The sequence below is a fragment of the Pseudoduganella sp. GW821-FHT12E03 genome, from assembly GCF_058807115.1.
Genome location: NZ_JBXAQJ010000009.1, coordinates 230,289 through 345,631, shown reverse-complemented (window position 1 = coordinate 345,631; position 115,343 = coordinate 230,289). Strand labels below are relative to the sequence as shown.

Here is a 115,343-nt window from a genome sequence, read left to right as displayed (position 1 = left end):
CGGCTTGCTCTCCACAGTGAGGCCGCTGATCGCGCAGGCCGCGCCGAGGCGGCCGACCGACAGCCCGTTGCGGGAACCCGCGCTGGCACTGGGAATCGGACGGGCCGGCAAGCAGGGCATCGTCGAGCGCAGTGTCGAGGCCTACACGGAAGTGCTGATCCAGTGCCAGCAGAACAAGTCCCCGATACTGACCGTGCCATTCCAGCGCAGCGACAGCCAGCAGGCACATTGCTACCGCTTTTAAATGAATTGTTAAAGGAGTTCTCCATGTCTGTCTCGATGCTGCAATCCCTGTTTGGCCAAAAGGTATGGGCCAATACCGAACTGTTTGACGTGCTGGCCACCGTCACCTCTGAAACTGACCTGCACACGGCGATCCGTACGCTGAACCATATCTACGTGGTGGACCGCATTTTCCGCGCGCATTTGCTGGGCGAGCAGCATGGTTATGACGCCACCAATACCAAGGCCACGCCGACCCTGGCGGAACTGCGCGCGGCGGTGCTGGAAACCGATGCGTGGTACCAGCAATATGTCTTGTCCTTGACCGATGCCGCGCTGGCGGAGCCCGTGCGGTTCCGCTTCACGGACGGTGACATGGGCACGATGTCGCGTGAAGAAATCCTGCTGCACGTGATCACCCACGGCGGCTACCATCGCGGCAATGTGGGGCAGGTGCTGAAGAACATCAGTGTCGCGCCGCCACGGGATTTGCTGACCAAGTTTTTGCATGTGATGGAGCCGCAGCGGCGTGAACAGTGACGCGTCGCTTATGTACCTTGCACCGGAATCTCAACACAATCATTGTTGATGGCACTGATCGAACGGCAGACACACATAGCAGCCCCTATTGCGACCGTCTACCGCACCTCGCAAGACTATGCGGTGCGTTATGACTGGGATCCTTTCCCGGAAAATATCGCCGTGGTTGCCGGTGAAACCGGCGGCCCGTTTATTGGTACGCAGGTGCGCATCCAGTCCAAGCTCGGCATGCATATGCTGGTTGAGTTCGTGCAAGTGATGCCGCCGACGCACGCTGCGGTCAAGATGATTGAAGGCCCGTGGATACTGGCGAAGTTCGCAGGTTCGTGGATTTTTCAGGAAGTGTCGCCCAATCACACGGTGGCGCGTTTCCGCTATGCGATCGTGGCCAAGCCAAAGCTTCTGCGGCTGATAGTGGAACCGCTGGCTGTTCTTTATTTCTCGCATGTCGTCAAGAAACGGCTGGCGGGCCTTAAGGCATATTGTGAGCGCCAGGCTGGCTGAGCGGAAGTGGCAGGGCTGATCTGTCTTGCGGTTTTGGTTGAGTCGCCACGGATTTTCCAGACACCCTCGCGCCCCTGCTACACCACCCAATCTTCACGTAGCAAGTTCGATCGAATGCCGGGATCTGCGAGCCCTGGTGTCGTCTCGGGCTGTCGATAGGCAGTTTCTTCGAATACTGTTCGTGAACCCGACAAAGCCTTGCATGCTATGACAACTGCCTCCTTATAAACGATCAGTTGCGGTAGATCGTCCGGCACGTAATCGCCTAAAAACTCTGCATGGTCTTCCAGGTCGAGCCACACCCAAGTGTCGTTACTTGGCGCTGAAGCGGCCTGGAGCTCGACGTGGGAGCGCAAGGTACGGCACTTTTCACACCATGCTTCAGCACCCAGGAAAATCAGCAGGCGGGCACCGGGCAGTTGCTGCCGTTCCGCGATCAGGCGGGCATCCGCCCAGGGATCAAAAATTCTGTTCACAGGTTCTCCAGTGTCTGCAAATGGGCAAGCGGGCGCAATTGGAGCGCAGCCGCTCCCCGCACGGAAAGCTGAATATCGGGCATCGCCTGCATTAGAACCTGCGCAGCGATGATGCGTAGTGCTTGCGGCGCATGTTCCAGCAGGCTCAGGGCATACTTCGGTGTCAGCGCATGTCCCAGCAGGCTGCGGACGCCAGTGGGAAGCGCATGCAGATGGGCGGAGGACGCAGACTGAATTGCGCTGATATCAGGGAGCGGCAACCCTTGGTCGGCATCGAGGCGGGCCTCGGTAATGGCATCGCCTTCACTCTCAGCGCTAGGATCGGACTCTGGCATGGTCCAGCCATTCGCCGCCAAGTCCAGCCCGGTTAATGATTGCCACACCCAGCCCGCATAGCGCGCCACGTCCGGGTTATTCATGCACTCCATTACCTGGGGCAGGTAGATGCTGTCGCCATGGTGCAGGATAAACGTCAGTCCGACGCGTGCGGGCAGGCCGTTGAGTAATTGCGGGATGCTCGGATGGCCAAGTGACGTCATCACCGCCAGATGCTGAATCCAGCGCTGCAGGCGGCGTGCCGCCGGCTTGCGGTACCAGCCGGTTGCTTGCCGATGGACGTCGGACTGGGCGGCGACGCACTGCCATAGCACCGCGACGGCCTCTTTGGCAGCACCACAGCGCGCCAGGGCAATGGCGGCTTCCGCACGCACGGCCAGGTCGGTATCCAGCAGTGCCGAACGCAGTGCCGGCGCCAGCGTGCTGGTGCAGCGCTCGTCATCGCACCTGGCCGCGCGGCAGGCTGCGGCGCGAATGAAGGCATGGGGCGAAGCGAGGTAAGTAGTCAGCGGGAAGGGGAGTGCGGTGACGCCATCTGCACCGATCAATGCCGCCGCGCGCAATGCTGCCACTTGCGCCGGTACATCGCCATCGGTGGCGCCGAGGCGCGTGATCCAGGGTAACGAGGATGCCGGTGCCACCCAGGCCAACGCGGAGACCACGCCGCGCAGCAATGTGTCGGGTTGCTTGCGCAACTGGGAGAACACGTGCTCGATGGTGGGCGTATCGTCCAGCGTGACGGCTAGCCAAGTGCCGGCGAACGATTCAGCGGGGCCTTTCCAGCGTTGCAGGGCTGCTTGAGTAAGACGCAATCCCGCTTGCCCTGCTACTGCCAAGCCTTCCAGATGTGCATCCAGCAGGCGATTGAAATGCGCATATTTGGCGAGGCCGATTTGTGTTGAGTGAGCGGCGCTGTCCAGTTGGGACCAATAAAAAGCGGCATCTTCTGCATGCCGCGCGATCAGCGGTTCAATGGCGGCATGCAGCGCAATGACGGGTGTGTCCATGATTCGTCGATTGAATTGAAAAGCGGAGTAAATGGGGGCGGCGCTATTGCCGATGGCGCACGACAAGCGCACACCGGTGTCCGTCATCGCCAGCAAAATGCAGCAGGGCACTACGCCCGGGCCCATTTTCCGACCGGCCCATGACATCGCTTAGCCAGGCGAGTGTCAACACCGAGGCGGCCGCACCGGTTTCACCAACCCGGCTGGCGAGGATGGAATGCGGGAATTCCGGTTTGCGATGCTCCAGCACGCGCGTCACTGCAAGGCTGACTTCCTTGGCGTACCAGCTTTCGCCAGTCATGCCGCTGGCGTGAAAGTCCAGCGCGCCAACTTTAATGCCTGCTGCGCGCTCGGCTTCTCGCATGGCATTGACCAAACCATTGGCACGTAGCGGGACGTCGCCACCGATACGCCAGCTTTCCAAGGCGGTTGCACCTGATTCGATCCAGAGCGCAGGCTGGTCTGCTGCCTGGATACTCAATAAAAGGGCTGCGGCGCCCTCTCCGGGAATAAAGCCATCCGCATTGTCAGTGGTGGCAAGACGTTCGCAGGCCAAAAAATGTTCGATAGCTCCGGCATCGAGCAGCGAGTCGACTGCAACCAGTAACACGTGGCTTGGTGCATCGTCCTCTGCCAGCACATCGCCCGCCTCTTGCAAGAGGCGGGCGATGCCCGCTTTACCATAGGCATACATGGCCGACTTCGCATGGAACGGCCCCATACCTGGAACATTGCCTGCCGCCAGATCTGCCAGGTCATCGGCCAACGCATCGTGCGGCATCCCGGGGCGCTCCGCTTCAGGTGTCAGCAGCATGATAGCTATCTGTTCAGTGTGCAGACCTATCTCGTTGGCTGGTTGCAGGCCTTCTGCGACGACGGCGTGTAACATCAGGCGCAGGCGCTCTGCGCCCCAAACAGGAACCTCATGCAGCGCCGCGCCAATGAGAGCGTCGCCGCTGTCGTCGACAAATTCGGTTTCACGGAAGTGGTTCATGTGGGCATTGATGGCGGCTGTTGCTGCGCGCGCGTGATGCCCAACGGAGCAACACATCGCGCGCGCCACCACCCGCAACGACACGGGGCCCTGCAAAGTCACTGGCGCCGGAGCTTCACTAGGCCATTTCCAGAATTTCATACTCGGCAAATTCGCTTGTCTGTTCAATCGAGGTAAGGAGCGACGATGGTTTTCCATTCCTTGCCGTCAAAGCTCCATACGGCATGCGGGCTTGCAACCAACAACAAGCCGTCGCGTGCATCCATGTGGCCGTAGGCGGGTATGCTTTCGCCCTTGTGTTCCACCGATTGCATCGCCTTGCCGTCCCAGATGCGGAATTGATAGTCGGAGGCCAGCCAGAGCTTGTTGTCGAACCACAGCACGTCGTTCCACAGAATGCTGGATCCACCTTCATAGATGCGCTTCCAGGTGGACTTTTTGCCGACCCACAGACTGCCTCCTTCACCCGAAATGTAGACGTTGCCGTCGCCAGCGCAGGTGACAGTGGCTAGCTGGACGTTCGAGGGGAAGCCCATTTGCTTCCAGGTGTTGCCGTCAAAGTGCCAGACGTCGCCGTGGCCGCCGACGGCGTACATGTCGGTTTCGGTAAAGGCATCCATATCGTTAAAGCCTACTCGTTCGATATGTTCCGACCATGGCAAATCGGCGAAACGTTCCCATTTTCCGATATCAACTCGCTTGTAAATTTTGCGCTGACCGCCAACTGAGTATGCATAACTATTTATGCATTTAATACGCCAAGGCATCGGCCATCCATCGGGATGAATGAATTCATCCGGCCATTCGCCGCTCCCAACTATCATCGTCTGTCCGCCGCTATTCCTTGCAGCCAACAACGCTTGCCCTTTCGGTTTAAGGGTGATGCCAAGACGTGGTTTGCTATATCCCGTTCCTTCTGAACAACCATGGCGTAGAGCCGGGGAGGGCTCGTCAAGATATATATTGACGAGCCGAACAGGAATGTCATGATCGAAAAGGCGAGAGGCTTCCTCGTCAGGTAAATCCTTCCTCAGGGCGAAGTAGATAATATTTTGGTCACGTACGGCGCAATCAGTGATGACCCATCCTTTGAATCTTTTTTTCCAGCCTTGCTTGTCAATAAACATATGTTTCCTTATCTGGAGTTATTGTCTCTAGGTTGCTTCTGCGTGCCTGTTTTGTCGACGGCTTTAGGGCGAGCGCTCGGACATTTGCTGTTGTAATACCCCTCCAGTTGGGCTTTAATGCAATTATCCTTACAACGAGACGATGGAAAAGCTTTCTTGTGCGACTTAACGGCAGCATTGATTGCATCATTCATACTCATCGTCCCGTTAACTAGCTTTTTCGAGTCGGCGAGACTTTGAGTTTGCTCATCCATTGCATCGTGTACCCGCAGATGGCTTCCATGGTGCTGCGATCCTCCCTCAACACATACAGTCGGTGCAGTGTCATATTCGTACCCTGGGCAGTTCGCATCCTTAATCATGGCGTCATAAATAAGATGATGGCCTGTCTGGCCAGGGCAACAACCCTTACCGTCAGCAGTTTCTACATTCCGCGAACCGTCTTTCTTTCCTTTGGGCACAAGATTGCATTTGCGTGCTCGCGTACAATCGTTTAGCGTTGCAAGCAAGTCTTGACCTTCAGCACCCAATTTCAGGGTTTCCGCCCCAGTATTTTTCGAATCGAAGTTTTTGAACTTTTTCGACAAATCATGCAAATCCTGTCCTTTCTTTTGCAGAATATCCAGTTTTTCCAGCGATTCGATAGCGACGCGGCGGATTTCCGAAATGTCTCCTACTGTAAGTACGGCGTCTACGCCCGACACTACAGCCATTGCCGCATTGCCCCAGCCGGGTACTACACTACCAGCCCCTTGCTTCACTGCGGCACGAGCCCCCCATTTGGCAAATGCTTTGGCCCCGGCTTTGGTAACCATTTCCTGTAGCTCATCTTTCAGAGCTTGCATAATCTGTAGTTCGCCGGGAAGGTTACTATAGATATCCTTCATGTTATCTATGTAATCCTTGGCGTTTTTCAGATTGTTCCCAATACTTACACCCAAGCCATCACAATGATCATCTGTCCAATGCGATTGGTCCGGTTTGCCCTTTTTTGCGGGTTTCGGCACTTTCGCTGCCTTTAGAGCGTTGAGAAGCGGGCTTTTCTTGCGCAAGTTTTTGCGGGCCTCGGAATCTTCAGCCTCTGGTTTGCAGGCACGTTCAATGCGTTTTTCCTCCTGCTTGCATGCACTGCCCGTAAAGCTGCGCGCTATATAGGGAAAAACAGCCGTATTACTGGGCATCGAACCATGATTATGCCCAACAAGATCTTGATGCCTAGGTACACCAAACCCTTCGAACACGACGTCAAACGACCACTGCGTAAAGTACGCCTTACCTTTGATGACCCCGGTTTTTACGCCCTTCTTGAAGGCCTGTGTGGCGGGCTCGTTACCGGTGCTGGTTGAAAAAAACGATTGGTCCTCGATAGCCACTTCCTGCCCACAAATGGAAACGGTGCGGGTGCCATTGGAAATGCTGTTGGCATAGCAGGTGTTGGGATAAGGGATGATGATCGGCCCGGCGGCAGGGCCGGGCGGACTCCAGCAAGGATCGGGAAAGGCTTGCGGAGAAACGCCGTCAGACGCTGCCGCTTTACAAGCAATTTCCATCCCGTTGGCATAGACATGAGTTTGCATAGGTGATTGCAGTAGTCGAAGGCGTTATTCTGTGAACGGCACGTCGGGGCCACATCCGGCACAGCCGCCCTGGACGCCGCTGGTCTTGGCCGACCACCACTGTGAATTAATCGGGCCGACCGCAACGGTTTCAAATTCCTGGATGCGGCGCCGGATGGGAATGCTGCTGCGCCACACCACGGAAAAGCGTTCGTCATCCGGCTCGAAATACAGCGTGTCGGCCAGTACACGCGGTTCTTCCGTGCTGTAGTCCGTACGCATCACGCGAATCTTCATGTGATCGAGCCGGGGAAGTGCGAAGCGCACGTCGGGACGACCTGGCATCATGTGTTTGAGCACAATGTTTTCTCCACCTTGCGGATAATCCATCTGCTGGTCTTCCGGCGCGCATTGATGGAAGCGCTCGTCAAAGTCAGCGGGGAGAAACGGCGCGACTTCCCGCTGCCACTGTTCGTCATACGTCCCCGCAAAATCCTTGCGCGGCGACCAATGTCGCCCCACCGCTGAAAACGCGATGGGGACATGCGGCCCATCGGGCTTGCTCACGGCATCCATGATCGACTCCAGGCACGGCGCAGCTGCCCCATCAATTTGATCCCTGCTGTTTTTGCCAAACCAGCCAGCGCCACTGGGATTGGTCCGCAGCGCTTCCGACAACTTCTCGTCGCCTTTTTCCCACGTCCGCGTGCCGCCAAACGCCAGCCCGAAATGCAGCGGCATTTTCACAAACGGTTCCGGCGAAGATAGGCTGTTCCAGCCCAGCGTACGCTGCCACTTACGTGGTCCGATCACCCGTAACCCTTTTTCCAGCGAACCCACCCGCCATCCCACCAGCATTTCCGTCACCGGTTCGCCTGTCGGGCTATGCGCATGCGCATTGAACAGCACATCGCAGCGCGGTTTGAACCGCACCAGGTCCGAGCCATACAACATGGCGCTTTCCCCGGGCTCCCCCGCGTACACGTCGGCCGGTTCGAAAGGTGTAGGAGTAATCGGCATCGGGCGCTGGCCAGGGGCGGGGATGCGCCAACTGGCCTTCACGACGATGACCAGATGCTCTCTGCCTTCGACGTCCAATGCAGGCACCACTTCGGCTATCAGGTTTTTAGAAGCGACGACCAGTTCCACGTGCAGCGGTCCTTCAGTTGACGTTGACCGAACCGCCCAGGATGCGCTGGGTGGCGCTGGCGTGGCTGGTAATGTATGTGCCGCGCAATTGGATGCGGCCATCGGCACTGAGAATCAGGGCCGCGTCGCCGCAGCGCAGTTCGATTTCGTGCTCCGCATACAGCACCACTCTTTCACCATCGATCAACGCATCCATGGCCGGTTCGGCTTCGTTCAGCATGGCGGGCGGCGCAGGCACGGCGGCAGGGGCCAGCATAAAGCCAAGGATAATGGGCCGCAGCGGATCGCCCGATTCAAAGCCCAGCGCCACGGCCTCGCCGATGCGCGCGGCGTCAACCGGCGCCAGGGTGCGCGCAGGGATGGCGTTCAAGCCCCATGCGGCAATGCTTACCAGTGGCGTGCCGTCGCCTGCCACACCTGCCAGGCTGCCGGTGGCTATGCCGTTGGCGTTGCGGGGCAGGGTGCCCGCGTCATTGCCAGCAGGGGTGCCTGCAATAACCTTATGCAGCAAGCCTTCGTCGGCAGCCGTCACTGGCGATGCAGGCGTGACCTGGCCTGCCGCAGTCATGCATGGTTGCGACATCAGTTCTCCAGAATCTTCTTGGCCTTCATCGTGATGTTGCCATCAGCCTTGAACGTTTGTTCGCCGGTGGTACCCAAATCGATGGTATGGCCGTTGATGGTGATGGTGCCGTCCGACGACATGGTCAGGGTGGACTTGCCCACCGTGATGGTGAATTCATCGCCGGCCGTGATGTTGAACGACTTGCCGACCATGACGGTCTTCGACAGGCCCACTTCCTCGGCCTGTGCCAACGCCACCGTGGTGTTCATGGCGGCGCCGACCGTGGTTTGATACGCGGCGCCGATGGTTAGCATCTTGGCCAGTCCGATGGATTCCATCTTCGCCATGGTGACGGTCTCGGTCTTGTTGCCGCCGATGGTCACGCTGCGGTTGCCGCCAATATCAATCGTCTCATTCTTCCCAACATCCTCGGTCCGGTTATCCCCAACACTGACGGTCTCGTTATGATCCACCCGCTCCTTGCGGTCGTTGTGCACCGTGATGGTTTCATCGTGGTCAACGGTCTCGGTCCGGTCGTGCTTGATGTGATTGGTCTCGTCGTGGTCGACGGTCTTGCGGCGGTCGTTGCCGACCCATTTATCCTCATCGTGCTCGACTTCCGTCAGTTGGTCCTTCTCCGCATGCAGCCACAGCTGCTCCGCGCCTTTCTTGTCTTCGAAGCGGATCGCATTGGCATGGCTGTAGGCCCCGCCCGGCGTCGAGCGCGACAGGATGCCGCTTTGGGTTTTATTGTCCGGCAAAGTCCACGGCGGCATGGTTTGCGCGTTCGGCACCATGCCGGTGACGAGCGGGCGGTCCGGGTTGCCGTCCAAGAATTGCACGATGACTTCAGTGCCGATGCGGGGAATCGATGTCATGCCGAAATTCGCGCCGGCCCACGCGGTGGCCACGCGCACCCAGGCGGAACTCTTGTCGTCGAACTGGCCGATGCGGTCCCAGTGGAATTGCACGCGGATGCGGCCGAATTCGTCGGTATGGATTTCCTCGCCGGCCGGACCGACCACGGTGGCCGTTTGCAGGCCGTACAGTTTGGGTTCGGTGCTGTTGTAGCCACGGCCCGGGCGCCACGGGATGGTCTTGCGGATGCAGGTCAGCGTATTGCTGTACTGGGCCGGCTGGCTGCCGTTGGCGTGGTAATTGTTGCTGGCGCTGTGGTGGGTGCGCACGATCAGGAATTCACCATCCTGGCTGTTGCCGCCATCCGGGGCGATGTCGAAGTGGCCGGTCAGCTGGAACCAGCGGCCCGGCTGCACGGTGCGGTCGTTGCCGGCGGCCTCGAAACGCTTGCCGCCCGCTTCGATTTCCTCCATGCGGCGGCGCGCCTGGGCGTTGCCGTCGTCTTCCGCCGTGAAGCCATAGGCGCCCGTGTATTCATACACTTCCAGTTGCGGCTCGGCGCCTTGGCGGTGGATGGTGGGCACGGTGATGCTTTGCGGGCGGGGCGACTTGAAATCAAAACTGGACAGCGCAATGCTGGCCGGGATGGTGCGCCGCACGGGCGCCCAGTCGCCGATGGCGTCGTCTTCCATGGCGCCCGCTTCGCGCTGGTAGGCGATGGTGGGGACGCCGTCGATGGGATCGGCGGCGGCCGAGTCGTCCGACAGGACCAGTGTGTGGCCGTCGGCGCGGTGTTCATACCAGTAATGCCAGCCGCGCTGTTCCCAGCGCCGGTGCACGTAGTTGTAATCGGTTTCGTCGGCCTGGCAGGCATCGGTCAGCGCGGGGTCGGCGCCGTGGATGCGGGTTTGCCAGTCGGGCAGCGGGTAGTCATTGAAGATTTCCGTGGTCTGCTGCTGCACGGTTTTACCGTGGAACAGGTAATAGTCGCGGCGCAGGCGCAGATAGGCCAGCCACGGGCCCAGTTGCATGCGGTAAAACGCGAAGCCGCCATCGGTGCGGGTCAGCGCGAATTCAAAGACATAGCCATTGAAGTAGCGCAGGCTGCCATCTTCGCGCACCAGGGAAATGGTTACCATTTTCCCTTCGACATCCTTTAAGGCCAGTCTGGCGTTTTCCGACAAGACTTCAACCGTGAAGCTGAAGTCGCGCGACAGCGCTTCGTCGCCATCGAGGCGGTTCGGCAATAGCAGGGCTTGCGGCCCATCCTCATTGGGAAAGGACAGGCGCAGCAGGCGGTTGGTCTGACTGATGCCGAGCAGGGCTTGGGCGATATCGACAGCGTTAAGAGTCGTGGTCATAGCAATGTGCAAGTTCCCTAAAGAACAGGAAGTTGCGATGCTAGCACTAAATTATTTTTTTGATATTATTGTTGTACGTCTATCGTGCGCGCCCATGGCTGTGCTTTAGCGTGACGCGGCGTCGGTCCGGTAATAGCTGTGCACTTCCGTCATCCACGTCTGGTTGGCCATGTCCGGCCAGTGGTCGGCATCGAAACCGGGCGCGTTTTCAATGCGTTCCTTGCTGATATCCATGGTGAACCGCTTGTTGGCGGTGTCCAGGGTCAGTGCTCCCCAGGGCACGGCAAACAGTTTTTCGCCGATGGTCAGCACGCCGCCGCTGGCCATCACGACATAGGCGATCATGCCGGTTTGCATATCGAGCATGATTTCCTTGACCGTGCCCAGGTGCTCGTCTTGCAGGTTGTGCACGTGGTCGCCGATCAGGGTGTCGGCACCCATCAGCGAAGGGCCGGGGCCTTGGTGGCCGGTATCGACATACATGCCGTAGGCATCGCGTTCTGAAGTAGTCATGGCGTCCTCCTGTTCTAAAACTGCATTGTCCTGCACCTGCCGCCAAGCCTCTGTGCGGCATGCCACCAACCGCCAACATTGCCAAATTACCTATGCTTGCAGGCTGATAACTGGTTTTTTGCAGACGTAGGGATGAGAAAGACCCGAGATTGAGCTATAATTTTAATTTCCCGCATCGTGCCGACCGGCACCCGATCTGCCCATGACCAAATATGTCTTCGTCACTGGCGGCGTTGTGTCTTCCCTTGGTAAAGGGATTGCCGCCGCCTCTCTCGCCGCGATCCTAGAATCGCGCGGCCTCAAAGTCACCATGCTCAAACTGGATCCGTACATCAACGTCGATCCGGGCACCATGAGCCCCATGCAGCACGGTGAAGTGTTTGTTACCGATGATGGCGCCGAGACCGACCTGGACCTCGGCCACTACGAACGTTTCATCTCCACCCGCATGCGCAAGGTGAATAACTTCACCACCGGCCAGATCTACGAATCCGTGATCCGCAAGGAGCGCCGTGGTGAATACCTGGGCAAAACCGTCCAGGTGATCCCGCACATCACCAATGAAATCCAGGATTACGTGCGCCGTGGCGCGGAAGGCTACGATGTCGCCCTGTGCGAAATCGGTGGCACCGTCGGCGATATCGAATCGCTGCCATTCCTGGAAGCCGCACGCCAGTTAAGCCTGCGCGCTGGCCGCAAGAACACGGCGTTCGTGCACCTGACCCTGGTGCCGTACATCGCGTCCGCCGGTGAACTGAAAACCAAGCCGACCCAGCACTCCGTGCAAAAGCTGCGTGAAATCGGCATTTCGCCGAACGCGCTGCTGTGCCGCGCCGACCGCAAGATCCCGGAAGATGAAGTCGCGAAGATTTCGCTGTTCTCGAACATCGAAGAGCGCGCCGTGATTTCCGTATGGGACGTTGACACCATCTACAAAGTGCCGCAAATGCTGCACGACCAGGGCCTGGACGCAATCATTTGCGAAGCGCTGGACTTGAACCCGGCGCCGGCCGACCTGTCGATGTGGAGCAAGCTGATCTACACGCTGGAAAACCCGAAAGCCGAAGTGTCGATCGGTATGGTCGGCAAGTATGTGGAACTGACCGAATCGTACAAATCGCTGACCGAAGCGCTGCGTCACGCCGGCATCCACAACGAGTCCAAGGTCAACATCGAGTACATCGACTCGGAAGAGATCGAAGCCAACGGCGCCGCCAGCCTGTCGCAGTACGACGCGATCCTGGTGCCGGGCGGCTTCGGCAAGCGCGGCGTGGAAGGCAAGATCAAGGCCGCCCAGTTCGCCCGTGAAAACAAAATCCCTTACCTGGGCATTTGCCTGGGCATGCAAGTGGCGCTGATCGAATACGCGCGCCACATGGCCGGTCTGACCAACGCCAACTCGACCGAATTCGAACCGGAAACCGACCAGCCTGTGGTCGCCCTGATCGATGAATGGCAAGGCCTGGACGGCAAGGTTGAAAAGCGCGACGAGAAATCCGACCTGGGTGGCACCATGCGCCTGGGCGCGCAAGCGTGCGCCGTGAAACCGGGTACCCTGGCTGCCGAGATTTATGGCGGCGTCGTGACCGAGCGTCACCGTCACCGCTACGAAGCCAATAACCTGTACCTGGGCCGCGTGGAAGCCGCCGGCCTGGTGGTGGCGGCCCGTACGCCGACCGAAGACCTGTGCGAAATCATGGAATTGCCGCGCACCGGCGACAATGCGCACCCATGGTACATGGGCGTGCAATACCACCCGGAATTCAAATCCACCCCGCGCGACGGCCACCCGCTGTTCACGTCGTACATCAAGGCGGCGCTGGCCAACAAGGCGGCCCGTGGAGGCCAGTTGCACGTGGTCTCTGAAGAGGACGCGGCATGAAACTGTGCGGTTTCGACGTTGGCCTTGACCAGCCATTCTTCCTGATCGCCGGCACTTGCGTGATCGAATCGCGCCAGATGGCGTTCGACACGGCCGGCGCGCTGAAAGAAATGACCACTGAACTGGGCATTCCATTCATCTACAAGTCGTCGTTCGACAAGGCGAATCGTTCGTCGGGCACGTCGTACCGTGGTCCAGGTATGGAAAAAGGCCTGGAAATCCTCGGTGACGTGAAACGTGAGCTGGGCGTGCCGGTGCTGACCGACGTGCATTCGATTGAAGAAATCGACGTGGTGTCATCCGTGGTCGACGTGCTGCAAACCCCGGCCTTCCTCTGCCGCCAGACCGATTTTATCGCGGCCTGCGCGCAGTCCGGCAAGCCGGTCAATATCAAGAAGGGCCAGTTCCTGGCTCCTGGCGACATGAAAAACGTCATCGACAAAGCCCGCGCCGCTGCCCGCGACAAAGGACTGAACGAAGACAACTTCATGGCGTGCGAGCGCGGCGCCTCGTTTGGCTACAACAACCTGGTGTCCGACATGCGCTCGCTGGCGATCATGCGCGACACCGGTGCGCCGGTCGTGTTCGACGCCACCCACTCGGTGCAGCTGCCGGGCGGTAACGGTACGTCGTCGGGCGGCATGCGTGAAATGGTGCCGGTACTGTCGCGCGCGGCCGTTGCCGTTGGTGTGGCCGGCCTGTTCATGGAAACCCACCCGACTCCGGCCACGGCCCTGTCGGACGGCCCGAACGCGGTGCCGCTGGGACGCATGAAAGATTTGCTGTCCGTGCTGATCGAATTGGACCGCATCACCAAGAAGGCTGGTTTCCTGGAAAACAGCTTCAATTGATGCAGTAATGTGATTTACCGGGCGGGCCCGGCGTATATCTGATACGCCGGGCCCGCTTCTACATCCGGGCTACGTCTGTTATCCTTGCTGCAATTTTTTGCCGGGGTAGGACAGCCGGCCCCGAACCAGATTTTGCTTTTAACTTCGTTTGGAGATACACATGAGTGCAATCGTAGACATCATCGGCCGTGAAATCATCGACTCGCGCGGCAATCCAACCGTCGAATGCGACGTGCTGCTGGAATCGGGCGTGATGGGCCGCGCCGCTGTGCCGTCGGGCGCATCGACCGGTTCGCGTGAAGCCATCGAGCTGCGTGACGGCGACGCCAAGCGCTACTTCGGCAAGGGCGTGCTGCAAGCCTGCGAAAACATCAACACGGAAATCTCGGAAGCCATCATCGGCCTGGACGCCAATGAACAAGCTTTCCTGGACCGCACCCTGATCGACCTGGACGGCACCGAAAACAAGTCGCGCCTGGGCGCGAACGCGATGCTGGCCGTGTCGATGGCGGTTGCCAAGGCCGCCGCGGAAGAAGCCGGCCTGCCGCTGTACCGCTACTTCGGCGGTTCGGGCGCGATGCAGTTGCCAGTGCCAATGATGAACGTGATCAATGGCGGCGCGCACGCCGACAACAACCTGGACATCCAGGAATTCATGATCATCCCGGTCGGCGCGCCATCGTTCAAGGAAGCCATCCGCTACGGCGCGGAAGTGTTCCACACGCTGAAGAAAATCCTGCACAAGAAAAACCTGAGCACGGCCGTTGGCGACGAAGGCGGCTTTGCCCCATCGCTGTCTTCGCACGAAGAAGCCATCAAGCTGATCATCCAGGCGATCGAAGAAGCAGGCTATGAGCCAGGCACGCAAATCGCCCTGGGCCTGGACTGCGCGGCGTCCGAGTTCTACAAGGACGGCAAATACCACCTGGAAGGCGAAGGCCTGGTGCTGTCGGCTGAAGAATTCACCAACCTGCTGTCGACCTGGTGCGACAAGTACCCGATCATCTCGATCGAAGACGCGATGCACGAAGGCGACTGGGACGGCTGGGCAATCTTGACCAAGGCGCTGAGCGGCAAAGTACAGCTGGTGGGCGACGACCTGTTCGTCACCAACACCAAGATCCTGAAAGAAGGCATCCAGAAAGGTATCGCGAACTCGATCCTGATCAAGATCAACCAGATCGGCACCCTGACCGAAACCTTCGCCGCCATCGAGATGGCCAAGCGCGCCGGCTACACCGCCGTGATTTCGCACCGCTCGGGCGAAACCGAAGATTCGACCATCGCTGATATCGCAGTCGGTACCAACGCGCTGCAGATCAAGACCGGCTCGATGTCCCGTTCGGACCGCATGGCCAAGTACAACCAGCTGCTGCGCATCGAAGAAGATCTGGGCGACATCGCTTCCTACCCAGGCCGTGACGCGTTCTACAACCTGAAGTAATTCTGTAACTTGCATGGCGGATTAATGGGCGTTGCCCATTAATCCGCCCTACGTTTTATGCGTCTGATTACCCTTGCCCTGGCTGTCCTGCTGTTGCTGATCCAATACCCGCTGTGGCTGGGAAAGGGCGGCTGGTTGCGCGTGCGCGAACTGGAAGGCCAGCTGTCCGTTGCGCAGGAAAAAAATGCCGCGCTGAAAAGCCGCAACGCCAAACTTGAATCCGAAGTGCGTGACCTGAAAGACGGCACCGGCGCCGTGGAAGAGCGCGCCCGCTTCGAACTGTCGATGCTCAAGCAAAACGAAATTTTCGTGCAAATCCTCGGCAAGGACCAGCCGAAGCCGCTGCACAGCGGCACGCCCGCGCCACAAGCCCCCGTTGCACCGGCCACCAAGCCCAAGTCCTGAATCAACCCCGCCACCGGCTGCCGGAGATATCCATCCGGCGATAATGGCCATTCTCGTTTTGAATTGTAAATGAGAATCATTATTGTTAATATGTGCCGGTTGCCAGCCTGATTGCCAGCTTTGTCTCCTCAACAACTGGAATCCCATGGCTGCACATCCCTGCAAGCTGCGGCGCCTCGCCGCGCTGCTGCTGACCTCATGCGCCGCGCCCGCTTTGGCGCAAACCCAACTCAATGAAGTGCTGGTGACCGCCAGGCGCGACGACGCGCCTGCCCGCACCGTCACCACCATCACCGCCGTCGAGATCGAACGTCATGGCGCCACCGACATGGGCGGTATTGCCCGCTATGCGCCGCTGATCAGCGTGCCGGTGGCCGCCAGCGGCTCCGGCAATATCTGGGATGGCGCCGGCAATACCGGCTTTAATATCCGTGGCATCGAGGGCAACCGCGTCAGCCTCGACGTGGATGGCATTGCACTGCCCGACGCGGCGCCGAAGCCGGACGCCACGTCATTGAATGCCTTCGGCATTGGCCGCGATTACTTCGACCCGGAAACCTTGCGCGACGTGCGCATCACGGCGGGCACGTCGCCGGCCGGCGCCGGCACGCCGGGCCTGGGCGGCAGCGTGGCACTGGGCACCAAGTCGCCCGGCGATTACGTCGGCAAGGATAAAAGCACCTATGCCGAATACAAGGCCGGCTACCAGTCCGTCACCGGCAGCCGCATGCATGCGCTGACCGGCGCCGCCGCCGCCGGCAACGTGGAAGCACTGGCCGTGCTGGTGCGCCGCGATGGCCGCCAGCACGACAGCGCGGGCAGCGCCGCCGTCAATCCAGACGACTGGTCGTCCGATGCCTTGCTGGGCAAGCTGCAATGGACGCCGCTGGCGGGCCACAAGCTGGGACTTACGCTCGATGCCTACCGCGCCGAACATGACCGCGTCTATGCCAACAAGCAGGGGGCGTTGTATCCGGAAGGCGCGCGCCAGGATTCGCGCACGCGCCGCACCCGTATCAGCGCCGATTATGCGCTGACCGTGTCCACCGCATTGTTCGACACCGTCGACGCGCGCATGTACGCGCAGGATGCGCAGGTGGAAGACCGCACGCACGCGTCCTACATCACCGGCGGCAAGCCGTACCTGCGCGATATCGACACCGGTTATTACAACGACAGCCGTGGCCTGGCGTTCGATGCGCAAAAACAGCTGGGGCAGGGCGGCTTGCCGCCGGTGCTGCTGGTGTATGGCGCGGCCTACGAGCAGCAGGAAACCCGCCGTCCCTGGCGCGAAGACCGCACCGTGCTGCCGGGCGGCGCGCACCAGATCACGTCGAAGAACCGCATGGCCGACATGGACACCGGCAAGCTGGCGGCGTATGTGCGGGGAGAAGTGAGCCTGACCCTGGCCGGCTTGCCGGCCTTGCTGACGCCCGGTGTGCGGGCCGAGCAGCGCGAGTTGTCGCCCAAGAACTTGCAGGCCTACCTGGTGGCTGTGCCGGCCGCCGCAAAGGAATTGCGCGACGAGCGCGATACCGCAGTCACGCCCAGCCTGTCGCTGTCGGTGGACCTGTCGCCCGCATGGAATGTCTATGGTTCGTACAGCCGTGGCGCGCGCATGCCGACGGCCGCCGAGCGCACCGGCACCTTTGACTCGTTCAGCTATACCGGCGCCGGCAATGGCTATGCGGTGCTGGGCAATGGCAACCTGAAAAAGGAAACCAGCAATGCGTTTGAAGTGGGAGTCAAAGGCGCGCCATCGCACAGCGTGCAACTGGCCGCCTCGCTGTTCACCACCCGTTATGCGAACTTTATCGATTACGTGGCGCAGCCTGCCGACCCGGTGAATTACCCGACCATCACGTTCGGCCTGTACCGCCCTGAAAACATTGGCAAGGCCCGCGTCCATGGCGGTGAAGCCAGTGCCCGCATCGCGCTGGACCAGTGGGCCCAAGGCGCCAGCCTGGCGCTGGCGGCCGGCGCCTCGCGCGGCAAGGCCACCAATGTGAAGACCGGGCGCACCACCGCACTGGCCTCCGTGCTGCCCTATAAAGCCAGCGTCACCCTGGCGTGGGACGATCCCGCCAAGCGGGGCGGCACCGCGTTCACGGCGGCTTTCCTGCGCGGCAAGCAGGCGCAGTCGGACACCGCCACGCCATTCTTCGCCATTCCCGGCTACGCGGTGGCGGACCTGACGGGCTACTGGAACGTGGCAAAGCACGCCACCGTCACCGCCGGCATTTACAACGTGGGCGACCGCAAGTACTGGGATTACGCCTCGTCGCGCAGCCTGCCTGCCGGCGCCACTGCGGTGGCGCTGGCCGATATCGAACGCCAGGCGCGCCTTGGCCGCAATTACGCCGTTACCTTTAAACTGATGTACTGATCCCTGGAGACTGAAATGAGCAACCATCCTTACCGCCGCGCCTTCCGCCGCAGAATGATGCGCAATCTGATGGCGCTGACCGGCGCGCTGATCGTGGCGGGCGTCCTGCCGGTCCAAGCGGCTGCCCCGGCAGTCACCCCGCCGACCGCCACCCTGGCGGAGCGCTGGGCCATCCTGCGCACCGAACAGCCGAAACTGCAGATCCGCGATGCGGCCCGCGTGCTGAACGTATCGGAAGCGGAGCTGGTGGCGACGGGGATCGGCAAGACCGCCGTGCTGCTGAAGCATGACGACACGACTGCGCGCGGCATCATGCGCCGGGCACTGGACTTCGGCAAAGTGCTGGCGCTGACGCGCAATGAAAACGGTGTGCTGGAACGCACCGGCGTCGCCATGCGCCTGGAACAGGATGACGACGCGCCGTCGCAAGACCCGGAGCGCGAAGCGCGCCGCCGTAATATCGCCGGTGGCTATCTCGGCGGTGAAATCGACTTGCGCTTTAATTTCGCCAACTGGAAGCATGCGTTTGCCGTCGTTCAACCAGGTCGTGATGGCCAGTTGGCCCGCAGCCTGCAATTTTTCGATGCGCAGGGCAATGCCGTGCACAAGCTGTACCTGAAAAATGACGCCGCCGTGAATGTGTTCGACAAGCTGGTGGCGGACTTCCGCGCGCCGGACCAGCTTCAGCCGCTGGCGATCGTGGCGGCGCCCGCGAAACCGGCGGAAAAGCCGGACAGTGCGGTCGACGTCAAGGAATTCCAACTGGCGTGGACGGAAATGACGGACGTGCACCAGTTCAACCGGCTGGTGGCGGAATTCGGCTTGACGCGTGAGCAGGCGATGCGCCTGGCGCCGGCCGGCGCGGTACAGCGCCTGTCACCGCAAGCCGTGCGATCGCTGCTGGACGAGGCGGCGAAGCAAAAGCTGGCTATCATGGCCTTCCTCGGCAACACGGGCGTGACGCAAATCTTCAGCGGCGCCATCGCGAAAACCGCGGCCAGCCCGGGCAGCGCCGGCGACACCTGGTACAACGTGCTGGACCCGGACTTCAACCTGCACTTGCGCGACAGCGCGCTCAAGAGCGGCTATGTGGTGCAGCGCGCCGGCGTCACGTCGGTGGAATTCTTTGACAAGGAGGGCGAGCTGGTGGTGACCTTCTTTGGCGTGCGGGAGCGGGCCAAGCCGCAGCCGCAGGCGTGGGTGGAGTTGACCAAGGGCTTGCCGAAAGCCTGATCTAAACGGCAATGTTTCCAGAAAGCGGCTTGCACGGAGTCCCGTGCAAGCCGCTTTTTATTGCATTGATACATCAGACGTCTGACGAGTTGAGGCGTAAAAATAGCCGCACATGGCGGCCGGGCGGAAGGGTTAGCGCTGGCTGGCGTCGTATTGTTCGTGTGCGCGGCGCAGGCGTTCGCGGCTGTTGCTCAGGTGGGTGCGCATGGCGGCGCGTGCCGATTCCGGGTCTTGCCGGGCGATGGTGCCGACGATGTCTTCGTGTTCCAGGCGTACGCGGGCGATATACACCTCGGGCGCGTCGCGCGGGATGTGGGCGGACGCTTGCCGCGCCAGTGGCAGTTGTTCCTGGTGGATGTGGGTCAGCACATCGAGCAGGTAGGGATTGTTGGCGGCGTGGGCAATGGCTAGGTGCAGCTGGGTATCGTCGGCGGCGGTGTGGCCGGGTTCGTTGCAGTGCGCCAGGAAGGTGTCCAGGCTGGCGCGGATGCGCTGCAGCTGGGCTTCGCTGCGGCGCGTGGCGGCCAGGCCGGCTGCCTCGGTCTCGAGCATGATGCGCAATTCCAGCAGTGACAGCACCTGTTCCTTGCTCATGCCGGCGCGCGCCTGCAGCCCCATGGTTTGGCCCTTGCGTTCCAGTACATAAGTGCCTTTGCCCTGCAGGGTCTCCACCATGCCGGCGGCCTGCATGTGCGACATGGCTTCGCGCACCACGGAGCGGCTGACGCCGAGAGCGCGGATGATTTCCGCTTCGGACGGGACTTTTTCGCCGGGGGCGATACGGCTGTCGCGTATCAGTTCCGCCACATAGTTGACGACGCCTTGCGCCAGTGAGCGGGGTTTGGAAGAGGCAAGTGGGTGGCTGGAATCCATGGATGACAGTCTGGGTGTGAAAAACGCCGGTTGCGTTTTCGGAATGTCGTGATTATACTTGCTTCCAAGTTGTCAGACGACCGACAACATGGTGTGCGAACAACGACAACATCAGGGGCAAGTCTCGCTACCCAGAGCAGGTGGCGGAGGCGCATAAAAAGGACCGGTGCACAGCGCCGTAGCCGCGCGCCTATCGATCAAAGAATCCGAACCCTAGGAGACAAGAACATGTACCGCCGCATTTGCCATATTCCTTGCCGTATTCCTCGCCGCATCCCGAACATGGCCGCGCTGGCCATGCCGACTTCGCTGACGTCGATCGCCCTGGCCGTCCTGGCCCTGTCGGGCCACGCTGACGTGCTGGCCCAGCAAACCGAGGCCGCCGCGCCGATGCTCAAGGTGGAAATCACCGGCTCCACCATCAAGCGCGTGGCCGCGGAAAATGCCTTGCCCGTCTCGACCGTCAAGGCCGATGATTTCGCCAATTCCGCGCTGACCACCATGGCCGATGTCGTGACGTCGTTGCCGGTGGGGGCGACCAACGTGCCGTCGTCGGCCGGCGCTGGCACCAACATGAATATGCGCGGCATCGGCATCAACCGCACCCTGGTGCTGCTCAATGGCCGCCGCATGGTCAACGAACCGCTCAGTAACGGCTTCGTCAATGTCGACATGATTCCCATGAGCGCATTGAGCCGCGTGGAAGTCCTGCGTGACGGCGCCTCGTCGACCTACGGCACCGACGCCATCGGCGGCGTGGTGAACTTCATCACCAAGCGCACCCACAATGGCATCAACGTAACCGCGCAGGCGGTGCAACCGGAAAAATCCGGCGGCGGCAGGGAACACCGCCTGAGCATCCTGGGCGGCCGTGGCAACCTGGAGACCGATGGCTGGAACGTGTACGCCACCATCGATACGCACAAGCGCAGCGCGCTCGATTCGAATGACCGTCCGGAATTGTCCAGCCCGGAATTGCTGGCGCAACTGGGTATCGCACCGCGCGCCACCAGCGGCACCTATGCGTTCCCCGCCAACGTGTTTTCTCCCAGCACCGGCATCACCGGCAATCCGTATTACGCCAGCGGCTGCAAGGCGCCGTACTCGATGCAGGCCACCCGCAACACCTGCATCCTCAATTCGAACTACTACGTGCTGGCGCTGCCGGGCAATTCGCAAACCACGGCCTTCACCAAGGGCAGTTTGAAACTGTCGGAAGAGCATTTGATCACGGCGGAATTGCTGTATGCGCGTGAAAACATCACGACCCAGCGCGCGCCGACTACCACGGTGGGTTTTAACAATGCGGTCGCCACCATCACGCCGGCCAGCAAATATTATCCGGGCGGCAGCGCCGGCGTTCCGGCCATCGCGGGCTTGAATGGTTCGACCCTGAACGTGTCGTGGAGCGTGGCCGAACTGGGCCCGGCGATTGCGCGCGACCAGCAGGAAGCCACCCGCTTCGTGCTCACCGATGAGGGCCGCCTGGGGCAGTGGGATTACCGCCTCGGCACTATCTACAGCCGTGGCCAGCGCGATTCGTGGTTCCGCCAGGGTTACCTGAACGGCCCGAAATTGCAGGAAGGCGTGCGCAACGGTACCCTCAACCCGTTCGGCGCGCAAGACGCGGCCGGCCTGGCTTACCTGCAAAGCATTTCCGCCGACGGCGGCCAGATCCGCCATACCACCAACCGCTACACCGGTGCGGATGTGACCTTGACGCGCGAATTGATGCAACTGGCCGGCGGCCCGCTGACCTTTGCCACCGGTGCCGAATACCACGCCGACGCCAACGACGACCGCGCGCTCGATGGCGTCATTAACGTGCCATACCAGAACCGCCTGCCCAGCTATGCGGAAGGCAAGCGCAACATCAGCGCCGCCTTTGCGGAAATCGACGTGCCGCTGACCAGTGAACTCAATCTCAACGCCGCCCTGCGGGCCGACCGCTATTCGGATTTCGGCAATACCGTCAATCCGAAAGCCAGCTTCCGCTATCAGCCGTTCAAGACCTTGATGTTCCGTGGCTCGGCCAGCACCGGTTTCCGTGCGCCGACCCTGTTTGACCGGTATGGCTATCGTTTGCCCGGCGCCACCGCGCTGACCACCAGCCGCTGGGACGACCCGAAACTGTGCCCCGGCACCATGGGCCAGACCGGCACCGGCAAGGCCGTGGCGGGCGCCAATCCGCTGGTGGTGTGCAACGCCTTCCTGCCGGTGCAGCAGGGCAGCAACCCGGACGTGCTGCCGGAGGAGTCGCGCAACCTGACCTTGGGCATGGTGCTCGAACCGATGCGCAACATGATCCTGTCGCTGGATTACTTCAATATCCAGCTGAGCAACAGCATCGGCCAGCTGCCGCAAAACGCCATCTTCACCAACACCACGAAATACGCCGACCTGTTCGTGCGCAATCCCGACGGCACGCTGGCGTATGTGAAAAACACCGTGATGAACCTGGGCGACTTGCGTACCAGCGGCATCGACGTGGGCTGGAGCTACGCCTTCCCGAAGAACGCCTACGGCGACTTCAAGCTGGGCCTGGAAGGCACCTACGTGACGAACTTTGAAAACCAGAACGAGAAAGATGGCGCGTGGATTTCCAACCTGGGGCGCTTTGGCTCGGTCGGTTCCGGCAACGTCAGCGCCAGCCCGACGTACACGTTCCGCTGGAAGCACACGCTGCGCATGTCGTGGGCCAAGGGCGACTGGTTCTCGCAACTGACACAGAATTTCAACACCGGCTACCACGACTTGAACAACGTGGCGCCGGAATACTTCCGCGACATCAAGCCGTATTCGGTGTGGAACTGGACCTTGTCCTATAAGGGCATCAAGCACACCCACATCACCCTGGGCATCAGCAACCTGTTCGACACCAATCCGCCGGTGACCAACTCGAACGCGACCGCATATGCCAACAACATCGCCAGCCCGATCGGCCGCGCCTACAACGCGCGGGTCAGCTACGACTTCTAACCCGACCCTGGCGATCAGCACCGTCCCTTTGGCGGGTGCGCCGCGTGAAGTTGTCCACGCGTGAAGGCACATCCGCTCTTTTTATTCCTGAGAAAGCAGCAAATGAAAATCGAACGTGTACAAGGAACCGTGTTCCATTACCTGACCAAACGCAGTGTCGATAGCGCGGGCCATTCGCATCCGGGCCCGGAAAAGCGCGCCACCATGGCGATGGTCACCATCACCGCCGATGACGGCACCAGCGGCCATGCGTTCGGCCCGGTCGAAGTGGTGCGGCCCCACGTGCTCGAGGCGTTCGCCCGCAAGGTCCTGATCGGACAGGACCCGTTTGACCGCGAACGCCTGTGGCAAGAACTGGCGCACTGGCAGCGCGGCAGCGCGGGCCAGTTGACCGACCGCGCGCTGGCCGTGATCGAGCAGGCGCTGTGGGACCTGGCGGGCCGCAAGCTGAACACACCAGTGTATAAATTGCTGGGCGCTTACCGCGACAAGGTGCCGGCTTATGGCAGCACCATGTGCGGCGACGAGTTGAAGGGCGGGCTGTCGACGCCGGACGAATACGCGGCCTTTGCCGTGAAACTGGTGGAGCGGGGCTACAAGGCCATCAAGCTGCACACCTGGATGCCGCCGGTATCGTTCGCGCCGAGCGTGGCGATGGACATCAAGGCGTGCGCCGCGGTGCGCGAAGCCGTGGGACCGGATATCGCGCTGATGCTGGACGGGTATCATTGGTATAGCCGCACCGACGCGCTGACCATTGGCCGCGCGCTGGAAAAGCTCAATTTCGCGTGGTTCGAGGAAATGATGAACGAGCAAAGCATCGCATCGTATGCCTGGCTGGCCAACCAGCTCGATATCCCGATCGTCGGCCCGGAATCGATTTCCGGCAAACACCATGCGCGCGCCGATTGGGCGCAGGCGGGCGCCTGCGACATCCTGCGCGCCGGCGTGCCCGGTGTCGGCGGCATCACGCCGACCATGAAAGTGGCGGCGCTGGCCGAAGCGTTCGGCATGGATTGCGAAGTGCACGGCAATGGCGCGGCCAACCTGGCCGTGACGGCGGCCATCAAGAATTGCCGCTGGTATGAGCGGGGCTTGCTGCACCCCTTCCTCGAGTACGACGAGGCGCCGGCCTACCTGCGCAGCCTGCCGGACCCGATGGATGCCGACGGCTACGTGCACCTGTCCCAATTGCCGGGCCTGGGCGAAGACATCGACTTCGACTATATCGCCGCCAGCACGGTGGAAACCTACTAGGCGCGGGCATGCACTTCGCAACTCTTTTCAAGTGGCTGTCCCTTGCGCCGCTGCTGCGCTCCGCGCCGGCCATGGCGCTTGCGCTGGCGATCAGCGCCGCGCCCGTGCAAGCGGCCACGCCGCGCGACCAGCTGGTGATCGGCATGAACATGAACAACTTGCTGTCGCTCGATCCGGCCGGCGCCACCGGCAACGACGTGCTGGGCGTGGTGGCCAACCTGTACGATTACCTGGTCGAACTCGATCCGCACGACCTCACTATCGTCAAGCCGGCCCTGGCGGAAAAGTGGGAGATCGCTCCCGACCGCAACAGCATCACGCTGACCCTGCGTGACGGCGTGCGATTCAAAAGCGGCCGCCTGCTGACGGCGCACGACGCCGCCTGGTCGCTGCACCGGGTGCTGAAACTGAACCTGGCCATGGCGTCGCCATGGAAAAGCTATGGTTTTAGTAAAGCCAATGCCGAGCAGCTGATCACGGCCCCCGATGCGCGCACCCTGCGCATCGTGCTGCCGGAACCGACCGACCCGAAAATGGTGCTGTACACCTTGGGCACGTCCGTCAGTTCCGCCATCCTCGACCGAGACACGGTGCTGGCGCACCAGAAAAACGGCGACCTGGGCGCGGCATGGCTGCTGACGCACGCGGCGGGTTCCGGCCCGTTCGTCCTGACGGAATGGCGCGCCAAGGACGCCATGCTGCTGGACCGCTATGACGGTTACTGGCGCGGCCCCGCGAAGTTGCGCCGGGTGGTGATGCGCCACGTGCCGGAATCGCTGTCGCTGCGGTTCATGATCGACCGTGGCGATGTCGACCTGGCGGCCGGCATGGCGGCGCCGGATATCGAGGCGCTCAAGCATGAGGGGCGCGTGGTGGTGCAACCGGTCAAGCGCGGCAACACGTATTACGTGGCGCTCAGCCTGAAGGATGCCCGCTATGCGGACAAGCGCGTGCGGCTGGCGCTGCGCAAGCTGATCGATTACGACGGCATCAACCAGGCCATCATGCCGCACTATGGCGTGGCACACCAGCGCCCCGTCATGAGCGGGCTGGCATCGACCCTGCCCGATCCCGGCTACAAACTGGACGTGGCGGGCGCGCGCAAGCTGCTGGCCGACGCCGGCTACCCGAACGGGTTCCACACCACCATCCGCGTCCTGTCCGATCCGCCGATGATCAATATCGCCACCGCGCTGCAGGCGACCCTGGCGCAAGCGGGGATTGACGCTGCCATCCTGCCAGGCACCGGCAACCAGGTCTATGGCTCGATGCGCGACCGGAAATTTGAAATCGTCGTGGGCCGTGGCGGGGGCGGGGTGGAACCGCACCCGCACGCCAACCTGCGCGCGATGGTGTACAACCCGGACAACCGCGATGCGGCCCGGTTGACCAATTTCCAGGGCTGGCGCACCTCGTTCCACCACGACGCGATCAACCGCCTGATCGAACAGGCGGTGCGCGAGCGCGATGAAACGGCGCAGCTGGCGATGTATCGCGAAGTGCAGCAACTGTATGACAGCGAAGTGGGCGCGATCCAGCCGATCGCGCAAATGGTCGACACTGTGGTGCTGAGCCGCCGCGTGCACGGCTATGTGGGCCACCCGTCCGCCACCACCTTGCTGCGCGACGTCTATAAGGATGAGGCCATGAGGATCAAGCCATGAATGGATTGAAGAAAGGCGCGGCCGCCTGGCGGACCCGCCTGCTGAGTACCGGGGCGACCCTGCTGGGTTTACTGGTGCTGACGTTCTTTATCGGCCGCGTGATGCCGATCGACCCGGTGCTGGCGATAGTCGGCCCGGACGCGGATGCGTCAACCTACCAGCAAGTGCAAGAGCAGCTGGGGCTGGACCGCCCGCTGCTGGTGCAGTTTGGCCATTACATCGGCGAACTGGCGCAGGGCAACCTGGGCACGTCACTGTTGACCGGTAATGCCGTCAGCGACGACATTGCCCGCGTGTTCCCCGCCACGGTGGAACTGGCCACGCTCGCCATCGTGGTCGGCACCGCGCTCGGTGTGCCGCTGGGCGTGTTTGCCGCCAGCCGGCGCGGCCGCCTGGGCGACCATGCGGTGCGCGTCATCAGCCTGGCCGGGCATTCGACGCCGGTGTTCTGGTTCGCGATGATGGGCTTGCTGGTGTTCTATGCGTGGCTGGGCTGGGCCGGCGGGTCCGGCCGGATCGCGCTGGCGTTCGATGGCGCGATTCCCCGCGTGACGGGACTGCTGCTGGTCGACACGCTGTTGTCCGGCAATTGGGACGCCTTCGCCAGCAGCGTGCAGCACATCGTGCTGCCGGCCTGCATCCTGGGCCTGCACTCGATGGCGTACATCAGCCGCATGACGCGCAGTTTCATGCTGGCGCAACTGTCGCAGGAATACATCCTGGCGGCGCGCGTCAAGGGCCTGTCGGAAGCCGCCGTGATCTGGCGCCACGCGTTCCGCAACATCCTGGTGCAATTGCTGACCATCGTGGCGCTGGCCTATGGCGGCTTGCTGGAAGGCGCGGTGCTGATCGAGACCGTGTTTGCGTGGCCCGGTTTCGGCCAATACTTGACCAACAGCCTGCTGCTGGGCGACATGAATTCCGTGATGGGCTGTGTGCTGTTGGTCGGCATCATCTTCGTCACGCTCAATCTCATCTCGGACGCCCTGTACCAGGTATTTGACCCACGGATGCACTGATGCTCAACACTGCCATGTCCCAACCTTCCGCCGCTCCCGCCAGTCCGCCCGCATCCGCCACCTCCGCCGCGGTGGCGGAATCGGCCGCCTCGGCGCTGCGCGATACCGTGCGCCGCGCACTGCACCACCTGCTGCGCAATCCCATGACCCTGGCCGGACTGGTCGTGGTTGTGCTGCTGGTGACGGTCGCCCTGTGCGCGCCGTGGGTCGCCACCCACGATCCGCTGCGCCAGGATTTATACGCCACCTTGCAGGCGCCTGGCGCCGCGCACTGGTTCGGCACCGACGAATATGGACGCGACACCTTCAGCCGCCTGGTCTACGGCGCCCGCACCACGCTGTACATCGTGGCGCTGGTGACGGTGGTGGTCGGCCCGATCGGGCTGGCCGTGGGCGCGGCGTCAGGCTACTTCGGCGGCTGGATCGATACGCTGTTCATGCGCATCACCGATATCTTCATCTCGTTCCCCAGCCTGGTGCTGGCGCTGGCCTTCGTGGCCGCGCTGGGACCGGGACTGGAACATGCGGTGATCGCCATCGCCCTGACCGCGTGGCCGCCGATTGCGCGGCTGGCGCGGGCCGAAACCCGCTCGCTGCGCAAGGCCGATTTCATCGCCGCCGTGCAATTGCAGGGCGCATCGCCGATGCGCATCCTGGTGCGCCATATCGCGCCGCTGTGCCTGTCGTCGGTGCTGGTGCGACTGACGATGAACATGGCGTCCATCATCCTGACGGCGGCGGGCCTGGGTTTCCTGGGACTGGGCTCGCAACCGCCGTCGCCGGAGTGGGGCGCGATGATTTCCGCCGGGCGGCGCTACATGATGGAATGCTGGTGGCTGGTCGCCATGCCGGGCGCCGCCATCATGCTGGTCAGCCTGGCCTTTAATTTGCTGGGTGATGGCTTGCGGGACATTTTCGACCCACGCAGCTGAGGAGAATGCTTTGGATAACAACATCAAGCTGGAAGCGGACGATTTGCGGGTGCGCTTCGCCACCCGCGACGGCCTGGTCGACGCCGTGCGCGGCGTGTCGTTCAAGGTGGGCCGGGAAAAGCTGGCGATCGTTGGCGAATCGGGCTCCGGCAAATCCACTGTGGGCCGTGCCTTGCTGAAGCTGCATCCGGCCAGCGCCCGGATCGAAGCGCGCACCCTGCGCTTTGGCGACGTGGATTTGCTGCGCGCCGATGAACGGCAGATGCGCGCGCTGCGCGGACGGCGCATGTCGATGATCATGCAAGACCCGAAGTATTCGCTGAACCCGGTGATGCGGGTTGGCGACCAGATCGCCGAGGCGGTGCTGGTGCACCAGAAAGTGCCGAAGGCGCAAGTGCGGGAACAGGTCATCGCCATGCTGGAAAAGGTGCGCATCCGCGAGCCGCAGCGCGTCTACGACTTGTATCCCCACGAGATTTCCGGCGGCATGGGGCAGCGCATCATGATTGCCATGATGCTGATCCCGAACCCGGAACTGGTGATTGCCGACGAGCCGACTTCCGCGCTCGATGTGTCGGTGCGCTCGCAGGTGCTGTCGGTGCTCGATGAACTGGTGGAAGAGCGCGGGCTGGGGCTGATTTTCATCAGCCATGACTTGAACCTGGTGCGCAGTTTTTGCGACCGCGTGCTGGTCATGTATGCGGGCCGCGTGGTGGAAACCATCGCGGCGGCGGACCTCGACCGTGCGCAGCACCCGTACACGCGCGGCTTGCTGGCGGCGCTGCCTTCGATCGATGTGAAACGCCCCATCTTGCCGGTGCTGCGGCGCGACCCTAGCTGGTTGACAGCATGAAAGGAAACGACATGATTACCGTAGACCGGCTGGCGCTGTCATTTGGCGACCACCAAGTGCTGCATGACGTGAGCTTCGACGTGAAGGAGGGCGAAGTGTTCGGGCTGGTGGGCGAATCCGGTTCCGGCAAGAGCACGGTGTTGCGCTGCCTGGCGGGATTGCATACGCACTGGCAGGGCGCCATGAGCATCGATGGCCAGGGGCTGGGCCACCGCATCGACCGCGAGCGGTGCCGGCTGATGCAGATGGTGTTCCAGGACCCGTATGGCTCGCTGCATCCGCGCCACACGATCGATACCGCGCTGTCGGAACCTTTAAAAATCCACGGCATCGGCGAGATCGATGACCGCGTGTGCGACATCCTGGTCCGGGTCGGGCTGAATCCCTCGTTCCGCTACCGCTATCCGCACCAGCTGTCGGGCGGGCAGCGGCAGCGCGTCGCGATCGCGCGGGCGCTGATCCTGTCGCCCCGCATCCTGCTGCTCGACGAGCCGACGTCGGCGCTGGACGTGTCGGTGCAGGCGGAAATCCTGAATTTGCTGGAAGAGTTGCGGCTGCGGGAAGGGTTGACGTACCTGCTGGTGACGCACGATTTGGGCGTGGTGGTGCACATGTGCCAGCGGCTGGCGGTGATGCAGCAGGGGCGCATTGTCGATACGCTCGACAGTGAATTGCTGCGCTCCGGCGCGGCCAGCCATCCTTACACGCGCAGTTTGCTGGCCGCCTCGCGCAGTTACCAGCGCGAGGCGGCCTGACTTTCGTCGCGCGGGGGCGGGCTTATTTACTGAGCGTAATCCACGCGCTGACTCGCGCTTCAAGCAGGGGCAGCGGCAAGGTGCCTTCGCCCAGCACCACCGCGTGGAACGCCGGGTAGCTGAATTTGCTGCCCAGTTCACGCTGCGCCTTGTCGCGCAACTCGAGGATCTTCAGCGAACCGACCTTGTAGCTGAGCGCCTGCGCCGGCCAGACCATGTAGCGCTCGATCTGGTTTTTCGCGCGGGCTTCGGACACACCCAGCGTTTCCACCATGTAGGCGATGGCTTGCTCGCGGCTCCAGCCCAGCGCGTGCATGCCGGTGTCCACCACCAGGCGTACGGCGCGCAGCATTTCCGCGTTCAGGTGGCCGTAGTACGACACCGGGTCGTCATACAGGCCGAAATCCTTGCCCAGGGTTTCCGCGTACAGGGCCCAGCCTTCCGTGTAGGCCGCGTTGTTCTGGTTTTCCGTGCTGAACATGCGGAAGTCCGGCAGCGGCATTTCCTTCAGCAGCGCGGCGTGGAAGTGGTGGCCCGGCACGCCTTCGTGCAGCAGCAGGCTGGCCATGCCGGTGCGGCTGTAATCCCTCGGATCGTTGACCACGGCCCAGAACACGCCCGGGTGCGATCCGTCGGCGGCCGGCGGCGTGTAGTGGTCGGACGCGGTGGCGCGCGTCAGTTCCGGTTCCAGCTCCACCACCAGTTTGGATTTCGGCACCAGCGTGAAATACGCCGGCAGTTTGCTTTGCAGTGCATCGTACATCTTGCGGTAGGTGTCGAGCACTTCCGCTTCGGTGGTAAATGGCTTGAACTGCTTCTGGTCGCGCACCCACTGCGGGAACGCCTGCGCCGGGCCATCGTAACCAAGCTTGCCCATCAAACCCTGCATCTGGCCGCTGATGCGCGCCACTTCCTTCAGGCCCAGGTCGTGCACGGCCTGCGGCGTCAAGGGCAGGTTGGTGCTGTCGTTGATGCGGGCCGCATACCACTTGTCGCCGTTCGGCAGCGCGCTCCAGCCGGTGCTGTCACGGCTGGCGGGCAGGTATTCGGTTTCCAGGAAGCGCGCCAGGCGGGCCAAAGCGGGGTTGAGCTGGTTCACGGCGGCGCGGTAATCGCGCGTCAGGCGGGCCTTGTCGGCGGCGGAAAACGCTGCAGGCATGCGTTTAACCGGCGAGTAGTAGGCGCTGGTTTCCACCGTGGCGCTTTTCAGCGCGGCCATTTGCGGCAGCATCGCCTGCGTGATGCTCTTCGGTTGCACGATGCCTTGCTTGACGCCTTCGCGCATGTTGGCGATGGCCTGGTCGATCCATGGCGCCAGCTGGCGCACGCGGCTCAGGTAATCCTGGTATTGCTTGACCGTGCCGAGCGGCTGGGAACCGGTGCCGCCCGCGTAATTGGCCAGGGTGCTGGGGATGTTGTCGAAGTGGTTCAGCGGCAGCAAGTGTTCGGGGAACGGCGCCAGCGCCAGGGCGGCTTCCAGTTCATAGGCCAGCAAGTCCAGGGTCATCTGGTCCCGACCCGGCAATTGCGTGCGCGGTATCGCGGCCAGGCGCGTTTGCATCTGGCGGTACGTGGCGAATTGCTTGGCCCGTACGGCGGGGGCGATGGCCATGCCGATCTGGTCGTTGTATCGGCTGTCGCCGTTGGCGGTGGCAAACAGCAACGGATCGAAACGGGCGCGGGCGACGTGGAATTCTTTGGCCAGTTGCGCCAGCTGGCGCTGGACCGGGCTGGCCTGCTGCGCAGCGGCACGCTTGGTTGCCGGCGCTGCCAGGGCCGGACTGGTGGTGATGGATGCGGCCAGCAGGCTGGCGGCAAGGACCGTGATCGCGAAACGGTGTGGCAGCATGAAAGTATCCTGAGCGAAGTCGGAAAGGCGCTCAGGATACTCCAAAATGTGAGGGGATTGGGCCGTTTGGTAACTTGTCGCTGGCGGTATTCCGTAGGGTGGTTTCCGCCGGGGGCGCCGAGCCTTGGCGGAAGCCGCCGTGCTGGCGTCGTCACCAGGGCGGGCGGTATCGGGATGCCGGCGTGGCGGCTTGATGAAGCCAAACCGCCCTACGGAGTGACGGCGCGGATTGCCGGTCCAGGCGGTGGCCTGGACCACCCGCGTCAGTGCTTGGCTTCGCCCGCGTGGATCAGTGCTTCGGCCGGTTCATCGCTGGCGAACAGTTGCGCGCAATCGACCTTGTCATACTCGTAGTGCTTGCCGCAGAAGTCGCAATTGATGGCGACCGTGCCCAGTTCTTCGAGCACGCTGTCGATTTCCGGCTTGCCCAGCGTTTTCAGCATGTTGCCGACTTTTTCGCGGGTGCAGCTGCAGTGGAACGACGGGTGGACCGGATCGAACACGCGGATGGTCTCTTCCCAGAACAGGCGCTGGATCAGCACGTCGATCGTGGTGCCCAGCATTTCCTCTTCTTTCAGGGTCGAGCCCAGCACCACGGCGCGGTTCCAGGTTTCCAGCGCTTCGTCGGCCGACACCGGCTGCGCTTCGGCCTTGCCGCCATGGTGCGGCAGTTTTTGCAGCAGCATGCCGCGCGACACGCTGTCGTCGGCCGCCAGCCACAGGCGCGTATCGAGCTGTTCGGAACGCAGCATGTAATGTTCGATCACGGTGGCGACGTCGTCCGCGTCCAGCGGCACGATGCCCTGGTACGGCTGCTGGCCCGGCACTTTTTCGGCCGGATCGAGCGTGATGATGAAGCGGCCTTTGCCATGTTCATTCAGCAGGCGGGTCAGGCCGGCATCGTCGCTGACCACCGCGTCATGGCGCAGCTTGGCCGTGGCGCGCAGGCGCAGTTGCGCATCGCATTCCACCACCAGCAGGCGCACCGGACCGTCGCCATGGATTTGCATGACGATGGAACCGTTGAATTTCAAATTGGCCGACAGCAGCGCCGCCGCCGACACCATCTGGCCCAGCAGGCGGCGCACCGGCGCCGGGTAATCGTGGCGGGCCTGGATTTCGCGCCAGGTGGCGGAGACGTCGATCAGCTCGCCGCGCACGGTGGCGTTTTCAAAGATGAATTTTTGCAGCGTGTCCTGGCTGGTCGCGAGGTCTGGGGTCTTGCTCATTGTTTTTCCTGATATATGGATGCCCGGCCTGAAGGCCCCGCACCCAGGTTATTTATTATATGGATGCCCGGCCTGAAGGCCCCGCACCCAGGTGGTCGAGTTGTTTCAGTTGCGTTTTGAACAGCCTGCCGCGCTGCACGTAGCTGTCGGCGCTGCCTTGCAGGCGGGCGACATCGTCCGGCGTCAAGGTGCGCACGGCCTTGGCCGGCGAGCCGATGATCAACTGGTTGTCCGGGAATTCCTTGCCTTCCGTGACCAGCGCGCCGGCGCCGACCAGGCAGCCTTTGCCGATCTTGGCGCCATTGAGCACCACGGCCTGGATGCCAATCAGCGAGCCGTCGCCAATGGTGCAGCCATGCAGCATGGCCTGGTGGCCGATGGTCACGTTGTTGCCCACGTCGAGCGGGTAACCCATGTCGGTATGCATCACGGCGCCTTCCTGCACATTGCTGTTTTCACCGATGGTGATGCGTTCATTGTCGCCGCGCAGGGTCGCGCCATACCAAACCGACGCATTCGCGCGCAAGGTGACTTTACCGATCAGGGTCGCATTGTCAGCCACAAAAGCCGATGCATCAATGTCGGGCGCGTGATCGCCCAATTGGTAGATCGTCATGGAATGCCTTGAAGATGGGGGAATACCGCTATTTTACGCCGAGGTTGCGCCGAGTCCGCCAAAACCCGGCAAAATGGCTCCGGACTGGCGGGATCTGCGATTTTCGCACGATCGTGCTAAACTCTGGACTGGCCGCCAGGAAAACCTGTCATCCCGGCTTCAGCAGTCCCATATGGCGCCATGTGCGCTCCTTTCAAGGTGGAATCCCATGCATAAACCGTCCCGCTCCGAATTCATTGATGTACGCGGCGTGCGCACGCATATCCGTCACTGGGGCAGGGAAGGCGCACCCAAGATTTTCATGGTGCACGGCTGGATGGATGTGTCGGCCTCGTTCCAGTTTGTCGCCGATTGCCTGCAGGGCGACTGGCATGTGATTTCGCCGGACTGGCGCGGTTTCGGCCTGACTGAAGCGCCCAAGGTCGATACCTACTGGTTCCCGGATTATTTGGGCGACCTCGATGCGATCTTGCGCCATTACCAGCCGGACGGCGCGGTCAACCTGCTCGGCCACAGCATGGGCGGCAATATTGTCGGCCTGTATGCGGGCGCGCGCCCGGCGCGCATCCGCCGCCTGATCAACCTGGAAGGCTTTGGCTTGAAATCCACGACGCCGGACCAGGCGCCGGGCCGCTATGCGAAATGGATGGATGAATTGCTGGAACCGCAGGAAATGAAGGGCTATCCCGACCTGGCCGGGGTGGCGAGCCGCTTGCAAAAGACCAATCCCCGACTGCGCGACGACCGCGCCACGTTCCTGGCGCAGCACTGGTCGGCGCAGGATGCGGATGGCCAGTGGCGCATCCTGGGCGATTCCGCCCATAAGCGCACCAGTCCGCTGCTGTACCACGTGGAAGAAGTGATGGCCTGCTGGCGCGCCATTACCGCGCCGGTGCTGTGGGTGGAGGCCTCCAATACCAATATGTGGCTGTGGATGGGGCCGAAGGAGGAGGCGCGGGTGGAGGTGGACCGGCGCCTGGGCCACCTGGCCAACGTGACGGCGAAAATGATCGATAACGCTGGCCATATGCTGCACCATGACCAGCCGGAACAACTAGCCGCCATGCTGGAAGAGTTTCTCGCCTGACAATTGGCAAGGGCGGGGTACAATGATGACTTCCCCTGTTCCCAGCGATTTGTAACTATATGTTGAAAGTCGACTTGCATTGCCACTCCAACGTCTCTGACGGTGTGCTGCCGCCCGCGAAAGTCGCGCAGGTGGCGCGCCAGGGCGGGGTGGACGTGTGGGCGCTGACCGACCACGATGAAGTCAGTGGCATTCCGGCCGCGCGCCAGGCGGCGGCGGAACAAGGCATGCGTTTCGTGCCGGGCGTGGAAATTTCCATTACGTGGGCGGGGGAAACCGTCCATATCGTCGGCCTGCAAATCGATGAGACCAACCCGCAACTGGTGCAGGGTTTGCACCAGACCCGTTCCGGGCGCGACCGCCGTGGCCATGAAATTGCGCGCCAGCTGGCGCTGCATGGCATTCCGGACGCGTATGAGGGGGCCCTGAAATATGTCGACAACCCGGATTTGATTTCCCGTACCCACTTTGCCCGCTATATCGTGGAGTTGGGCAAGTGCCGTACGGTGTCGGAAGTGTTCAAGCGCTACCTGGCCGAAGGCAAGCCGGGTTATGTGGAACATCGCTGGGCGTCGCTGGAACAGGCCGTGCAGTGGATTTTGGGCGCGGGCGGCATCCCCGTGATTGCCCACCCGGGCCGCTACAAATTTTCCGACATGGCGCAGGGCGTGCTGTTTGATGAATTCAAGCAAATGGGCGGCAGGGCCATCGAAGTGGTGACGGGCAGCCACACGCCGGACCAGTATCCTGAATATGCGGAGCTGGCCAACCGCTACGGTTTCCTGGCGTCGCGCGGCACGGATTTCCATGCGCCGGGCGAGGCGCGCGTGAGTTTTGCCGAATTGCCGCCCTTGCCGGCCAATGTGAAACCGGTCTGGCACGACTGGTTCTGAACTTGTTTTTGAGTCACATCAGCCGCATCTAAGCGGCGGACCCATTTCTCTGCGAGTTCACCATGAAACGTATCGTCCTGTTTATTGCAACCAACCTGGCTGTGATGCTGGTGTTGTCGCTGGTGCTGTCGGTCTTGGGCATTGCGCGGCCGGGCGGGGCTGGCGGATTGCAGCTCGGTAACCTGATGGCCTATTCGCTGGTGATTGGTTTCACCGGCGCGATTATCTCGTTGCTGATCAGTAAGCCGATGGCGAAGTGGAGCACGGGCGCCCGCGTCATCGAGGCGCCGCGTGATTCCACCGAACAATGGCTGGTGTCCACGGTACAGCAATTGTCGCAGCGCGCCGGCATCGGCATGCCGGAAGTCGCGATTTATGACGGTGAGCCGAATGCCTTTGCCACCGGCGCGTTCAAGGATTCCGCGCTGGTCGCGGTCTCGACCGGCTTGCTGCAATCGATGAACCGGGAAGAAGTCGAAGCCGTGCTGGGCCACGAAGTGGCGCACGTGGCCAATGGCGACATGGTGACCATGACCCTGATCCAAGGCGTGGTGAATACGTTTGTTGTGTTCCTGGCGCGCGTGGTTGGCTATTTTGTCGACCATGCCCTCAGTGGCCGCCGCGATGGCGACTACCGTCCTGGCATCGGCTACACCATCACGACAGTCATTTGTGAACTCTTGTTTGGCTTGCTGGCCTCGATCATTGTCGCGTGGTTTTCGCGCCAGCGCGAATTCCGCGCCGATGCCGGCGCGGCCGGCCTGATGGGTAGCAGCGTGCCGATGCAGCATGCGCTGATGCGCCTGGGCGGCTTGCAACCCGGCGCCTTGCCGCAAGACATGGCGGCGTCCGGCATCACCGGTGGCGGCGGCTGGTCGGCCTTGTTTTCCACTCACCCTTCAATGGAAGAGCGTATCGCAGCCCTGCAGAGGCTGCCGCGTTGACGGCCGTTTCAAAACGCCCGCAGCGTTGTTGCGGCGCCTTGCCGTGCAGGCGCACTGTCTGCGGCGCCGCGCCTAGCTGCGGTCATTTTGAATCAACCGTTAAAATGAATATATGAGCCAATATTTCCAGGTCCACCCACTCAATCCCCAGCTGCGCCTGATCAAACAGGCGGCGCAAATCATTCATGGCGGCGGCATCGTCGCGCTGCCAACCGATTCCTGCTATGCGCTGGTGTGCCACCTGGATGACAAAGCCGCCGTGGAACGGCTGCGCCGCATCCGCGGCATCGATGAAAAGCACCATTTGACGTTGCTGTGCCGCGATCTCAGTGAAATCGGCGTCTATGCGCGGGTCGACAATAAACAGTTCCGCATGCTGAAGGCGGCCACGCCGGGCCCGTTCACCTTCATCCTGGAAGCAACCCGCTGCGTTCCGCGCCGCCTGTCGCACCCGTCCCGTAAAACCATCGGCTTGCGCGTCCCGTCGACGCCGATCGTGGAAATGCTGCTGGGCGAGTTGCAGCAGCCGCTGCTGGGCACCACCCTGATCTTGCCGGGCGACGATGAACCGCTGACCGATCCGGATGAAATCCGCGAACGACTGGAAAAACAGGTTGACTTGATCGTCGATGGCGGCGCCTGCAGCTTTGAGCCGACCACCGTGGTGGACTTGACGGGCGACGAGCCGGAATTGGTGCGGCGCGGGCAGGGCGATCCGGCTGTGCTGGGCATGTAACTTCCCCGATAAACTTTCCTCCAATCACCTCCCGCCGGACCGGTTGTGCCGGTCTGGTAGAATCTTCCGTTATGAATGATCTTAGTTACATGATGCAGAACATCGCGGTCTACGCGATACCTGTCCTGTTTGCGATTTCCCTGCACGAAGCCGCCCATGGTTATGCCGCCCGGTATTTTGGTGACCCGACGGCCGAACAGCAGGGGCGCCTGCGGATCAATCCGATCCACCACATCGACCTGTTCGGTACGGTGATCTTGCCGCTGTTGCTGTACTTGAGCACGCACATGGCGTTCGGCTATGCCAAGCCGGTGCCGGTCGATTACAGCCGTCTGCGCAATCCGAAGAAACAGATGGGCTTTGTGGCCGCCGCCGGTCCTGCCGCCAACTTCGTCATGGGCGTGGCCTGGATGGCCTTGCTGATCTTGCTGATTTCTTTCGGGGTACAGGAAGAATTCCTGTTGAAAGTCGCCGATGCGGGTGTCAAGACCAATGCCGTGATGTGCGCGTTCAACTTGATTCCCGTGCCGCCGCTCGATGGCGGCCGCATTTTGACGGCCCTGCTGCCGATGGATTTGGCGCGCCCATTTGCCCGTATTGAACGCTATGGTCCATTCGTGTTCCTTGGCCTGATCCTGCTGAGCTATACCGGCATGCTGACGCCATTCCTGGGAACGCTGGTGGCCATCACGGTCTGGCTGTTCAGCCTGGTGGTCTATCCCCTCACATTCTTGCTGACCTGATATGTATCCCGACCGAGTCGTCTCCGGCATGCGTCCCACCGGGACCATGCATCTGGGCCACTACCATGGCGCGCTGACCAACTGGGTCAAGATGCAGGCCGAGCAGCCGTGCCTGTTCTTTGTCGCGGACTGGCATGCGCTGACCACGCATTACGACGATCCGGACGTGATCGAGCGCAGCACGTGGGAAATGCTGGTGGACTGGCTGGCGGCCGGGATCGATCCGTCGCAGGCGACCCTGTTCATCCAGTCGCGGGTGCCAGAACATGCGGAACTGCATTTGCTGCTGTCGATGGCGACGCCGCTGGGCTGGCTCGAGCGGGTCCCGACGTACAAGGACCAAATCGAGAATCTGGCCAATAAAGACCTCGCAACGTACGGCTTCCTCGGTTATCCGCTGTTACAGGCCGCCGACGTGCTGATTTACCGCGCGAGTGAAGTGCCGGTGGGCGACGACCAAGTGCCGCATATTGAAATGATGCGTGAAATTGCGCGGCGTTTTAATCATTTGTACGGAAAAGAAAAGGGTTTCGAGGAAAAAGCGCAAGATGCCGTGAAAAAGCTCGGCAGCAAGCGTGCGCGCCTGTACAACGAATTGCGCACCCAGTTCCAGCAAGATGGCGATGCCGAGGCGCTGGAACAGGCCAAGGCCATGCTTGATGACGCGCACAACCTGTCGATGGTGGACCGCGAACGCCTGTTCGGCTACCTGGAAGGCAGCCGCAAGCTGATCCTGGTGGAGCCGCACGCGAAGCTGACGGCGGCGTCGCGCCTGCCGGGCCTCGATGGCCGCAAGATGTCCAAGAGTTACGGTAACGCCATTGCGTTGCGTGAAGAGAAGGATGTCGTCACCAAGAAAATCCGCACCATGCCGACCGACCCGGCCCGGGTGCGCCGGTCCGATCCGGGTGACCCGGCCAATTGCCCGGTCTGGCAATTCCACCAGGTGTATTCCGATAACGCCACCCAGGAATGGGTGGTGAAGGGCTGCAAGTCCGCCGGTATCGGTTGTATTGAATGTAAACAGCCCGTGATTGACGCTATCATCCGGGAACAGGAACCCATGCACGAACGGGCCCAGCCGTATTTGGACGACCCGTCGCTGGTGCGCGCCATTGTCGCGGACGGCAATGACGTGGCCCGCAAGCTGGCCCAGGAAACCATGCGCGATGTGCGCGAAGCAATGGGTCTCAGTTATTTTTAATGGTGATTTTTGACGTCCGGTCCGTAGGAGAGGTTGATGAGTGATGTGATTTCCCCGTGGGTGCAACGCTTCGCCCCCTTGATTCCCAGTGGCGATGTGCTGGACCTGGCTTGCGGCACCGGCCGCCATGCGCGCCACTTGGCGGCGCTGGGCCACGCCGTGGTGGCGGTGGACCAGAACGCCGATGCGCTGGTGGAAGCGGCCGGCCAGGGTATCGTCACTTCGCAAATCGACCTGGAAGCGGACGACGCGGTCTGGCCATTCGGCCCGGAGCGCTTTGCCGGCATCGTGGTCACCAATTACCTGCACCGTCCGCTGATTGCCGACATGGTCGGCAGCCTGGCGCCGAATGGTGTTTTAATTTATGAAACTTTTTCTGAAGGCAACGGCCAGTTCGGCAAACCGTCGAACCCGGCATACCTGTTGACACCCGGCGAACTGCTGGGTTGGGCTGCGCAGCACGGATTGCGCGTGATTGCTTTCGAGGACGGCCTGGTGGAAACGCCAAAACCGGCGCTGGTGCAGCGCATCGTGGCTGTGAAGGCGGAATTCCCGCGTGTTGCCGCACTTTTGCCGGCTTTTTAATATGTGAATATATGTGATATGCCAGCCACCTGCGGCAGGCTATCGTCTACAATCGTTGTTTTATCTTACTGTTTATCATTCCTATGATTAAGGGCAGCATAGTAGCAATTGTCACCCCGATGAACGCAGACGGCAGTCTGGATTATCCGGGTTTGAACAAGCTGGTTGACTGGCATATTGCCGAAGGCACCGATGCCATCGTCATCGCCGGCACCACGGGTGAATCGGCGACGGTCAGTGTCGAAGAACACTGCGCACTGATCAAAGCGACTGTTGAATATGCCAAGGGCCGCATCCCGATCATCGCTGGCGCGGGCGGCAATTCGACGGCCGAAGCCATCAAGCTGACGCAATACGCGAAAGAAGCGGGCGCCGATGCGACCCTGCAAGTGGTTCCTTACTACAACCGTCCGACCCAGGAAGGCATGTACCAGCACTTCAAGGCGATTGCCGAAGCGGTGGACTTGCCGGTGATCCTGTACAACGTGCCGGGCCGCACCGTGGCCGACATGTCGAACGACACCATCCTGCGTTTGGCGGCGATTCCGAACATCATCGGCGTGAAAGATGCGACCGGCAATATCGGCCGCGGCCTGGACTTGCTGCGCCTGGCGCCGAAGTCGTTTGCCGTGTATTCGGGCGATGACGCGACCGCCGTGTCGCTGATGCTGGCGGGCGGCAAGGGCAATATCTCGGTGACGGCCAACGTCGCGCCAAAAATCATGCACGAAATGTGCAAAGCCGCGATGGAAGGCGAGATCGCCAAGGCTCTGGAACTGAACAATAAAGTGTTCGCGCTGCACCAGAAGCTGTTCATCGAGCCAAATCCTGTGCCAGTGAAATGGGCACTGGCGGAAATGGGCATGATGCCTGCCGGTATCCGCCTGCCGCTGGTGCCGCTGGCCACCGAGTTCCACGAGTCCGTGCGCAGCGCGCTGCGCGAAGCCGGCCTGATTAACTGAGCCCTCGGCCCGAGCGGACTCTTATTCCAGTAAAACATGACTATTCGCAAGACAGCTTCCCTTACTCCGCAGCGCGGCCTGGTCCTGGCCGCCCTTACCGTTAGCCTGACCGGTTGCGGCATGATCAGCTCGGTGGTTGGCACCGACAAGGTGGATTACAAATCGGCAAAGAAAGCCAGCACCCTGGATGTTCCGCCGGATTTGACGCAATTGCAGAAAGATAACCGCTATTCGCTGCCGGATTCGAACCGTGGCGTGGCCACTGCTTCCGGCTACAACGCGGCGCGCGGCACTGGCCCGGCGGCCGTGCAGGCGGCGCCCGCCAACGAAGTCGCGACCACCGGTTCCGACAGCGTGCGCGTCGTGCGTGCAGGCAACCAGCGTTGGCTGGTGGTCAAGCAGGCGCCGGAGCAATTGTGGCCGCAACTGAAGGGCTTCTGGGAAGAGTCGGGCTTCACCCTGGCGGTGGATGCGCCGGCGGCCGGCATCCTGGAAACCGAATGGAATGAGAACCGCGCGAAGATCCCGCAAGACTTCATCCGCAATTCGATCGGCAAGGTGTTTGACGGCCTGTATGGCAGCGGCGAGCGCGACAAGTACCGCACCCGCCTCGAGCGCCTGCCGGATGGCACCACGGAAATCTACATCAGCCACCGTGGCGCACAGGAAGTCATCGTTGGCGCGCAAAAGGAATCCACCCAGTGGACCGCGCGCCCGAACGACCCGAACCTGGAAGCCTTGTTCCTGGCCAAACTGATGACCAAGCTGGGCGGCGGCAAGGATGAGGCGCAGGCGCGCACGGCCGTCGATAACGCGGCCCTGCAACCGCTGCACGCGTCGCTGAAGGGCGCGGGCGACACCCGTCACGTGGAAGTCGATGAAGGCTTCGACCGCTCGTGGCGCCGCGTGGGCCTGGCGCTGGACCGCGCAGGCTTCACGGTGGAAGACCGCGACCGCGTCAATGGCATTTACTTCGTCCGTTATGTGGATCAGGATGCAGGCACCGCGAAAGGCTTCTTCTCGAAACTGTTCAGCTGGAATTCGGACAAGGATAAGGAAGCGCAGCGCTACCGCATCACGGTCAAGGCCGGCGAAGGCAGCATCAGCAAAGTTGGCGTGCTGAGCAACGACGGTAAACCGGAATTGACGCCGACCGGCGAGAAGATTCTGGTGTTGCTGCACGAGCAGTTGAAGTAAGGATTGAAATAACGGCCGGATAACGGCTGTTACAAGCAGTAACAAAAAAAACCGGCTCCGCAAGGGCCGGTTTTTTTATGCCGCCACTACTCGACATTATGGGGCCTGGCCCCAATAGCACTATCGTGCGGTGACGGGCGTATAGATATTCGCTATGTGACTAAAGCTATGGGCGTAAAAAAACCGGCCCGCAGGCCGGTTTTTTCAAGCTGTCGAAGATTACTTCGAAGCAGCTGGAGCAGCAGCAGCAGCGGCCGAAGCGGCAGCGGATGCAGCCGAAGCAGCAGCCGAAGCAGCAGCAGCAGCGTCGGAAGCAGCGGTAGCGGCAGCAGCAGCAGCGTCAGCGGCTGGAGCAGCGGCAGGAGCTGGAGCAGCTGCTGGGGCTTCAGCGGCTGGGGTTGCTACTGGAGCTGGTGCAGGAGCTTCTTCTTTTTTCGAGCAAGCAGCCAGAGCAACGGCCAGCAGGGAGGCGATCAGCAGGGATTTTTTCATGATTTTCCTTAATTAATTCAAAAATAAACAACAATGTTGCGATGAATAATTACCGGTAATTATCGCTCATTAGGGTGTCTTCGTAAGCCTTCGTACCACAAGGTGCATGACAGACAACAAAAACTTCCTAACCCAATATTATAGCGATTTTTGGTGCATCGCAATAGCAAAAAAAGCCGATTTCACAACTATTTTGCAGTAACGCAATAAGTTGTTACTTCAGCCAATTGCCTGCAACGCCGGGTATTAACGGCATACTGTCGAACAGCCAGCATTCTACATCGATAAGGCTCAGAGTCCAGTAGTTCCCGCATGCAAACCGGGTATGGTCTCAGCCCATATCGCCGCAAACCGTTCCAGGGGGACTTGCGTATCCGGCTCGGAGTCGTATACTGCTTGCCCCCGCAAGTGGTCGGAATGGAAGCGCCGCACGATGTGGCGCTGGTCCGCCACGCAAAACGAATCGGTCAGCTGCTTCAGTGATGGCGCCGTCAGGCGGCATTCAATCGCATGGCTGTAATCGGCCAGCAGGCGCAGGAAACGGGGCGCGTGGTGTTCCAGTACGGCATTACTGTGGGCCACCAGTTCGAGTTTGCCATGGTGCGATAAAAAGTGCCTTAACAGCGCATCCATCTGCGAACTGCCCAGCTCCCACAGCGAAAAGTCCGGATCGAACAGGCGCAGCTGTAATTGCGCACTGGAAATGCACTGGCGCAGCTGTTCTTGAAAGACGGCGCGTGTATCGAAGGAGATCACGCGTTTTTCAATGCTGGTTGACTGCATTTCCATGGTGCTCTCCTTGATCAAGTCAAGCCAAGGGGCCGGGCCTTCAGGCCGGGCATCCTCAGGATTTCAACTCCAGCCAGCCGTCGCCATACCACGCGTACAGCGCATCGATCACGTCGTCCGACGCATCGGCCAGCGCCGCGCCCTCCAGGCGGCGGTCGTTGGCCAGCGCCAGCAGGGTGGCCTTGTCGGCGCGGCCAATGGCGAACGATTCGCCATTGATGAAGATATTGCTGCCGCGATACAGCATTTGTGTCTTCGGCGACAACGTCAGGCCCTTCTTCGCTGCTGATTGGAGGAATCGTTCTAATGTCAGCGGTTTTTCCAGCGGCGTGAAGAACACATTGTGCTTCGGCTCGGATAAATACTCGCCCAGGAAGATCGTGATGTCATCGGCCGTGAAGCGCACTTTATTCAATTCTTCGGCGATGGTGTCGAGCATGTGCTTCGGGATTTCCGCCGGCTTGGCCGACGCCTGCAACTCCGGATCCGCATAACGGCCTGGCAAATCAATCGAATCGGCCATGAATTGCAGGAAATTCTCGCCCAGTTCCTGGTACGACGGCGAACGGAAGCCGATCGAGTAAGTCTGGCAATCGCCAATGGCCACGCCGTCGTGGGCGTAGTGGGGGGGCAGGTACAGCATGTCACCCGGCTCGAGCACGAATTCTTCTTCGGCTTCGAAGTGGCTGAGGATCTTCAGCGGCAAGCCTTCGATCAGGCTCAAGTCTTTTTGCGCGCTGATGCGCCAGCGGCGCTGGCCCTGCGCTTGCAGCAGGAAGACGTCGTAAGAGTCAAAGTGCGGGCCGACGCCGCCGCCATCGGTGGCGAAACTCACCATCAAGTCATCGAGGCGGGCGTCCGGAATGAAGCGGAATTCGCGCAGCAGCGCATCGGCTTTGGCGTCTTGCAGGTTGACGCCCTGGACCAGCATGGTCCACTCCTTTTGCTCACGGGGCGGCAGGGATTCCAGCGGGCCATGCTGCATGTTCCAGTCGCCGTCGGTATGGGTCACGAGGCGCGATTCGACGTAATTCTTGGTGGCCAGTTCGGCCAGCTTGTCGAAGGACAGCAGCGGCTTGAAGCCGGGCACGGCCTGGCGGATCAGCAGGGGTTTTTTATGCCAGTAGTCGCGCAGGAATTGCGCAGGCGTGATGTCGCCTAGAAGGGTCAATTTTTTCATGCGACATTATAGCCCCCGATCCGGCCGCAATTGTCGGACAAGGTATAATCCGGGGTGCTTATATCAGAAAGGAAGCCATAATGAAGATCGCCAAAAATACCGTTGTGACCGTGAACTACAAACTGTCCGACGCACAAAATAACCTGATCGAAGACGGTCGCCAGCCTATGGTTTACCTGCACGGTGGCTATGAAAATACGCTGCCGAAAATCGAAGAAGAGCTGGACGGCAAGGAAGTCGGCTATGCCTCGACCATCCAGATCGAACCGGAAGACGCGTTCGGCGAATACGATTCGTCGCTGGTGAAGGTTGAACCGCGCAACCGCCTGCCGGAGCCGCTGGAAGTGGGCATGCAATTCGAAGGCATGCCGGAAGGCGACGATGGCGAAGAAGCCATGATTTTCACGGTGACCGATATCGCCGATGACAAGGTGGTACTGGACGGTAACCACCCGCTGGCCGGCATGGCCCTGCGCTTCGAACTGACGGTGGTGGAAGTGCGTGCCGCCACCGATGAGGAAATCGCCCACGAACACGTGCACGGCGCCCATGGCCATCACCATGACGAAGATGAAGACGGTGACGAAGACGGCGATCACTTCCGCTCGCACCCGATCCATTAATTAGGGCGCGTCTGATTCCTTGAGACTGAACAGGGAGGCCGTGCCAGGCACGATGCGCACGGTTTCCCATTCGCCCGCCACCCCCAGCCGCCCGAGATTGCCGCGCCATGTGATTGCCGGCGTGACTTTCGCCTCCCCCTGGCTGTCCACCAGCAGTACCTTCCCTTTGTATTTCTCAGCAAACGTCCGCACCTGCTTGCGCACGGGCGCGTAGCCATCCTGTTTGGCCGAGAAGCCGGACAGCAGCGAAAAGCCTTCTTCCACGTGCGCCTTGATGTCGCCGTCGGTAAACAGCACGATGCCTTCCATATTGCGCCGCTGCGCCATCAGGAACAGGCGGTGCAGCCACGCGCGGTTGGCCACCAGGCGGTCTTCATATTCGCTGTTGCGGCCCGCTTCGGGCAGGTAGTGGTTGTTGTTGTCCGGGATGTTGAGCGTGGCAAACAGGATGCCGCCCTGTTCCCAGTACGCGTTTTCCGCGTAGCTGCGGAATTTCACGTTGGCCGACAGCCGGGTCAGCGCCAGGCGGCGCACGCCCAGCGACTGGCTGTCGGGATAAAACACTTCACGCAGCCGGTTCAGGCGTTCGATGGCGTTCGAGCGGCCCGCGGAATTGCGGCAGCCGGCCCAGTCGCTGCCGGCCGGCAGCAAGACCAGTGGGCGCGGACTGCCGTCGAGGATGTCGCGCCGCTGCGCATACAGCCGGTCGCTGCACGCCTCGGCCGGCGCCTTGATGCCGGTGGCGACAATGAAGGCGGGCTTGTCCTGATTGGCTTCGGTAATCGCCCGCCGCAGCAGGTTTTCATCGGTGGCGGCGCGGAACGGGTGGCCGAGCGTGCTGAAGTGGAACGGGCGCGCCGGCTGGGCCGGCGCGCCGCCGCCTTCGGCGGGGATCGCGGCGGCGCATGGCGCCGCAAGGAACAGCACCATGGCGGCCGTCGCAGCGGCAGTGATGGCAGTGATGGCAGTGATGCCAGTGGTGGCAGTGATGCCAGTGGTGGCAGGGGCGGTGGCGGTTGTGGCCGTGGCAGCGCCAGCCATGCCGGTGGTGGCGTGGGGGCCGGCGGCGGCCGGCGCCGTGGCCAGTGCGCGCCACAGCGCGCGGACGCGACGGGCAAACTGGGGCAGGCTGCCGGGCCGGATGTCCGGCCAGGCGCGTGTCGCGGGCTGCGCGCCGCGCTGCCTCATGCCAGCGCCGGTTCCGCCAGTTTCTTCAACTGGTACAGGCGCTCCAGCGCTTCGCGCGGCGTCAATGCATCCGGGTCGAGGTCGTCCAGCGCCGACAGCAGCTCGCGCAGCGCCGGATCATCGGCCGGAGATGCGGCGGCTACCGCCTGCGGCGCCTCGTCGTCATTGGCGTCCGCCACCGGCGCGGCAAACAGGTCGAGCTGCGGCTGGGCGTCGAGCGCCTGCGCTTCCAGGCGCGCCAGGTGCTTGCGGGCCGCCTTGATGACGGCTTGCGGCACGCCGGCCAGCTGCGCCACCTGCAAACCGTAGCTTTGCGAAGCGGGGCCGTTTTGCACCGCGTGCAGGAACACGATGGAATCCTTGTGTTCGACAGCGGACAAATGCACGTTGGCGGCGGTCGGATGGCTTTCCGGCAGTTGCGTCAGTTCGAAATAGTGGGTGGCGAACAGGGTGAAGCTGCGCGACACGTCGATCAACTGGCGCGCGATGGCCCAGGCCAGCGCCAGGCCGTCAAAGGTCGAGGTGCCACGGCCGATTTCATCCATCAGCACCAGCGAGTGTTCGGTTGCGCCGTTCAGGATCGCGGCGGCTTCCGTCATTTCCACCATGAAGGTCGAACGGCCGCCGGCCAGGTCGTCGGTGGCGCCAATACGGGTGTAGACGCGGTCGATCGGGCCGATGGTGGCAGCCGTGGCGGGCACGTAGCTGCCGACATACGCCAGCAGGGTAATCAATGCCACCTGGCGCATGTAAGTCGACTTACCGCCCATGTTCGGACCGGTGATCAGCAGCAACCGGCGGTCGTTGACGAAGCGGCAGTCATTGGCGATGAAGCGCTCGATCTGGCCTTCCACCACCGGGTGGCGGCCTTCGGTGATATTGATGCACGGCTCGGCCACCAGTTGCGGCGCGCACCAGTTGTTGCGCAGCGCGTGGTCGGTCAGCGCGGTCAGCGCATCGAGCTGCGCCAGCGCCTGGGCAATGCCCTGCAAGGTGCCGATCGACGGCGCCAGGTCGGCCAGCAACTGGTCGTACAGGATTTTTTCCCGGGCCAGCGCGCGGTCTTGCGCGGACAGGGCTTTATCTTCAAACGCTTTCAATTCCGGCGTGATGTAGCGTTCGCAGTTTTTCAGGGTCTGGCGGCGGCGGTAATCATCGGGCACCTTGTCGGCCTGGCCGTTGGTGACTTCGATATAGAAGCCATGCACCTTGTTGTATTCGACGCGCAGGTTGGCGATGCCGGTGCGGGCCCGTTCACGGGTTTCCAGGTCGACCAGGTACTGGCCGGCGTTTTCCGACAGCCCGCGCAATTCATCGAGTTCCGCATCGAAGCCACGGGCAATCACGCCGCCGTCGCGCACCAGCGTAGCCGGCTCGGCCATCACGGCGCGCACCAGCAAATCAAGGCACTGCTCCGGCGTGGCCAGCGCGGTTTCCAGCGTGCCGAGCAGGGCGGCGCCATCCTGTCCCAGGTCCGGCTGCACGGCGCGCTGGGCCAACTGGCGCAGCGCCGGCAATTGCTGCAAGCCGTCGCGCAGACTGGCCAGGTCGCGCGGACGGGCCGACAGCAGCGCGATGCGGGTGGTGATGCGTTCGATATCCGGCACCTGCGCCAGCACGTGCGACAGCGATCCCGTTACGTCGGCCTGCGACAGCGAGGCAATCGCCTGGTGGCGCGAGCGGGCCACGCGCTGGTCGCGCTTGGCGTGGTGCAGCCAGTAGCGCAGCAGGCGCGAACCCATCGCGGTGCGGCAGTGGTCCAGCAGCGAGAACAGGGTCGGCGATTCCTGGCCGCGGATGGTTTCCGTCAATTCCAGGTTGCGGCGCGTGGCGGCATCGAGGCCGATGAATTCCGATTCGGTTTCCACCGTGATGGAATTGACGTGCTGTAAACCTTTGCCCTGCGTCGATTGCGCATAGCGCAGCAGCGCGCCGGAAGCGCCGAACGCGGCGCCCAGGCCATCGGCGCCAAAGCCGGTCAGGGTCGACACGCCCAACTGCTCCATCAGCGCCTTGTGGCCGGACACCACGTCGAAGTGCCAGTCCGGCACGCGGTTGACGTGGCACATTGGTGCGCCGCCGCCGGTTTCGTCAAACAGTTCCGCGTCATCGCCGCGCAGCATTTCCGCCGGGGCGATGCGTTCCAGTTCCTGCTGCAACCGCACGGACACGGTGCGCGCATCACCGGAAAATTCCATCAGTTTCAGCGCGCCGCTGGCCAGCGACAGCCACGCCAGGCCCGCCGTCGCCACCTTGCGCTGGCTGATCACGCACATCGCCAGCAGCGGGCGCTCCGCTTTTTCCGGCAGCAGGTCGGCATCGGTCAGCGTGCCCGGCGTCACCACCCGCACCACCTTGCGTTCGACCGGTCCCTTGCTGGTGGCCGGGTCGCCGATCTGTTCGCAAATCGCGCACGATTCACCGATTTTCACCAGCTTGGCCAGGTAGCCTTCCAGCGAGTGGAACGGCACGCCGGCCATCTTGATCGGCTGGCCGTTTTGCGACCCGCGCGCCGTCAGCGTAATGCCCAGCACGCGCGACGCTTTTTCCGCATCGTCGTGGAACAGTTCATAAAAGTCGCCCATGCGGTAGAACACCAGCATGGTCGGATAGTCGGCCTTGATGCGTAAATATTGCTGCATCATTGGCGTGACCTTCTCGGTCGGACTGGCTTTGATGGCGGCGGCGTTGATTTCGGCGGGAACAGTGGTCATCGTGGTGTGTTTCGGCAAAGCGGCGCAGGTGGCGCATTGAGTGCGGCTGCCGGACATCGTCCGGCTAGTTATAAGGGCGACATTTTACCTGTTTCACGGAGGTGCGCCGAGATTGTGTGCGGATTGGGCACAGCTTCCGAGGCCTATACCCAATCTATTTCGGCGTTAAGTCGTGGTCTATGTTGCTGCATTTGCGTCGAAAGGAGAGGGCAGAGAAGCAAATTCTCGTTCGAGCGGCTTGGAATTCGCATTTCTTACACTGGCACTCATAATTGTTTGGCAGCGACGTATCTCGATCATGGGCACGTTGATAACGCCGCTGCGGTTCAATCGGAGGCGGGCTATCGCGTTAGCCAAGCTTGCCGGTAGTGTGGCCCATCGCTGACACGCTCTAGGTAGGCAAACGTGGGCTTGTCGAGCCCCATTCTCCTGACAAACTCCTTGCGCCAGATATCGCATCCTGTCCTGAACAGTTGGAGCTCGAGACTGGGATTAAGCAGACCTAGTTCAAGCGCTGTCCGAAGAGATTTGCTGGTGAAGTCGCCGGCATGTAAATCGCTGTTTGCCGCGATGAATGAGATCAAGGACACCGCGTCTAGAAGCGCGTCGCTATCCAATGGCTTTGCTTTTTCGTGGGCCGCCAAAAGGAAATAAACCTCCCAGAGGCGAGCTGAAAATGAGGCCGTGACGTCGTTCTGAGCAAGCAGAGCATACCTGACTAAAACTCCAAGCGCTGTCAGGCTATCCGGAGGAGCCCCCGGCCTCCTCATAGCTTTGGCTAGCCAAATGGCCATGAGCGAGGCTATAGATATCGTCGAGCTGGTTTCATCGCTCAACATTGAGGTTAAAAGACAGCCAGCATGGTTTTGAAGCTCCATATGAGAAGCGTTGGCTCGGTCCCACATGCCGTTGAAAATAGCCATGCGCCAGGGCGACACCTTGAACATCTCCACGCCGGCGCTTACATCTCGTGCGGTGTTGATATCAGGCGGAATGGCCGCGAGTTGCCACCTATGCTCAATGGCCAAGCCGACTCCCCACTGACATAGCTTGCCAATTCTTTCGGCCACGTTCACAGTCGAGATCTTGCCTTGTTTTTCAAGCGTTGCGAGGATATCCAAGACGCAGACGCTTTGAAATGTCGGGTCCGCCTTCCCGCAGAGAACGCGCATATACAGGTCATCTGAATATAGGAGATAGGGCCGCTCCCAGGACAGAGCTTTCATTTCTTCGGTGATTCTCAGCTCGCCATCTTTTGAGTTGATCTCCGTTGAGCTGGCCCGCGGCTGGAGGACTCGATCCAGCTTGTCCCGTAGCGCGCTTTGAAGGGAAGCGCATTTATCCCGCGCAAGCGAGCCCGACAGAGGATTGACCAGCCGCCCGAGCTCTATCATGGTTTCTTGCGACACCGCTATTTTGGGGAAAAGAGCGAACATCATTTCGAGCATGTCCAGATCCTGGGCCACCAAGAGGGATGCGAGATCCATCAAGGGAACTCGGTCCCGCATGGCTTCCCATGGCAGCGCCGTCCAGTCGGCCCCGGCCATTCCCAGCAATAGCCTCTGATCCGCGCCCGCCGCCTTTTTGGTCATTTCCCACAGCTCAGGCAGATCGCGGGCTTCGCTGATAAATTTGCTTGGGCGCCACGCGTAGGGGATATGCGTGTTCCCTTTGTTCATGAGGTCCGCTCTTGCTTGTCGGGCCTTAATCTCCTCCGGGCTGTCGCCAATCAATCGCATGATGGTGTTGAGCATCTCCTCGGGCGAGGCGTCCTCCTCGAAGGTCGCGGCTCGCAGGATAGGCGAGTCAGGGAATTTCGCGTTGTATGCGCTTAGTCGATCCCGCAGCTCGGCGCCATTGTGATCTGGTTCGTCATCGGGTATTGCGGCCGTGATCATCATGCCCAGAAAGGCGCCTTCGTCCATTACGTCGTTTTGATCGCCTATCTCCCCAATGCGCCAAGCGACATTGCTGGCTCTTGGATCTGACGGGGCTTTGGAGCGGATCAGGTTATGCAGAATTCGCAAATGCCGGATTTTCTTTTCAGGCTCGATCGATGAGGAGACAAGCTGCTCCGCCGCGCGAATGGCCTCTTCAATAAATCCGCAGCGCGTGGCTATGTCTATCTGCGTGTAGAGGATGAAATGGTCTGTGACGCCTTGCTCCACGATCGGCAAAAGTAGCTCCCTTGCCTCCGCCGTGCGGCCCAGCCGGTCGAGCGCGAGCGCTTTGACCGCCGCCAGCGTTTTGTCGTCGCCATGCCTTCCTTCGGCTTCGTCCAGAAAAGCCAACAAATCGTCCCAGCGTTCGAGCGTTGTGAGAGCTTGCGCCAAGTGCAGCATCCCATCCAATTCCAGGAGCTGGTTCTTCCTTATGACCTCGGCGACGGGGATGATTTTCTCCGCGTCTTCGGCGTTCGTCGGCCGAAGAGCTTGGAACAACGGCGCCGCGATGGCCAATGGCCTTGTCTGAGCTTCGAAGCTCTTAAACAACGCGTCAATGGCCTGCGGGCGCTTAGCTTCGTTCTTAGAGACGGCCGAGTGGAAATCCCATAGCGCTTTTTGAGGCGCCAGCTCGGGCATGCTGGCGAGCAGCGCGAGCCAAGTTTTTGTCAGGTCGGTTCTGACCAGCCGATCAGCCGACGAGATGGCGGCGAGGAGCGTCTCGCCAAACGCAGGGCTCTTTTGATCGAAGGTTGGGAGGCTCTCTTCAAACAGGGCCACGCATTCGGCGTCCCTTTTGGCCGTGTGCAGCAATGCGATCTTGTGGAGCGTCCTCATCGGGGATGGTCGCTGACGCTCGTTGGCCTTCAAGGCCAACGCAACGTCGTCGGTGTGGGCCGCGAGCGCCTCCACCGCCGCTTGGAGCGTTGGCAGCGTCGGTCGCTGCTCGGCGGCTTCCGCGAGCATCGACAAAGCTTCGCTTTCCTTGTCCAAGATAGACGCCGTTGCGCGCAGCATGTCCGCCACAAACTCGATATTCGCCGGCCAGCCTGCCGATCGAAGTCCATTCATCGCGCTCTTCATGCCCTCCCAGGCGTCGCGCAACATGGCGAGGTTCATGCCCGGCTTCCCAGTGAGTGGAATAAGGGCCAAGCCGCTGCCTGGGCTAGGGGTGATGTCGAGGGCCAAGTTGAACTGAGCTCTTGCTTTGAGGGTCGTAAACAGCAGCCTAGTCGAGTCGTTGAGGCCGCTCAGCGCCAAGCCCTGATCGCAAGTTTCAAGAGCTTTCGGAGAATCGCAGCGCATGGTGAGGATGATGGCCTTGGTCGATAGTTGCTCCGAGCCCGAGAATGACTCCAGAATTTCGTCGGCCTCCGAGTAGCGGCGCTCGGCGGCCAACAGTCGCGCTTTAATGGCGAGGATCGCCGGGGCCGACGATGTGAGGGCCGCGTAAACTTCGGCGAAATCGTTGGGGCCGTCGATGCTGAAATCAATCACCATGCGTGTTTCCGCCCACGCCGCAGCATACTTCGGAACATCAGGCTCAGTCTCCATCGCTTTCGCAAAAGCTTTGCAGGCTTCCTCTTGCTCCAGCCGCAACAGGAGAAGGCGGCCTTTGAGGTGCCAATAATCGGCCTGCTCAAGCGACACGGATTCTGTCAACAGTTCCAAGGCCGACGTCAGCGCCTCTTCCGCTTTCGCAGACTCTCCGGCGTTTAAATATCGATCAGCCTCATGCAGCAGCCAAGCCATTGAGTCTTTGGGGCGGTTGGGCCACACCGTGGTTGGGTCCTCGGCGAGGGACTCCATGAGGGACAGCCCTCGCGCACCGAACCCATTCGGAATCTTTTCGAGCAAAGCCACGCGAGCGTTGGCGTCCATCGCAGGAGAGCGCTTTTCGAACGTCATATCTAGGGCCACGCCGATGTCCGCGAGCGCCTTGAACTGCGCCAGATCGGCGGATAGCTCGGTGTCTCCATTCAGCTCATTGGATTTGAGGACATGCAGGGTGACGAAGCGCTGCTCATCGGCGAGGTCGTGAGCGTTGATCCGTCGCAGCTCGTCAGGAATCCATGCATAGTAAAGAGGGCAATCGATCGCCTTTTCGCTCACGCTTAAATCGCAGAGCACCAGAAGGATCGGCTCCGTGAACCGCCTGTAGTAGCGGATGGTGGATGCTTTTAGCTGGATTGAAAAATGAGTTCCCTCCGCGTTTAGCGCGGGAACCGTTGTGCCTTTCAACTGCACGCGAAACACATCGCTGGCTTCATTGTTCACCAGCGCTTGCACTTGATAGTCGATGCCGAAATCGTCAGGGCCTTCCACGCTTTTGTGACGCCAAGTTTCAGGTATGCGCGCGCCGAAGCATTTGTCAGCCCTCGCTCCAATATTTTGGGCGTCGCTGGAAGTTGGTAATTGGCCTGTTTCTGGCATCGCGGTTCCCCTCTGTTTTCTTCATTGTAATCGGCGACAGCTTGGAGTTTCACGTTGGGGCTTGGCTCCTCGCGTTGCCGTTTTTTTGCCCGGCTCATGGTTTGCTTACTTATGTTTACTAATGGTAGATTACGAAATTGATATTCATCAATAGTTGTTGAGCGTCGGCTAAAGGTATCGATTTGCAATTGACTGGCCACGGGCCAATTCGTTTTCGCAAAGGGCTGGGAAGAGATGAAATTGATTCGTGTTCGGGCGCAAAATTATCGGTCGGTGGAGGACAGCGGGGAGTTCGAGATCGGCGATCTCACCTGTCTTGTCGGAAAGAACGAAGCCGGAAAGACGGCGTTGCTCAGCGCGATAAGAGGGCTGCGCCCATCGCAGCCTTTTGAATTCGATGAGACCATAGACTACCCGCGCCGATTCGCGACGAGGTTTGAGGACCGCCATGAGGACGGCTCGGCGGAGGTGATCCGCGCTTGGTGGCGGCTTGGCGACGCGGACAAGGCGGCGGTGGCGAAGCGCTTTGGCGATGGCGTCCTCGTGGGCGACACGATCCAAACTCATTTTGGCTTTCGATACGAGGAGAATCTGCCGGAATGGATCGTTAAGATTGATCACGCGAAATGCCTGGAGCATTTGGTGAGCAAGCATTCTCTGGACGCCACGGAGCGGAACGTTCTGCACGGGGTTCATAACGGCCCCTCTGCCGATAAGGCGCTTTCATCCTTGGCTGAGCGCTCGCTCAAGCAAGAGGCTCTGTTGCAGGAGATTAGAAAATCGCGCGAGTCGGATTTTGAGCTTGGCGTGATCGACATTCTTTCGGCGCGACAGCCAAAATTCTTTTTCACCTCGCACTTCGAGCGGATGTCGGGCATGGTCTCGATCCCAAAGCTTCAGCAGGATAAGCAGCAAAATACGGTCTCGGTGGGCGACAAGATATTCTTGGATTTCCTGGAATACGCTGGAACCACCTTGGAGGGGCTGCTTCAAGCTGATCGCCGCGAGGCGTTGAAGGCGAATTGCGAGGCCGCCAGCAACGAGATCACCGACGAGATTTTCCAGTTTTGGAGTCAGAACAACGCTCTTGAAGTGGTTATTGAAATCGACAACGCCAAGGCCGCTGACAAGCCGCCGTTTAACGCGGGCTTGGTCGCCGATATCCGCATCAAGAACACGAACCACAAGGCCACCTTGCCCCTTTCCGAGCGCAGCGCGGGCTTTGTGTGGTTCTTTTCCTTCCTGGCTCAGTTTAAGCAACTCAAGAAGAACAACGGCAACGCCATCATTCTGCTGGATGAGCCAGGTTTGACGCTTCACGGCAAAGCGCAAGGGGACTTGCTGCGATACATCGTCGAACGCTTGTTGCCCGACCACCAAGTCATCTTTACAACCCATTCGCCTTTCATGGTGCCGATGGATCGGCTGGCTGATGTCCGCATCGTTGAGGATGTCGTGATTGAGCGTCCAAGCAAACGCCCTGAGGTGAAGGGAACCAAGGTTCGTTCCGACGTGCTGGAGGTGGGCGACGACACGTTGTTCCCGCTGCAAGGTGCGTTGGGCTACGAGGTCACGCAATCGTTGTTCATCGGCGCCAACACGCTGCTCGTGGAGGGGCCGTCGGACATCCTTTACCTGCGGGTGTTGTCTCAGGCGCTACTCAAGCGCGGACGGGAAGGCTTGAGCGGAAAATGGACGCTTTGCCCATCCGGCGGAATCGATAAAATCGCGCCGTTCGTTCGGCTCTTCGGCAGTAACAACATCAACGTTGCGGTCCTCTCGGATATCGCCAACGGAGATAGGACCAAAATCGAAAATCTCAAGAAGGCGGAGATCTTAAGGGCAGGGCATTTCTATACTTGCGCGGATTTCACGAACCAGATGGAGGCGGACGTTGAAGATCTTTTTGACGTCGAATTGTTCGTCGAGCTCCTCAACGGCGCATATAAACCCCCGGCGGCAAAAGTGGTTGGCAAAGATGCGTTGATCGCTGCGGCTCCCACGCCGCGAATCGTAAAGAAAGCGGAGGCGTTATTCAAACTTATGCCACAGGAGGTCGCGAACTTCGATCACTTCGCCCCATCCCGGTGGTTGTTGGAAAATCCGTCGGCTCTTGACGCGGACTCGCCCGCGATCACCGCCACGTTGGATAGGGCGGAAAAACTGTTTAAGACTTTTAATGGGTTGCTGGTATGAGGTGTCGTGGCGTGCCTCCAGGGACGCATGCGGGAGCGATGTATTTTCCTGTAATTAGATAGGTCTGAGCTGTCGCATTCGGTAATTCGAATTCATTGAAATAAAGGTTGGAATGGACATTTGGATAGGTAGGTTGAAGGGACTAAGTCTGTGGAGCTTTCCGATTAAGTTGATATTGCCTGCAGTTGCCACGCTATTAGGCGCCCATGCTTTAGGAGTGATAAGCGAATATGCAACCTACACATATGCATTTAAACATGGTGTGCGCGTTCCATTTGAAGGTGTACCTTATTTAAGTGCAATGGTTACAATGGGGAGTATTTTTCTGCTAATGTTTGGTTCTGTTATATTTATTGCGACCTATGCTGTTCTTCGATTTTTTCTCCTGCCTATTAAATGGAGTGAAAAAATAAAGAATCAATTGCGATTGTGGTTTGGGGAGGAGGCTCTTATAAACAGGGAGATTGTAAAAATTGACCCTCGAAAACTGTCCCTTATGAGGCGCTGGATTATCGTGCTGGCCGGAAGTTTGGTAATGGCAGGTATTATGATTGCGATGTTTAATTTTTCGAAATCCGAGATCATTTGGCAAGATATGACAGGGGAAAAATGGGGGCAATTACTTACTATTCCGTATTTCTTAATAATATTTTCTGCTATATTGATACCGCCGACGATTTGGTTTTCCGCAGCTGGGATAGTAATTTCTTATTTCATTGGTGCTATATTCCTTATGTTGCAGCCAACAGAGTATGCAAATTTTCTGCGCAAGGTAGGGTATGGGGGCGACATTCCTATTGTTCTAGAGACAAAAAATCCAGCGTTGCAGAAACGCTTAGAATCTGTGGAAGTGATTTTCCTGATTCTTAAGACAAACGATACTTTTATTATTCGGGATATTGAGAATATGGTGCTCGAAGTACCGCGGTCAGAGGTTACATATTGGCGCTACCAGAAGCGGGTAGGCAATCGACTGCCTTGGTTTATGCCCTAAGGGTCGCGGAACTTCAGGTGAATCTTACTGGTATTTTCCCGCGCTGCGCAGCCACACCGGGTCATCCTTGAGCTTGCGGATGACGGGCGCCAGCTTGTCGTACACGGCGGCTTTCGTGTGGGGCACCAGGAAACGGCGTTCGGTCTGCTGGCCCGGCAAGTCGGTCAGCTGGAATTTGTCCGTCAACGCATGGGTTTTCAGGTAATAGCGCGCCACCGATTCCGCCACGGCCACGCAATCGACGCGGCCCAGCCGCAGTTTTTCCAGGTTGATGTCTTCACTGAGGGCGTCGTTGCGCACCAGGCCGTGGCGCGCAATCCACTCATCGATGCCCGGGTAGACGTAGCCCAGCACCAGCCCGATGCTGCGGCCCGCCATCGACCCTTTTACGTCCGGGTTGAAGCCGTAGCCGATGCGCGAGACCAGCACGAAGCGGTCGATGGCGAACGGCACGGTCCACAGGTATTTTTGCTGCGCCGCATCGTCAAACCATTGCGGCATCATGCCGATCACGATGCCGTCCATGCTGCCTTCTTCGAGTTTCAATTGCAGCCGCTTGCGGGGCAGGTACGTCAGCTTGAAGGTCAGGTTGCCCAGGCGCTGCTGGTTCAGGTGATCGACCAGGTCAAAGTAAACGCCCCGCGTGTTGCTGATCACCAGCGGCGCAAAATTGGCGCTGGTATACACGTTCACCACCTCCGCCCGTGCAATTGCGCAACAGCTGAGGAACAGCGCGAGCAGGGCGGTAAGGGATACTCTCATAGGAGAAATATAGCATGGGTGAAATATCGTGCCCATTGGACATTGGTGGTATGGCCAGCATGGCAATTGTTTCTGCTAGGATCGTTTTAGTTGGTCCACTGTGGAGTTCGCCATGCGTTTCCAGGTCAGCCCGCCCCTTGCCGTCATAGCGCTCACTGCCATGGCGGACGCCGCCGCCCAGGCGCCGCCGCTGGAGACCGTGATCGTGACCGCCCAGCGCCGCGCGGAAAACCTGGCCGACGTGCCGATGTCGGTGTCGGCGCTGAAAGACGAGGGCCTGGACTGGCTGACCGCCAGCGGCCGCGACATCCGCATGCTGGCGGCGCGCACGCCCAGCCTGCACGTGGAGTCGGATTTCGGCCGCTCCTTTCCCCGCTTTTACCTACGGGGCTTGGGCAATACGGATTTCGACATGAATGCCGCGCAACCGGTGTCGGTGGTATTTGATGACGTGGTGCAGGAAAGCCCGCTGTTAAAAGGCTTCCCCCTGTTCGATGTGGATCAGGCCGAAGTGCTGCGCGGCCCGCAAGGCACCTTGTTTGGCCGTAACGCGCCGGGTGGCGTGGTGAAATTCGCGTCGAAAGCGCCAGTGTTTGCGCAGGAAGGTTATGCGGCGGTGGGCGCCGGCAATTTCGGGATCGTCAATGCCGAAGGGGCCGTCAACGTGCCGTTCAGCGACACGGTGGCGCTGCGCGCCTCGTTGCAGGGGCAGCACCGCGACCACCGCGTGTTCAATCCGCGCCCGGCGCCGGCCACTTCGGCGTTCGAGGGCTACCACGACAATGCGGCGCGGCTGCAATTGCTGCTGAAACCCGGGGCGGATTTCAGCGCGCTATTCAATGTGCATGGCCGCCGCATGGCCGGCCGCGCGACGGTGTTCCGCGCCAATATCATTGCGCGCGGCAGCAATGACCTGGTGCCCGGCTTTGATTATGCGTCGCTGCCGACCGACGGCATCAACCGCCAGTGGCTGCATACCCGGGGCGCCAGCCTGCGGCTGCGCTGGGCGTTGCCGGGCATGGCGCTGCACGCGGTCAGCGGTGTTGAAGCGGCGCGTTTTTACAGCCGGGGCGACGTCGATGGCGGCTATGGCGCCGCGTCATCGCCGCCGATGGGACCCGGCACGATCCCCTTTACGGCGGAGACGGCTGATGGTTTGCCGCAACACCGGCAACTGACGCAGGAAGTGCGGCTGGAATCGGCCACGCCGGGACCGTGGTCCTGGCTGGCCGGCCTGTATTACTTCAATGAAAAGATCACAGTCGACAGTTTTAATTTCGATACCTTGGCGGGCAACCGGCAAAACGCCTATGCCTACCAGCGCCAGCACAGCCGTTCGTGGGCCGCGTTCGGCTCGCTGGGCTGGCAGCCCGTATCCAGCCTGAACGTGCGCGCGGGCCTGCGCCACACCAGCGACGACAAGGATTTCATTGCCGCGCGGCCGCAACCGGCGCCGGGCGGCGCCGTCATCGCGGGTTTGACGGCGCATCCGCATTCCACCAACCTGAGCTGGGATACCAGCGCGTTGTGGAGGGTGACGCCAGCCACCCGGCTGTATGCGCGGGTGGCGACCGGTTACCGCGCGCCCAGCATCCAGGGCCGTATCCTGTTTGGCAATACCATCTCGGTGGCCAACGCGGAACGCGCGCTGTCATGGGAGGGCGGCGTGCGCCACGAATGGCTGCAGCGGCGCGCCCGCGCCTCGTTCGGCTTGTTCGGCTACCGGGTGCGCGATATGCAGTTGACCGCCGGCAGCGGCACCGTCAACCAGAACCGCCTGGTCAACGCCGCGCGCGTAACGGGGCAGGGTGCCGAAGCCGAGTTGCAATGGCGCCCCGGCGATGCCTGGCTGGCCAGCGCGGGCGCCAGCTATACCGCCACGGCAATCCGCGATCCCGGCCTGTTCGTGCTGCCATGCGGTAATGGCTGCACGGTACTGGACCCGAAGGGCGGCCCCGGCGCCACCTCGGTCTCGGTGGCGGGCAATCCGCTGCCGCGCGCGCCGCGCTGGCTGGCCAATGGCAGCGTGCGCTATGCGATGCCGGTGGCGGCCGGCGAAGCTTACCTGGCGGGGGACTTGACGTACCGGGGCCGCTACAACTTCTTTTTGTACGAAGCGAAGGAATACCGCGCCAAGCCGCTGCTGGAAACCGGGCTGCGGCTGGGCTACCGCTTTGGCCAGGGCAGGCAGGAAGCCGCCTTTTTCGTGCGCAACCTGGCCAACCGCGTGGTGGCGGTGAACGCCATTGATTTTAATAACATGACGGGCGTGGTCAGCGAACCGCGCATCATCGGGGTCCAGTGGCGTGGCGCCTACTGAACCTCCGGATATAAAGAGTGAAGCTACCAGGCAACAATAGATGGCCTAATGTAACATTTCGTCACAGCCGTACCGGTCCCCGGCGATACCGCACGCTATAATTTGAGGATGGAAAAACTCAAAGATTACGCGCAGGTCGTTGCCGAAGCGCGCACTGGCCGGCTGGCATTTCCTACCAGCGTCAATGCGGCACTCCAGTTGCAGCAGGCGCTGGCGGACCCCGATTGCCATGTCGAAGACGCCATCCGCAAAGTGCTGGCCGAACCCGTGCTGGCCGCCCGCTCGGTGGCGCTGGCCAATTCCGCCGTGTTTACCCGCAATGGCGGGCCGCAGGTGACCAGCGCCCGCGCCGCCGTGATGCGGGTGGGTTACCGCAACTTGTATTCGCTGGCGTCGGCCATGGTGGTGCGCCAGTTCGGCGCGCGCATCCGCGACCCGCAATTGCGCGCCAAGGCGGAACAACTGTGGCGCCATTGCGCCTCGGTGGCGGCGCTGAGCCATGTGCTGGGCCGCGAACTGACCCATGCCGATCCCGATACCGCCATGTTTGCCGGCATCATGCATGAAGTGGCGGGCTTTTATCTGTTGGCGCGCGCCGACGAGATGCCGGGGCTGTTGGACGACCCGGATGAACGCATGGGCGCCGTCCACGAAATCCTGTCGCGCGAATTGCTGGCGAAATTACAAGTGCCGGAGCCGGTGGCGGCGGCCATCGCCTCGCTGCGCGGCGGCGCCATCTCGATTCCGCCCGGCGGCTTGCGCGACACCTTGTTGCTGGCCAAGCGCCTGGCGCCCCAGCGCGCACCGCTGGTCTGGTGCGACGACGCCGTGCTGGGCCGGACGGCGGCCGTCGACGCCTACCTGAAGGGCAACCGCGCGATCGACGACATCCTGCTCGAGTCGAACGAGGACGCCAAATCCATGAGCAGCGCGCTGCTGGTGTAGCGGCAATCGCCCCCCGCACGGTTGAAAGCCGGCGGGCGCGGGTTCTGGTATAAAGTGGCATAATGGCAAATAAGGTTGCGAAAAAGAAAATATTTTGCAACCATGCGCGAGCGCCCGCGCAAACTTGGTAGTATCGACCAGGCTGCCACTTATCAGAAATGCCACCGTGAATGCACCGATCAAACTCCTTGTAGTCGATGACGTCGAGCAAAACCTGACCGCGGTCGGGGCGCTGTTGACGCGTCCCGGCGTGACCTTGCTGACTGCCTCGTCCGGCGCGCAGGCGCTGGAACTGTTGCTGGAACATGACGTCGCCCTGGCGCTGATCGACGTGCAAATGCCGGGCATGAATGGCTTTGAGCTGGCCGAACTGATGCGCGGCAGTGAACGCACCCGCGCCATTCCCCTGATTTTCCTGACGGCCGCCGCGCGCGACCAGGCCTACACCTTCCGGGGCTACGAAGCGGGCGCCGTGGATTTCCTGTTCAAGCCGTTTGATGGCCAGGTGCTGGTCAACAAGGTCAACGTGTTTGTCGAACTGCACCAGCAAAAGCGCCAGTTGTCGGCGCAGCTGGACGAGTTGAAGCGCTCGCTGCACCTCAATGAATTGTTCACGGCGGTGCTCGGGCATGATTTGCGGACACCGCTGTCGGTGGTGATGAATGGCGCGATGCTGTTGCCCATGATGACGGACCATCCGAAAGTCGCCGTCACGGCGCAGCGCATCCAGAGCAGCGCCAAGCGCATGGCGCAAATGGTGGACCAGTTGCTGGACCTGGCCCGCATCCGTTCCGGCGACATGCGGCCCGAGCTGGCCGAGGCCGATTACGGCGCCCTGTGCCGCTTGCTCGCCGATGAATTCACCCCGCAAGACCAGCCGTCGCGCATCACCGTGGAAACTTCCGGCGATATGGTCGGCGTGTGCGACAGCGGCATGCTGTCGCAAGTGCTGTCGAACCTGATGGGCAATGCGCTGATTCATGGCGAACCGGAGTCGCCGGTGCGCGTGACGATCGACGGCAACGATCCCGATGCGATCACGGTCAGCGTGGCCAACCGTGGTGAAATCGCCCCCGAATTGCTGGGCAGCGTATTCGAACCCTACAAGCGCGGCGCGGCGCGCAAATCCGGCCAGGGACTGGGCCTCGGCCTGTACACCGCGCGCATGTTCATTGTGGCCCATGGCGGCGACATCACGGCGGCATCGAGCAAGGAGGAAGGGACCGTGTTCACTTTCAAGACGCCGCGCCGCGCCGGATCGGAGTCCCTGCCATGAGCGCCTTTCCCCAAACGCTGGCCTCCGCCCTGATGCCAGGCGGCATACCGGACGCCGCGCCGGAATCCATACCGGAACCCATAGCGCTCAGCGCCGCAGGCCACGACAGCAACAGCCGGCCGGTGACGGAGGAATTCCTGCGCATGGCGCAGGAAGCCGGCGGCATCGGCAGTTTTGAATGGTTCCCCGAATCCGGCCGCATGGTGGTGTCGGCCACTTACCGCAAGCTGTGGGGGCTGGCGCCTGGTGTGGACGTGACGGCCGAGATGCTGGTCAGCATGACCGACGAGCGCGATCGTGCGCGGCTGGGGCCGCAACGGATGAGTGCCGACAATCCCCTGGAATATACCGAATACCGCATCCGCCGCGCCGATACCGGTGAACTGCGCTGGCTGGCGCGCCAGGGCGAAGTGGTGGCCAGGCCGGGCGAACCGCGGCGCTATATCGGCGTGTCGTTCGATATCACCGGGCGCAAGCAAACCGAACAGGCGCTGCGCGCCAGCCAGGACCGGCTGGCCGCGATTTTCGGCCAGGCCTCGGTCGGCTTGTCGGAACTGGATTTGACGGGACGCTTCCGGCGCGTCAACGGTGCGCTGTGCCATATGCTGGGCCGCACCGAACAGGAAATGCTGGGCCTGCACATGGATGACATCATTCACCCGGAAGAGCTGGAAGAAAACCGCTCGCTGGTGCGGCGGCTGGTGGCGACCGGGCAACCGTTCACGCTGGAAAAGCGCTACTTCAAGCCCGATGGCGGCTGGGTATGGATTTCATCGAGCATGAGCCGCCTCGACGATGAAGCCGGCCAGCCGCAAGGGCTGATTGCCGTGAAGACCGACATCACCGAGCGGCGCCGGGTCGAAGCGGCGTTGCGCGATTTGAATGACACCCTGGAACAGCGCGTGGGCCGGGAAATCGCCGAGCGCGACAAGGCGGAAGAAGCGCTGCGCCAGTCGCAAAAAATGGAAGCCGTGGGCCAGTTGACCGGCGGCGTGGCGCACGATTTCAACAATGTGCTGCAAATTATTTCCGGCAACCTGCACCTGCTGCAATTGCAGGCGCGCGGCGAGCAGGCGCGCGGCGAGCAGGCCGGTGGGGACGCCACCATGCGCAAGCGGCTCGACATGGCGATTGCCGCTGTCGAGCGCGGCGCGCGGCTGTCGTCGCAATTGCTGGCGTTTGCGCGGCGCCAGCCGCTGCAACCGGTGGTGTCGAACCTGGGCCGCCTGGTCGGCCGCATGGATGATTTGTTGCGCCGCACGCTGGGTGAAGCCATCGAAATTGTCACGGTGGCCGGCAGCGGCTTGTGGAATACGCTGGTCGATCCGGGCCAGATTGAAAACGTGATCCTGAACCTGGCCATCAATGCGCGCGACGCCATGCAGGGCGCCGGCCGCCTGACGATCGAAGTGGGCAACTCGGTGCTGGACGAGTATTACGTCAACAACCTGCTCGATGTGCCGTCCGGCCAGTACGTCATGCTGTCGGTCACCGACACCGGTTCCGGCATGACGCCGGACGTCTTGCAGCGCGCGTTTGAACCATTCTTCACCACCAAGCGCGAAGGCGAGGGCACCGGCCTGGGCCTGTCGATGGCATATGGCTTCGTCAAGCAAAGCCGTGGCCATATCAAGATCCTCAGCGAACCGGGGCAGGGCACCAGCATCAAGATTTACCTGCCGCGCAGCCTCAGCGATGAAGCGCACCAGGAAGACGCGGAGCGCGCCCACGAAACCGGCGGCACGGAAACCATCCTCGTGGTGGAAGATGACCCGGGCGTGCGCACCGTGGTGCTCGACATGCTGGCGGCGCTGGGCTACCACGTGCTGGCGGCGGAAAACGGCGCCGATGCGCTGGCCCTGCTGCAGCGGCAGCATGCGGACTTGCTGTTTACCGACGTGGTGATGCCGGGGGCGTTGCGCAGTCCGGAGCTAGCGGTGGCGGCGCGCGAATTGCAGCCGGATATCGCCGTGCTGTTTACATCCGGCTATCCGCAAAACGCCATCGTGCATGGTGGCCGCCTCGATGCCGGGCTGGAGTTGTTGAGCAAGCCGTACCGGCGTGAAGACCTGGCGCGCAAGCTGCGCCACGTCTTCAATAACCGCGAGCAGGAAATCGCGGCGCGCCAGCGCCAGCTGGAAGCGGCGGTCGGCCTGTTGCCGCCGCAGCCGCCGATTGCCGACCACTCGCTGCGCGTGCTGGTGGTGGAAGACAATGCCGATTCGCAAGCCATGGTGTGCGAACTGATCGGCATGCTGGGCCACACCGTCAACGGCGTCTGCAATGGCGAACAGGCCTGGGACATGCTGCAGGCGCACGATGTCGACATCTTGTTTACCGACATCAGCCTGCCCGGCATGTCCGGCATCGACCTGGCGCACCGCGTGCGCGAATCCGGCAAACCCGTGCGCATTATTTTTTCCACCGGCTATGGCAAGGAAGCGCTGGACCAGTCCGGCCTGCATGCCACAGTGCTGCGCAAGCCGTATGACTTGATGGAACTGAAGGCGGCGCTGGACAATTCGTGACGCCCTGAACAGCCCCGATCACGCCTGATTCCTACGCGCGGTGCAGCCGCCGTCCTATACAGGGCGGCGGACACGGCGATTATGCTGGGGCCATGACGGAATGGTTGCGGAGGCGCCATGGTGCACACAGTAAAAAGCGCGCGCAAGGCGGGCACCACGCGTGCTGGCCTGATCAATGATTTACTGCGGCATGTGTTCGGCATGGGCGCGCTGCGCCCCGGCCAGCGCCAGGTCATCGATTCCGTGCTGGCGGGACGCAACACCCTGGCCATCATGCCGACCGGCGGCGGCAAATCGCTGTGCTACCAGATTCCCGCCTCGCTGTTGCCGGGAACCACGGTCGTGGTGTCGCCGCTGATTTCGCTGATGCAAGACCAGCTCGATAAACTCGATCAGCTCGGCATCGACGCCGCGCAAGTCAACAGCAGCCTGCCCCGCGCGGAAGAACTGGAGGCGCTCGACAGCATCCGCAGCCGCGCCAGCGATATCGTGTTTTGTACACCCGAGCGCCTGGCGACACTGGACTTCCAGGAAGTGCTGTGCGCTGCACGGGTCTCGCTGCTGGTGGTCGATGAGGCGCATTGTATTTCCCAGTGGGGCCACGACTTCCGCACGGCTTTCCTGGAGATCGGCGCGGCCGTCGCCGCGCTGGGCCATCCCCCCGTGCTGGCGCTGACGGCCACGGCGACGGACGATGTCATTGCCGATATTGGCACGCAACTGGGACTGGGCGGCCTGCACGTCATCAACACGGGCATGTACCGGCCCAACCTGTACTACCGCGTCCTGCAAAGCACCAATGCCGAAGAAAAGCTGGCGCAGGCGCTGGAACTGGTGCGCTCGAGTGATGGCGCGGCCATCGTCTATGCCGCCACCGTGAAGGCCGCCAAACAGCTGCACGCCCTGCTGGAGGAGCAAGGCGAAAGCGTGGCGCTGTACCACGGCAGGCTGCCGGCCGCGCAGCGCAAGCTGCACCAGCAATGGTTCATGGGCGGTGAGCGGCGCGTGATGGTGGCAACCAATGCCTTTGGCATGGGGATCGACAAGCCCGATGTGCGCCAGGTCATACACCTGCAGGTGCCGGCCAGCCTGGAAGCGTATTACCAGGAATCGGGCCGCGCGGGCCGCGATGGCGAACCAGCGGACTGTACGCTGCTGTACTTCCAGGATGACAAGCGGGTGCAGCAGTTTTTCCTGGCCGGCGCGCGTGGCGACAAGCTAGAGCGCGACCGCGCGGCGCTGGAACTCATGGTGGGGTATGCGCAAAGCGGCTATTGCCGCTGGAAGCTGTTGCTCGATTATTTCGGCGCCAACGAAGACGCCATGGAAAACTGCGGCTGCTGCGATAACTGCATGACGCCGCCGGGCGTGGCGTTCGAGGAGGACGATCCGGGCATGGCGCTGCCCGCGTCGGCGCCGCCGCCACCGCAGCCGCACATATCGGTTGGCAATGAGGTGCGGGTGCCGAAGTATGACGTGGGAACGGTGCTGGCGGTGGCGGGCGACCAGGTGACGATCGCTTTTCCCGGCGACGAGCCGCGCACCTTCCTGGCCGATTATGTGCAGCCGGTATAGGGAGGGGCGATGGGGGCGACGGGGGCGAGGGCTGATCTGGTGGTGGTGCGCAGGGAAGGGCTGTATTGCGTGCCGGGCGACTTTTACATCGATCCGTGGCGTCCCGTGGCGCGCGCCGTCATCACGCACGCCCATGCCGACCATGCGCGGCAAGGGCATGGGCATTACCTGACGGCGCAGCCGGGGGAAGGCATCCTGCGCGCGCGGCTCGGGCCCATCGCGGTCGATGCCCTGGCGTACGGCGAGGTGGTGGAGCACAACGGCGTGCGCATTTCACTGCACCCGGCCGGTCACGTGCTGGGCTCGGCGCAGGTGCGCATGGAATACCGGGGCGAAGTCTGGGTCGCGTCGGGCGACTACAAGATCGAAGCCGACGCCACCTGCGCACCATTTGAAGCGGTGCGTTGCCACACGTTCATCACGGAATCCACCTTCGGTCTGCCGATCTACCGCTGGGCGCGGCAACAGGAAGTGTATGCCGACATCAATGCCTGGTGGGCGCGCAATGCGGCCCAGGGCCGCGCCAGCGTCCTGCTGGGTTACGCGTTCGGCAAGGCGCAGCGCATGCTGAGCGGGCTTGACGCCTCGCTGGGGCCGATCGTGTGCCATGGCGCGGTGGAAGCGCTGAACCGCGTCTACCGCGCCGGCGGCGTGGCGCTGCCCGACACCTGCATGGTGTCGGACCTCGCGCGCGAAGCCTTGCGCAGCGCCATCGTGCTGGCGCCGCCGTCGGCGGCCGGGTCGCCATGGATCAAGCGTTTTGGCGACTACAGCGACGCGTTTGCCAGCGGCTGGATGCTGGTGCGGGGCGCGCGCCGCCGGCGCGGGGTGGACCGGGGTTTTGTGCTGTCCGACCATGCGGACTGGCCCGGCCTGATGGCGGCGATCCAGGCCACCGGGGCGCAACGCGTGATTGTCACGCACGGCTCGGTGCCGGTGATGGTGCGCTGGCTGCGGCAAAACGGCTACGAAGCGGGGGCGTTCGAGACCGAGTATGGCGATGAGGAAGCCGGGGCGGAGCAGGTGGACCCGGCGGGGCAGGCGGCGGAAGCGAACGTGCCGGACGGCGGCCATGCGTGAATTTGCCAACCTGTATGCGGAGCTCGATGACACCACGTCCACCTCGCGCAAGCTGGAAGCGCTGCAGGCTTATTTCGGCACGGCGGCGCCCGACAATGCCGCGTGGGCCGTGTATTTCCTGGCGGGCGGCAAGCCGCGCCAGGCGGTGCCCGTCAAACTGCTGCGCCAGTATGCGACCGAATATGCCGGCCTCGATAGCTGGCTGTTCGACGAGTGCTACCACGCGGTGGGGGACCTGGCGGAAACCATCGCGCTGGTGTTGCCGGCGCCCCGTGCGCGCAGCGACGCGGGTCTGGCGCACTGGGTCGAGGAACGCATCGCACCGCTGCGGGGCGCCGCGCCGGAGGCCATCCGCGCCGCGCTGTTTGATTATTGGGATCAGCTGGAAACCCGCGAGCGCTACCTGCTGACCAAGCTGATCGGCGGTGGCTTGCGGGTCGGCGTGTCGCGCCTGCTGGTAACGCGCGCGCTGGCCGCGCTGTCCGGCGTGGATGCGAAAATTATCGCGCAGCGCCTGATCGGCTGGACCGATGGCCGCGCGCGTCCCAGTGGCGCGGCCTTCCTGGCGCTGACGGGCGCGCCCGACGATGACGAGCACGCGCGGCGCGGCGGCCATCCTTATCCGTTTTTCCTGGCCCATGCGCTGGCCGGCGATCCGGCCGCGCTCGGGCCGGTGGGACACTGGCAGGTGGAGTGGAAATATGACGGCATGCGCGCGCAACTGGTGACACGCGCCGGGCAGGTGTGGCTGTGGTCGCGCGGCGAAGAGCTGATCACGGAGCGCTACCCGGAACTGGCGGCGCTGCGCTTGCCCGATGGCACGGTGGTCGATGGCGAAATCCTGGTGTGGCGGGACGCGGCGGGCGCGCCCGCGCCATTTGCCGACCTGCAAAAGCGCATCGCGCGCAAGGCCGTATCGGCCAGGTTGCTGGCGGAATGTCCCGCCCTGCTGGTGGCCTATGACCTGCTGGAGCGCGGCGGCGCCGATGTGCGGCAGTTGCCGCAATGGGAGCGGCGCGCACTGCTGGAACAGCTGGTGCGGCAAACCGCGTCGCCCGCGCTGCGGCTCTCGCCGCTGGTGACGGCGGACAGCTGGGAGGCACTGGCGGCGCTGCGTGCGCAGTCGCGCCAGCGCGGCGTGGAAGGCATGATGCTCAAGGCGCGCGAGGCGCGCTATGGCGTCGGCCGTACGCGCGATGTGGGCACGTGGTGGAAGTGGAAGATCGATCCCTACAGCGTGGACGCCGTGCTGGTGTATGCCCAGGCCGGGCATGGACGGCGCGCCTCGCTGTACACGGATTACACGTTTGCGGTATGGGGGCATGATGAGCACGGGACGCGGCAACTGGTCCCGTTCGCCAAAGCGTATTCCGGATTGACCGATGCGGAAATCGCGGCGGTCGACCAGGCGATCCGCCGCACCACCATCGAGCGCTTCGGCCCTGTGCGCAGCGTGCAGCCGAGCATGGTGTTTGAAATCGGCTTTGAGGGTATCGCGCGATCGCCGCGCCATAAATCGGGCATCGCCGTGCGCTTTCCCCGCATCCTGCGCCAGCGCACCGACAAGGCGGTGGACGATGCCGATACCTTGGCCACCCTGCAAGCATTGCTGGGAGCCGGGGCATCATGAGCAGGCTGGCGCGCCAGTTGCGCGGCAAGGCTGCAGTCGCCGCTGCAGCCGCCGCGTCCCGGAATCCCGGCGCTTGTGCCGACCCGCTGGCGCAGGCCGAACACTGGTTCGCCCGACGCGGCTGGCAAGTGTTCCCATTCCAGCGCGACGTGTGGCGCGCGGCGTGCGAGGGCCGCTCCGGCCTGCTGCACGCCACCACCGGCGCCGGCAAGACTTATGCGGCCTGGTTTGCCGCCATGCTGCGCGGCGCACAGCAGCAGGGCAGACCGGGCCGCCAGCAGCGCGGCCTGCGCGTGCTGTGGGTCACGCCGATGCGGGCGCTGGCGGCGGATACCTTGCGCAGCCTGCAAGCGGCGGTCGACGACATGCAGCCGGGATGGAGCGTGGCGGCGCGCACCGGCGACACCTCGTCCGGTGAGCGGGCGCGCCAGGCCAGGCGCTTGCCGGAAACGCTGGTGACGACGCCGGAAAGCCTGTCGCTGATGCTGAGCCGCGCCGATGCGCAGGAGCATTGCGCGCAGCTCGATATGGTGGTCATCGATGAATGGCATGAACTGGCCGGCAACAAGCGCGGCGTGCAAGTGCAGCTGGCGCTGGCGCGGCTGCGGCGCTGGCGGCCCGGCCTGCCGGTGTGGGGGCTGTCCGCGACCCTGGGCAACCTGGAGCGGGCACTGCACGTGCTGGTGGGCGACGCCGCCGGCAATGCGGTCATCATCGAAGGGGCCACGCCGAAGGCGATTGTGGTCGATACGCTGGTGCCGGCGCATCCGTCGCGTTTCCCATGGGCCGGGCACCTGGGCCTGTCGATGCTGCCGCGCGTGGTGGACGAGATCGAACGCCACGCGGCCACCCTGGTGTTTACCAATACCCGTTCACAGGCGGAATTGTGGTACCAGCATTTATTGGAGGCGCGGCCCGACTGGGCCGGACTGGTGGCGCTGCACCATGGCTCGCTGGACAAGGCGGTGCGCGAGTGGGTGGATCAGGGGCTGAAGGACGGCAGGCTGAAAGCCGTGGTCTGCACTTCCAGCCTCGACCTGGGCGTGGATTTCCTGCCGGTGGAGCGGGTGCTGCAGGTGGGGAGCGCGAAAGGCGTGGCGCGGTTGCTGCAGCGGGCCGGGCGCTCCGGCCATGCGCCGGGGCGCGTCTCGCGCGTGACCCTGGTGCCGACGCACAGCCTGGAATTGCTGGAAGCGGCGGCGGCCAAGCAGGCCGTGCAAGAGCGCCGCATCGAAGCGCGCACGGCGCCGGACAAGCCGCTCGACGTGCTGGTGCAGCATTTGGTCACGATTGCCGCCGGCGGCGGTTTCACGCCGGATGCGCTGCGGGACGAAGTGCGCAGCGCCTGGTCATACCGCGATTTGCACGACGAGGAATGGCAATGGGCGCTGGATTTCGTGGCGCGCGGTGGCCAGAGCCTGACCGCGTATCCGGACTACCACCGGGTGCGGCCGGATGAACACGGCGTTTGGCGCGTGCGCGATGCGGCCATTGCGCGCCGCCACCGCATGAATATCGGCACCATCGTGGCCGACGCCAGCATGCAAGTGCAATTCTTGCGCGGCGCGCGCCTCGGCACCGTGGAAGAAGCGTTTATCGCGCGCCTGAAACCGGGCGATCATTTCCTGTTCGGGGGACGCATCCTGGAATTCGTGCGGGTCCATGAAATGACCGCCTACGTGCGCCGGGCGCAGCGCGCCCAGGGCGCGGTGCCGCGCTGGCAGGGCGGGCGCATGCCGCTGTCGTCGGAACTGGCGCAGGCCGTGCTGGCGCAACTGCGGCAGGCGGCGCAGGGCGTGTACGCGGGGCCGGAAATGCAGGCGGTGCGGCCGTTGCTGGAAGTGCAGCGGCGCTGGTCGTCGTTGCCCGGGCCGGAGCTGACCGTGGTGGAGCGTCTGCACTCGCGCGAAGGCCATCATGTCTTCCTGTACCCATTTGCCGGGCGCGCCGTGCATACCGGGCTGGCGTCATTGCTGGCCTGGCGCCTGGCGCGCGAGCGGCCCGCGACGTTTTCCATGGCGGTCAACGATTACGGGGTGGAATTGCTGGCGCCGCACCCGTTTGACTGGCCCGGTCCGGCCCTGTTCGATGACGCCCATTTGCTGGAACACGTGCTGGCCAGCCTGAACGCCACCGAATTGTCGCAGCGGCGCTTCCGCGACATCGCCCGTATCGCGGGGCTGGTGTTTTCAGGTTATCCGGGTGGCCAGAAGAGCGCGCGCCAGCTGCAGGCGTCGTCGTCGCTGTTTTTCGACGTGTTCCGCAAGCATGATGCGGGCAACCTGCTGTTGACGCAGGCGCAGCGGGAAGTGCTGGAACAGGAATTGGAACTGGGCCGCCTGCGCGCCACGTTGCGGCAATTGCAGCGGCGCGCCACGGCGCTGCATACCGTGGCGCGCGCCACGCCGTTCGGCTTTGCGCTGATGGTGGAGCGCTTCCGTGAAAAACTCAGTACGGAAAAACTCGCGGACCGGGTGGCGCGCATGTTGCGCGAACTGGAAACAGCAGCGGGGCCGGAGCCTGGACCATGAGCGTCCTTGAAACCGTCATTGCCGGGGAACGGGTGCTGCTGTTGCCGCACAAGGTGCTGTACTGGCCGCGCGAACGCTTGCTGGCCGTGGCGGACATCCACTTTGGCAAGGCCGCGGCATTCCGCGCGCACGGCGTGCCGGTGCCGCATGGGACCACCATGGACAACCTGGCGGCGCTCGATGCCGCGCTGGCGGCGGTGGACGCGGCGCACCTGGTGTTCCTGGGGGATTTCCTGCACGCGCAGGCGGCCCATGCGGCGACGCATGCGTTGCTGGCGTGGCGCGCGCACCATGCGGGTTTGCGCATCACGGTGGTGCGCGGCAACCATGACCGCCATGCCGGCGATCCGGCCGCGGCACTGGCGCTCGATGTCGTGGACGAGCCGTACCACGTGGCACCGCTGGCCTTTTGCCACCATCCGGATTGTCCGGCCGGCAGTGGCCATGTGGTGGCGGGCCACGTGCATCCGGTGTACCGGCTGTCCGACGGACGCGATGCGTTGCGGCTGCCGTGTTTTGTTGCCGGAGCGCAGCGCACGATCTTGCCGGCGTTCGGCGCTTTTACCGGTGGCCACGCTTTACAGCTGAGCCAGGGCGATCGGGTGTTTGTTGTCGCTGGAGATGCAGTCTTTTCTGTAGGAAAAATAACATCCAGTACGTAAGAAAAGGATAGTCACTTGTTGTAAGACTGATCCTACATTGCCTACTGCATGAGTCCTATGTCCTCCTCTACAGCGTTGATCTACCATGAAATTGCCCCGTACGGGCATCACTGAGAGCCCCAACAAGGCTCGGCAATGCAGTACAACGAATCAAGAGGAGAATGTGATGGCATCATCAAAACAAGGCGACAACAATGCTGGCAGACGTGACGTCTCGGCGACGAATCAATCCGGCAATCAGTCGGGCAACAAGGCAACAGGCAGCAAGCAAAGCGGCGATACCAGCAGCCGCGGTTTCGCCTCGATGGACCCTGCACGACAGCGGGAAATCGCGGCCCAGGGCGGACGTGCCGCCCACCAGAAAGGCACGGCGCATGAATTTACGCCGGAAGAGGCGCGCCGCGCCGGCAGCATGAGCCACAAGAACAGCCAGAGTGCGCGGACCGCTTCCAGCAGCGGTACCGGCCAGAATGCCGCCGGTCATCCAGCCAGCGCTGCCAGCCAGGGTGTTTCATCCAGCCAGCAAGCCAGCCAGCAGGGCGGCAGCCAGCAACAGGGCGACCAGAACAAGCAGTAAGCTCCAGGGCCCGCATGGCGGCGCGTGTTTTCCGCCATGGGCCCGAACCGCTGAAATGACAACCGCCGCGCGGCTTCCCCTCGGGAAAGCGGCGCGGCGGTTTTGGTATGGCCGGACTTTGGGACTTAGAACAGGAAGTTCGCCGTCAACTGCGCCGAACGCGGCGCGCCGATGGTGGCGCGCGAACCGCCGTTGTTCAGGGTGCCGACATAGAATTTGTCGAACAGGTTATACACGTTCAACTGCAGGCTGATGTTCTTGTTGACCTTGAACGAAGCCATCGCGTCGGCCACGGTGTAGGCCGGGATGCCAGGCGTATTTTCCGCTGTCATGATCGCGCCCGGGTTCACCACGCGCTTTTGCTCGGACGTGTGGCGTACGCCGCCGCCGAAGCTCAGCGCATCATTCCACTTGTAGCTGGTCCACAGGGTGGCCGTGAAGTCCGGCGACCAGCGCGCCGCCGCACCGGCCGCATTGTTGGCGGTGGTGCCTTGCAAGACCTTGGTATCCATCGTGGCCAGGCCGGCGATGATGCTCCAGTTGCGGGTGATCTGGCCGACCGCGCCCAGTTCGATCCCTTCCACGCGGCGTTTGCCCAGCTGGGAAATTTCCAGGGTGGTGGTGTTTTGCACCGTCAGCTCATTCTTGTTGTCGGTGCGGTACAGCGCCGCCGTCAACGCCAGTTGCTTCTCGATCACGTCCCACTTGGTGCCGAACTCGATGTTGGTGGTCTTTTGCGGATCCAGCGCGGAGTTCGAGTTGCTGTTGGCGTTTTCCGCCGCCAAGGTGAAGTTGGTGCCGCCCGGTGGCAGGTACGAAGTGGCGTATGACAGGTAAATGCTGCCGTTGTCGGCTGGCTTGTACAGCACGCCGGCTTTCATGCTGTTCAGGTTGTCGGCTTTCGTGATGCGCGGTGTCGCGACCGTGGCGCCGGTGGCCGGGGTCTGCAGGGTTTCAGCGCTGTAGTGCTCGGTGCGCAGGCCGCCATTGACTTGCCACTGGTCGTTCAGCTTGATCGTGTCGAACACATAGACGGCAGCCGTGTTGGTTTTGCCGATGGTGGCCGCGCCGGTCAGCACCGGCTTGTAGCCGACCAGGACATCGCTTGGATTCGGCGCGTACAGGTTGGCGGCGGGGATGGCTGTGGAATTGGCTGCGACCGTGCCGAGGCCGGCGCGGCCCAGTGACGTTTGTTCTTCCGACATGAATTCCAGGCCGGCCGAGACCGTGTGGTTCAGGCCGCCGGTGGCGAATTCCGACACCACGTTGGTGATGTTGGCCAGGATCTTGTTTTCCTGCAGTACGCTTTGGCGGGTACGCGCAATGGTCCAGGTGCTGGTGTTGGCGCCGCCGGTGGGCGTGATGCCGTTGACGCCGGTCAGGACGCGGTCGATGCTGGAGCGGCCATAGCGGCTGATGTTGGTCAGCGTGGTTTTCGCACCCAGTTCGTGTTCGATTTTCACGGTCGCCATGTCGGCGTCCTGTTTTTCATAGTCGGTGGCGAAACCATAGAAGGCTTCGCGGCCGACGCGCGGCGCGGAACGGGCCAGGGCCATGTTGGCTTCATTGACTTCCTTGGTGCCGCCGATGAAGGTCGGGTTGAAACCCTGGATACCGATGGCTGGTACGCCGCCGTCCGGGGTGCCTTCCGAGCGCACGTGTTGCGTGTACAGGTAGGCGCGGGTTGGCGTGCCGAGACCGAAGCCGATCGACGGCGCGATGGCCTGGCGTTTCTTGTCGATGACTTTACGGCCCATCAGGCCGCCATCTTCGGCCATCACGTTCAGGCGGAACGCGGCGTTGTCGCCGATGGTGCGGTTCAAATCGGCGGTGGCGCGGGCTTTTTCGCCGGAGTTGTAGCTGGCGGTGCCGGAAATCGCGTTTTCACGCTGCGGCAGCTTGGACGACAGGTTGATATAACCGGCGGCGGCGCCACGGCCGATGTCGGCGCCGGCCGGGCCTTTCGAGACTTCGATTTGTTCGACGTTGAAGACGTCGCGCGTCACCGCGCCCAGGTCACGGATACCGTCGACAAAGATCGACGACTGGGCGGAAAAGCCGCGCATCTGGAAGGTGTCGCCGGCGCTGGTGTTGCCGTTTTCACCCAGCTGCAAGGTGATGCCCGGGGTGTTTTGCAGCGCTTCCACCAGCGACGAGGCGGCTTGTTCCTGCAGCACTTCCTTTTTAATGACGGTGATGGTTTGCGTGGTGTCGATCAGCGGTTGCGTCAGCTTTGGCGACGACACTTTTTCCGCCTTGAACGGGACGTCGGCCGCCGCGTTGACCTTCACTTCCGACAGGGTCTTTTCCTGTTGCGCCGTGGCGCCCAGCGGCAGGGTGATCGCTGCCAGCGCCAGCAGCGACTGGTTCAGGCGGGCGTGGTTGAGCATCGACTGCGTCAGCAGGGGTTGGGTGGCAGGGGTGTGCTTGCGGCTGCGGATAACGGACACGGAAAATCTCCAGACAGAATTGGTGAAAAGCTGGCTGGTCCGAAGCGGGATTGGCTGGCAAATTAGTAGTGTTGACGCAAATGATAATCGTTCTCACTATCATTTTCAATACCATTTGCAATGGTTTGGCAATATACGAGCAATAAATCATGATTTATGTAAATTTCAGAAGGCTTGATTGACTCCGCAAATGATAATGATTATCATTTTCGAGTCACTAGCAGTTGCTGTTGCTATTCCTACTCATCAGAAGGCATTCCCTTGAGCGTTTCCAAGCAAGCCAGCCGCGCGGTCTGGCTGAAAAACCTGCACCAATGGCACTGGATCAGTTCCGCGCTGTGCCTGATGGGCATGTTCCTGTTCAGCATTACCGGCATCACGTTGAACCACGCGTCGCAAATCGAAGCCAAGCCCGTCATCACGCGGCTGCAGGCGACCGCGCCGGCGCCGCTGGTGGCGCAATTGAAGGCGTATGCGGAAGAACACGATGGCGCCAAGGACGCGTTGCCGGAAGCGGCCGAACAGTGGCTGCGCGCGACTTGGTCGATCAATGTCGGCGGCCGCGGCGCGGAATGGTCCAGCGATGAAGTGTATGTGCCGCTGCCGAAGGCGGGTGGCGATGCCTGGGTGCGCATCGGCCTGGAAGATGGCGCCACGGAATATGAAAATACCGACCGGGGCTGGATTTCCTGGCTCAACGACGTGCACAAGGGGCGGCATACGGGCACGGCCTGGAACTGGTTCATCGATATTTTCGCCGTGGTCTGCCTGGTGTTTTGCATTACCGGTTTCCTGATTTTGAAGTTCCACGCGGCCAACCGGCCATCGACCTGGCCGGTTGTCGGCTTCGGCGTACTGGTGCCGTTTGTCATTGCTCTGCTGTTTATCCATTGAAGGTAACACTGATGAAATTACGCTACTCCATCGCCATGACCCTGCCGCTGGCCGGCGCGCCGGCCATGGCCGCCGACCTGGCGGTCAAGTTTGAAATCCCGCAATTGAACGTGGCCGAATACCACCGCCCGTACGTGGCCGCCTGGCTGGAAAACGCGGACCAGAAAGTTGTCACCAACCTGGCGGTGCTGTATGACGTCAAGAAAAAAGACAATGCCGGCACCAAGTGGGTCAAGGACATGCGCCAGTGGTGGCGCAAGGCCGGCCGCGACGTGACCTTGCCGCTCGACGGCGTGTCCGGCGCGACCCGCGCCCCGGGCGAACACACGCTGACCTTCAATACCGCCACCGCCGCCCTCGACAAGCTGCCGGCCGGCCAGTACCAGCTGGTGATGGAAGCCGCGCGTGAAGCGGGCGGCCGCGAGCTGGTCAAAGTACCGGTGACCTTGCCGCTGAAAGCGGGCCAGTTGGGCTCGGTAAAAGGCAAGGAAGAGCTGGGCAACGTGACCGCACTGTATAAATAAGGACTGAACATGATGAACCCGACCAAACCGCTGCTGGCCCTGACCCTGGCCGGCTTCGCGCTGAACGCGTATGCGCACAAGCCATGGCTGCTGCCATCGACCACCATGGTGGAATCCAAGGATGCGTGGGTGACGGTCGATGCCGCCATCTCGGAAGACTTGTTTACGGTTGACCACCAGCCGCTGAAGCTCGACAGCCTGGTCGTGATCGGCCCCGATGGCGCCAAGGTCGAGCCGAAAAATGCCGTGACTGGCCGCCTGCGTTCCACCTTTGACGTGCAGATGGCCAAGGCCGGCACCTATAAAGTCGCGGTGCTGCAGCAAAACGTGATGGCCAGCTACAAGCTCAATGGCGAAAGCAAGATGTACCGTGGTAACGAGGAAGGCTTGAAAACCCTGCCGGCCGGCGCGGAAGACGTCAAGGTGTCGCGTACCGAAGGCCGCCTGGAAACCTTCGTGTCGGCCAACAAGACCGATGAGGCGGTCTTCAAGCCAACCGGCGCGGGCCTGGAAATGGTGCCGGTCACGCATCCGAACGATATGCATGCCGGTGAAAAAGCCACCTGGCGCTTCCTGCTTGATGGCAAGCCTGCCGCCAACCAGGCGTTCAGCCTGATCCCGGGCGGCGTGCGCTACCGTGGCACCCTGGGCGAAATCCGCCAGAGCACCGATGCGAAAGGCGAAATCACGTTCACCCTGCCGGATGCCGGCATGTACCTGGTGACGTCGAATTGGCCAGTCGTGGCGGCGCCGCAACCGGGCCAGCCGCGCCCGTTCGTGCCGCGCCGCGTGACGTACGCGGCCACGGTGGAAGTGTTGCCGCAATAAGCCGGGCTTAGCGGAATCGGCATGCGCCGGGTCTTGTTACCGCACCATATCGCCGCCGACCCGGCGCCGGCCGGCGCCGCCATCCACGACTTCGCGGGCCGCAGCATGGGCACCACGTGGTCGGTGCGGCTGGCGGCGCCGGCCGGCAAGGCGGTGCCGGAAGCGTTACAGGAGTTGCTGCAACAGCAGCTCGATATCGTGGTGGCGGAAATGAGCCACTGGGAAGTCGATTCCAACCTGGGCCGCTTCAATCGCGCGGCCCCCGGCAGCTGGCATGTGTTGCCGCGCGCGTTTTTTGATGTATTGACGTATGCGGTGGAAGTCGGACGCCTCAGTGGCGACGCCTATGATCCGGCAGCCGGGCACATCGTCAATCGCTGGGGATTTGGTCCAGCGATTGCCGGCGCACGCCACGGCGACGATGCGTTTACCGTGCCCGATCCCGACGAAATCCGCACCCTGCGCCTACAGCGCGAAGCTTTCCGCATCGCGCTTGACCCCGACCGCCAGCGCGCGCTCCAGCCGGGCCGCGTGCAGCTGGATTTATCGTCGGTGGCCAAGGGTTACAGCGTCGACCGTCTCGCGTATTTCCTGTCGCATCACGGCGTCAGGCATTTCCTGGTCGAAGTGGGCGGCGAATTGCGCGGCGCCGGCATGCGGCCGGACGGGCAGCCGTGGTGGGTGGAACTGGAACCCTTGCCGGACAGCGGCCTGCCCGGGATGGTGCTGGCGCTGCACGGCTTGTCGGTCGCCACCTCCGGCGATTACCGCAAATTTTTTATGCAAGATGGCCGGCGCTATGCGCACACCATCGATCCCCGTACCGCCATGCCGGTCTGCAACGCTCTGGCGTCCGTGACGGTGGTGCATCCGCAATGCATGGCGGCCGACGCCTGGTCGACCGCGCTGACCGTGCTGGGCCCGGAGCAGGGGCTGGCGCTGGCGGAGCGGCAGGGCTTGGCGGCGCGGTTCGTGTTGCGCGGCGGCGAGGGTCCGGCATGTACTGAATTGATCAGCAGCGCCATGCGCGCCATGCTGGACGACGAATAAGATTTCCCATGATAGTCACACTCGATACCACCCGGCTGGCGCTGACGGCAGCCTGCCTGGTCAGCTATGCACTGGTGTGCGCACCGGCGCTGCTGGGCTGGCGCCGCCGCAAGGCCCATGACGCGGCCGAGCGCGCCGCCGCGCGCGCCGCCGGCCCCGGCTGGATCGTCGCGCACGCCAGCCAGACCGGCAACGCGGAACAACTGGCCACCCAGACCGCCGACACCCTGCGCCTGGCCGGGATACCGGTGCGGCTGTGCACATTGTCGGCGCTGAGCCGCGATGAATTGCAGCAGGCCGAGCGCATCCTGTTCGTGGTCAGCACCTATGGCGAAGGCGATGCGCCGGATGCCGCGGCGGCCTTTGTCGGACGCATGATGACGGGCGCCGTGCCGCTGCCGCAATTGCACTACGCGGTGCTGGCGCTGGGGGACAGCAGTTATACGCAGTATTGCGGCTTTGGCCGCGCGCTCGACAGCTGGCTGCAAGAGCAGGGCGCGCAGCCGCTGGTGGCGCGGATTGAAGCGGACCGGCTGGCCGACAGCGCGATCGGGGCTTGGCGCCATGCGTTGAGCCACCTGGCCGGCACCACCGATGCGCCGGACTGGAGCGCGCCGGCCTTTGGCGCCTGGCGCCTGGCCGAGCGCCATTGGCTCAATGAAGGCAGCAGCGGCGCCCCGATTTACCATATCGAACTGGAGCCGGAAGACGGCGCATTGCCGGACTGGCAATCCGGCGACCTGGTGCAGGTGGTGGCGCCGGCCGAGCCGGACAAGCCGCGCGAATATTCGATCGCCTCGATTCCGTCCGATGGCCGGGTGCACTTGCTGGTGCGCTTGCACATGCACGACGATGTATTGCAGGGAGGTACCGGGATCGCTTCCGGCTGGCTGTGCCGTGAAGCGCCGCTGGGCGCCACCCTGCAAATGCGCTTGCGCCAGCACAGCCGCTTCCGGCTGGAGGGCAATGAACACCGGCCGCTGATCCTGATTGGCAATGGCAGCGGCATTGCCGGCTTGCGCGGCCATTTGCGCGCGCGCGCCCGGGCCGGGCAGGGCCGCAACTGGCTGCTGTTTGGCGAGCGCCACGCGCAGCACGATTACCACTACCGCCACGAATGGGATGCGCTGCGCGCGGCAGGGCAGTTGCAGCAGCTCGATGTGGCCTGGTCACGCGATGGGGCGGCGGAGAACGGGGTCAAGCAGTACGTTCAAGACATGTTGCCGGCGCAGGCGGCGGCCTTGCGCGACTGGGTGGCGCAGGGCGCGGCGATCTATGTGTGCGGCAGTTTGCAAGGCATGGCGGCGGGCGTGGACCGGGCGCTGAGCGATATCTTGGGGCGTGACAAAATGAATGAACTGATAACAGAAAATCGATATCGGCGCGATGTTTATTAGCAACAAAATAGTTTGTCTGTGGCTAAAGCGCAACAATTGCCTTCGTTTTTAGGTCAGTTAACCGGAATTAAATTTGATTTGATACAAACATTTCTAAACATTCTCCTTTTATTGCAATTTCGTGTCCGTTTTGTAACGGAATTGCTAAAAAAGCCTGTCCGTACATGACAAACCCGTTACATAATCCGTTCCCATTGAGCAATGGCTGGTAGTTCCTGCACCCGTCGCTGAGCTAGTTCTCGTTCCATTTCCTGCGCTTTGGGCTTGTCGTTACAAGCCTTTCCCCCGCATACGATCTGACAGACCGCCAGGCACGATTTTGCATTTGCATTCCCCTTGCTCATGTGTTTTTTACCACATTACAGGGAGTAATGAATGAATTTGCAAGAGAAGATCGGCGCCCGCAACGTGCGTCTGGCACTGGCAGTCCTGGCCGGTTCGGCCCTGTTCGCCGGCGCAGCTGTCGCTGAAGAGCAAGTCCAGAAAGTCGAGATCACGGGTTCCGCGATCAAGCGCATCAACGTTGAAGGCGCACTGCCAGTACAACGCCTGACGCAAGAGCAGATCGCCAAGTCCGGCGCGGTAACTGTTGCAGACCTGATCCAGGCTCTGCCAGCAATGCAAGGTTTCACCATCGCTGCAATCGCTGCCGGTACCAACTCGGGCGGTAACGTGACGGCATCGATCCACGACATCGGCGCCAGCTACACCCTGGTTCTGCTGAACGGCCGCCGTATTGCTCCACAAGGCTCCGGTTCGTCGATCAACCTGAACGCGATTCCAATGAGCGCGGTTGAGCGCGTTGAAATCCTGACCGACGGCGCATCCGCCCTGTACGGTTCCGACGCGATCGCTGGCGTGATCAACTTCATCCTGAAGAAAAACTACCAGGGCGTGAACGTTGAAGCATCGTACGGCCAGCCAAGCAAATCCAGCGACGGCCGCAACAGCAACTTCAGCGTCACCGCCGGCTTCGGCGACCTGGAAGACAACCGCTACAACGTGTTGCTGTCGTACCGCCACGACGAGCAGACCCAGGTGAAAGCAACCGACCGCCCATTCGGCGCGACTGCTTACCTGCCGTTCATGCACAACGGCACCAAGTACATCTACGACCGCACCAGCACCGCGACCATTCCGGCCAACGTGTCGGTTGGCTTCACGCCAGCCAGCGGCCTGCCAGGCGTGGGCTTCAGCCCGTACCTGAAAGCCAACGGCAAGTGCCCTGCGCTGAACTTCGAAAGCCTGGTCAACACCGCCCTGGTGCAGAACTGTGCATTCGACTTCGTGACGATGGTTGAAATCGTTCCGGAAAACAAACGTGATTCGTTCTTCGGTAAAGCTTCGTTCAAAGCAACCCCGGACATCACCGTGTTCTCGGAAGTGGCTTTCTCGCGCCTGGACCTGACCGCCCGTATCGCTGCGAACACCGCACCGTTCACGATCGTCAAAGGCACCGACATGTACAACAAGTACGTGGCGCCTTACCTGACCACCGCGCAGCAAGCAGCGATCCGTTCGATCTCGGGTAACTACCGTACCTACGACTGGGGTTCGCGCGCCAGCCAGACCATCACTGATTCGTCCAACCTGGTGCTGGGCGCCGAAGGCGATATCGGCGCATGGTCGTTCGGCACCGGCCTGACCTGGTCGCGTAACAAACTGAACGAGAAATATGTTGGCGGCTACGCGAAGAACACCGAGTTCCGCGACATGCTGGCCAAGAACCAGTTCGACCCGTTCGCACCGATCGGCGCGCAATCGGACGCCACCAAGGCCCTGATCGCCAACTCGATCTTCCACGGTTCGATCCGCGAAGCGTCGACCACCCTGAAGGGTATCGACGTCCGTGGTTCGCGTGAACTGTTCGCCCTGCCAGGCGGCAAGTCGCAGATCGCAGTGGGCGCGGACTACCGCGACTACCACTACGTTCAGACCCCGAACGCGACCGGTACCGACATCTACAACTTCAGCGCATCGCCTGCATACGACATGCAGCGCGCCAACTACGGTGTGTTCACCGAGGTGGTTGCTCCGATCGTGAAGACCCTGGAACTGTCCGGCGCGGCCCGTTACGACACCTTCGACGGCGTGAAGAACGCCCTGGCGAACCGCACCATGGGTTCGAAAGAATCGTCGAACACCTACAAAGTGTCGGCACGCTGGCAGCCTTCGCAGTCCATGCTGTTCCGTGGTTCGTACGGCACTGGCTTCAAGGCGCCTTCGATGCTGGACATCGGCCAGCCACTGGTTAACGCCGGCTTCACCGCCAGCTCGTGGAACTGCCCGGACGTTCTGCGCGCGGAAAACCCAATCTACTGCCGCAACGGCAAGACCCAGTACAACGTGATCTCGGGCGGCAATGAAGGCCTGAAGCCAGAGAAATCGAAACAGTACGCAGTGGGCTTCCGTCTCGAGCCGACCGCGTCGTTCTCGATCCAGGCTGACCTGTGGGATGTGAAGATCCGTGACGCGGTATCGTCGGTATCGGAATCGCAGATCTTCAACAATGCTGCCAAGTTCCGCAGCCTGTTCACGACCTTCACCGAACCTTCGACCGGCGACACCTACTGGGCGAAGAAAACGCTGTCGATCAACATCGGCCAGACCCACAACCAGGGTATCGACTGGGAAACCACCTACCGTCACCGCTTCGGCTTCGGCAACTTCACCACGGTCCTGAACGGCACCTACCTGATGAAGTCGGACTACACCGAACCAGGCACGGATGACAAGTGGACCAACAGCATGAACTTCTACGGTATCAACGATGCCGTGTCGTTCCGCCACGTGATCCGTTGGGCCAACACCCTGGATACCGGCGCGTTCAGCAACACGGTCACGGTTAACTACCGCAACGGTTACACCGACGCGGAACAGACCAACCGTAACACCACCACCAACGCGCTGGAAACGTTCCGTCTGCAAGTTCCTTCGTACCTGACCATCGACTGGCAAGGCAAGTGGACGATCACCAAGCAAGCAAGCCTGCGCGCTGGTATCAAAAACCTGGCTGACCGCAACCCGCCACTGTCGCTGCGCGCTTCGTCGGGCCACCAGGTTGGCTACGACCCACGTTACGCAGACACGATGGGCCGCACGTTCTACATGACCGGTTCCTACAGCTTCTAATCGAAGCTTGAAAGATTGCCGGCCGCCACAAGCGGCCGGCAACGGTCAAAACAAAACCCCGCAGGGCTCGCGCCTTGCGGGGTTTTGTTGCTTCCGGGGGGGGGGCTTAAATGGCGGCTTCTTCGAGTCCGCGTGCCAGGCTCGACACGCTGGGGTTGTCGACAAACACGCAGCGTTTCCCGGTGCGCTTGCAGTAATCCTTGACGCGCCAGTACGCGCTGTGGCTGATGCAGCCGGTCTGGCAAATCACCAGGTCCGCTTGCGCCATGCTCGATTCCAGCCGCGCCACATTGTCTTCCAGGCCGCCATCGTGATGTGAAAACTGGCCGCCCACCTGTTCCACCAGCGCCCGGTAACTGGCCACGTTGCCGCTGCGGCCGCCCACGCACAGCACATTGCGCTGCGACAGCCAGATCACGTTCGGCAGGTCGGTTGGAGCCGGTGGCAAGACGCTGTCGTGCTCCGCCTGGCTGGCCAGGGTTTCCCGGGCGCGCGCATGCTCCTGCTGCTGTTGTTGCAAGTCCTGTTTTAAATCCTGGATTTGCTGGCGCAGCGCGCGCTCGCGCTCGTCGGCCAGCGCCAGGCGCCGGGCCAGGCGATCGCGGCTTTCCAGGCCCGGGATCGAGGCGCGCAACTGTTCCAGTTCATGGCGCAGCGAATCGACCATGCTGTCGCGGCCCACCACTTGCGCGCGCAACTGCATCAGTTGCGCGCCATGGCGATCGCGCTCGGCCTGCCATTCCTGTTGCAGGGCGGCGTGGCGCTGTTGCAGGCGCGCGGTTTCGCGCACCAACTGGGTGTTTTCTTCGATGACGGCGTTGAAGCGCGCGAGGTCGGCGCGCACGCAGGCGCCGGCCTGGTGCTGGATCATGTGCAAGTCGCGGCACAGTTGCTCTTCCAGCTCCGCGGTGCAGCGCGCATGGGTCAGCGCGGCCCAGAAAGCGCCGGCCACGTCGCCATTGACAACCGCCGCCTGCCACAAGCTGGCGACCTGTTCCGTTTCCTTGGCGGCGCGGAAGCGCTGCAGGACGGCGGTGTAACGGCGGTCCAGTTCCTTTTGCAGCGCTTCGGATAAACGGTTACGGGCGCCGCATTCCGTGACCACACCGACGTGGAGTTCGTAATCGCCCGCGACCACGGTGCCGCCGGTGACCTTGCCCACCAGCTTGCGCAGCGCCGCCAGCGGCATGCCGACGCCGACCAGCGGGCAGTGGCAAGCATGCGACAGTTCCCACAACTTGCGGCGGCGCGACGGCTGTGCCGCATGCGCGGCATGCGCGGGGCTTGCGTTGCCCACTTGCCGCGATGCACGGGAATCTTGCGTTTGCTGCGGCGCGTTGCTGCCGCGCGGAGGCTGCGCGGCAGGGGCGGGCATGCCCGCCCGCGTAGCGTTGGCCAGCGCCATTTCCACCGCCAGCGCGGCGCTATGGCTGGCGCGCTGCGGGCCCGGTGCTGCCTGGTGTTTATCGCACATCGCGGCCTCCGTCAGATGGCCGCGGGCTGGGCCCGGTGGCGGGCCATGATGCGGGCCAGGAAGCTTTCCTGTACCGGCATCGCACGCTCGACTTCATTGGCCCACTGGTCCGACAGTTGCTGGCAGGTCGCGGCCAGCACCGGCGCCAGGCCGGGCAGGGACGCCAGCGCCTTCAGGTGGCGCTCGATCACCGATGCGAGCTTGACGCAGCCGCCTTCGCCCGCATTGGCGGTGTAATGGGACATCAGGTGCAGCACGGCGGACAGCATCAGTTCCGGACGCTGGCTCGGCTGGGCACTGCTCGGGGACGCCGGATCAAACAGGGGATCAAACAGGGGATCAATAAGCGGGTCAACAAGCGGGTCAACAAGCGGATCAATGCGTGGATCGGTACGGTCGATGATGGCCATCAGGCTCTCCTTGCGAAGTCGGATACGTGAGGAGGCTGGCTACCGGGGGAACGGATGGCTGGCGGGCATTACAGATACGGCGACGCGTGCGGCGTCAGGTGCGGCGGAAGTCGCTGCGGCTGGTACGGTGGTTGATGCGGTGGCTGGAACCTTAGGCGGTGAGGATCAGTTTGCCCAGCTGGGTGATGCGCAGGCGGTAAATCTTGTTGTTGTGCTCGATCTCGACTTCACGCTGGTCTTGCATTAGGGACGCGCTGGTGACGCGGCGGACAGGAGCAGGCGCGCTGGCCGCCACCGGGGTGGCTGGGACGGCGGCGATAGGCGAAGTATTTTTGACACTGTGCATGCGATGGCTCCTAATAAATGATAATGATTCTCATTTGTATTATTGAGCATCGCTATCAACTTTGCAAGGGGATTTTGCAAAGCCGGATAAATGAGGTGCCCGGCCTGAAGGCCCGGCATCGGCGAATAATAAAAAAAGCCCGCAAGGAGCGGGCTTGTTGCGGCGCGTGGCGGGCGTTCAGGCGGTCGCCAGTATGGGCGCCGGCGCGGCCGCGGCCGCGGCTTCGGCACGCGCCCGCTGGCGGCTGCGCGATCGCGAGGGCGGCAGGCGGCGCAGGTTTTTCAGCGCTTCCGCATCCTTGATGCCGATGGTGCGCTGGTCCACGCTGATCAATCCCACTTCATTGAACGCCGACAGGGTGCGGCTGACGGTTTCCAGGGTCAGGCCCAGGTAGCTGCCGATTTCGTGGCGCGTCATGCGCAGGTTGAACAGCTTGCTGGAGTAGCCCATGGCGGCAAAGCGGTCGGCCAGATTCACCAGGAAGCGCGCCACGCGCGCTTCGGCGGAGAGGGCGCCGAGCATGCCGATCATGGTTTGTTCGCGCACCAGTTCGCGGCTCATCACGCCGTACAGCAGGTTTTCCAGTTCCGTGTGGGCGCGGCCCAGCGCCGCTAGTTTGCGGAAGGGCAGCAAGATCAGGTCGCAATCGGACAGCGCCACGGCTTCCGAGGCGTAATGGCGGGTGTGGATGCCATCGACCCCCATCATGTCGCCTTTCATGGGGAAGCTCAGCACTTGCTCATTGCCGAATTCATCGATGAGGACGGTTTTCAGGAAGCCGGAATTGACGACAAACAGGGTGTCGAAGGCCTGGCCGATGGTGTGGACACGTTGGCCCTGCTTGAATTGCACATGCTGGAACAGCAGTTCGTCCGATGACGGAATGTTGGTGGTCGGTATGTGCAGCAAGTCGCAAACTTCCCTGAGATTCGACCAGAGGCGGCCCTGGCGCTGGCGGCCCGCCTCGGCGCCAGATGGCTGCGCTTGCGCCGGACGGAAGTCGGAAATGTGTGTGGACTGCATGGTGATCTCCTGGTGGCGTTGTCCATCCCTGGGACTGTATCGGTTGTTGTGCCGGAGTTATGACTATTCGGCAACTTTTTGAATGGTTTCAGTATGCCAACCGAGGCCAAGCATGGATATCAGCGGGCGCTGAATCTATGGGTAGGAGACGGCGCAGCTTTGTAGGAATATTCCTAACGAAAGTCTGCGCGCAGGGGAAGGGAATTACGTCTTGAAGGGCGCCAGCAAGCGGTGTGCGACCGCGTATTGCACCATCTCAGACAAGGAACTCATTCCCATTTTCTGCATGATGCGGGTCTTGTGGGTGCTGACGGTTTTCACCGACAAATGCAGGTTGTTGGCGATGTCGGTGATGGATTTGCCGCCGACCAGCAGGGAAAATACTTCGAATTCGCGGTCTGACAACTGTTTGTGCAACAAGTTCTCGCTTGGCATCATGATGTTCAGCGCCAGTTGTTCCGCCACTTCCGTGCTGATGTACGGCCGTCCCGACGCCACGCGGCGGATCGCGCCAACCAGTTGCGTGCCCGCGCTTTCCTTGGTCAGGTAACCCTGCGCACCGGCGCGGATCGCGCGGACCGCATACTGCTCTTCCTCGTGCATGGTGAGGATCAGGATATTGAGCTTGGGCGCCTCAATCTTGATTTGCCGGATCAGTTCAACCCCGCTGCGGCCCGGCATGGACAGGTCCAGCAGTAATAAATCAAAACCGCCCTGGCGGACCTGGGTGAGAACTTCGAAGCCGTCGGTGGCTTCGCCGGTGATGTCGATGTCCGGCGCGCCGTCGAGGATGCGCTTGAGACCTTCGCGCATGATGGTGTGGTCGTCAGCGATGACTATTCTGATCATGTTGGCCTTGTCGATGGCGGCAGATAGTCACTGCCGCCGGGTTCTATCTATCACCTGACGGTTAATCCGGCAGGGGTTCTTTCAGTAACCGGTGCACCAGCACCGGGATTTTCGAGTGGGACAGCACCTTGTTGGTGACGCTGCCCAGCAGCAGCTGGCCCCAGCCGCTGCGGCCGTGCGATCCGATGAAAATCAGGTCGCAGCCATGTTCATTGGCCACATCGACGATTTTCTGCGCCGCGCTTTCCGCAAAGGCCGTCACACCCTGGCATGCCAGGCCTTTTTTCTCGCATGCATCGAGGATCGCCTGCACATGTTCGCGTCCGGCGCGCTGCATCGCGGCGCGGTATTCCTCCTCGCTGGGATAGCTGGGCGGAATGATTTCCACATATATCGGGTATTGATATTCCGGCGCGACAAACAGCGCCAACACTTCCGCCCCCATTTGCTGGGCGAATTTCACGCCGGCACAGGCTGTCATGCTGGAAACCGCGGAACCGTCGGTGGTAATCAGGATTTTCCGGTACATATCAAGCTCCTTTCCCTCGGGTGATGGCGCTGGCACCTTCATTGTAGCCCCGGATTGAACCACGGGAGGCTGATAACGTCTTGATAATTGTCAATAATCCGCGCGGTATAGCGCAAATTAAATAATCGCGGTGCTGTAATTTTTGCATGGAAGCATCGAAATAACATTCTCCGCGCCCCTTCCCGGGGCGAGCGATGATAGTATCTGCAAATACAACAGTAAACTTGGTTTTACCCACGCCGCAGGGGGATGGCAAGCGGCTTTCCTGTCCCGGCGATTGAACAACCGGCTTGCGCCCTGCTAAACTCGCACCAGCGGTTTTGATATTGCCGGGCATCATTAAATGTCCGCGCCCAGGTAAAACAGCAGTGATGCAGCATATGCAGCAACCAATACAGACATGGAGAAGCAGGAATGACCAACGCCGCTGATGATTTCGACGCACTATTTGATGAAGTGTCTGCGCAACGCGCCGCAGATCCAGCACCAGCGGCGCCGGCTCCGGCGCCGGCAGCCTCAGCGGAAGATGACCTGGAAAGCCTGTTTGACGAAGTAGCCGCCTCCCGCGCGCCTGAGCCCGCACCTGCCGCGCCAGCTGCGGCAGTGGTGGCCGAGGCCGCGCCCGCAGCGGCGGAAAGCGACAGTGACGGCGATTCCGGCAACCCGATGTTTGAACGCCTGGGCGGTATCGTGCGCCTGCTGCACGACTCGCTGCGCGAACTGGGCTATGACAAGGCGCTGACGGAAGCGTCGGCGCAAATCGGCGATGCACAAGACCGCCTGGAATACGTGGCCAGCCTGACCGAGCAGGCCGCCAACAAAGTGCTCAATACGCTCGACGATGGCATGCCGGCGCAGGATGTACTGTCGAAGAAATCCAGGGAAATGGAAGACCGCTGGGCCGCGCTGTTTGCCGGCAAGCTGTCGATCGATGAATTCAAGGTGCTGGCGGGCGATTCGCGCGCCTTTGCCGCCGCGGTGTCGGAAGCGACCGAAGCGGAAAAAGCCCGCTTGCTGGAAATCATGATGGCGCAGGATTTCCAGGACATCACGGGCCAGTTGATCAAGAAAGTCGTGGTCATCACCAAGACCGTGGAATCGGAACTGGCGCAACTGTTGCGTGACAACGCGCCGGCGGACAAGCGCGAGAAGATGGCGCAAAAAGAGGTGCAGCTGATGAGCGGTCCTTCGGTGCCGACCGTTGCGCTGAACCAGGACAGTGTCGATGACCTTCTTGCCGATCTGGGATTCTAATGGACGATATGCTCAAGGAGTTCGTCGTCGAGGCGATGGACCTGGCAGTAAATGTTGAAGAACACTTGTTGCGCCTCGAACGCGACCCGGAAAATAAAGAAACACTGAATGCGGTGTTTCGCTCCTTCCACACGATCAAGGGCGGCGCCGGTTTCATGAACCTGCCGGCGCTGGTCGCCGCGTGCCACCTGACGGAAAACCTGTTCGATGCTTTGCGTACCGGCGCCGCGCCGGTGACGCCGCTGTCGATCGAGGCGGCGCTGCAGGCATCCGGATTCGTGGCCGACCAGTTGTCGGAACTGAATAACGGCGTGCCTTCGGAAAGCTTGGGCGCGATGCCGGCCGACCTGGAAGCCATCCTCACGGATGCGATCGAGGGTAAGACCAGCGCGCCAGCCAAGAAGGCGGCGGCCCCGGCCGCGCCTGCACCGACGGCGGCCCCGGTTGCCGCCGCGCCTGCGCCAGTGGCCACGGCGGCGCCTGCCGCGCCGGCCGCGGTGGGTGGCGATGGCCTGGACTGGGAAGGCATGTATATCTCGGTGGTGCCGGAAGGAACTTATACGCGCAGCGCAGCGGCGCCGGCAGCGGTTGCTCCGGCCCCGGCTGCCGCTGCCGCTGCCGCCGAAGCCCCTGCCGCGCCAGCGCCTGCCGTCGCGCATGCGGAAGGCGTGGCGGAAGCGCAAGCGGCCGCTGCGGCGGTGGCGCCGGCGCCGCGCGCCCGTCCTGAAAAGGGCGACGACAAGCCGAATAACGCGCCGGCCAAGGAAGAAAGCATCCGGATCGACGCGGTCAAGCTGGACGCGCTGCTGGAAGTGGCGGGCGAATCCGTGCAGGCCGCCAACCAGGCTGCCGTGCTGCTGGAACGCCTGCAGCAATTCAAATTCGAAGGCCAGGCCGCGACCCTGATGTCGGCGCTGACGGAAACCCTGGAACGCGCCTCGCGCTATTCCAGCGAACTGCAGCGCGCCACCCTGGCGACCCGCATGCAGCCGGTCGGCCGCCTGTTCCAGAAATTCCCGCGCCTGGTGCGCGAATTGGCCAAAGACCTGGGCAAGGAAGTCGAACTGACCATCGAAGGCGCGGAAACCGAAGTCGACCGCGTGGTGGTGGACAGCCTGTACGACCCGCTGGTGCACATGCTGCGCAACGCGCTGGACCACGGCGTCGAAGGTCCGGACGCCCGCATCGCGAACGGCAAGTCGCCGCGCGCGTTCATCTCGCTGAAAGCCTGGCAGGAAGCCAACAGTGTGATGATTGTTTTGCAAGATGATGGCCGTGGCATGGACCCGGTGGCGCTGCGCCGCAAGGCTGCCGAAAAGGGCCTGATCTCGCCAAATGCGAACATGACCGACGACGAATCGTATCAGCTGGTATTCTTACCGGGTTTCTCGACCAAGGAAGTGGCCTCCAGCGTGTCCGGCCGCGGTGTCGGTATGGACGTGGTGAAGACCGCCGTGGAAAAAAACCGCGGCGCGATCCACATCGAATCGATGCTGGGCAAGGGCACCAAGTTCGCCATCCGTCTGCCGATCGAACTGTCCATCGTTCCGACCATGCTGGTCTCGACCTCCGGTGCGCAACTGGCGCTGCCGATGGCCGTGGTCCAGCGCGTGGTGGAATTGCCGGAAGAGTTCATGGAAGTCGGTGGCGCGCCGGTACTGAAAGACCAGGGCCGTCCGCTGCCGGTCCGCACGCTGGCCGGTGCACTGGGTTATGCCCCGGTGTCCGAGCGCGTGGGGATCGTCGTCAACGCGCCGCAGCCATACATCCTGGCCGTGGAAGCGGTCGATGGCACGGCCGACCTGGTTATTAAACCGATGACCGCGATCGCGGTTGAAGGGATTACCGGCACGGCGCGTTCGGCGGAGGGCGATCTGGTGCTAGTGGTGGGGCTATCGTTCCTGATGGAAGGGTGCAGGAGTAGTGTACGCATGGCGGCCTGATACACGGAGGGCCGCGGCAAAAAACACCAAAGCCTGCGAGATCCGCAGGCTTTTTTTATGTTTCAGTTACGGGTGCCGGGCCTTCAGGCCGGGCTCCCTCTAACTAGATGAACAAGGCGTCATATGGTGGTGCTTACCCCAGGCCGCATCGGCTCACGAGGCGGAATTTCGGGCTTGGTTTTGCATTGCACAAACTATGGCATAATCAAAGTGAATATCTAACCAGGCAGTAGCAGCAATCATGAAGACGCTTTACGACAAACTCTGGGAATCCCACGTGGTGCGCACGGAAGAAGATGGCACCACCATCCTCTATATTGACCGCCACCTGGTGCACGAAGTCACCAGCCCGCAAGCATTTGACGGCCTGCGCGCCGCCAACCGCCAGCCATGGCGCGTCTCGGCCAACCTGGCCGTGGCCGACCACAATGTGCCGACCACCGACCGTTCGCAAGGTATCGAAGACCCTGTCTCGCGCCTGCAGGTCGAGACCCTGGACAACAACACCAAGTCCTACGGCCTGACCTATTTCAACATGAACGACAAGCGCCAGGGCATCGTGCACGTGATCGGCCCTGAGCAGGGCGCGACCCTGCCGGGCATGACCGTCGTGTGCGGCGACTCGCACACCTCGACCCATGGCGCCTTCGGCGCGCTGGCGCACGGCATCGGCACCTCCGAAGTCGAACACGTGCTGGCCACGCAAACGCTGCTGCAAAAGAAATCGAAGGCCATGCTGGTGCAGGTCGACGGCGTGCTGGGCGCGGGTGTGACCGCCAAGGACATCGTGCTGGCCATCATCGGCAAGATTGGCACCGCCGGCGGCACCGGTTATGCGATCGAATTCGGCGGCTCGGCGATCCGCGCGCTGTCGATGGAAGGCCGCATGACGGTCTGTAACATGGCGATCGAAGCGGGCGCGCGCGCCGGCATGGTCGGCGTGGACGAGACCACCATCAACTACGTCAAAGGCCGTCCATTCTCGCCGGTGGGCCCGCACTGGGACCGCGCGGTGGAATACTGGCGCACCCTGCACACCGATGCCGGCGCCAAATTCGACCTGGTGGTGACGCTCGACGCGGCGGCAATCACGCCGCAGGTGACCTGGGGCACGTCGCCGGAACAAGTGGTGTCGGTCGATGCCCGCGTACCGGATCCGGATCAAGAGAAAGACCCGGTCAAGCGCGACGCCATGGAAAAGGCGCTGGTCTACATGAACTTGAAGCCGAACACGCCGATCGAAGATATCCGCATCGACAAAGTGTTCATCGGCTCCTGCACCAATTCGCGCATCGAAGATTTGCGCGCGGCGGCGGCCGTGGTGCGCGGCAAGCAGCGCGCCTCGAACGTCAAGCTGGCGCTGGTGGTGCCGGGTTCCGGCCTGGTCAAGGAACAGGCCGAGCGCGAAGGGCTGGACGCGATCTTCAAGGCCGCCGGCTTTGAATGGCGCGAACCGGGCTGCTCGATGTGCCTGGCCATGAATGCCGACCGCCTGGAACCGGGCGAACGCTGCGCCTCGACCTCGAACCGCAACTTCGAAGGCCGCCAGGGCCAGGGCGGCCGTACCCATCTGGTGTCGCCAGCGATGGCGGCGGCGGCCGGGATCGCCGGCCACTTTGTCGACGTGCGCTCGCTGCGTTAATTCGCGCGAATTTAATTTATACCGTTTAGTTCAAGAGACATATCATGAAATCCACCATCGCCCTGATCGTTACCACCCTGGCCATCATTACCCTGTCCGGCTGCAACACCATTTCCGGCATCGGCAAGGATGTGCAAAAAGTCGGGCAGGTTGTCACGAGCGCGGGTGGGAAATAACAGCTCGGCAGGCCGGCGCGGCTGATGCCGCGCGCCTGCCGGCGCATTGCAGAAAACATCATGGAAAAATTTACGATACATGAAGGCCTCGTGGCTCCGCTGGACCGCGCCAATGTCGATACCGACGCCATCATCCCCAAGCAATTCCTGAAATCCATCCATCGCACCGGCTTCGGTCCGAACCTGTTCGACGAATGGCGCTACCTGGACCATGGCGAACCCGGCATGGACAACAGCAACCGCCCGCTGAACCCGGACTTCGTGCTGAACGCGCCGCGCTACCAGGGCGCGTCGATCCTGATGGCCCGCAAGAATTTCGGCTGCGGTTCGTCGCGCGAACATGCACCGTGGGCATTGGACCAATATGGTTTCCGCGTGATCCTGGCGCCCAGCTTCGCGGACATCTTCTTTAATAATTCCTTCAAGATCGGCCTGTTGCCGATCGTGCTGACCGAGCAGCAGATCGACCATCTGTTCAACGAAGTCAAGGCTTTCCCGGGTTATCGCCTGGTGGTGGACCTTGAAAACCAGCGCATTTCCACCAGCAACGGCTCTCTCTCCTACCCCTTCGAGATCGATGCCTTCCGCAAATACTGCCTGATGAACGGACTTGACGATATCGGCCTGACCCTGCGCCACGCGGACGACATCCGCGCGTACGAGGAACGTCATCTGGCAAACCAGCCCTGGCTGGCCAACGTCATCTAAAACATCATGAAAATTGCAATCCTCCCGGGCGACGGCATCGGCCCGGAAATCGTGTCCCAGGCAGTCAAGGTCTTGAATGCACTGGACGAAAAATTTGAACTGGAAAGCGCGCCGGTCGGCGGCGCCGGTTACGCCGCGCACGGCCACCCGCTGCCGGAAGGCACGCTGGCGCTGGCCAAGGCCGCCGACGCGATCCTGTTCGGCGCGGTGGGCGACTACCAGTACGACAACCTGGAACGCGCGCTGCGTCCGGAACAGGCGATCCTGGGCCTGCGCAAGAACCTGGGCCTGTTCGGCAACCTGCGTCCGGCGATCCTGTACCCGGAACTGGCCGGCGCCTCGACCCTGAAGCCGGAAGTCGTGTCGGGCCTGGACATCCTGATCGTGCGCGAACTGACCGGCGACATTTACTTCGGCATGCCACGCGGCGTGCGCGAGTGCCCGGACGGTCCATTCAAAGGCCAGCGCGAAGGTTTCGACACCATGCGCTATGCGGAAGGCGAAATCCGCCGCATCGCCCACGTGGCGTTCCAGGCCGCGCAAAAGCGCGACAAGCGCCTGACCTCCGTGGACAAGGCCAATGTGCTGGAAACCTTCCAGTTCTGGAAAGACATCATGATCGATGTCGCGAAAGAATATCCGGACGTCGCGCTGGACCACATGTATGTCGATAACGCCGCCATGCAACTGGTGCGCGCGCCGAAGAAATTCGACGTGATCGTCACCGGCAACATGTTTGGCGACATCCTGTCGGACGCGGCCGCGATGCTGACCGGTTCGATCGGCATGCTGCCATCGGCTTCGCTGGACGCCAACAACAAGGGCCTGTACGAACCATCGCACGGTTCCGCGCCGGACATCGCCGGCAGGGGTATCGCGAATCCGCTGGCGACGATTTTGTCGGCCGCCATGATGCTGCGCTTCTCTTTGAGCCGCGCCGAACAGGCCGATCGCATTGAAAACGCTGTCAAACAAGTGCTGGCGCAAGGCTTGCGCACCGCCGACATCTACGAGGAAGGCACCACCAAGGTGGGCACCGAGCAGATGGGCGATGCGGTGGTGAAAGCGCTGGCATCCTGAGATTTGCGCTTGATAATTTGTGGATGCCCGGCCTGAAGGCCCGGCACCCAGGGAAAAATAAAGGGAAAGAAAATGAAACTCGTAGGTCTGGTAGGTTGGCGTGGCATGGTCGGTTCGGTCCTGATGCAGCGCATGCAGGAAGAGGGCGACTTCGCTCACATCGAACCGGTGTTCTTCTCCACCTCGAACACGGGCGGCGCGGCGCCATCGATGGCGAAGAATGAAACCACGCTGAAAGACGCGAACAACATCGATGAACTGAAACGCTGCGAAATCATCATTTCGTGCCAGGGCGGCGACTACACCACCGAGGTCTTCCCGAAGCTGCGCGCAGCCGGCTGGAATGGCTACTGGATCGATGCGGCATCGACCCTGCGCATGGAAAAAGACGCGGTCATCGTGCTGGACCCGATCAACCTGAACGTCATCAAGGACGCGATGGCCAAGGGCGTGAAAAACTTCGTTGGCGGTAACTGCACCGTGTCGTGCATGCTGATGGGTCTGGGCGGCCTGTTCAAGCAAGACCTGGTGGAATGGATGACGTCGATGACGTACCAGGCCGCTTCCGGCGGCGGCGCGCAGCATATGCGCGAACTGCTGACCCAGTACGGCACCATCAACGCTTCCGTGAAACCGCTGCTGGACAATCCTGCTGCCGCGATCCTGGAAATCGACCGCCAGGTGCTGGCGACCCAGCACGGCCTGACGGCTGAAGAAACCAAGCAGTTCGGCGTGCCGCTGGGCGGCAACCTGATCCCGTGGATCGACAAGGACCTGGGCAACGGCCAGTCGAAGGAAGAGTGGAAGGGCGGCGCGGAAACCAACAAGATCCTGGGCCGTGGCCTGGACTTCGGCACCGCAGCGATCCCGGTCGATGGCCTGTGCGTGCGGATCGGCGCGATGCGTTGCCACTCGCAAGCGCTGACCATCAAGCTGAAGAAAGATGTGCCGCTCGATGAAATCAACGACATCATCGCCAACGACAACCAGTGGGTGAAGTTCGTGCCGAACAATCGCGAAGCATCGATGCGCGACCTGACCCCGGCCGCCGTGACCGGCAGCCTGACGATCCCGGTCGGCCGCGTGCGCAAGCTGTCGATGGGCGGCGATTACCTGTCCGCGTTCACCGTCGGCGACCAGTTGCTGTGGGGCGCCGCCGAACCGCTGCGCCGCATGCTGCGCATCGTGCTCGACAAATAAGCTTGATAGGTGGGTGCCCGGCCTGAAGGCCCGGCACCCATGGTGTCGGATTAAAAGGCCGGTTTCCCAGTGAAACCGGCCTTTTTTCTTTCGATCGAATTCGAAATTCAGCACCAAGGTGACAGATGCGCCCGCAAAGCTTGCATGCGTCATGGCATGGTGTTATGTTGGCCCTATCCGGGAATGCAACTTTTTCCAATCAACAACTACACATCACACTATGCACGTTAGCCACCGCTCCAAGCCCCTGTCGTTTGCGTTGAAAACACTTACCAGCGCCGTAGCCTGCGCAGTATTGCTGTCTCCCGTCGCCAACGCAGCCGGGCTGGGCAAGCTGACTGTGCTGTCGTCGCTGGGCCAGCCGCTGCGCGCGGAAATCGAATTGACGTCAGTGGCGGCGGAAGAATCGTCCGACCTGACGGCCAAGCTGGCGCCGGCGGAAGCGTTCCGCCTGGCCAATATCGATTTCAATCCGGCCCTGCTGTCGCTGCGCTTTGAAGTGGAAAACCGCAATGGCCGCCAACTGATCCGCGTGTCGTCGTCGCAGCCGATCAATGAACCGTTCGTCGATATGCTGCTGGAGCTGAGCTGGACTGGTGGCCGCCTGGTGCGCGAATACACGTTCCTGCTGGATCCGGCGGAAATGCGCAGCGCGCAGTCGCCGCAGGTGGCGGCGCCGGTCGATGTGCCGGGCCGCGCCGCGGCGGCCGCCGCACCGGCTGCCCGCGCACCGGCCCCGCGTCCGGCGCGCGAACCTGCCGCGCCGCGCGAACGCGATGGCGCCAATGAATACAAAGTCAAACCGGGCGACACGCTGGGCAAGATTGCGCGCCAGCTGAAGCCGGTCGACGTGTCGCTCGACATGATGCTGGTGGCGCTGTACCGCGCTAATCCGGAAGCCTTCGCCGGCAACAACATGAACCGCCTGAAATCCGGACAAATCCTGAACGTGCCGGATTCGGACGCGATCAAAGGCGGCGCATCGGACGGCGAAGCGCATGGCGTGGTGATTGCGCATGCGGCCGATTTCAATGCCTACCGCAACAAGCTGGCCGGCCAGGTGGCGTCCAGCACGCCGGCGCAAGGCGCCGAGAGCAGCCAGTCGGCGGCGGGCAAGATCACGGCCAAGGTGGAAGAGCGCGCCACGCCGGCCAATGAAGCCAAGGACCAGCTGAAACTGTCGAAGGCGGCAGGTGGCGAGGGTGGCGCGGGCAAGACGGCCAAGGCCACGGAAGAAGACAAGATTGCGCGGGAAAAACAGGTGGCGGAAGCCAATGCGCGCGTCAAGGAACTGGAAAAGAACGTCACCGATCTTGAAAAGCTGATGGCCGTGAAGAACAAGGCCATGGCGGACAAGCAAAAAGCCGCGTCCGCGCCGGCTTCCGTCCCGGTCCCGCCGGCACCGGTGGTGGCCTCGGCGCCGGTGGAAACCCCGGTACCGAAGAAACCGGTCAAGCCGGTGATCACCGAGCCATCGCTGATGGATACGGTGATGGACAATATCCAGCTGATCGGCGCCGGGCTGATCGCGCTGCTGGGTGGCGCCGGCCTGATCGCGGCACGCCGCCGGCGCGCCGCGCAGGCGGCGCCGGCCACCGAAACGCCGAAAGCCGAAGTGAGCGTGCTGGGCGATCCCGGTCTGCAGGCGCAGCCGCTGATTGCGGAAACCGGCGGCCAGAGCGTCGACACCAACAACAGCGTGTTCAATTCGAACTTCGCGCCATCGGCCAGCCAGCTCGACACCAATGAAGTGGATCCGGTGGCGGAAGCGGACGTGTACATCGCCTATGGCCGCGATGCGCAAGCGGAAGAAATCCTCAAGGAAGCGCTGCGCACCCATCCGGAACGCCACCCTGTGCGCCTGAAGCTGATGGAAATCTTCTCGAACCGCAAGGATGCGCGTTCGTATGAAGCGCAGGCCTCCGAACTGTATTCGATGACCAAGGGCCAGGGCGACGAGTGGGCGCAAGCTGCCGCGATGGGCCTGGCGCTGGACCCGAACAATCCACTGTATGCCGGCACCGGCGCCGCCGTGGCGGCCTCGATGGCATCGATGGATGCCCCGGCAGCGCCGGCCACCGATGCACCGCTGTCGGCCGACGACTTCGCCAGCATGTTTGCCGAACCGGCGCCAAGCGCGGCGCCAGCGGCCGAAGCGCACGATTTCTCCGGCCTGGACCTGGACTTGAGTTCGGATGCCACGGCGGCGACCGAGGCGCCGGTGCACGCCATGGACTTCTCGCTGGACGACCTGACCGCGCTGCCATCGCTCGATGACACGCCGGCCGCCACGCAAGCGCCGATTCCCGCAGCCGATGCCGAGCACTTCCTGGACTTTGACCTCGGTGGCCTGAGCATGGACACCACGCAGGCGCCGTCGGTGGCGCCGGTGGAGCCGGCGGCCGAGGAACCGTTCGACCTGGCCTTTGACCTGGAAGCGCCGCCGGCCGCCGCCGTGGCCGAAGCGCCCGCCGCCGAGCCGGGTGCGGCGCCGTTGACGGCCGATGATTTCGCCATGGACTTCGGTCTCGATGTGCCGACTTCGGCGCCAGCCGTGGACTTGCCAACGGCGGCACCGCCGGCTGCGGCGGACCCGCTGGCCGAACTGGACATGATGGACTTCAACTTGCCGGGCACGGCCACGGAAACCGCGGCGCCTGAACTGGCGGACGATGCTGCCGAGCCGGCGCTGGCGGCCAATGACTTTGCCATCCCCGACTTCCCTGAACTGGACATCGCGGCCACCCAGGCGCCATCGGCGCCACCGACGGCGGCGGACTTCGACCTGTCCGGCATCGACCTGGACCTGATCGGCAGCAACGCCAAGCTGGCCACGCCGGCCGAAGGCGGCGAAGAAATGTCGGCGCTGCAAATGGAAATGGACACCAAGCTGGACCTGGCGATCGCGTACCAGGAAATCGGCGACAAGGAAGGCGCCCGCGAATTGCTGGACGAAGTCATCCGTGGCGGCACCGGCGACCAGATCAGCCGCGCCAACGCCATGCGCAGCGCCCTCGGCTGACAGTCGTCACGCCCTCCCCGAAAGCCGGCCCCCACGCCGGCTTTTTTATCGCCCACAGCGGAGGCAGCAGTGGGGGCAGCAGTGGGGTCAGGCGTGCATTCGTGCATAAAATCCGTGGGGCCAGGCGTGCATTCGTGCACATTCTTCATAGTGGAAAGTGGTGGAGGCGGTGCATTGTCGGCCAGCCGGGCTGGCTTGCGAACTAACCGGGCTCGTCAGTCAGAAGCGAGCACCCGTGCGGTTTGCCGGCCAAATGAATGCACGAATGCACGCCTGACCCCAACGGGTGGATGCATCAACGCACGCCTGACCCCGGGGGGACCTGCGGGTATAATGCGGCGATCCCCATTTACCATGAGCAGCCATTGAAACGCATCGCACTCGGCGTCCAGTATGACGGCCAGGCCTGGCAAGGCTATCAAACCCAACCCAGCGGCCATACCGTGCAAGACCAGTTGGAGGCGGCCATCGAGCGTTTTGCCACCGTGCGGCTGGGCACCACGTGCGCCGGGCGGACCGATGCGGGCGTGCATGCGCTGGGCCAAGTGGTGCATTTCGATACCGGCATCCAGCGCGAAATGCACGCCTGGGTGCGCGGCATCAACGCCTTCCTGCCGCCGTCGATCGGGGTGCGCTGGGCCAGGGAAATCCATGACGTGGTGCCGGACGAGCGCCATATCGAGGGCGACTTCCATGCGCGCTTTTCGGCCCGCTCACGCACCTATCACTACCTGCTGCACAACCACCAGGTGCGCTCGCCGCTGCTGGCGGGACGCGCCGGTTTTTGCCACCGTCCGCTCGACGTGGAGCGCATGCGCGCCGCCGTCCCGGCGCTGCTCGGCGAACACGATTTCACCACCTTCCGCGCCGCTTATTGCCAGGCCAAAACGCCGGTGAAAATCATGCATGAAATTAATATTGAACGGCATGGCGAATTAGTGGTGTTCACTTTGCGCGCCAGCGCCTTCCTGCACCACATGGTGCGCAACCTGGTGGGTTCGCTGGTGTATATCGGGCAGGGCCGGGAGCAGCCGGAATGGCTGGGCCAATTGCTGGCGGCCAAGGACCGTACCCTGGCCGCGCCGACCTTCATGCCGGACGGCCTGTACCTGGCCGATATTGAATATGACGACAAGTGGGGCATACCGCGCGAAACCGGCCGCCCGCTGCCGTGGTTTTGACAAGGAACCGAGCACATGCAACGCACCCGTATCAAGATTTGCGGCCTGACCCGTCCGGAAGACGTGGCCGCGGTGGCCGCCGCCGGCGTGGATGCCGCCGGCTTCGTGTTTTACCCGAACAGCCCGCGCTATGTGACGCCGCTGCAAGCCGGCGAGTTAATCGCAGGCATGCCGCCGTTCATGACCGCCACCGGCCTGTTCGTCAATGCCACGCCGGATGAGGTGGCCGCCACCGTCAAAGCAGCGCGCGTGACCTTGCTGCAATTCCACGGCGATGAAAGCGCCGACCAGTGCGCCCAAGCGGCCGAGGCCGCCAATACCCGCTATTTGCGGGTATTCCGGGTCAAACCTGACACGCATCAAGATGAACTGCTAGAATATGAGCGGATTTGCCGTGCCTCCAGCCCGCTGTTTGCGGGTTTGCTGCTCGATACCTGGGTGGATGCGTACGGCGGAGCAGGAAAGGTTTTCGATTGGTCTCTCGTCCCAAAAGATCTCGCGCATCGGGCCGTTTTAAGTGGTGGCTTGAGCGTACGCAACGCGACTGGCGCGGTGGCGCAGCTACGCCCTTACGCGGTTGACATCTCCAGCGGTGTCGAAGCGTCCAAGGGCATCAAAGATCCCGAGCGGATCGCCGCCTTTGTGCGCGCGGTCCGCGCAGCCGACGCAATGTAGTGGCGCCTGACCCAAGCGGTTGCCGGCGCCACGCCAAGAGAAAGTGACCTACGCCATGACCACGCCATCCAACGCGAACGCCGCCCCATTGTTCCACGCGGCCGACTACGAACTGCCCGACCCGTCCGGCCACTTCGGCCCTTACGGCGGTTCCTTCGCCGCAGAAACCCTGACTTACGCGCTGTCCGAACTGAAGGAAGCGTACGCCAAATACAGCCAGGACCCGGCCTTCCTGGAAGAATTTCGCTACGAACTGAAGCACTTCGTCGGCCGCCCATCGCCGATTTACCATGCGAAACGCTGGTCCGAACAGATGGGCGGCGCGCAGATTTACTTCAAGCGCGAAGACTTGAACCACACCGGCGCGCACAAGATCAACAACGTGATCGGCCAGGCCTTGCTGGCCAAGCGCATGGGCAAGCCGCGCATCATCGCGGAAACCGGCGCCGGCCAGCACGGCGTCGCCACCGCCACCATTTGCGCCCGCTTCGGCCTCGAGTGCGTGGTGTACATGGGCAGTGAAGACGTCAAGCGCCAGGCGCAAAACGTGTACCGCATGAAGTTGCTGGGCGCGACCGTGGTGCCGGTGGAGTCCGGTTCCAAGACCCTCAAGGATGCGCTCAACGAAGCCATGCGCGACTGGGTCACCAACATTGAAAACACCTTCTATATCATCGGCACCGTGGCCGGTCCGCACCCGTACCCGATGCTGGTGCGCGACTTCCAGTCGGTGATCGGCGAAGAGTGCCTGGTGCAGATGCCGGAACTGGCGGGCCGCCAGCCTGATTACGTGGTGGCGTGTATCGGCGGCGGTTCCAACGCCATGGGGATTTTCTATCCCTACATCGACCAGAAGCAGGTGCAGCTGATCGGCGTGGAAGCGGCCGGCGAAGGACTCGACACCGACAAGCACGCGGCCTCGCTGACCAAGGGCTATCCGGGCGTGCTGCACGGTAACCGCACCTACCTGCTGCAGGATGAAAACGGCCAGATCATCGATACCCACTCGGTCTCGGCCGGCCTCGACTATCCAGGCGTGGGCCCGGAGCACGCGTACCTGAAAGACAGCGGCCGCGCGCAATATGTGTCGATCACCGATGACGAAGCGCTGCAGGCCTTCCACGACAGCTGCCATATCGAAGGCATCATCCCGGCGCTGGAATCGTCGCATGCGCTGGCCTATGCCGCCAAGCTGGCGGCCACCCTGCCGAAAGACAAGATCGTGCTGGCCAACCTGTCGGGCCGTGGCGACAAGGACATGCATACGGTGGCGGAGCGGATGGGCATGAAATTCGGTTAAGCGCCGAGCCCTTCATCGTCCTTCACTCATTCGATAGAAAGAACATCATGTCCCGTATCGCCCCTACCTTTGCAGCACTGAAAGAGCAAAACAAAACCGCGCTGGTCACCTTCATCACCGGTGGCGACCCCGCCCCTGAACTGACCGTCCCCCTGATGCACGCCTTGGTCGCCGGTGGCGCCGACGTGCTGGAACTCGGTGTGCCGTTTTCCGACCCGATGGCCGAAGGCCCGGTGATCCAGCGCGCCTGCGAACGCGCGCTGGCGCTGGGCGTCACCATGCGCGACGTGTTCGGCTATGTCCGTGAATTCCGCCAGACCAACCAGACCACGCCGGTGGTGCTGATGGGTTACGCCAACCCGATCGAGCGTATGGGCTGGGATGCCTTTGTCAGCGCCTCGAAAGCAGCCGGCGCCGATGGCGCCATCGTGGTCGATTACCCGCCGGAGGAATGCGAAGAATTCGCCGCGAAAATGCGCGCGGCCGAACTCGACGTGATCTTCCTGCTGGCGCCGACCTCGACCGAAGAACGCGTGCAGCAAGTGGCCAAGGTTGGCGGCGGCTTCAGCTATTACGTGTCGCTGAAAGGCGTGACCGGCGCCGGTAATATCGACACGGCGGACGTGGCGGCGCGCCTGGAAGGCATCCGCAAGCACGTCAAGCTGCCGATCGGCGTCGGTTTCGGCATCCGCGACGGCGCCACGGCGCGTGCCGTGGCCGAGGTGGCGGACGCGGTCGTGATTGGCAGCCGCATCATTCAAGAGATTGAAAACACACCGAAAGAGGGCGTGGTGGCCGCCGTGCAAGCGTTTACGCAAGGCATCCGCACGGCGCTGGACGCGTAAATCCCGGCACGGGCGCGGTATAAAATCTCACGCCCGTGCTGAGAATTGCAAGTTTTGAATGTTCGACATGGCAAGCTAAAACGGCTACACTTCCGCCACTCAAGTTGATGCACGCTGTTTACTGATATGTGGATGCCCGGCCTAAAGGCCCTGCACCCATGTTGTCTGGATCTGTAGTGAGGGTGTTCTGGCAACATTGCCGCCCTTGCATAACAGCCCCGGCCGGGCGGTTTTTCCGCAGGCGGGGCCATGTCCGTTCAGGACCATAGGAGAGATATATGAGCTGGTTGGAAAAACTGCTGCCGCCGCGCATTCAACGCAACGAAGCCGCCGCACGCAAGACCATGCCGGAAGGCCTGTGGGTCAAATGCCCATCCTGCGAAGCGGTACTGTACCGTACCGACCTGGAATCGAATCTGCACGTTTGTCCGAAGTGCGATCACCACATGCGGATCCGCGCCCGCGAGCGCCTGGACGCCTTGCTGGACGCCGAAGGCCGCTATGAAATCGGCCAGGAAACGCTGCCGGTCGATACGCTGAAATTCAAAGACAGCAAAAAATACCCGGACCGCCTGAAGCAGGCGATGGAAGCCACCGGTGAAACCGATGCGCTGATCGCCATGGGCGGCGCCATCATGAGCTTGCCGGTGGTGGTGGCCTGCTTTGAATTTGAATTCATGGGTGGTTCCATGGGTTCCGTGGTGGGTGAGCGATTTGCCCGTGGTGCGCAAATCGCGCTGGAACAGAAAGTGCCGTTCATCTGCATCACCGCCACCGGCGGCGCCCGCATGCAGGAAGGCTTGCTGTCGCTGATGCAGATGGCGAAAACCACCGCCATGCTGACCAAGCTGTCGGAGAAAAAACTGCCGTTCATCAGTGTGCTGACCGACCCGACCATGGGCGGCGTGTCGGCCTCGTTCGCCTTCATGGGCGACGTCGTGATGGCCGAACCGAAAGCCCTGATCGGCTTTGCCGGTCCGCGCGTGATTGAAAACACCGTGCGTGAAAAACTGCCGGAAGGCTTCCAGCGCGCTGAATTCCTGGTGCAAAAAGGCGCCGTCGACATGATCGTCGACCGCCGCCAGATGCGCGAAGAAATCGCCCGCCTGCTGGCCCTGCTGCAAAACCAGGCAGCCGAAGTCATCGCCTGAAGTCCCATGTAATGCGCGCTTGATGCATTGCCAGCGCGGCGGAGTTACAATCCGCCGCGTTTTGTTTTTCCGCCTGCCGTATCCCCAGGAACTCCACCATGTCGACACTCCCCACCACCTTGCCGGCCTGGCTGGCGCTGATCGAATCGCGCCACGCCGTCACTGAAATCAACATGGGCCTGGACCGCGTGCGCGCCGTCAAGGAGCGCATGCAGCTGCAGTTTTCGTGCCCCGTCATCATGGTGGCCGGCACCAATGGCAAGGGTTCCACCTGCGCCATGCTGGAGTCGATGCTGCTCACGGCGGGCTATAAAGTCGGCCTGTACATCAAGCCGCATTTCCTCGACTTCAACGAGCGCGCCCGCCTGAATGGCGACCTCGCCACCGATGACCAACTGGTGGCCAGCTTCAATGTGGTGGAAGCCGCCCGTGGCGACACCATGCTGACGTATTTCGAATTCACCACCCTGGCGATCATGCACTTGATGGCCAATGCGGGACTCGACGTGGCGATCCTCGAAGTGGGCCTGGGCGGCCGCCTCGACGCCGTCAATGTGATCGACGCCGATGTGTCGATTGTCACCAGCGTCGACATCGACCACGTGGATTACCTGGGCGGCACCCGGGAACAGATCGGCTTTGAAAAGGCCGGTATTTTCCGCACCGGCAAACCGGCGATCTGCAGCGATCCGGTGCCACCGCAGGCGCTGATCGACTACGCCACGGAAATCGGCGCCGACCTGTGGCTGATGGGCCGCGATTTCAATTACTCGGGCGACAAGCAGCAGTGGAATTACGGCGGCCGTGGCATGCGCCGCAATGCGCTGGCGTATCCGAGCCTGCGCGGCGCCAACCAGCTGCTCAACGCCTCGGCCGCGCTGGCCGCGCTGGAAGCGCTGAAAAACGTGCTGCCGACCGGCGCGCAAGATGTGCGCACCGGCCTGGTCACGGTGGAATTGCCGGGCCGCTTCCAGGTCTTGCCGGGCCGCCCGACCGTGATCCTGGATGTGGCGCACAACCCGCACGCCGCCGCCGGCCTGAACCAGAACCTCGGCAACATGGGGTATCACGCGTACACCTACGCGGTGTTTGGCTCGATGCACGACAAGGATATCGATGGCGTGATTGCCGCGATGTCCGAACACGTGGACCACTGGTGCCTGACGAACCTGCCTTCGCCGCGCGCCGCCACGGCGTCCGAACTGGCCGCCAAAGTGCAGGCGATCCAGCCGGAACGCGACGCGCGCACCATCAACATATTCGACGATCCGGTCCAGGCGTTTACAAATGCCATGAGCCGGGCCACCGAGAATGATAGAATTGTGGTCTTTGGATCGTTTTACACGGTTGCCGGCGTCATGGCAGCGCGCAAAAACGCTCTGCACTGAAGAATTGATTGTCTGATATCGAATTGACGCATGGGCTTGTTCTCGAAACTCTCCAAAAACAAGCAGGAAGCCGCCAGTCAGGACAGCGGCTACTATAGCAAGGCCGATGACCAGGCCGTGCTGGAGCGGGCCAGGTCCAAACGCGCTGCCGGCGCGGACGGTCCTGCGGCCCGCCGTTCCCGTTCCGGCGATGATCCGGCCCTGCCGGAAAAGAAGCGCGCCCGCCGCCGTCTGGTCGGCGCCGTGGCGTTGGCGCTGGGCGTGGCCATCGGTTTGCCGATGTTGCTCGATTCCGAACCCAAACCGCTGGCATCCGATATCGCGATCCAGATTCCCTCGAAAGACAAGATGGCTGAGGCGGCTGCCGCTGCCCAGTCTGGCGCCGGCAGGGGCGTGCCCGATGCCGCCGCGCTCGACAAGAATGAGGAAATCGTCGATGCGCCGGCTCCGGTCAAGCCTGCCGCCGCACCGGCGCCGGCCGCCGCGACACCCGCCGCCACCCATGCCGCCACGCCAGCCGCAACGCCCGCCGTCACCTCGGGCGCCAGCCCGGCCGCAACCGCCGCCGTGACGGCGCCCGCCACGGCCAAGCCAGTCACGCCGGCCGCGCCGGTGGCCATGGCGGCGAATCCAGCCAATCATCCCGCCGCCGCGCCGGCCGTCAAGCCGGTGCACGCCGAGCCGCTTGCGGCGCCGGTCAAGGATCCCGCCAGGGAAGCCGCGGCCAAAGCCGCCGCCGACAAGCTGGCGCTGGACGCCAAGCTCGCGAAAGAACACAAGGCGCAGGAACTGAAAGACGCGAAAGACCGCGCGGACGCGAAAGCGAAGGCGGAGCACGAGCAAAAACTGGCCGATGCGAAAGTGGAAGCCAAGGCCAAAGCGGAAGCGGAGGCGAAAGCCGCCAAAGCCAGGCTGGAACAGGAACAAAAACTGGCCAAGGCCAAGGCGGACGACGCCAAGCAGGTGAAACCCGACGACAGCGCCCGCGCCATGGCGATCCTGGAAGACAAGCCGTCCGATACCCGCTATATGGTGCAGGTGGCGGCCGTGGCGTCGCAGGAAAAAGTCGATGAATTGCAAGCCAAGTTGAAAGAAGCCGGGATCAAGTCGTTTACGCAAAAGGTCAATACCGCAGGTGGCGGTTCGCTGACCCGGATCCGGGTGGGCCCGTTTTCCAGCAAGGATGAAGCGGAAAAAGTCCGTGCCAAGCTCAGCAAGATTGGCTTGAGCAGCAGCCTGGCCACCTCGTAACACGGCAGGTGCAGCGTGATACAGGATGGTGCGGCAGCGATGTTTGGTGAATTGACCCTGTTCGATTACCTGGTGATCTTTGTCTTGCTGGCGTCGGTCATCATCAGCACTTTGCGCGGACTGGTGCGGGAAATGGTGTCGCTGGCCGGCTGGATGGTGGCGTTTGTGGCCGCCAATGCCTATAGCGCCCAGTTGGCGCAATGGTTGCCGGACGTGGTCCCGGGAGAGGTGGTGCGGCTGATCCTGGCATTTATCGCGCTGTTTATCGGCGTGCGATTACTGACGGGATTGTTCGGGATGGCAATCGATGCATTGATCAAGGCGGGCGGTCTGACCATGGCCGACCGTGGCCTGGGCAGTTTGTTCGGCCTCGGGCGCGGCCTTGTGATTGTGCTGGCCGCCGTCATATTGTGTGGGATGACGTCGATCCCGCAGCAGGATTTCTGGAAGAAGGCACTGTTGAGTCCGTACGCGGAGACCGGAGTGCGCACTGTCAAACCCTTCTTGCCCGCAGCGCTAGCGCAGCATGTGCAATTTAGCCACATGGATGCCGGGCCTTCAGGCCGGGCATCCACAGAATAAGCAACGTGGGTGCCGGGCCTTCAGGCCGGGCATCCACATAACAGTATTCGTTAAATCCGCAGTACCAAGTCCAGGAGCACTACCATGTGTGGCATCGTCGGCGTCGTTTCCCACCAACCCGTCAATCAATTGCTGTATGACGCGCTGCTGCTGTTGCAGCACCGCGGCCAGGATGCAGCAGGCATCGCAACCAACCACAGCAGCATGTTTTCCATGCACAAGGCCAACGGCCTGGTGCGTGACGTCTTCCGCACCCGCAACATGCGCTCGCTGGCCGGCAATTCCGGCATCGGCCACTGCCGCTATCCGACCGCCGGTTCGTCGAGCGAAGAGGAAGCGCAGCCGTTCTACGTGAACGCGCCGTTCGGCATCACCCTGGCGCACAACGGCAACCTCACCAACTGGGAACAGTTGAAAGAGGAAATGTTCAAGAATGACCGCCGCCACATCAACACGGATTCCGATTCGGAAGTGCTGTTGAACGTGCTGGCGCACGAAATCCATAAAGCCACCAGCGGCCTGGTGCTGGATCCGGAAGCGATCTTCAAGGCGGTCCAGGTGCTGATGCGCCGTGTGCGCGGCGGCTATGCCGCCGTGGCGCAAATCGCCGGCGTCGGCTTGCTGGCGTTCCGCGACCCGAACGGTATCCGTCCATTGTGCCTGGGCATCAATGAAACCGAGCAGGGCGCCGAATACATGATCGCCTCGGAATCCGTGGCGCTCGAAGGCATGGGCTTCCGCTTCGTGCGCGATGTGGCGCCGGGCGAAGCGTTGTTCATCGACGCCGACAAGCAGCTGCACGCGCAGCAGTGCGCCGACAACCCAACCTTGCAGCCGTGCGTGTTTGAATTCGTCTACCTGGCCCGTCCGGACTCGGTGATCGATGGCGCCTCGGTGTATGCGACCCGCCTGAAAATGGGCGAATACCTGGCTGACAAGATCAAGCGTGAAATTCCGGAAGGCGAAATCGACGTGGTGATGCCGATCCCGGATTCGTCCCGTCCGGCCGCGATCCAGCTGGCGCTGCGCCTGGGCGTGGAATACCGCGAAGGCTTCATCAAGAACCGCTATATCGGCCGTACCTTCATCATGCCGGGCCAGGCTGCGCGCCGCAAATCCGTGCGCCAGAAACTGAACGCGATCGGCGATGAATTCAAGGGCAAGAACGTGCTGCTGGTGGACGACTCCATCGTGCGCGGCACCACGTCGCGTGAAATCGTGCAAATGGCGCGCGATTCCGGCGCCAAGAAAGTCATCTTCGCGTCCGCCGCGCCACCAGTGCTGTACCCGAACGTGTACGGCATCGACATGCCGACCCGCGACGAACTGATCGCCCACGGCCGCACGGTGGAAGAAGTGTGCAAGGAAATCACCGCCGATTACCTGGTGTACCAAGATATCGACGCGCTGAAAAAAGCGATTTCCGACGTCAACCCCAACCTCACCAGCTTCGAAGCCTCGTGCTTCGACGGCGTGTATATCACCGGCGACGTGTCGCCGGATTACCTGGACAAGCTGGAGCATGCCCGCCACAACCCCAAAAAGGCAGTGGTGGAAGACGCGGCCCGCACCCAGTTGAACTTGAACGCGGCCACCACCGAAGGGTGATGCTGGCCTGACTCAAGCCCGGATGCGTTCCGGGCTTTTTAATTTTAGCGACGGGTGCCGGGCCACTTCCCTTGGCCGGGCATCCGCACCTCAGACCATGACTGAAAAGAAAACTTACGGCTTTACCACCACCATCCTGCACAACGACCGCCAAAAGCCCATCGAGCACGGTTCGCTGCACAAGCCGGTGCACACCTCGGTGACGTTCGGCTATGCCGATGCGCGCCAGCTGGCGTCGGTGTTCCAGGGCAAGGAACCGGGCTTCCGCTATGGCCGCCAGGGCAATCCGACCGTCTCCGCGCTCGAAGACAAAGTCAGCAAGATGGAGCAGGGCATTGCGACGCTATGCTTCGCCACTGGCATGGGCGCGATCGGCGCCGTGTTCCAGGGCTTGCTGCGCGCGGGCGACCACGTGGTGTCGTCTTCTTTCCTGTTCGGTAACACCAACTCGCTGTGGCAAACCGTGGCCAGCCAGGGCGTGGCGGTCGACTTTGTCGACGCCACCGACGTGAGTAACGTTGAAGCGGCTTTGACCCCGGACACCCGCATCGTGTTCGTGGAAACCATCGCCAACCCGCGCACGCAAGTGGCGGATTTGAAGCGCATTGGCGAGCTGTGCAAGGCACGCGGCATCCTGTACATCGTCGACAACACGATGACGACGCCGTACCTGTTCGCGCCGAAAGCCGTGGGCGCCGGCCTGGTGGTCAATTCGCTGACCAAGTCGATCGGCGGCCACGGCGCGGCGCTGGGCGGCGCGCTGACCGATACCGGCGAATACGACTGGACGAAGTTCCCGAACATTTACGAGAACTATAAAAAAGCCGCGCCGGTGCAATGGGGCATCACGCAAATCCGCGCCAAGGGATTACGGGACTTCGGCGCCTCGCTGGGTCCGGAAGCGGCGCACCACATCGCGCTGGGCGCGGAAACACTGGCCCTGCGCATGGAACGCACCTGCGCCAATGCGCTGGCGCTGGCGCAATTGCTGGAAGCCGACGACCGCGTGGCCGCCGTGTATTACCCCGGCCTGGCATCGCACCCGCAGCATGGCGTGACGTCGGAACTGTTCCGCGCGGCGGGTTCGCTGCTGAGCTTTGAGCTGAAAGACGGCATCGATTGCTTCGACTTCCTGAACAAGCTGAAACTGGCCGTGCCGGCGTCGAACCTGGGCGACACGCGCACCCTGATCATTCCCGTGTCGCACACGATCTTCTTTGAGATGGGGGCGGAACGCCGGGCCTCGATGGGAATCGCGGAATCGCTGATCCGGGTCTCGGTAGGAATTGAAGATACGGCGGATTTGCTGGCGGACTTCAGGGATGCGCTGGCGGCGTTTTGATGACATGCCGGGCGGCGCTTTGCCGCCGCTCACCGTAGTCTCAGAGGTTCAATAAGGCAGGTGCGATATTGAAAGCGCCTGTAATCTTTTCCCGCGTTGCTTTCCGAAGTTTGTCGCTGGCTTCCTGTTGCGCGTAGGCGGATTGGGAAATATCCAGGCGTTCCGCTACTTCCTGTTGCGTCAGTCCAAGATGCTCGCGCCATGCGCGCACGGGAGTCCAGTCATTCTTGACCATCATGCCGACCACTTCATGCGGGGTATGGTCGCCGTCGCGCAGGCGGCTTACCAGGGAGCGGCCCCTTCCATCTGATATGGATGCCGCCACCCCGGCAGCGAGGCGATCCGGTCCAGCCACGCCTGCACCCGTGGCGGATAGCTGACCTTGGCCTGCTCCGGCCAGAACAGGTAGCCGCAGATGGAAAAATCGGCGACCGTCAGCTGGTCATCGAGCAGGAACAGGCGGCCATCCGATAACTCGTCGTCCAGCCGCGCGATATCGGCATCGAAGCGATGGCGGAACCACTGCAGCACCGTGCCCGCGTAGGCGACCGGATCGAACTTTTGCCCATAGCGCAAATGCGCCATGGAAAAGCCGATGCGGTTGGCTTCCCAGAACAGCCATTCCCGCACGCGCTCGAGCCGCTGCCGCGACTCGCCGCCGTAGGCCTGTAAATGCTCGGCCAGGTGCAGCAGGATCGCGTTCGATTGCACATACGCCTGGCCGTCATGCACGAGCAACGGTACTTCGCCATATTTGGCCAGGCTGCGGAACGGCTCCGGCCGGTCCAGGCGGTCCAGCTTCAAGTCGATCTCTGTATAGCTGTGCGCAACCCCGGCCACTTCCATGGCCAGTTTGACCTTATAGCTGTGGCCGGACTCGCAATTGCCGTAAAGCTGGAACGCACTCATTAGTGCCAGGTCCGCAGCAAGCCCACCGCCAAGCCCTCCAGCGCGAACTCGTCGGCTTCCGGATTCACCGTGATGACCTTGAAGTCCGGGTTTTCCGGCAACAGTTCAATGGTGGAGCCGGTTTTGCGGTAGCGTTTGACGGTGACTTCGTTGCCGATGCGGGCCACCACCACTTGCCCGTTCTTGGCGCTGTCGACTTTTTTTACGGCCAGTAAATCGCCATCCATGATGCCGATGTCGCGCATTGATTCGCCGCGCACTTTCAGCAGGAAGTCCGGTTTGGCGGAAAACAGGGCCGGGTCGACGTTGTAGCTGGTTTCCAGGTTTTCCTGGGCCAGGATGGGCGAGCCGGCTGCCACGCGGCCGATCAGGGGCAGGGACAGCAAATTACTGACGGCCGCTGCCGCGGCGGCGGCGGCAGCACCGGCGGCCGCGCGCGCCGATTCCGCATGCGCGCCAAGCAGGCGGATGCCGCGCGAGGTGCCGGCGGCGATTTCAATCGCGCCTTTGCGCGCCAGCGCTTGTAAATGTTCTTCGGCCGCGTTGGCGGACTTGAAACCCAGTTCCGCCGCGATTTCCGCGCGGGTTGGAGGGAAGCCGGTGTTGTCGATGGCATCCTTGATCAGATTGAGAATTTGTTCCTGGCGTGCGGTGAGCTTGATCATGATGCGGGAGCTTATAAAAGCTGTGGATATAGACAGTCTGTATTTTTGTACAGTGTGACCGCTATTGCAAGGGTTTTTCGCTGTGCGGAACAAATTATTTTCATGGAGGGCGCTCCAGGGAATGGGTATGTGGCGCGTGACGTGATGTTGCGATTGCTCAGAAAGCAGGCTATAATCGAGGGCTTACCTCTTCCCACACCCGTCTTGACGCCGGGGTGGGCAATTATCACAGTCCTTAAGGGAGTTTTCATGCGTCACTATGAAATCGTATTTATCGTCCACCCGGACCAAAGCGAGCAAGTTCCTGCGATGATCGAACGTTACAAAGCCAGCGTGACCTCGCGCGGCGGTAACGTACACCGCGTGGAAGATTGGGGCCGCCGTCAAATGGCTTACTCGATCCAGAAACTGGCTAAAGCACACTACATCTGCCTGAACATCGAATGCGACAACGAGACCCTGGTCGAGTTGGAAACCGCCTTCAAATTCAATGATGCCGTGCTGCGTCACCTGACCGTGAAAATGAAGAAAGCGGAAACCGCTCCTTCGCCGATGATGAAATCGGTACAACGTGAAGACGCGGCCAAGAGCCATCGCGCCGAAGCCCAAGCTGCCGCTGCCGCCTAAGTACTGATCAGGAACCACACTGGATAACCAGCTTGTTGTAACCGCCCTGATCACCGAAAGGGATCTGGTCCGTTATACCCCCGCAGGACTGCCGATTGTGAATGCCACGTTGCAGCACAGTTCGCAGCAAACGGAAGCCGGCATACAGCGCCTGGCCGAGTTTGAGATCTCCGCTGTTGCAGCGGGTGAGATTTCAAGCCGGTTCAGCCAGGCGCCGCTCGGCGGGCTGTACCAGTTCAAGGGATTCCTGGCCAAGAAAAGCCGCAATAGCAAAAGCCTGGTGTTTCACATCATTGATTTTCGTTTATTAGATACAGGAGCCTAAAATGGCATTCGGTAAAAAGTTCGACAAAAACAAGCTCAAGCTGAAAGAAAAGCGCAAACAGCAAAACCCGCTGTTCAAGCGTAAGAAGTTCTGCCGCTTCACCGCCGCTAACGTTGAGCAAGTGGACTACAAAGACGTAGACACTCTGAAAGATTTCGTTCAGGAAAACGGCAAAATCATGCCAGCACGCCTGACCGGCACCAAAGCACACTACCAGCGTCAAGTTGACACCGCGATCAAACGCGCTCGCTACCTGGCCCTGCTGCCGTACACCGACCTGCACAACGCTTAATTGCGGCAGTCGATAGAATCTGGAGAATACTATGCAAATCATTCTGTTGGAAAAAGTTGTTAACGTCGGCAACCTGGGCGACGTGGTGAAAGTCAAAGACGGCTACGCACGTAACTTCCTGATCCCACAAAAGCTGGCTCGCCGTGCGACCACCGCTGCTGTGGCTGAATTCGAAGCCAAGCGCGCCGAACTGGAAAAAGCAGCTGCCGCCAAGCTGGCCGCTGCTCAAGCCCAAGGCGAAAAGCTGAACGGCATGACCGTGACCGTATCGCAGAAAGCCGGCGTTGACGGCCGTCTGTTCGGTTCCGTGACCAACTTCGACATCGCTGAAGCCCTGACCAAAGCAGGTTTCCCTGTTGAAAAAGCAGCTGTTCGCATGCCGAACGGCCCGCTGAAGGTCACCGGCGAGCACGCCGTGTCCGTAGCGCTGCACACCGACGTGGTGGTCGACGTGACCGTCGCCGTCGTTGGCGAAGCTGCTTAATATTTCCCCAAGGGAATATTAAAGGTAGACTTGTTGTACAAATAGAAAAGCCGGGCTTGTCCCGGCTTTTTTATTGCAACCAACTAAGGCAAGTTGTGGTTTTTTAACGTGAAATTCACAACTGTTAGCAGGTATAATTCGCGACCATGAGCACCCCAGCATCCGATCCCCAGGTAGATTCGCTACGCATTCCGCCGCATTCGATCGAGGCAGAACAGTCCGTTATTGGCGGCCTGCTGCGCGACAATGCCGCGTTCGACCGCATTGCGGATTTGCTGAATGCGGATGACTTTTACCGCTACGACCACCGCATCATTTACGAGCAGGTGATCCGCCTGATCAACTCGTCCAAGCCGGCCGACGTCATCACTGTGTTTGAAGCGATGACGATGCTGGGCAAGCAGGATGATATCGGCGGCCTCGCGTACTTGAACGCGATGGCGCAAAACACGCCGTCCGCCGCCAACATCCGCCGCTATGCGGAAATCGTGCGCGACCGCGGCATCTTGCGCAAACTCGTGACCGTGGCGGATCAGATTTCCGGCGATGCGTTCAATCCGCAAGGCAAGGAAGTCAAGCAAATGCTGGACGAGGCGGAGTCCAAGATTTTCGCGATTGCCGAACAGGGCGCCCGTGGCGCGGTCGGCTGGCTGCCGGTGCAGCCGCTGCTGACCCAGGTGGTCGAGCGCATCGACGAACTGTACAGCCGTGACAATTCCAGTGAAATCACGGGGGTGCCAACCGGCTTTGCCGACCTCGACAAGATGACTTCCGGCTTGCAGCCGGGCGACCTGGTGATTGTTGCTGGCCGTCCATCGATGGGCAAGACCGCGTTCTCCGTGAATATCGGCGAGAACGTGGCGATCGAAGCCGGCTTGCCGGTGGCGATCTTTTCGATGGAGATGGGCGGCGCCCAGCTGGCCATGCGTATGCTGGGTTCGGTCGGTGAGCTGGATCAGCACCGCCTGCGGACCGGCAAGCTGATCGATGAAGACTGGCCGCGCCTGACCCTGGCGATCCAGAAGATGAACGATGCGCAAGTGTTCATCGACGAGACGCCGGCATTGAACCCGATTGAAATGCGCGCCCGCGCGCGCCGTTTGTCGCGCCAGTGCGGCAAGCTGGGCCTGATCATCGTCGACTACCTGCAGCTGATGCAGGGTTCCAAGCCCGGCGATAACCGCGCGTCCGAGATTTCTGAAATCTCGCGCTCGCTGAAGGGCCTGGCGAAAGAGTTGCATTGCCCGCTGATCGCGCTGTCGCAGCTGAACCGCTCGCTGGAACAGCGCCCCAACAAGCGCCCCGTGATGTCGGACTTGCGTGAATCGGGCGCTATTGAGCAGGATGCGGACGTGATTATCTTCCTGTACCGCGATGAAGTGTATAACCCGGACTCGCCTGAAAAAGGCACCGCTGAAATCATTATCGGTAAACAGCGTAATGGTCCGATCGGCGCGATACGCCTGACCTGGCGCGGCATGTATACCAAGTTTGGCAATTACAGCGGTAGCTTGAGCACGTATCAGGGCGACTGATCCGGACGACTGTTTTACCTGAACCTACCCCCGCTATACCCCGCCGGCCGCTTCACATGGCGGCTGTCCGTAGTACTGATGTTCCTGAATGGAGAATGAAATGTTTGGACGCTTGATGCCCACCGAGGGCAAGTTTTTTGACCTGTTCAACCAGCACGCCGAATTGTGCGTCAAAGGCGCCAAGGAAATGGTTGGCCTGATGACCAACTTCGACGACCTGGAAAATCGCGTGCATGCGATTGAAGGTATCGAAAAACAGGCTGACAAAATTACCTACACCGTGGTCGACCTGCTGCACAAGACCTTCATCACGCCGATCGACCGCGACGACATCCACAAGCTGATCACCAAGATGGACGACATCCTGGACTTGATGGAAGACGCCGGCCAGACCGTGTCGCTGTACGACCTGCACGCCGTCACGCCGGAAGCCAAGCGCCTGGCCGAACTGGCGCTGTCCTGCACCGAAAAGGTCAAGGACGCCGTGGCCCTGCTGCACAACATGGACAACTCGCGCCAGATCGTCAGCATTTGCGAAGAGATCGACCGCCTGGAATCGGACGCCGACCATGTGATGCGCGCCGCCATGTCCAAGCTGTTCCGCGACGAACCGGACGTGCGCAACCTGATCAAGATGAAAGCCATTTACGAAATCCTGGAAACGGTGACGGACCGCTGCGAAGACGTGGCCAACATCATCGAAGGCATCATCGTCGAAAACGCGTAACGCCCGCACAACCCAAAAGATAATTTCATGCAAACTCTGGAAATAAGCATCTACGCGCTGGGCCTGTTGATTTTCCTCGCGCTGGTGTTTGACTTCATGAATGGCTTCCACGACGCGGCCAATGCGATCGCGACCGTGGTATCGACCGGCGTGCTGAAGCCGCAGTCGGCCGTGGCCATGGCAGCCTTCTTCAACTTTGTCGCCATCTTCGTGGTCGGACTGAAAGTCGCGACCACCATCGGCAAAGGAACCATCGACCCCGCTGTGGTGGACCACTATGTGATCTTCGGGGCGCTGGTGG

100 protein-coding genes (2 of these 100 cut by a window edge) are annotated in these 115,343 nt (G+C 61.9%); 69 read left to right on the top strand and 31 right to left on the bottom strand.

Translation table 11 applies throughout. The features are described from left to right. The 3 genes in view from AC1RRC_RS23540 to AC1RRC_RS23530 are tightly spaced (at most 48 nt apart) and all read left to right on the top strand, a layout consistent with a single transcriptional unit that may run on beyond the window. Nucleotides 1–244, top strand: the 3' portion of a protein-coding gene (locus tag AC1RRC_RS23540; RefSeq protein WP_493057962.1) for a hypothetical protein. The gene continues 137 nt to the left of window position 1, outside the view; only the last 244 of its 381 coding nucleotides appear in the window; its start codon lies beyond the left edge, outside the window; it ends in the stop codon at nucleotides 242–244. Between the two features lie 23 nt (nucleotides 245–267). After that, nucleotides 268–762 carry a DinB family protein gene (locus tag AC1RRC_RS23535; RefSeq protein ID WP_493057961.1) on the top strand — a complete coding sequence of 165 codons (495 nt, stop codon included), beginning with the start codon at nucleotides 268–270 and terminating at the stop codon, nucleotides 760–762. A 48-nt stretch (nucleotides 763–810) separates the two neighbouring features. Further along, nucleotides 811–1,266: an SRPBCC family protein gene (locus AC1RRC_RS23530; protein ID WP_493057960.1), complete on the top strand. Its 456-nt coding sequence runs from the start codon at nucleotides 811–813 to the stop codon at nucleotides 1,264–1,266. Nucleotides 1,267–1,343: 77 nt separating this feature from the next. Here AC1RRC_RS23530 and AC1RRC_RS23525 read toward each other — a convergent pair whose 3' ends face one another. The 9 genes from AC1RRC_RS23525 to AC1RRC_RS23485 all read right to left on the bottom strand — a co-directional run bounded on the left by AC1RRC_RS23525 (nucleotide 1,344) and on the right by AC1RRC_RS23485 (nucleotide 11,208). After that, nucleotides 1,344–1,742: a thioredoxin gene (locus AC1RRC_RS23525; protein ID WP_493057959.1), complete on the bottom strand. Its 399-nt coding sequence runs from the start codon at nucleotides 1,740–1,742 to the stop codon at nucleotides 1,344–1,346. Next, complete coding sequence (locus AC1RRC_RS23520; RefSeq protein WP_493057958.1) at nucleotides 1,739–3,085, bottom strand: HEAT repeat domain-containing protein; 1,347 nt, start codon at nucleotides 3,083–3,085, stop codon at nucleotides 1,739–1,741. Before AC1RRC_RS23520 ends, AC1RRC_RS23525 begins: the two co-directional genes overlap by 4 nt. A 43-nt stretch (nucleotides 3,086–3,128) precedes the next feature. After that, entirely contained in the window at nucleotides 3,129–4,079 is a 951-nt protein-coding gene (locus tag AC1RRC_RS23515; RefSeq protein ID WP_493057957.1) for a hypothetical protein, read from the bottom strand. Nucleotides 4,080–4,243: 164 nt separating this feature from the next. Then, on the bottom strand, nucleotides 4,244–5,206 hold the full coding sequence (locus tag AC1RRC_RS23510) for a beta propeller repeat protein (RefSeq protein ID WP_493057956.1): 963 nt from the start codon (nucleotides 5,204–5,206) through the stop codon (nucleotides 4,244–4,246). A gap of 8 nt (nucleotides 5,207–5,214) precedes the next feature. Continuing rightward, on the bottom strand, nucleotides 5,215–6,783 hold the full coding sequence (locus AC1RRC_RS23505; protein WP_493057955.1) for a PAAR-like domain-containing protein: 1,569 nt from the start codon (nucleotides 6,781–6,783) through the stop codon (nucleotides 5,215–5,217). Nucleotides 6,784–6,807: 24 nt separating this feature from the next. After that, nucleotides 6,808–7,911 carry a DUF2169 family type VI secretion system accessory protein gene (locus AC1RRC_RS23500; protein ID WP_493057954.1) on the bottom strand — a complete coding sequence of 368 codons (1,104 nt, stop codon included), beginning with the start codon at nucleotides 7,909–7,911 and terminating at the stop codon, nucleotides 6,808–6,810. 13 nt (nucleotides 7,912–7,924) lie between these two features. Continuing rightward, nucleotides 7,925–8,494, bottom strand: a complete 570-nt coding sequence (locus tag AC1RRC_RS23495; RefSeq protein WP_493057953.1) for a DUF6484 domain-containing protein — start codon at nucleotides 8,492–8,494, stop codon at nucleotides 7,925–7,927. Further along, nucleotides 8,494–10,695 carry a type VI secretion system Vgr family protein gene (locus AC1RRC_RS23490; RefSeq protein WP_493057952.1) on the bottom strand — a complete coding sequence of 734 codons (2,202 nt, stop codon included), beginning with the start codon at nucleotides 10,693–10,695 and terminating at the stop codon, nucleotides 8,494–8,496. Before AC1RRC_RS23490 ends, AC1RRC_RS23495 begins: the two co-directional genes overlap by 1 nt. Before the next feature lie 105 nt (nucleotides 10,696–10,800). After that, the gene (locus AC1RRC_RS23485) at nucleotides 10,801–11,208 is read right to left on the bottom strand and encodes a PRC-barrel domain-containing protein (RefSeq protein WP_493057951.1); all 408 of its coding nucleotides are present in this window, start codon (nucleotides 11,206–11,208) and stop codon (nucleotides 10,801–10,803) included. 202 nt (nucleotides 11,209–11,410) lie between these two features. On the opposite strand from AC1RRC_RS23485, the gene pyrG reads away from it, so the two are divergent. From pyrG to AC1RRC_RS23455, 6 genes are all read left to right on the top strand, one after another. Beyond that, nucleotides 11,411–13,090 (top strand): CTP synthase, encoded by a 1,680-nt coding sequence (gene pyrG, locus AC1RRC_RS23480; RefSeq protein WP_493057950.1) that lies wholly within the window; start codon nucleotides 11,411–11,413, stop codon nucleotides 13,088–13,090. Continuing rightward, nucleotides 13,087–13,941, top strand: coding sequence for a 3-deoxy-8-phosphooctulonate synthase (gene kdsA, locus AC1RRC_RS23475; protein ID WP_493057949.1), 855 nt, complete (start codon nucleotides 13,087–13,089; stop codon nucleotides 13,939–13,941). Before pyrG ends, kdsA begins: the two co-directional genes overlap by 4 nt. A gap of 160 nt (nucleotides 13,942–14,101) precedes the next feature. After that, nucleotides 14,102–15,385: a phosphopyruvate hydratase gene (eno, locus tag AC1RRC_RS23470; protein ID WP_493057948.1), complete on the top strand. Its 1,284-nt coding sequence runs from the start codon at nucleotides 14,102–14,104 to the stop codon at nucleotides 15,383–15,385. A gap of 57 nt (nucleotides 15,386–15,442) precedes the next feature. Continuing rightward, nucleotides 15,443–15,790 (top strand): cell division protein FtsB, encoded by a 348-nt coding sequence (gene ftsB, locus AC1RRC_RS23465; RefSeq protein ID WP_493057947.1) that lies wholly within the window; start codon nucleotides 15,443–15,445, stop codon nucleotides 15,788–15,790. Nucleotides 15,791–15,935: 145 nt separating this feature from the next. Next, the gene (locus AC1RRC_RS23460) at nucleotides 15,936–18,176 is read left to right on the top strand and encodes a TonB-dependent receptor domain-containing protein (protein ID WP_493057946.1); all 2,241 of its coding nucleotides are present in this window, start codon (nucleotides 15,936–15,938) and stop codon (nucleotides 18,174–18,176) included. A 15-nt stretch (nucleotides 18,177–18,191) separates the two neighbouring features. Further along, on the top strand, nucleotides 18,192–19,409 hold the full coding sequence (locus AC1RRC_RS23455; RefSeq protein ID WP_493057945.1) for a hemin-degrading factor: 1,218 nt from the start codon (nucleotides 18,192–18,194) through the stop codon (nucleotides 19,407–19,409). A 132-nt stretch (nucleotides 19,410–19,541) separates the two neighbouring features. On the opposite strand, the gene AC1RRC_RS23450 is transcribed toward AC1RRC_RS23455, so the two are convergent. Continuing rightward, a complete protein-coding gene (locus AC1RRC_RS23450; protein ID WP_493057944.1) occupies nucleotides 19,542–20,282 on the bottom strand; it encodes a FadR/GntR family transcriptional regulator in 741 nt (246 codons plus the stop codon). Between the two features lie 228 nt (nucleotides 20,283–20,510). Here AC1RRC_RS23450 and AC1RRC_RS23445 point away from each other — a divergent pair, with 228 nt between their 5' ends. The 7 genes from AC1RRC_RS23445 (at nucleotide 20,511) to AC1RRC_RS23415 (ending at nucleotide 29,741) form a co-directional block, all read left to right on the top strand. Beyond that, nucleotides 20,511–23,261: a TonB-dependent receptor plug domain-containing protein gene (locus AC1RRC_RS23445; protein ID WP_493057943.1), complete on the top strand. Its 2,751-nt coding sequence runs from the start codon at nucleotides 20,511–20,513 to the stop codon at nucleotides 23,259–23,261. Between the two features lie 102 nt (nucleotides 23,262–23,363). After that, the gene (locus tag AC1RRC_RS23440) at nucleotides 23,364–24,518 is read left to right on the top strand and encodes a mandelate racemase family protein (protein ID WP_493057942.1); all 1,155 of its coding nucleotides are present in this window, start codon (nucleotides 23,364–23,366) and stop codon (nucleotides 24,516–24,518) included. A gap of 8 nt (nucleotides 24,519–24,526) precedes the next feature. Then, nucleotides 24,527–26,182, top strand: coding sequence for an ABC transporter substrate-binding protein (locus tag AC1RRC_RS23435; RefSeq protein WP_493057941.1), 1,656 nt, complete (start codon nucleotides 24,527–24,529; stop codon nucleotides 26,180–26,182). Beyond that, on the top strand, nucleotides 26,179–27,201 hold the full coding sequence (locus AC1RRC_RS23430; protein WP_493057940.1) for an ABC transporter permease: 1,023 nt from the start codon (nucleotides 26,179–26,181) through the stop codon (nucleotides 27,199–27,201). The genes AC1RRC_RS23435 and AC1RRC_RS23430 overlap by 4 nt, the downstream gene beginning before the upstream one ends. Before the next feature lie 14 nt (nucleotides 27,202–27,215). Next, complete coding sequence (locus AC1RRC_RS23425; protein ID WP_493057939.1) at nucleotides 27,216–28,133, top strand: ABC transporter permease; 918 nt, start codon at nucleotides 27,216–27,218, stop codon at nucleotides 28,131–28,133. 10 nt (nucleotides 28,134–28,143) lie between these two features. Further along, nucleotides 28,144–28,986: an ABC transporter ATP-binding protein gene (locus AC1RRC_RS23420; protein ID WP_493057938.1), complete on the top strand. Its 843-nt coding sequence runs from the start codon at nucleotides 28,144–28,146 to the stop codon at nucleotides 28,984–28,986. 11 nt (nucleotides 28,987–28,997) lie between these two features. Beyond that, nucleotides 28,998–29,741 carry an ABC transporter ATP-binding protein gene (locus AC1RRC_RS23415; RefSeq protein WP_493057937.1) on the top strand — a complete coding sequence of 248 codons (744 nt, stop codon included), beginning with the start codon at nucleotides 28,998–29,000 and terminating at the stop codon, nucleotides 29,739–29,741. Between the two features lie 22 nt (nucleotides 29,742–29,763). Here the strand turns inward: AC1RRC_RS23415 and AC1RRC_RS23410 are convergent, their stop codons facing one another. From AC1RRC_RS23410 to AC1RRC_RS23400, 3 genes are all read right to left on the bottom strand, one after another. Continuing rightward, nucleotides 29,764–31,590 (bottom strand): DUF885 domain-containing protein, encoded by a 1,827-nt coding sequence (locus AC1RRC_RS23410; RefSeq protein WP_493057936.1) that lies wholly within the window; start codon nucleotides 31,588–31,590, stop codon nucleotides 29,764–29,766. Nucleotides 31,591–31,853: 263 nt separating this feature from the next. Further along, nucleotides 31,854–32,819: an Hsp33 family molecular chaperone HslO gene (gene hslO / locus AC1RRC_RS23405; protein WP_493057935.1), complete on the bottom strand. Its 966-nt coding sequence runs from the start codon at nucleotides 32,817–32,819 to the stop codon at nucleotides 31,854–31,856. Between the two features lie 55 nt (nucleotides 32,820–32,874). Beyond that, nucleotides 32,875–33,435 carry a gamma carbonic anhydrase family protein gene (locus tag AC1RRC_RS23400; protein ID WP_493057934.1) on the bottom strand — a complete coding sequence of 187 codons (561 nt, stop codon included), beginning with the start codon at nucleotides 33,433–33,435 and terminating at the stop codon, nucleotides 32,875–32,877. A 208-nt stretch (nucleotides 33,436–33,643) separates the two neighbouring features. On the opposite strand from AC1RRC_RS23400, the gene AC1RRC_RS23395 reads away from it, so the two are divergent. The 9 genes from AC1RRC_RS23395 (at nucleotide 33,644) to bamC (ending at nucleotide 41,786) form a co-directional block, all read left to right on the top strand. Beyond that, a complete protein-coding gene (locus AC1RRC_RS23395; RefSeq protein WP_493057933.1) occupies nucleotides 33,644–34,522 on the top strand; it encodes an alpha/beta fold hydrolase in 879 nt (292 codons plus the stop codon). 59 nt (nucleotides 34,523–34,581) lie between these two features. After that, the gene (locus AC1RRC_RS23390) at nucleotides 34,582–35,415 is read left to right on the top strand and encodes a 3',5'-nucleoside bisphosphate phosphatase (protein WP_493057932.1); all 834 of its coding nucleotides are present in this window, start codon (nucleotides 34,582–34,584) and stop codon (nucleotides 35,413–35,415) included. Between the two features lie 62 nt (nucleotides 35,416–35,477). Next, the gene (htpX, locus tag AC1RRC_RS23385; RefSeq protein ID WP_493057931.1) at nucleotides 35,478–36,359 is read left to right on the top strand and encodes a protease HtpX; all 882 of its coding nucleotides are present in this window, start codon (nucleotides 35,478–35,480) and stop codon (nucleotides 36,357–36,359) included. 112 nt (nucleotides 36,360–36,471) lie between these two features. Next, the gene (locus AC1RRC_RS23380) at nucleotides 36,472–37,095 is read left to right on the top strand and encodes an L-threonylcarbamoyladenylate synthase (RefSeq protein WP_493057930.1); all 624 of its coding nucleotides are present in this window, start codon (nucleotides 36,472–36,474) and stop codon (nucleotides 37,093–37,095) included. Between the two features lie 89 nt (nucleotides 37,096–37,184). Beyond that, a complete protein-coding gene (locus AC1RRC_RS23375; protein WP_493057929.1) occupies nucleotides 37,185–37,838 on the top strand; it encodes a site-2 protease family protein in 654 nt (217 codons plus the stop codon). 1 nt (nucleotide 37,839) lies between these two features. Then, nucleotides 37,840–39,042, top strand: a complete 1,203-nt coding sequence (locus AC1RRC_RS23370; RefSeq protein ID WP_493057928.1) for a tryptophan--tRNA ligase — start codon at nucleotides 37,840–37,842, stop codon at nucleotides 39,040–39,042. A gap of 36 nt (nucleotides 39,043–39,078) precedes the next feature. After that, nucleotides 39,079–39,627 carry a class I SAM-dependent methyltransferase gene (locus AC1RRC_RS23365; RefSeq protein WP_493057927.1) on the top strand — a complete coding sequence of 183 codons (549 nt, stop codon included), beginning with the start codon at nucleotides 39,079–39,081 and terminating at the stop codon, nucleotides 39,625–39,627. An 83-nt stretch (nucleotides 39,628–39,710) separates the two neighbouring features. Then, the gene (gene dapA / locus AC1RRC_RS23360; RefSeq protein ID WP_493057926.1) at nucleotides 39,711–40,589 is read left to right on the top strand and encodes a 4-hydroxy-tetrahydrodipicolinate synthase; all 879 of its coding nucleotides are present in this window, start codon (nucleotides 39,711–39,713) and stop codon (nucleotides 40,587–40,589) included. Nucleotides 40,590–40,625: 36 nt separating this feature from the next. Continuing rightward, complete coding sequence (bamC, locus tag AC1RRC_RS23355) at nucleotides 40,626–41,786, top strand: NlpB/DapX family lipoprotein (protein WP_493057925.1); 1,161 nt, start codon at nucleotides 40,626–40,628, stop codon at nucleotides 41,784–41,786. 219 nt (nucleotides 41,787–42,005) lie between these two features. Here the strand turns inward: bamC and AC1RRC_RS23350 are convergent, their stop codons facing one another. The 3 genes from AC1RRC_RS23350 to AC1RRC_RS23340 all read right to left on the bottom strand — a co-directional run bounded on the left by AC1RRC_RS23350 (nucleotide 42,006) and on the right by AC1RRC_RS23340 (nucleotide 44,247). Further along, nucleotides 42,006–42,278, bottom strand: coding sequence for a hypothetical protein (locus AC1RRC_RS23350; protein WP_493057924.1), 273 nt, complete (start codon nucleotides 42,276–42,278; stop codon nucleotides 42,006–42,008). Nucleotides 42,279–42,569: 291 nt separating this feature from the next. Then, nucleotides 42,570–42,956, bottom strand: coding sequence for a DUF7931 domain-containing protein (locus AC1RRC_RS23345; protein ID WP_493058021.1), 387 nt, complete (start codon nucleotides 42,954–42,956; stop codon nucleotides 42,570–42,572). Nucleotides 42,957–43,122: 166 nt separating this feature from the next. After that, nucleotides 43,123–44,247 (bottom strand): JmjC domain-containing protein, encoded by a 1,125-nt coding sequence (locus AC1RRC_RS23340; RefSeq protein WP_493057923.1) that lies wholly within the window; start codon nucleotides 44,245–44,247, stop codon nucleotides 43,123–43,125. Between the two features lie 80 nt (nucleotides 44,248–44,327). On the opposite strand from AC1RRC_RS23340, the gene AC1RRC_RS23335 reads away from it, so the two are divergent. Then, complete coding sequence (locus AC1RRC_RS23335) at nucleotides 44,328–44,870, top strand: FKBP-type peptidyl-prolyl cis-trans isomerase (protein ID WP_493057922.1); 543 nt, start codon at nucleotides 44,328–44,330, stop codon at nucleotides 44,868–44,870. Here the strand turns inward: AC1RRC_RS23335 and AC1RRC_RS23330 are convergent, their stop codons facing one another. From AC1RRC_RS23330 to AC1RRC_RS23320, 3 genes are all read right to left on the bottom strand, one after another. Next, nucleotides 44,871–46,058 (bottom strand): hypothetical protein, encoded by a 1,188-nt coding sequence (locus AC1RRC_RS23330; RefSeq protein ID WP_493057921.1) that lies wholly within the window; start codon nucleotides 46,056–46,058, stop codon nucleotides 44,871–44,873. Next, nucleotides 46,055–48,772 (bottom strand): DNA mismatch repair protein MutS, encoded by a 2,718-nt coding sequence (mutS, locus tag AC1RRC_RS23325; protein WP_493057920.1) that lies wholly within the window; start codon nucleotides 48,770–48,772, stop codon nucleotides 46,055–46,057. Before mutS ends, AC1RRC_RS23330 begins: the two co-directional genes overlap by 4 nt. Nucleotides 48,773–49,113: 341 nt before the next feature. Beyond that, nucleotides 49,114–53,148, bottom strand: a complete 4,035-nt coding sequence (locus AC1RRC_RS23320) for a DUF4365 domain-containing protein (RefSeq protein WP_493057919.1) — start codon at nucleotides 53,146–53,148, stop codon at nucleotides 49,114–49,116. Nucleotides 53,149–53,382: 234 nt separating this feature from the next. On the opposite strand from AC1RRC_RS23320, the gene AC1RRC_RS23315 reads away from it, so the two are divergent. Together AC1RRC_RS23315 and AC1RRC_RS23310 are read left to right on the top strand one after the other, a co-directional pair. Further along, the gene (locus AC1RRC_RS23315) at nucleotides 53,383–55,344 is read left to right on the top strand and encodes an AAA family ATPase (RefSeq protein ID WP_493057918.1); all 1,962 of its coding nucleotides are present in this window, start codon (nucleotides 53,383–53,385) and stop codon (nucleotides 55,342–55,344) included. Nucleotides 55,345–55,456: 112 nt separating this feature from the next. Next, nucleotides 55,457–56,338: a hypothetical protein gene (locus AC1RRC_RS23310; RefSeq protein ID WP_493057917.1), complete on the top strand. Its 882-nt coding sequence runs from the start codon at nucleotides 55,457–55,459 to the stop codon at nucleotides 56,336–56,338. A gap of 24 nt (nucleotides 56,339–56,362) precedes the next feature. On the opposite strand, the gene AC1RRC_RS23305 is transcribed toward AC1RRC_RS23310, so the two are convergent. After that, nucleotides 56,363–57,100 carry a substrate-binding periplasmic protein gene (locus AC1RRC_RS23305; RefSeq protein ID WP_493057916.1) on the bottom strand — a complete coding sequence of 246 codons (738 nt, stop codon included), beginning with the start codon at nucleotides 57,098–57,100 and terminating at the stop codon, nucleotides 56,363–56,365. A 112-nt stretch (nucleotides 57,101–57,212) separates the two neighbouring features. On the opposite strand from AC1RRC_RS23305, the gene AC1RRC_RS23300 reads away from it, so the two are divergent. The 10 genes from AC1RRC_RS23300 to AC1RRC_RS23255 all read left to right on the top strand — a co-directional run bounded on the left by AC1RRC_RS23300 (nucleotide 57,213) and on the right by AC1RRC_RS23255 (nucleotide 72,224). Next, on the top strand, nucleotides 57,213–59,420 hold the full coding sequence (locus tag AC1RRC_RS23300; RefSeq protein WP_493057915.1) for a TonB-dependent receptor: 2,208 nt from the start codon (nucleotides 57,213–57,215) through the stop codon (nucleotides 59,418–59,420). A gap of 108 nt (nucleotides 59,421–59,528) precedes the next feature. Continuing rightward, a complete protein-coding gene (locus AC1RRC_RS23295) occupies nucleotides 59,529–60,365 on the top strand; it encodes an HDOD domain-containing protein (RefSeq protein WP_493057914.1) in 837 nt (278 codons plus the stop codon). Nucleotides 60,366–60,531: 166 nt separating this feature from the next. Continuing rightward, on the top strand, nucleotides 60,532–61,641 hold the full coding sequence (locus tag AC1RRC_RS23290) for a hybrid sensor histidine kinase/response regulator (protein ID WP_493057913.1): 1,110 nt from the start codon (nucleotides 60,532–60,534) through the stop codon (nucleotides 61,639–61,641). Continuing rightward, nucleotides 61,638–64,169: a hybrid sensor histidine kinase/response regulator gene (locus AC1RRC_RS23285; RefSeq protein ID WP_493057912.1), complete on the top strand. Its 2,532-nt coding sequence runs from the start codon at nucleotides 61,638–61,640 to the stop codon at nucleotides 64,167–64,169. Before AC1RRC_RS23290 ends, AC1RRC_RS23285 begins: the two co-directional genes overlap by 4 nt. Before the next feature lie 117 nt (nucleotides 64,170–64,286). Further along, on the top strand, nucleotides 64,287–65,744 hold the full coding sequence (locus AC1RRC_RS23280; protein WP_493057911.1) for a RecQ family ATP-dependent DNA helicase: 1,458 nt from the start codon (nucleotides 64,287–64,289) through the stop codon (nucleotides 65,742–65,744). Nucleotides 65,745–65,753: 9 nt separating this feature from the next. Then, complete coding sequence (locus AC1RRC_RS23275; protein WP_493057910.1) at nucleotides 65,754–66,824, top strand: ligase-associated DNA damage response exonuclease; 1,071 nt, start codon at nucleotides 65,754–65,756, stop codon at nucleotides 66,822–66,824. Next, on the top strand, nucleotides 66,817–68,454 hold the full coding sequence (locus tag AC1RRC_RS23270) for an ATP-dependent DNA ligase (RefSeq protein ID WP_493057909.1): 1,638 nt from the start codon (nucleotides 66,817–66,819) through the stop codon (nucleotides 68,452–68,454). Before AC1RRC_RS23275 ends, AC1RRC_RS23270 begins: the two co-directional genes overlap by 8 nt. Then, nucleotides 68,451–70,985, top strand: coding sequence for a ligase-associated DNA damage response DEXH box helicase (locus tag AC1RRC_RS23265; RefSeq protein WP_493057908.1), 2,535 nt, complete (start codon nucleotides 68,451–68,453; stop codon nucleotides 70,983–70,985). The genes AC1RRC_RS23270 and AC1RRC_RS23265 overlap by 4 nt, the downstream gene beginning before the upstream one ends. Beyond that, a complete protein-coding gene (gene pdeM / locus AC1RRC_RS23260) occupies nucleotides 70,982–71,647 on the top strand; it encodes a ligase-associated DNA damage response endonuclease PdeM (RefSeq protein WP_493057907.1) in 666 nt (221 codons plus the stop codon). The genes AC1RRC_RS23265 and pdeM overlap by 4 nt, the downstream gene beginning before the upstream one ends. Nucleotides 71,648–71,813: 166 nt before the next feature. Next, nucleotides 71,814–72,224: a KGG domain-containing protein gene (locus AC1RRC_RS23255; protein WP_493057906.1), complete on the top strand. Its 411-nt coding sequence runs from the start codon at nucleotides 71,814–71,816 to the stop codon at nucleotides 72,222–72,224. A gap of 125 nt (nucleotides 72,225–72,349) precedes the next feature. Here AC1RRC_RS23255 and AC1RRC_RS23250 read toward each other — a convergent pair whose 3' ends face one another. Further along, nucleotides 72,350–74,674 (bottom strand): catecholate siderophore receptor Fiu, encoded by a 2,325-nt coding sequence (locus tag AC1RRC_RS23250; protein ID WP_493057905.1) that lies wholly within the window; start codon nucleotides 74,672–74,674, stop codon nucleotides 72,350–72,352. 261 nt (nucleotides 74,675–74,935) lie between these two features. Here AC1RRC_RS23250 and AC1RRC_RS23245 point away from each other — a divergent pair, with 261 nt between their 5' ends. The 6 genes from AC1RRC_RS23245 to AC1RRC_RS23220 all read left to right on the top strand — a co-directional run bounded on the left by AC1RRC_RS23245 (nucleotide 74,936) and on the right by AC1RRC_RS23220 (nucleotide 82,499). Further along, nucleotides 74,936–75,568, top strand: a complete 633-nt coding sequence (locus AC1RRC_RS23245; protein WP_493057904.1) for a PepSY-associated TM helix domain-containing protein — start codon at nucleotides 74,936–74,938, stop codon at nucleotides 75,566–75,568. An 11-nt stretch (nucleotides 75,569–75,579) separates the two neighbouring features. After that, on the top strand, nucleotides 75,580–76,092 hold the full coding sequence (locus AC1RRC_RS23240; RefSeq protein ID WP_493057903.1) for a DUF2271 domain-containing protein: 513 nt from the start codon (nucleotides 75,580–75,582) through the stop codon (nucleotides 76,090–76,092). A gap of 12 nt (nucleotides 76,093–76,104) precedes the next feature. Then, nucleotides 76,105–76,920, top strand: a complete 816-nt coding sequence (locus tag AC1RRC_RS23235) for a DUF4198 domain-containing protein (RefSeq protein WP_493058020.1) — start codon at nucleotides 76,105–76,107, stop codon at nucleotides 76,918–76,920. Between the two features lie 21 nt (nucleotides 76,921–76,941). Next, nucleotides 76,942–77,970 (top strand): FAD:protein FMN transferase, encoded by a 1,029-nt coding sequence (locus tag AC1RRC_RS23230; RefSeq protein ID WP_493057902.1) that lies wholly within the window; start codon nucleotides 76,942–76,944, stop codon nucleotides 77,968–77,970. An 8-nt stretch (nucleotides 77,971–77,978) separates the two neighbouring features. Continuing rightward, nucleotides 77,979–79,367: a sulfite reductase subunit alpha gene (locus tag AC1RRC_RS23225; RefSeq protein ID WP_493057901.1), complete on the top strand. Its 1,389-nt coding sequence runs from the start codon at nucleotides 77,979–77,981 to the stop codon at nucleotides 79,365–79,367. A 375-nt stretch (nucleotides 79,368–79,742) separates the two neighbouring features. Further along, nucleotides 79,743–82,499, top strand: a complete 2,757-nt coding sequence (locus tag AC1RRC_RS23220; protein ID WP_493057900.1) for a TonB-dependent receptor — start codon at nucleotides 79,743–79,745, stop codon at nucleotides 82,497–82,499. 106 nt (nucleotides 82,500–82,605) lie between these two features. Here the strand turns inward: AC1RRC_RS23220 and AC1RRC_RS23215 are convergent, their stop codons facing one another. The 7 genes from AC1RRC_RS23215 to AC1RRC_RS23185 form a co-directional block, all read right to left on the bottom strand. Further along, nucleotides 82,606–83,973, bottom strand: a complete 1,368-nt coding sequence (locus tag AC1RRC_RS23215; protein WP_493057899.1) for a DUF2325 domain-containing protein — start codon at nucleotides 83,971–83,973, stop codon at nucleotides 82,606–82,608. 11 nt (nucleotides 83,974–83,984) lie between these two features. Then, on the bottom strand, nucleotides 83,985–84,383 hold the full coding sequence (locus tag AC1RRC_RS23210; RefSeq protein WP_493057898.1) for a hypothetical protein: 399 nt from the start codon (nucleotides 84,381–84,383) through the stop codon (nucleotides 83,985–83,987). A 151-nt stretch (nucleotides 84,384–84,534) separates the two neighbouring features. After that, nucleotides 84,535–84,729, bottom strand: a complete 195-nt coding sequence (gene hemP / locus AC1RRC_RS23205) for a hemin uptake protein HemP (protein WP_493057897.1) — start codon at nucleotides 84,727–84,729, stop codon at nucleotides 84,535–84,537. 177 nt (nucleotides 84,730–84,906) lie between these two features. Beyond that, on the bottom strand, nucleotides 84,907–85,752 hold the full coding sequence (locus tag AC1RRC_RS23200) for a Crp/Fnr family transcriptional regulator (protein ID WP_493057896.1): 846 nt from the start codon (nucleotides 85,750–85,752) through the stop codon (nucleotides 84,907–84,909). Nucleotides 85,753–85,956: 204 nt separating this feature from the next. Continuing rightward, nucleotides 85,957–86,601, bottom strand: a complete 645-nt coding sequence (locus tag AC1RRC_RS23195; RefSeq protein ID WP_493057895.1) for a response regulator — start codon at nucleotides 86,599–86,601, stop codon at nucleotides 85,957–85,959. Nucleotides 86,602–86,662: 61 nt separating this feature from the next. Further along, nucleotides 86,663–87,130 (bottom strand): universal stress protein, encoded by a 468-nt coding sequence (locus AC1RRC_RS23190; RefSeq protein WP_493057894.1) that lies wholly within the window; start codon nucleotides 87,128–87,130, stop codon nucleotides 86,663–86,665. A gap of 1 nt (nucleotide 87,131) precedes the next feature. Next, nucleotides 87,132–87,470, bottom strand: a complete 339-nt coding sequence (locus tag AC1RRC_RS23185; protein ID WP_493057893.1) for a hypothetical protein — start codon at nucleotides 87,468–87,470, stop codon at nucleotides 87,132–87,134. Between the two features lie 74 nt (nucleotides 87,471–87,544). Between AC1RRC_RS23185 and AC1RRC_RS23180 the strand changes: the two genes are divergently transcribed. From AC1RRC_RS23180 to AC1RRC_RS23095, 18 genes are all read left to right on the top strand, one after another. Then, a complete protein-coding gene (locus AC1RRC_RS23180) occupies nucleotides 87,545–88,384 on the top strand; it encodes a protein phosphatase CheZ (protein ID WP_493057892.1) in 840 nt (279 codons plus the stop codon). After that, complete coding sequence (locus AC1RRC_RS23175) at nucleotides 88,384–90,327, top strand: chemotaxis protein CheA (protein WP_493057891.1); 1,944 nt, start codon at nucleotides 88,384–88,386, stop codon at nucleotides 90,325–90,327. Before AC1RRC_RS23180 ends, AC1RRC_RS23175 begins: the two co-directional genes overlap by 1 nt. A gap of 238 nt (nucleotides 90,328–90,565) precedes the next feature. Then, the gene (leuC, locus tag AC1RRC_RS23170) at nucleotides 90,566–91,969 is read left to right on the top strand and encodes a 3-isopropylmalate dehydratase large subunit (RefSeq protein WP_493058019.1); all 1,404 of its coding nucleotides are present in this window, start codon (nucleotides 90,566–90,568) and stop codon (nucleotides 91,967–91,969) included. Nucleotides 91,970–92,013: 44 nt separating this feature from the next. Further along, entirely contained in the window at nucleotides 92,014–92,145 is a 132-nt protein-coding gene (locus tag AC1RRC_RS23165; RefSeq protein ID WP_493057890.1) for an entericidin A/B family lipoprotein, read from the top strand. A 60-nt stretch (nucleotides 92,146–92,205) separates the two neighbouring features. Continuing rightward, nucleotides 92,206–92,853, top strand: coding sequence for a 3-isopropylmalate dehydratase small subunit (gene leuD, locus AC1RRC_RS23160; protein ID WP_493057889.1), 648 nt, complete (start codon nucleotides 92,206–92,208; stop codon nucleotides 92,851–92,853). A gap of 6 nt (nucleotides 92,854–92,859) precedes the next feature. After that, a complete protein-coding gene (leuB, locus tag AC1RRC_RS23155) occupies nucleotides 92,860–93,933 on the top strand; it encodes a 3-isopropylmalate dehydrogenase (RefSeq protein ID WP_493057888.1) in 1,074 nt (357 codons plus the stop codon). A 72-nt stretch (nucleotides 93,934–94,005) separates the two neighbouring features. Further along, complete coding sequence (asd, locus tag AC1RRC_RS23150; RefSeq protein ID WP_493057887.1) at nucleotides 94,006–95,133, top strand: aspartate-semialdehyde dehydrogenase; 1,128 nt, start codon at nucleotides 94,006–94,008, stop codon at nucleotides 95,131–95,133. 295 nt (nucleotides 95,134–95,428) lie between these two features. Then, on the top strand, nucleotides 95,429–98,155 hold the full coding sequence (locus tag AC1RRC_RS23145; RefSeq protein WP_493057886.1) for a motility hub landmark protein FimV: 2,727 nt from the start codon (nucleotides 95,429–95,431) through the stop codon (nucleotides 98,153–98,155). Nucleotides 98,156–98,520: 365 nt separating this feature from the next. Continuing rightward, a complete protein-coding gene (gene truA / locus AC1RRC_RS23140) occupies nucleotides 98,521–99,336 on the top strand; it encodes a tRNA pseudouridine(38-40) synthase TruA (protein ID WP_493057885.1) in 816 nt (271 codons plus the stop codon). 15 nt (nucleotides 99,337–99,351) lie between these two features. After that, the gene (locus AC1RRC_RS23135) at nucleotides 99,352–100,011 is read left to right on the top strand and encodes a phosphoribosylanthranilate isomerase (protein WP_493057884.1); all 660 of its coding nucleotides are present in this window, start codon (nucleotides 99,352–99,354) and stop codon (nucleotides 100,009–100,011) included. A gap of 55 nt (nucleotides 100,012–100,066) precedes the next feature. Further along, nucleotides 100,067–101,311, top strand: coding sequence for a tryptophan synthase subunit beta (gene trpB, locus AC1RRC_RS23130; RefSeq protein ID WP_493057883.1), 1,245 nt, complete (start codon nucleotides 100,067–100,069; stop codon nucleotides 101,309–101,311). A gap of 47 nt (nucleotides 101,312–101,358) precedes the next feature. Then, nucleotides 101,359–102,156 (top strand): tryptophan synthase subunit alpha, encoded by a 798-nt coding sequence (gene trpA, locus AC1RRC_RS23125; protein ID WP_493057882.1) that lies wholly within the window; start codon nucleotides 101,359–101,361, stop codon nucleotides 102,154–102,156. A 278-nt stretch (nucleotides 102,157–102,434) separates the two neighbouring features. Then, a complete protein-coding gene (gene accD / locus AC1RRC_RS23120) occupies nucleotides 102,435–103,307 on the top strand; it encodes an acetyl-CoA carboxylase, carboxyltransferase subunit beta (protein WP_493057881.1) in 873 nt (290 codons plus the stop codon). A 98-nt stretch (nucleotides 103,308–103,405) separates the two neighbouring features. Beyond that, complete coding sequence (gene folC, locus AC1RRC_RS23115) at nucleotides 103,406–104,695, top strand: bifunctional tetrahydrofolate synthase/dihydrofolate synthase (RefSeq protein ID WP_493057880.1); 1,290 nt, start codon at nucleotides 103,406–103,408, stop codon at nucleotides 104,693–104,695. 30 nt (nucleotides 104,696–104,725) lie between these two features. Then, nucleotides 104,726–105,946, top strand: a complete 1,221-nt coding sequence (locus AC1RRC_RS23110) for an SPOR domain-containing protein (protein WP_493057879.1) — start codon at nucleotides 104,726–104,728, stop codon at nucleotides 105,944–105,946. A gap of 51 nt (nucleotides 105,947–105,997) precedes the next feature. After that, nucleotides 105,998–106,528, top strand: coding sequence for a CvpA family protein (locus AC1RRC_RS23105; protein WP_493058018.1), 531 nt, complete (start codon nucleotides 105,998–106,000; stop codon nucleotides 106,526–106,528). An 84-nt stretch (nucleotides 106,529–106,612) separates the two neighbouring features. Next, on the top strand, nucleotides 106,613–108,136 hold the full coding sequence (gene purF / locus AC1RRC_RS23100) for an amidophosphoribosyltransferase (RefSeq protein WP_493057878.1): 1,524 nt from the start codon (nucleotides 106,613–106,615) through the stop codon (nucleotides 108,134–108,136). Nucleotides 108,137–108,233: 97 nt separating this feature from the next. After that, entirely contained in the window at nucleotides 108,234–109,478 is a 1,245-nt protein-coding gene (locus AC1RRC_RS23095; RefSeq protein WP_493057877.1) for a cystathionine gamma-synthase family protein, read from the top strand. Nucleotides 109,479–109,518: 40 nt separating this feature from the next. Here the strand turns inward: AC1RRC_RS23095 and AC1RRC_RS23090 are convergent, their stop codons facing one another. Genes AC1RRC_RS23090 through lexA form a run of 3 tightly spaced genes read right to left on the bottom strand, consistent with a single transcriptional unit; the run spans nucleotide 109,519 to nucleotide 111,052 of the window. Next, nucleotides 109,519–109,716 (bottom strand): helix-turn-helix domain-containing protein, encoded by a 198-nt coding sequence (locus AC1RRC_RS23090; protein WP_493057876.1) that lies wholly within the window; start codon nucleotides 109,714–109,716, stop codon nucleotides 109,519–109,521. Nucleotides 109,717–109,760: 44 nt separating this feature from the next. Beyond that, nucleotides 109,761–110,387 (bottom strand): glutathione S-transferase family protein, encoded by a 627-nt coding sequence (locus tag AC1RRC_RS23085; protein WP_493057875.1) that lies wholly within the window; start codon nucleotides 110,385–110,387, stop codon nucleotides 109,761–109,763. Next, nucleotides 110,387–111,052: a transcriptional repressor LexA gene (gene lexA, locus AC1RRC_RS23080; protein WP_493057874.1), complete on the bottom strand. Its 666-nt coding sequence runs from the start codon at nucleotides 111,050–111,052 to the stop codon at nucleotides 110,387–110,389. Before lexA ends, AC1RRC_RS23085 begins: the two co-directional genes overlap by 1 nt. 249 nt (nucleotides 111,053–111,301) lie before the next feature. Between lexA and rpsF the strand changes: the two genes are divergently transcribed. The 7 genes from rpsF to AC1RRC_RS23045 all read left to right on the top strand — a co-directional run. After that, the gene (gene rpsF / locus AC1RRC_RS23075; protein ID WP_154379095.1) at nucleotides 111,302–111,679 is read left to right on the top strand and encodes a 30S ribosomal protein S6; all 378 of its coding nucleotides are present in this window, start codon (nucleotides 111,302–111,304) and stop codon (nucleotides 111,677–111,679) included. A 19-nt stretch (nucleotides 111,680–111,698) separates the two neighbouring features. Beyond that, nucleotides 111,699–112,004 (top strand): primosomal replication protein N, encoded by a 306-nt coding sequence (priB, locus tag AC1RRC_RS23070; protein ID WP_493058017.1) that lies wholly within the window; start codon nucleotides 111,699–111,701, stop codon nucleotides 112,002–112,004. A gap of 1 nt (nucleotide 112,005) precedes the next feature. Further along, on the top strand, nucleotides 112,006–112,296 hold the full coding sequence (gene rpsR, locus AC1RRC_RS23065) for a 30S ribosomal protein S18 (RefSeq protein WP_154373712.1): 291 nt from the start codon (nucleotides 112,006–112,008) through the stop codon (nucleotides 112,294–112,296). Nucleotides 112,297–112,327: 31 nt separating this feature from the next. Further along, entirely contained in the window at nucleotides 112,328–112,780 is a 453-nt protein-coding gene (gene rplI, locus AC1RRC_RS23060; protein ID WP_493057873.1) for a 50S ribosomal protein L9, read from the top strand. 146 nt (nucleotides 112,781–112,926) lie between these two features. After that, a complete protein-coding gene (locus AC1RRC_RS23055; RefSeq protein WP_493057872.1) occupies nucleotides 112,927–114,315 on the top strand; it encodes a replicative DNA helicase in 1,389 nt (462 codons plus the stop codon). Between the two features lie 100 nt (nucleotides 114,316–114,415). Then, nucleotides 114,416–115,042: a DUF47 domain-containing protein gene (locus AC1RRC_RS23050; protein WP_493057871.1), complete on the top strand. Its 627-nt coding sequence runs from the start codon at nucleotides 114,416–114,418 to the stop codon at nucleotides 115,040–115,042. 27 nt (nucleotides 115,043–115,069) lie between these two features. Continuing rightward, nucleotides 115,070–115,343, top strand: partial view of an inorganic phosphate transporter gene (locus AC1RRC_RS23045; protein ID WP_493057870.1) — the start only. It continues 737 nt past the right edge of the window; only the first 274 of its 1,011 coding nucleotides appear in the window; its start codon is at nucleotides 115,070–115,072; the stop codon falls past the right edge of the window.

Coding starts and splice junctions, on each gene's coding strand:
- AC1RRC_RS23535 (WP_493057961.1), top strand. CDS start 268: ATGTCTGTCTCGATGCTGCAATCCCTGTTTGGCCAAAAGGTATGGGCC.
- AC1RRC_RS23530 (WP_493057960.1), top strand. CDS start 811: ATGGCACTGATCGAACGGCAGACACACATAGCAGCCCCTATTGCGACC.
- AC1RRC_RS23520 (WP_493057958.1), bottom strand. CDS start 3,085: ATGGACACACCCGTCATTGCGCTGCATGCCGCCATTGAACCGCTGATC.
- AC1RRC_RS23515 (WP_493057957.1), bottom strand. CDS start 4,079: ATGAACCACTTCCGTGAAACCGAATTTGTCGACGACAGCGGCGACGCT.
- AC1RRC_RS23510 (WP_493057956.1), bottom strand. CDS start 5,206: ATGTTTATTGACAAGCAAGGCTGGAAAAAAAGATTCAAAGGATGGGTC.
- AC1RRC_RS23505 (WP_493057955.1), bottom strand. CDS start 6,783: ATGCAAACTCATGTCTATGCCAACGGGATGGAAATTGCTTGTAAAGCG.
- AC1RRC_RS23495 (WP_493057953.1), bottom strand. CDS start 8,494: ATGTCGCAACCATGCATGACTGCGGCAGGCCAGGTCACGCCTGCATCG.
- AC1RRC_RS23490 (WP_493057952.1), bottom strand. CDS start 10,695: ATGACCACGACTCTTAACGCTGTCGATATCGCCCAAGCCCTGCTCGGC.
- AC1RRC_RS23485 (WP_493057951.1), bottom strand. CDS start 11,208: ATGACTACTTCAGAACGCGATGCCTACGGCATGTATGTCGATACCGGC.
- pyrG (WP_493057950.1), top strand. CDS start 11,411: ATGACCAAATATGTCTTCGTCACTGGCGGCGTTGTGTCTTCCCTTGGT.
- kdsA (WP_493057949.1), top strand. CDS start 13,087: ATGAAACTGTGCGGTTTCGACGTTGGCCTTGACCAGCCATTCTTCCTG.
- eno (WP_493057948.1), top strand. CDS start 14,102: ATGAGTGCAATCGTAGACATCATCGGCCGTGAAATCATCGACTCGCGC.
- ftsB (WP_493057947.1), top strand. CDS start 15,443: ATGCGTCTGATTACCCTTGCCCTGGCTGTCCTGCTGTTGCTGATCCAA.
- AC1RRC_RS23460 (WP_493057946.1), top strand. CDS start 15,936: ATGGCTGCACATCCCTGCAAGCTGCGGCGCCTCGCCGCGCTGCTGCTG.
- AC1RRC_RS23455 (WP_493057945.1), top strand. CDS start 18,192: ATGAGCAACCATCCTTACCGCCGCGCCTTCCGCCGCAGAATGATGCGC.
- AC1RRC_RS23450 (WP_493057944.1), bottom strand. CDS start 20,282: ATGGATTCCAGCCACCCACTTGCCTCTTCCAAACCCCGCTCACTGGCG.
- AC1RRC_RS23445 (WP_493057943.1), top strand. CDS start 20,511: ATGTACCGCCGCATTTGCCATATTCCTTGCCGTATTCCTCGCCGCATC.
- AC1RRC_RS23440 (WP_493057942.1), top strand. CDS start 23,364: ATGAAAATCGAACGTGTACAAGGAACCGTGTTCCATTACCTGACCAAA.
- AC1RRC_RS23435 (WP_493057941.1), top strand. CDS start 24,527: ATGCACTTCGCAACTCTTTTCAAGTGGCTGTCCCTTGCGCCGCTGCTG.
- AC1RRC_RS23430 (WP_493057940.1), top strand. CDS start 26,179: ATGAATGGATTGAAGAAAGGCGCGGCCGCCTGGCGGACCCGCCTGCTG.
- AC1RRC_RS23425 (WP_493057939.1), top strand. CDS start 27,216: ATGTCCCAACCTTCCGCCGCTCCCGCCAGTCCGCCCGCATCCGCCACC.
- AC1RRC_RS23415 (WP_493057937.1), top strand. CDS start 28,998: ATGATTACCGTAGACCGGCTGGCGCTGTCATTTGGCGACCACCAAGTG.
- AC1RRC_RS23410 (WP_493057936.1), bottom strand. CDS start 31,590: ATGCTGCCACACCGTTTCGCGATCACGGTCCTTGCCGCCAGCCTGCTG.
- hslO (WP_493057935.1), bottom strand. CDS start 32,819: ATGAGCAAGACCCCAGACCTCGCGACCAGCCAGGACACGCTGCAAAAA.
- AC1RRC_RS23400 (WP_493057934.1), bottom strand. CDS start 33,435: ATGACGATCTACCAATTGGGCGATCACGCGCCCGACATTGATGCATCG.
- AC1RRC_RS23395 (WP_493057933.1), top strand. CDS start 33,644: ATGCATAAACCGTCCCGCTCCGAATTCATTGATGTACGCGGCGTGCGC.
- AC1RRC_RS23390 (WP_493057932.1), top strand. CDS start 34,582: ATGTTGAAAGTCGACTTGCATTGCCACTCCAACGTCTCTGACGGTGTG.
- htpX (WP_493057931.1), top strand. CDS start 35,478: ATGAAACGTATCGTCCTGTTTATTGCAACCAACCTGGCTGTGATGCTG.
- AC1RRC_RS23380 (WP_493057930.1), top strand. CDS start 36,472: ATGAGCCAATATTTCCAGGTCCACCCACTCAATCCCCAGCTGCGCCTG.
- AC1RRC_RS23375 (WP_493057929.1), top strand. CDS start 37,185: ATGATGCAGAACATCGCGGTCTACGCGATACCTGTCCTGTTTGCGATT.
- AC1RRC_RS23370 (WP_493057928.1), top strand. CDS start 37,840: ATGTATCCCGACCGAGTCGTCTCCGGCATGCGTCCCACCGGGACCATG.
- AC1RRC_RS23365 (WP_493057927.1), top strand. CDS start 39,079: ATGAGTGATGTGATTTCCCCGTGGGTGCAACGCTTCGCCCCCTTGATT.
- dapA (WP_493057926.1), top strand. CDS start 39,711: ATGATTAAGGGCAGCATAGTAGCAATTGTCACCCCGATGAACGCAGAC.
- bamC (WP_493057925.1), top strand. CDS start 40,626: ATGACTATTCGCAAGACAGCTTCCCTTACTCCGCAGCGCGGCCTGGTC.
- AC1RRC_RS23350 (WP_493057924.1), bottom strand. CDS start 42,278: ATGAAAAAATCCCTGCTGATCGCCTCCCTGCTGGCCGTTGCTCTGGCT.
- AC1RRC_RS23340 (WP_493057923.1), bottom strand. CDS start 44,247: ATGAAAAAATTGACCCTTCTAGGCGACATCACGCCTGCGCAATTCCTG.
- AC1RRC_RS23335 (WP_493057922.1), top strand. CDS start 44,328: ATGAAGATCGCCAAAAATACCGTTGTGACCGTGAACTACAAACTGTCC.
- AC1RRC_RS23330 (WP_493057921.1), bottom strand. CDS start 46,058: ATGAGGCAGCGCGGCGCGCAGCCCGCGACACGCGCCTGGCCGGACATC.
- mutS (WP_493057920.1), bottom strand. CDS start 48,772: ATGACCACTGTTCCCGCCGAAATCAACGCCGCCGCCATCAAAGCCAGT.
- AC1RRC_RS23320 (WP_493057919.1), bottom strand. CDS start 53,148: ATGCCAGAAACAGGCCAATTACCAACTTCCAGCGACGCCCAAAATATT.
- AC1RRC_RS23315 (WP_493057918.1), top strand. CDS start 53,383: ATGAAATTGATTCGTGTTCGGGCGCAAAATTATCGGTCGGTGGAGGAC.
- AC1RRC_RS23310 (WP_493057917.1), top strand. CDS start 55,457: ATGGACATTTGGATAGGTAGGTTGAAGGGACTAAGTCTGTGGAGCTTT.
- AC1RRC_RS23305 (WP_493057916.1), bottom strand. CDS start 57,100: ATGAGAGTATCCCTTACCGCCCTGCTCGCGCTGTTCCTCAGCTGTTGC.
- AC1RRC_RS23300 (WP_493057915.1), top strand. CDS start 57,213: ATGCGTTTCCAGGTCAGCCCGCCCCTTGCCGTCATAGCGCTCACTGCC.
- AC1RRC_RS23295 (WP_493057914.1), top strand. CDS start 59,529: ATGGAAAAACTCAAAGATTACGCGCAGGTCGTTGCCGAAGCGCGCACT.
- AC1RRC_RS23285 (WP_493057912.1), top strand. CDS start 61,638: ATGAGCGCCTTTCCCCAAACGCTGGCCTCCGCCCTGATGCCAGGCGGC.
- AC1RRC_RS23280 (WP_493057911.1), top strand. CDS start 64,287: ATGGTGCACACAGTAAAAAGCGCGCGCAAGGCGGGCACCACGCGTGCT.
- AC1RRC_RS23275 (WP_493057910.1), top strand. CDS start 65,754: ATGGGGGCGACGGGGGCGAGGGCTGATCTGGTGGTGGTGCGCAGGGAA.
- AC1RRC_RS23270 (WP_493057909.1), top strand. CDS start 66,817: ATGCGTGAATTTGCCAACCTGTATGCGGAGCTCGATGACACCACGTCC.
- AC1RRC_RS23265 (WP_493057908.1), top strand. CDS start 68,451: ATGAGCAGGCTGGCGCGCCAGTTGCGCGGCAAGGCTGCAGTCGCCGCT.
- pdeM (WP_493057907.1), top strand. CDS start 70,982: ATGAGCGTCCTTGAAACCGTCATTGCCGGGGAACGGGTGCTGCTGTTG.
- AC1RRC_RS23255 (WP_493057906.1), top strand. CDS start 71,814: ATGGCATCATCAAAACAAGGCGACAACAATGCTGGCAGACGTGACGTC.
- AC1RRC_RS23240 (WP_493057903.1), top strand. CDS start 75,580: ATGAAATTACGCTACTCCATCGCCATGACCCTGCCGCTGGCCGGCGCG.
- AC1RRC_RS23235 (WP_493058020.1), top strand. CDS start 76,105: ATGAACCCGACCAAACCGCTGCTGGCCCTGACCCTGGCCGGCTTCGCG.
- AC1RRC_RS23230 (WP_493057902.1), top strand. CDS start 76,942: ATGCGCCGGGTCTTGTTACCGCACCATATCGCCGCCGACCCGGCGCCG.
- AC1RRC_RS23225 (WP_493057901.1), top strand. CDS start 77,979: ATGATAGTCACACTCGATACCACCCGGCTGGCGCTGACGGCAGCCTGC.
- AC1RRC_RS23220 (WP_493057900.1), top strand. CDS start 79,743: ATGAATTTGCAAGAGAAGATCGGCGCCCGCAACGTGCGTCTGGCACTG.
- AC1RRC_RS23215 (WP_493057899.1), bottom strand. CDS start 83,973: ATGTGCGATAAACACCAGGCAGCACCGGGCCCGCAGCGCGCCAGCCAT.
- AC1RRC_RS23210 (WP_493057898.1), bottom strand. CDS start 84,383: ATGGCCATCATCGACCGTACCGATCCACGCATTGATCCGCTTGTTGAC.
- hemP (WP_493057897.1), bottom strand. CDS start 84,729: ATGCACAGTGTCAAAAATACTTCGCCTATCGCCGCCGTCCCAGCCACC.
- AC1RRC_RS23200 (WP_493057896.1), bottom strand. CDS start 85,752: ATGCAGTCCACACACATTTCCGACTTCCGTCCGGCGCAAGCGCAGCCA.
- AC1RRC_RS23195 (WP_493057895.1), bottom strand. CDS start 86,601: ATGATCAGAATAGTCATCGCTGACGACCACACCATCATGCGCGAAGGT.
- AC1RRC_RS23190 (WP_493057894.1), bottom strand. CDS start 87,130: ATGTACCGGAAAATCCTGATTACCACCGACGGTTCCGCGGTTTCCAGC.
- AC1RRC_RS23185 (WP_493057893.1), bottom strand. CDS start 87,470: ATGATGCCCGGCAATATCAAAACCGCTGGTGCGAGTTTAGCAGGGCGC.
- AC1RRC_RS23180 (WP_493057892.1), top strand. CDS start 87,545: ATGACCAACGCCGCTGATGATTTCGACGCACTATTTGATGAAGTGTCT.
- AC1RRC_RS23175 (WP_493057891.1), top strand. CDS start 88,384: ATGGACGATATGCTCAAGGAGTTCGTCGTCGAGGCGATGGACCTGGCA.
- AC1RRC_RS23165 (WP_493057890.1), top strand. CDS start 92,014: ATGAAATCCACCATCGCCCTGATCGTTACCACCCTGGCCATCATTACC.
- leuD (WP_493057889.1), top strand. CDS start 92,206: ATGGAAAAATTTACGATACATGAAGGCCTCGTGGCTCCGCTGGACCGC.
- leuB (WP_493057888.1), top strand. CDS start 92,860: ATGAAAATTGCAATCCTCCCGGGCGACGGCATCGGCCCGGAAATCGTG.
- asd (WP_493057887.1), top strand. CDS start 94,006: ATGAAACTCGTAGGTCTGGTAGGTTGGCGTGGCATGGTCGGTTCGGTC.
- AC1RRC_RS23135 (WP_493057884.1), top strand. CDS start 99,352: ATGCAACGCACCCGTATCAAGATTTGCGGCCTGACCCGTCCGGAAGAC.
- trpB (WP_493057883.1), top strand. CDS start 100,067: ATGACCACGCCATCCAACGCGAACGCCGCCCCATTGTTCCACGCGGCC.
- trpA (WP_493057882.1), top strand. CDS start 101,359: ATGTCCCGTATCGCCCCTACCTTTGCAGCACTGAAAGAGCAAAACAAA.
- accD (WP_493057881.1), top strand. CDS start 102,435: ATGAGCTGGTTGGAAAAACTGCTGCCGCCGCGCATTCAACGCAACGAA.
- folC (WP_493057880.1), top strand. CDS start 103,406: ATGTCGACACTCCCCACCACCTTGCCGGCCTGGCTGGCGCTGATCGAA.
- AC1RRC_RS23110 (WP_493057879.1), top strand. CDS start 104,726: ATGGGCTTGTTCTCGAAACTCTCCAAAAACAAGCAGGAAGCCGCCAGT.
- purF (WP_493057878.1), top strand. CDS start 106,613: ATGTGTGGCATCGTCGGCGTCGTTTCCCACCAACCCGTCAATCAATTG.
- AC1RRC_RS23095 (WP_493057877.1), top strand. CDS start 108,234: ATGACTGAAAAGAAAACTTACGGCTTTACCACCACCATCCTGCACAAC.
- AC1RRC_RS23090 (WP_493057876.1), bottom strand. CDS start 109,716: ATGATGGTCAAGAATGACTGGACTCCCGTGCGCGCATGGCGCGAGCAT.
- AC1RRC_RS23085 (WP_493057875.1), bottom strand. CDS start 110,387: ATGAGTGCGTTCCAGCTTTACGGCAATTGCGAGTCCGGCCACAGCTAT.
- lexA (WP_493057874.1), bottom strand. CDS start 111,052: ATGATCAAGCTCACCGCACGCCAGGAACAAATTCTCAATCTGATCAAG.
- rpsF (WP_154379095.1), top strand. CDS start 111,302: ATGCGTCACTATGAAATCGTATTTATCGTCCACCCGGACCAAAGCGAG.
- rpsR (WP_154373712.1), top strand. CDS start 112,006: ATGGCATTCGGTAAAAAGTTCGACAAAAACAAGCTCAAGCTGAAAGAA.
- rplI (WP_493057873.1), top strand. CDS start 112,328: ATGCAAATCATTCTGTTGGAAAAAGTTGTTAACGTCGGCAACCTGGGC.
- AC1RRC_RS23055 (WP_493057872.1), top strand. CDS start 112,927: ATGAGCACCCCAGCATCCGATCCCCAGGTAGATTCGCTACGCATTCCG.
- AC1RRC_RS23050 (WP_493057871.1), top strand. CDS start 114,416: ATGTTTGGACGCTTGATGCCCACCGAGGGCAAGTTTTTTGACCTGTTC.